Origin of the sequence: Gluconobacter japonicus (genome assembly GCF_015244665.1) — a bacterium.
Classification (GTDB): Bacteria; Pseudomonadota; Alphaproteobacteria; order Acetobacterales; family Acetobacteraceae; genus Gluconobacter; species Gluconobacter japonicus.
In genome coordinates, this window is the sequence record NZ_JABCQN010000003.1 from 1 (window position 1) to 94,093 (window position 94,093).

Annotated in this window: 89 protein-coding genes, 6 tRNA genes and 1 other RNA gene; 51 read left to right on the forward strand and 45 right to left on the reverse strand. The window is 56.2% G+C overall.

What is annotated here, in order from left to right; translation table 11 throughout:
• The first annotated feature begins 33 nt into the window (after window positions 1-33).
• Window positions 34-110 (forward strand) — tRNA-Met (locus tag HKD32_RS06415).
• Window positions 111-409: 299 nt separating this feature from the next.
• Here HKD32_RS06415 and HKD32_RS06420 read toward each other — a convergent pair.
• Entirely contained in the window at window positions 410-4,144 is a 3,735-nt protein-coding gene (locus HKD32_RS06420) for a glycoside hydrolase family 99-like domain-containing protein (RefSeq protein WP_194257752.1), read from the reverse strand.
• Between the two features lie 130 nt (window positions 4,145-4,274).
• On the opposite strand from HKD32_RS06420, the gene metX reads away from it, so the two are divergent.
• The 3 genes from metX (at window position 4,275) to HKD32_RS06435 (ending at window position 7,832) form a co-directional block, all read left to right on the forward strand.
• Window positions 4,275-5,468, forward strand: a complete 1,194-nt coding sequence (gene metX, locus HKD32_RS06425; RefSeq protein WP_061928555.1) for a homoserine O-acetyltransferase MetX — start codon at window positions 4,275-4,277, stop codon at window positions 5,466-5,468.
• Window positions 5,468-6,067, forward strand: a complete 600-nt coding sequence (gene metW, locus HKD32_RS06430) for a methionine biosynthesis protein MetW (RefSeq protein ID WP_010504043.1) — start codon at window positions 5,468-5,470, stop codon at window positions 6,065-6,067. Before metX ends, metW begins: the two co-directional genes overlap by 1 nt.
• A 460-nt stretch (window positions 6,068-6,527) precedes the next feature.
• Complete coding sequence (locus HKD32_RS06435) at window positions 6,528-7,832, forward strand: DEAD/DEAH box helicase (protein ID WP_010504041.1); 1,305 nt, start codon at window positions 6,528-6,530, stop codon at window positions 7,830-7,832.
• 241 nt (window positions 7,833-8,073) lie between these two features.
• On the opposite strand, the gene HKD32_RS06440 is transcribed toward HKD32_RS06435, so the two are convergent.
• A tRNA-Ser gene (locus HKD32_RS06440) sits at window positions 8,074-8,163 on the reverse strand.
• A gap of 236 nt (window positions 8,164-8,399) precedes the next feature.
• Between HKD32_RS06440 and HKD32_RS06445 the strand changes: the two genes are divergently transcribed.
• The 12 genes from HKD32_RS06445 (at window position 8,400) to HKD32_RS06500 (ending at window position 20,038) form a co-directional block, all read left to right on the forward strand.
• Complete coding sequence (locus tag HKD32_RS06445; protein ID WP_010504008.1) at window positions 8,400-8,921, forward strand: Spy/CpxP family protein refolding chaperone; 522 nt, start codon at window positions 8,400-8,402, stop codon at window positions 8,919-8,921.
• 129 nt (window positions 8,922-9,050) lie between these two features.
• Complete coding sequence (ffh, locus tag HKD32_RS06450) at window positions 9,051-10,466, forward strand: signal recognition particle protein (RefSeq protein WP_061933350.1); 1,416 nt, start codon at window positions 9,051-9,053, stop codon at window positions 10,464-10,466.
• Window positions 10,467-10,506: 40 nt separating this feature from the next.
• Window positions 10,507-10,860, forward strand: coding sequence for a 30S ribosomal protein S16 (gene rpsP / locus HKD32_RS06455; protein ID WP_007283494.1), 354 nt, complete (start codon window positions 10,507-10,509; stop codon window positions 10,858-10,860).
• 31 nt (window positions 10,861-10,891) lie between these two features.
• Complete coding sequence (gene rimM, locus HKD32_RS06460; RefSeq protein ID WP_061933348.1) at window positions 10,892-11,434, forward strand: ribosome maturation factor RimM; 543 nt, start codon at window positions 10,892-10,894, stop codon at window positions 11,432-11,434.
• Window positions 11,431-12,135, forward strand: coding sequence for a tRNA (guanosine(37)-N1)-methyltransferase TrmD (gene trmD, locus HKD32_RS06465; protein ID WP_061933346.1), 705 nt, complete (start codon window positions 11,431-11,433; stop codon window positions 12,133-12,135). The genes rimM and trmD overlap by 4 nt, the downstream gene beginning before the upstream one ends.
• Window positions 12,136-12,159: 24 nt before the next feature.
• Window positions 12,160-12,552 (forward strand): 50S ribosomal protein L19, encoded by a 393-nt coding sequence (gene rplS / locus HKD32_RS06470; protein ID WP_010504000.1) that lies wholly within the window; start codon window positions 12,160-12,162, stop codon window positions 12,550-12,552.
• 20 nt (window positions 12,553-12,572) lie between these two features.
• Complete coding sequence (gene leuC / locus HKD32_RS06475) at window positions 12,573-14,000, forward strand: 3-isopropylmalate dehydratase large subunit (protein ID WP_010503996.1); 1,428 nt, start codon at window positions 12,573-12,575, stop codon at window positions 13,998-14,000.
• The gene (leuD, locus tag HKD32_RS06480) at window positions 14,000-14,626 is read left to right on the forward strand and encodes a 3-isopropylmalate dehydratase small subunit (protein ID WP_010503995.1); all 627 of its coding nucleotides are present in this window, start codon (window positions 14,000-14,002) and stop codon (window positions 14,624-14,626) included. Before leuC ends, leuD begins: the two co-directional genes overlap by 1 nt.
• Window positions 14,623-15,732 carry a 3-isopropylmalate dehydrogenase gene (leuB, locus tag HKD32_RS06485; protein ID WP_010503994.1) on the forward strand — a complete coding sequence of 370 codons (1,110 nt, stop codon included), beginning with the start codon at window positions 14,623-14,625 and terminating at the stop codon, window positions 15,730-15,732. The genes leuD and leuB overlap by 4 nt, the downstream gene beginning before the upstream one ends.
• Before the next feature lie 164 nt (window positions 15,733-15,896).
• Window positions 15,897-17,099: a pyridoxal phosphate-dependent aminotransferase gene (locus HKD32_RS06490; protein ID WP_061933344.1), complete on the forward strand. Its 1,203-nt coding sequence runs from the start codon at window positions 15,897-15,899 to the stop codon at window positions 17,097-17,099.
• Window positions 17,096-18,307, forward strand: a complete 1,212-nt coding sequence (locus tag HKD32_RS06495; RefSeq protein ID WP_194257753.1) for a pyridoxal phosphate-dependent aminotransferase — start codon at window positions 17,096-17,098, stop codon at window positions 18,305-18,307. The genes HKD32_RS06490 and HKD32_RS06495 overlap by 4 nt, the downstream gene beginning before the upstream one ends.
• Window positions 18,308-18,349: 42 nt before the next feature.
• Window positions 18,350-20,038 (forward strand): M3 family oligoendopeptidase, encoded by a 1,689-nt coding sequence (locus tag HKD32_RS06500; RefSeq protein WP_194257754.1) that lies wholly within the window; start codon window positions 18,350-18,352, stop codon window positions 20,036-20,038.
• A 46-nt stretch (window positions 20,039-20,084) separates the two neighbouring features.
• On the opposite strand, the gene HKD32_RS06505 is transcribed toward HKD32_RS06500, so the two are convergent.
• Window positions 20,085-20,609, reverse strand: a complete 525-nt coding sequence (locus HKD32_RS06505; protein WP_408870219.1) for a thioredoxin family protein — start codon at window positions 20,607-20,609, stop codon at window positions 20,085-20,087.
• A 93-nt stretch (window positions 20,610-20,702) separates the two neighbouring features.
• Here HKD32_RS06505 and HKD32_RS06510 point away from each other — a divergent pair, with 93 nt between their 5' ends.
• Entirely contained in the window at window positions 20,703-21,014 is a 312-nt protein-coding gene (locus tag HKD32_RS06510; RefSeq protein WP_337905504.1) for a hypothetical protein, read from the forward strand.
• Here the strand turns inward: HKD32_RS06510 and HKD32_RS06515 are convergent.
• Complete coding sequence (locus tag HKD32_RS06515; RefSeq protein WP_194257756.1) at window positions 21,009-21,446, reverse strand: DUF423 domain-containing protein; 438 nt, start codon at window positions 21,444-21,446, stop codon at window positions 21,009-21,011. The two genes, HKD32_RS06510 and HKD32_RS06515, sit on opposite strands and share 6 nt — an antisense overlap.
• 119 nt (window positions 21,447-21,565) lie before the next feature.
• Between HKD32_RS06515 and HKD32_RS06520 the strand changes: the two genes are divergently transcribed.
• The 3 genes from HKD32_RS06520 (at window position 21,566) to HKD32_RS06530 (ending at window position 23,549) form a co-directional block, all read left to right on the forward strand.
• A complete protein-coding gene (locus HKD32_RS06520) occupies window positions 21,566-22,159 on the forward strand; it encodes a DUF4142 domain-containing protein (protein WP_194257757.1) in 594 nt (197 codons plus the stop codon).
• A gap of 15 nt (window positions 22,160-22,174) precedes the next feature.
• Window positions 22,175-22,735: a cob(I)yrinic acid a,c-diamide adenosyltransferase gene (locus HKD32_RS06525; RefSeq protein WP_194257758.1), complete on the forward strand. Its 561-nt coding sequence runs from the start codon at window positions 22,175-22,177 to the stop codon at window positions 22,733-22,735.
• 235 nt (window positions 22,736-22,970) lie between these two features.
• The gene (locus HKD32_RS06530) at window positions 22,971-23,549 is read left to right on the forward strand and encodes a hypothetical protein (RefSeq protein ID WP_034880435.1); all 579 of its coding nucleotides are present in this window, start codon (window positions 22,971-22,973) and stop codon (window positions 23,547-23,549) included.
• A 19-nt stretch (window positions 23,550-23,568) separates the two neighbouring features.
• On the opposite strand, the gene HKD32_RS06535 is transcribed toward HKD32_RS06530, so the two are convergent.
• From HKD32_RS06535 to HKD32_RS06545, 3 genes are all read right to left on the reverse strand, one after another.
• Window positions 23,569-25,464, reverse strand: coding sequence for an OPT family oligopeptide transporter (locus HKD32_RS06535; RefSeq protein WP_194257759.1), 1,896 nt, complete (start codon window positions 25,462-25,464; stop codon window positions 23,569-23,571).
• A gap of 72 nt (window positions 25,465-25,536) precedes the next feature.
• Complete coding sequence (locus HKD32_RS06540; protein ID WP_061933320.1) at window positions 25,537-27,237, reverse strand: alginate export family protein; 1,701 nt, start codon at window positions 27,235-27,237, stop codon at window positions 25,537-25,539.
• On the reverse strand, window positions 27,221-27,811 hold the full coding sequence (locus tag HKD32_RS06545; protein WP_061933384.1) for a hypothetical protein: 591 nt from the start codon (window positions 27,809-27,811) through the stop codon (window positions 27,221-27,223). The genes HKD32_RS06540 and HKD32_RS06545 overlap by 17 nt, the downstream gene beginning before the upstream one ends.
• 101 nt (window positions 27,812-27,912) lie before the next feature.
• Between HKD32_RS06545 and ispH the strand changes: the two genes are divergently transcribed.
• From ispH to HKD32_RS06565, 4 genes are all read left to right on the forward strand, one after another.
• On the forward strand, window positions 27,913-28,914 hold the full coding sequence (gene ispH, locus HKD32_RS06550) for a 4-hydroxy-3-methylbut-2-enyl diphosphate reductase (protein ID WP_010503979.1): 1,002 nt from the start codon (window positions 27,913-27,915) through the stop codon (window positions 28,912-28,914).
• 6 nt (window positions 28,915-28,920) lie between these two features.
• Window positions 28,921-29,871 carry a homoserine kinase gene (locus HKD32_RS06555; protein ID WP_061933318.1) on the forward strand — a complete coding sequence of 317 codons (951 nt, stop codon included), beginning with the start codon at window positions 28,921-28,923 and terminating at the stop codon, window positions 29,869-29,871.
• Window positions 29,864-30,310, forward strand: a complete 447-nt coding sequence (gene rnhA / locus HKD32_RS06560) for a ribonuclease HI (RefSeq protein ID WP_010503976.1) — start codon at window positions 29,864-29,866, stop codon at window positions 30,308-30,310. The genes HKD32_RS06555 and rnhA overlap by 8 nt, the downstream gene beginning before the upstream one ends.
• A gap of 109 nt (window positions 30,311-30,419) precedes the next feature.
• A tRNA-Asn gene (locus tag HKD32_RS06565) sits at window positions 30,420-30,495 on the forward strand.
• A gap of 121 nt (window positions 30,496-30,616) precedes the next feature.
• Here the strand turns inward: HKD32_RS06565 and HKD32_RS06570 are convergent.
• Window positions 30,617-31,843, reverse strand: coding sequence for an MFS transporter (locus tag HKD32_RS06570; RefSeq protein ID WP_061933316.1), 1,227 nt, complete (start codon window positions 31,841-31,843; stop codon window positions 30,617-30,619).
• Window positions 31,844-31,904: 61 nt separating this feature from the next.
• Between HKD32_RS06570 and gpt the strand changes: the two genes are divergently transcribed.
• The 3 genes from gpt (at window position 31,905) to HKD32_RS06585 (ending at window position 32,643) form a co-directional block, all read left to right on the forward strand.
• The gene (gene gpt / locus HKD32_RS06575; protein WP_010503974.1) at window positions 31,905-32,420 is read left to right on the forward strand and encodes a xanthine phosphoribosyltransferase; all 516 of its coding nucleotides are present in this window, start codon (window positions 31,905-31,907) and stop codon (window positions 32,418-32,420) included.
• Between the two features lie 50 nt (window positions 32,421-32,470).
• Window positions 32,471-32,547: transfer RNA gene (locus HKD32_RS06580), tRNA-Pro, on the forward strand.
• A 19-nt stretch (window positions 32,548-32,566) separates the two neighbouring features.
• Window positions 32,567-32,643 (forward strand) — tRNA-Arg (locus tag HKD32_RS06585).
• A gap of 331 nt (window positions 32,644-32,974) precedes the next feature.
• Here the strand turns inward: HKD32_RS06585 and HKD32_RS06590 are convergent.
• The 25 genes from HKD32_RS06590 to rnpB form a co-directional block, all read right to left on the reverse strand.
• The gene (locus tag HKD32_RS06590) at window positions 32,975-34,591 is read right to left on the reverse strand and encodes a dihydroxyacetone kinase subunit DhaK (protein WP_194257760.1); all 1,617 of its coding nucleotides are present in this window, start codon (window positions 34,589-34,591) and stop codon (window positions 32,975-32,977) included.
• Between the two features lie 94 nt (window positions 34,592-34,685).
• Entirely contained in the window at window positions 34,686-35,093 is a 408-nt protein-coding gene (locus HKD32_RS06595) for an Ivy family c-type lysozyme inhibitor (RefSeq protein WP_061933312.1), read from the reverse strand.
• Window positions 35,090-35,680 (reverse strand): isochorismatase family protein, encoded by a 591-nt coding sequence (locus HKD32_RS06600; protein ID WP_061933310.1) that lies wholly within the window; start codon window positions 35,678-35,680, stop codon window positions 35,090-35,092. Before HKD32_RS06600 ends, HKD32_RS06595 begins: the two co-directional genes overlap by 4 nt.
• Window positions 35,681-35,760: 80 nt before the next feature.
• The gene (locus tag HKD32_RS06605) at window positions 35,761-37,104 is read right to left on the reverse strand and encodes a hemolysin family protein (RefSeq protein ID WP_061933308.1); all 1,344 of its coding nucleotides are present in this window, start codon (window positions 37,102-37,104) and stop codon (window positions 35,761-35,763) included.
• An 86-nt stretch (window positions 37,105-37,190) separates the two neighbouring features.
• Window positions 37,191-39,227, reverse strand: a complete 2,037-nt coding sequence (ligA, locus tag HKD32_RS06610; protein WP_061933306.1) for an NAD-dependent DNA ligase LigA — start codon at window positions 39,225-39,227, stop codon at window positions 37,191-37,193.
• Window positions 39,224-40,942: a DNA repair protein RecN gene (gene recN / locus HKD32_RS06615; RefSeq protein ID WP_061933304.1), complete on the reverse strand. Its 1,719-nt coding sequence runs from the start codon at window positions 40,940-40,942 to the stop codon at window positions 39,224-39,226. The genes ligA and recN overlap by 4 nt, the downstream gene beginning before the upstream one ends.
• Window positions 40,943-40,987: 45 nt before the next feature.
• Window positions 40,988-41,887 (reverse strand): outer membrane protein assembly factor BamD, encoded by a 900-nt coding sequence (locus HKD32_RS06620; protein WP_010503966.1) that lies wholly within the window; start codon window positions 41,885-41,887, stop codon window positions 40,988-40,990.
• 68 nt (window positions 41,888-41,955) lie between these two features.
• A complete protein-coding gene (gene lpxC, locus HKD32_RS06625; protein WP_061933303.1) occupies window positions 41,956-42,993 on the reverse strand; it encodes a UDP-3-O-acyl-N-acetylglucosamine deacetylase in 1,038 nt (345 codons plus the stop codon).
• Between the two features lie 128 nt (window positions 42,994-43,121).
• Window positions 43,122-44,666, reverse strand: a complete 1,545-nt coding sequence (gene ftsZ / locus HKD32_RS06630) for a cell division protein FtsZ (protein ID WP_194257761.1) — start codon at window positions 44,664-44,666, stop codon at window positions 43,122-43,124.
• 57 nt (window positions 44,667-44,723) lie between these two features.
• Window positions 44,724-46,121 (reverse strand): cell division protein FtsA, encoded by a 1,398-nt coding sequence (ftsA, locus tag HKD32_RS06635; protein ID WP_010503963.1) that lies wholly within the window; start codon window positions 46,119-46,121, stop codon window positions 44,724-44,726.
• Window positions 46,118-47,107 carry a cell division protein FtsQ/DivIB gene (locus tag HKD32_RS06640; protein WP_061933299.1) on the reverse strand — a complete coding sequence of 330 codons (990 nt, stop codon included), beginning with the start codon at window positions 47,105-47,107 and terminating at the stop codon, window positions 46,118-46,120. Before HKD32_RS06640 ends, ftsA begins: the two co-directional genes overlap by 4 nt.
• Window positions 47,107-48,018 (reverse strand): D-alanine--D-alanine ligase, encoded by a 912-nt coding sequence (locus tag HKD32_RS06645; RefSeq protein ID WP_061933297.1) that lies wholly within the window; start codon window positions 48,016-48,018, stop codon window positions 47,107-47,109. The genes HKD32_RS06640 and HKD32_RS06645 overlap by 1 nt, the downstream gene beginning before the upstream one ends.
• Entirely contained in the window at window positions 48,015-48,929 is a 915-nt protein-coding gene (gene murB / locus HKD32_RS06650; RefSeq protein WP_061933295.1) for a UDP-N-acetylmuramate dehydrogenase, read from the reverse strand. Before murB ends, HKD32_RS06645 begins: the two co-directional genes overlap by 4 nt.
• Window positions 48,926-50,362, reverse strand: a complete 1,437-nt coding sequence (gene murC, locus HKD32_RS06655) for a UDP-N-acetylmuramate--L-alanine ligase (protein WP_061933293.1) — start codon at window positions 50,360-50,362, stop codon at window positions 48,926-48,928. Before murC ends, murB begins: the two co-directional genes overlap by 4 nt.
• A 40-nt stretch (window positions 50,363-50,402) precedes the next feature.
• Entirely contained in the window at window positions 50,403-51,500 is a 1,098-nt protein-coding gene (gene murG, locus HKD32_RS06660; protein ID WP_061933291.1) for an undecaprenyldiphospho-muramoylpentapeptide beta-N-acetylglucosaminyltransferase, read from the reverse strand.
• Window positions 51,497-52,690 carry an FtsW/RodA/SpoVE family cell cycle protein gene (locus HKD32_RS06665; protein ID WP_061933289.1) on the reverse strand — a complete coding sequence of 398 codons (1,194 nt, stop codon included), beginning with the start codon at window positions 52,688-52,690 and terminating at the stop codon, window positions 51,497-51,499. The genes murG and HKD32_RS06665 overlap by 4 nt, the downstream gene beginning before the upstream one ends.
• A gap of 5 nt (window positions 52,691-52,695) precedes the next feature.
• On the reverse strand, window positions 52,696-54,042 hold the full coding sequence (murD, locus tag HKD32_RS06670) for a UDP-N-acetylmuramoyl-L-alanine--D-glutamate ligase (RefSeq protein WP_194257762.1): 1,347 nt from the start codon (window positions 54,040-54,042) through the stop codon (window positions 52,696-52,698).
• Window positions 54,039-55,130 (reverse strand): phospho-N-acetylmuramoyl-pentapeptide-transferase, encoded by a 1,092-nt coding sequence (gene mraY, locus HKD32_RS06675; protein ID WP_061933285.1) that lies wholly within the window; start codon window positions 55,128-55,130, stop codon window positions 54,039-54,041. The genes murD and mraY overlap by 4 nt, the downstream gene beginning before the upstream one ends.
• Window positions 55,130-56,506 (reverse strand): UDP-N-acetylmuramoyl-tripeptide--D-alanyl-D-alanine ligase, encoded by a 1,377-nt coding sequence (locus tag HKD32_RS06680; protein ID WP_061933283.1) that lies wholly within the window; start codon window positions 56,504-56,506, stop codon window positions 55,130-55,132. Before HKD32_RS06680 ends, mraY begins: the two co-directional genes overlap by 1 nt.
• Window positions 56,503-57,954, reverse strand: a complete 1,452-nt coding sequence (locus HKD32_RS06685; protein ID WP_061933281.1) for a UDP-N-acetylmuramoyl-L-alanyl-D-glutamate--2,6-diaminopimelate ligase — start codon at window positions 57,952-57,954, stop codon at window positions 56,503-56,505. The genes HKD32_RS06680 and HKD32_RS06685 overlap by 4 nt, the downstream gene beginning before the upstream one ends.
• 8 nt (window positions 57,955-57,962) lie before the next feature.
• Window positions 57,963-59,933 carry a peptidoglycan D,D-transpeptidase FtsI family protein gene (locus HKD32_RS06690; RefSeq protein ID WP_194257763.1) on the reverse strand — a complete coding sequence of 657 codons (1,971 nt, stop codon included), beginning with the start codon at window positions 59,931-59,933 and terminating at the stop codon, window positions 57,963-57,965.
• An 82-nt stretch (window positions 59,934-60,015) separates the two neighbouring features.
• A complete protein-coding gene (ftsL, locus tag HKD32_RS06695; RefSeq protein ID WP_194257764.1) occupies window positions 60,016-60,834 on the reverse strand; it encodes a cell division protein FtsL in 819 nt (272 codons plus the stop codon).
• Entirely contained in the window at window positions 60,831-61,802 is a 972-nt protein-coding gene (rsmH, locus tag HKD32_RS06700; protein WP_194257765.1) for a 16S rRNA (cytosine(1402)-N(4))-methyltransferase RsmH, read from the reverse strand. The genes ftsL and rsmH overlap by 4 nt, the downstream gene beginning before the upstream one ends.
• Entirely contained in the window at window positions 61,799-62,269 is a 471-nt protein-coding gene (gene mraZ, locus HKD32_RS06705) for a division/cell wall cluster transcriptional repressor MraZ (RefSeq protein WP_010503946.1), read from the reverse strand. The genes rsmH and mraZ overlap by 4 nt, the downstream gene beginning before the upstream one ends.
• Before the next feature lie 287 nt (window positions 62,270-62,556).
• Window positions 62,557-62,959: RNase P RNA component class A (gene rnpB / locus HKD32_RS06710), an RNA gene on the reverse strand.
• Window positions 62,960-63,033: 74 nt separating this feature from the next.
• On the opposite strand from rnpB, the gene HKD32_RS06715 reads away from it, so the two are divergent.
• Window positions 63,034-64,026: an alpha/beta hydrolase gene (locus tag HKD32_RS06715; RefSeq protein WP_194257766.1), complete on the forward strand. Its 993-nt coding sequence runs from the start codon at window positions 63,034-63,036 to the stop codon at window positions 64,024-64,026.
• Between the two features lie 13 nt (window positions 64,027-64,039).
• On the opposite strand, the gene HKD32_RS06720 is transcribed toward HKD32_RS06715, so the two are convergent.
• Together HKD32_RS06720 and zwf are read right to left on the reverse strand one after the other, a co-directional pair.
• The gene (locus tag HKD32_RS06720; RefSeq protein ID WP_156472000.1) at window positions 64,040-64,420 is read right to left on the reverse strand and encodes a hypothetical protein; all 381 of its coding nucleotides are present in this window, start codon (window positions 64,418-64,420) and stop codon (window positions 64,040-64,042) included.
• Window positions 64,421-64,504: 84 nt separating this feature from the next.
• The gene (gene zwf / locus HKD32_RS06725; RefSeq protein ID WP_061933270.1) at window positions 64,505-65,974 is read right to left on the reverse strand and encodes a glucose-6-phosphate dehydrogenase; all 1,470 of its coding nucleotides are present in this window, start codon (window positions 65,972-65,974) and stop codon (window positions 64,505-64,507) included.
• Between the two features lie 269 nt (window positions 65,975-66,243).
• Between zwf and HKD32_RS06730 the strand changes: the two genes are divergently transcribed.
• Window positions 66,244-66,510: a DUF2312 domain-containing protein gene (locus tag HKD32_RS06730; protein ID WP_007283547.1), complete on the forward strand. Its 267-nt coding sequence runs from the start codon at window positions 66,244-66,246 to the stop codon at window positions 66,508-66,510.
• A gap of 62 nt (window positions 66,511-66,572) precedes the next feature.
• Complete coding sequence (locus tag HKD32_RS06735; RefSeq protein ID WP_061933268.1) at window positions 66,573-67,154, forward strand: hypothetical protein; 582 nt, start codon at window positions 66,573-66,575, stop codon at window positions 67,152-67,154.
• Between the two features lie 15 nt (window positions 67,155-67,169).
• On the opposite strand, the gene proB is transcribed toward HKD32_RS06735, so the two are convergent.
• From proB to rplU, 4 genes are all read right to left on the reverse strand, one after another.
• Window positions 67,170-68,306, reverse strand: coding sequence for a glutamate 5-kinase (gene proB / locus HKD32_RS06740; RefSeq protein ID WP_061933266.1), 1,137 nt, complete (start codon window positions 68,304-68,306; stop codon window positions 67,170-67,172).
• The gene (obgE, locus tag HKD32_RS06745) at window positions 68,303-69,313 is read right to left on the reverse strand and encodes a GTPase ObgE (RefSeq protein WP_023942804.1); all 1,011 of its coding nucleotides are present in this window, start codon (window positions 69,311-69,313) and stop codon (window positions 68,303-68,305) included. Before obgE ends, proB begins: the two co-directional genes overlap by 4 nt.
• Window positions 69,314-69,391: 78 nt before the next feature.
• Window positions 69,392-69,658: a 50S ribosomal protein L27 gene (gene rpmA, locus HKD32_RS06750; protein ID WP_007283551.1), complete on the reverse strand. Its 267-nt coding sequence runs from the start codon at window positions 69,656-69,658 to the stop codon at window positions 69,392-69,394.
• A 28-nt stretch (window positions 69,659-69,686) separates the two neighbouring features.
• The gene (gene rplU, locus HKD32_RS06755) at window positions 69,687-70,001 is read right to left on the reverse strand and encodes a 50S ribosomal protein L21 (protein ID WP_023942800.1); all 315 of its coding nucleotides are present in this window, start codon (window positions 69,999-70,001) and stop codon (window positions 69,687-69,689) included.
• Between the two features lie 284 nt (window positions 70,002-70,285).
• Between rplU and HKD32_RS06760 the strand changes: the two genes are divergently transcribed.
• A tRNA-Ser gene (locus HKD32_RS06760) sits at window positions 70,286-70,375 on the forward strand.
• Window positions 70,376-70,496: 121 nt separating this feature from the next.
• Here HKD32_RS06760 and HKD32_RS06765 read toward each other — a convergent pair.
• Both HKD32_RS06765 and HKD32_RS06770 read right to left on the reverse strand, forming a co-directional pair.
• Window positions 70,497-72,746 (reverse strand): FUSC family protein, encoded by a 2,250-nt coding sequence (locus HKD32_RS06765; RefSeq protein ID WP_194257767.1) that lies wholly within the window; start codon window positions 72,744-72,746, stop codon window positions 70,497-70,499.
• 31 nt (window positions 72,747-72,777) lie between these two features.
• A complete protein-coding gene (locus tag HKD32_RS06770; protein WP_194257768.1) occupies window positions 72,778-74,043 on the reverse strand; it encodes a UdgX family uracil-DNA binding protein in 1,266 nt (421 codons plus the stop codon).
• 203 nt (window positions 74,044-74,246) lie between these two features.
• Between HKD32_RS06770 and HKD32_RS06775 the strand changes: the two genes are divergently transcribed.
• The 4 genes from HKD32_RS06775 (at window position 74,247) to HKD32_RS15180 (ending at window position 76,539) form a co-directional block, all read left to right on the forward strand.
• Entirely contained in the window at window positions 74,247-74,714 is a 468-nt protein-coding gene (locus tag HKD32_RS06775) for a MucR family transcriptional regulator (RefSeq protein ID WP_010503932.1), read from the forward strand.
• Between the two features lie 72 nt (window positions 74,715-74,786).
• A complete protein-coding gene (gene sppA, locus HKD32_RS06780; protein WP_061933260.1) occupies window positions 74,787-75,740 on the forward strand; it encodes a signal peptide peptidase SppA in 954 nt (317 codons plus the stop codon).
• Window positions 75,741-75,777: 37 nt separating this feature from the next.
• The gene (gene ihfB, locus HKD32_RS06785) at window positions 75,778-76,083 is read left to right on the forward strand and encodes an integration host factor subunit beta (protein WP_010503930.1); all 306 of its coding nucleotides are present in this window, start codon (window positions 75,778-75,780) and stop codon (window positions 76,081-76,083) included.
• 141 nt (window positions 76,084-76,224) lie between these two features.
• Window positions 76,225-76,539 (forward strand): hypothetical protein, encoded by a 315-nt coding sequence (locus tag HKD32_RS15180; RefSeq protein ID WP_228118852.1) that lies wholly within the window; start codon window positions 76,225-76,227, stop codon window positions 76,537-76,539.
• A 22-nt stretch (window positions 76,540-76,561) separates the two neighbouring features.
• Here HKD32_RS15180 and HKD32_RS06795 read toward each other — a convergent pair whose 3' ends face one another.
• Window positions 76,562-77,458, reverse strand: coding sequence for a LysR family transcriptional regulator (locus HKD32_RS06795; RefSeq protein ID WP_194257896.1), 897 nt, complete (start codon window positions 77,456-77,458; stop codon window positions 76,562-76,564).
• Window positions 77,459-77,575: 117 nt separating this feature from the next.
• Window positions 77,576-78,550: a thioredoxin-disulfide reductase gene (gene trxB / locus HKD32_RS06800; protein ID WP_010503927.1), complete on the reverse strand. Its 975-nt coding sequence runs from the start codon at window positions 78,548-78,550 to the stop codon at window positions 77,576-77,578.
• A gap of 97 nt (window positions 78,551-78,647) precedes the next feature.
• On the opposite strand from trxB, the gene HKD32_RS06805 reads away from it, so the two are divergent.
• From HKD32_RS06805 to HKD32_RS06830, 6 genes are all read left to right on the forward strand, one after another.
• The gene (locus tag HKD32_RS06805) at window positions 78,648-79,130 is read left to right on the forward strand and encodes an Lrp/AsnC family transcriptional regulator (RefSeq protein WP_007283564.1); all 483 of its coding nucleotides are present in this window, start codon (window positions 78,648-78,650) and stop codon (window positions 79,128-79,130) included.
• Window positions 79,130-80,242 (forward strand): glycosyltransferase, encoded by a 1,113-nt coding sequence (locus HKD32_RS06810; RefSeq protein WP_061933256.1) that lies wholly within the window; start codon window positions 79,130-79,132, stop codon window positions 80,240-80,242. The genes HKD32_RS06805 and HKD32_RS06810 overlap by 1 nt, the downstream gene beginning before the upstream one ends.
• A gap of 1 nt (window position 80,243) precedes the next feature.
• Window positions 80,244-81,647 (forward strand): glycosyltransferase family 39 protein, encoded by a 1,404-nt coding sequence (locus HKD32_RS06815; RefSeq protein ID WP_228118853.1) that lies wholly within the window; start codon window positions 80,244-80,246, stop codon window positions 81,645-81,647.
• Window positions 81,648-81,697: 50 nt separating this feature from the next.
• On the forward strand, window positions 81,698-82,627 hold the full coding sequence (locus HKD32_RS06820) for a flagellar motor protein MotB (protein WP_194257769.1): 930 nt from the start codon (window positions 81,698-81,700) through the stop codon (window positions 82,625-82,627).
• A 26-nt stretch (window positions 82,628-82,653) separates the two neighbouring features.
• The gene (motA, locus tag HKD32_RS06825; protein WP_010503921.1) at window positions 82,654-83,520 is read left to right on the forward strand and encodes a flagellar motor stator protein MotA; all 867 of its coding nucleotides are present in this window, start codon (window positions 82,654-82,656) and stop codon (window positions 83,518-83,520) included.
• 68 nt (window positions 83,521-83,588) lie between these two features.
• Window positions 83,589-85,721 (forward strand): prolyl oligopeptidase family serine peptidase, encoded by a 2,133-nt coding sequence (locus tag HKD32_RS06830; protein ID WP_061933252.1) that lies wholly within the window; start codon window positions 83,589-83,591, stop codon window positions 85,719-85,721.
• 140 nt (window positions 85,722-85,861) lie between these two features.
• Here the strand turns inward: HKD32_RS06830 and rpsU are convergent, their stop codons facing one another.
• Window positions 85,862-86,065, reverse strand: a complete 204-nt coding sequence (rpsU, locus tag HKD32_RS06835) for a 30S ribosomal protein S21 (RefSeq protein WP_007283570.1) — start codon at window positions 86,063-86,065, stop codon at window positions 85,862-85,864.
• Between the two features lie 189 nt (window positions 86,066-86,254).
• Between rpsU and def the strand changes: the two genes are divergently transcribed.
• From def to HKD32_RS06855, 4 genes are read left to right on the forward strand one after another with little or no spacing between them, the layout of a single operon-like run.
• Window positions 86,255-86,767 (forward strand): peptide deformylase, encoded by a 513-nt coding sequence (def, locus tag HKD32_RS06840; RefSeq protein WP_061933250.1) that lies wholly within the window; start codon window positions 86,255-86,257, stop codon window positions 86,765-86,767.
• Entirely contained in the window at window positions 86,764-87,252 is a 489-nt protein-coding gene (locus HKD32_RS06845; RefSeq protein WP_023942766.1) for a MarR family winged helix-turn-helix transcriptional regulator, read from the forward strand. The genes def and HKD32_RS06845 overlap by 4 nt, the downstream gene beginning before the upstream one ends.
• Complete coding sequence (locus HKD32_RS06850) at window positions 87,249-87,947, forward strand: response regulator (protein ID WP_010503917.1); 699 nt, start codon at window positions 87,249-87,251, stop codon at window positions 87,945-87,947. Before HKD32_RS06845 ends, HKD32_RS06850 begins: the two co-directional genes overlap by 4 nt.
• The gene (locus tag HKD32_RS06855; RefSeq protein WP_061933248.1) at window positions 87,925-89,292 is read left to right on the forward strand and encodes an ATP-binding protein; all 1,368 of its coding nucleotides are present in this window, start codon (window positions 87,925-87,927) and stop codon (window positions 89,290-89,292) included. The genes HKD32_RS06850 and HKD32_RS06855 overlap by 23 nt, the downstream gene beginning before the upstream one ends.
• 9 nt (window positions 89,293-89,301) lie before the next feature.
• Here HKD32_RS06855 and HKD32_RS06860 read toward each other — a convergent pair whose 3' ends face one another.
• On the reverse strand, window positions 89,302-89,874 hold the full coding sequence (locus tag HKD32_RS06860; RefSeq protein ID WP_010503914.1) for an outer membrane protein assembly factor BamE: 573 nt from the start codon (window positions 89,872-89,874) through the stop codon (window positions 89,302-89,304).
• A gap of 109 nt (window positions 89,875-89,983) precedes the next feature.
• On the opposite strand from HKD32_RS06860, the gene HKD32_RS06865 reads away from it, so the two are divergent.
• The 6 genes from HKD32_RS06865 to HKD32_RS06890 form a co-directional block, all read left to right on the forward strand.
• The gene (locus tag HKD32_RS06865) at window positions 89,984-90,565 is read left to right on the forward strand and encodes a YceD family protein (RefSeq protein ID WP_061933246.1); all 582 of its coding nucleotides are present in this window, start codon (window positions 89,984-89,986) and stop codon (window positions 90,563-90,565) included.
• A 152-nt stretch (window positions 90,566-90,717) separates the two neighbouring features.
• Window positions 90,718-90,921, forward strand: a complete 204-nt coding sequence (rpmF, locus tag HKD32_RS06870) for a 50S ribosomal protein L32 (RefSeq protein WP_010503912.1) — start codon at window positions 90,718-90,720, stop codon at window positions 90,919-90,921.
• A gap of 63 nt (window positions 90,922-90,984) precedes the next feature.
• Window positions 90,985-92,094, forward strand: a complete 1,110-nt coding sequence (gene plsX / locus HKD32_RS06875) for a phosphate acyltransferase PlsX (RefSeq protein ID WP_010503910.1) — start codon at window positions 90,985-90,987, stop codon at window positions 92,092-92,094.
• A gap of 5 nt (window positions 92,095-92,099) precedes the next feature.
• Complete coding sequence (locus HKD32_RS06880) at window positions 92,100-93,068, forward strand: beta-ketoacyl-ACP synthase III (RefSeq protein WP_061933244.1); 969 nt, start codon at window positions 92,100-92,102, stop codon at window positions 93,066-93,068.
• Between the two features lie 71 nt (window positions 93,069-93,139).
• On the forward strand, window positions 93,140-93,463 hold the full coding sequence (locus tag HKD32_RS06885; RefSeq protein ID WP_010503906.1) for an integration host factor subunit alpha: 324 nt from the start codon (window positions 93,140-93,142) through the stop codon (window positions 93,461-93,463).
• Window positions 93,456-94,093 (forward strand): MerR family transcriptional regulator (locus HKD32_RS06890; RefSeq protein ID WP_194257770.1); only part of this gene is annotated, 638 nt, incomplete at its 3' end. The genes HKD32_RS06885 and HKD32_RS06890, both read left to right, overlap by 8 nt.

A 94,093-nucleotide genomic window follows, 5' to 3' on the forward strand; every position in this document is an offset into this window, starting at 1 on the left:
AAAACCCCAAAAAACCAACATCACACACACCACCGCGGGGTGGAGCAGCCCGGTAGCTCGTCAGGCTCATAACCTGAAGGCCGCAGGTTCAAATCCTGCCCCCGCAACCAATGTACCCTGCACTCCCGTGAGCAAAGCTCCGGGAGTGTTCGTGATTCTAATTGCCTATACAGCGATGATACTGCACAGCACAGTAGGCATCTCTCACCAACGGACAGTCTGGCATTGTTTTTTGGAAAAAAAAGGGCGCAGATAGATTCCTCTGTTCGTTCGTTAACTAATACAGATCTCACATCTGTACTCAAATTCATGTGGTCTGAGCCCATCTATTCAGACCTAAACTAAGCCATTTTTCAAATTTTCCTGATTAAGGTGATATCTTCATTTAAATTATAGAACATTTTTCGGTTCAAATATTAAAATGTTCTATAACTTTGCGTTGGTATGCTTTTTGTTTTTTTATTTTTTCTTTTGAAATATCCATTCTATCCATGATGGTTTTGTGCATGAATTTTATTTCGTTGATATGCTGATTTTTATCAAGAAGGTGAGTTGCTGAATTCCCATGGCGTCGATGAATGTTCAGTGATTGCTTAACGTACACGATGCCAGTTTCATCCTGATCCAGAAGTTCGAGATAAATACGCCAATCTCCTGCAACGCTGAGTATTCTGAGGTCTTGTTGGCATCTGCGTAGAGCGGCGCGCATGGGGTCACGTTTGAAAACGGCTCCGCTCACGTTGAGGATAAGATTGCGTTCTGAGAGGCACGTCTTCAGAAAATCGCGTCCTTGGAAATATCCGTCATGATCTAAAATGCTTCCAGCCGTTTCGGAGCAGTAATTACGATAAGACGAGGTAAGAGGAGCACCATTTGTATCAATGGACCTGCTGTCACTGAAAGCCATTGTAGCATTGGGGTGCTGTTGCAAGGCATCAAAAAGTTTTTCCAGAAACTGTGGATCACAGAGATCATCTGCCTCTGCGATCCAAACCCATTCTCCTTGGGCCTCTTTGAATGCTTTTTCCCATTGACGAAAAACTGAACCTGAAGGTTTGCGCCCTTTTATAAGGCGTATTTCGCGTTGCCATTCTCTGGCAGTATTCTGGGCGATATCTACACTTTTGTCTGTTGAGACATCATCCAGAACAATAATTTCAAGAATAGGAAGCGTCTGTGTAAAAATAGAAACCAACCGACTCTCTAAGTAACGTGCGTAATTGTAGGATGGTACGACAACCGAAATGGTCGGGAGTTGTGAGAATGCGTTATGTAAGAGAGCTTCAGCATAAGATTTGAAATGAAGCTGATTTTGCATTTTTCGTGCTATTTTTTTGCGATGCAAAAATGGTCGTTTTTTTGATTGCTGGCCAAGCGCAAAAAGGGCTTTCGCCATTGCGTTAATATCACCGAGCGGAACCATTGAATGCTTAGTATCGGCTGTATTCAAGCTTTCAAGAAAAGGGGGAATTCCGCCGCTGTCTTTAAACGCGGTGCAGGATAAGCCTGCGCTGAGAGCTTCAAGAGCAACAGACGGATAGGGATCTTCGCGGGATGTTAGGGCAAAAACGTCGGCTGCCGACAGCCAGTCCGACATGTTTTTCACATTTCCGGGCATGTGAAATGTTCCTGACGTCAAGGCTAGATCAAGCTCTGAACGGAGCCCATCTTCGAGGGTAGGGTCTATGCCTCCCAACCAGACGAAGTGAGCGTCATTTTGCAAAATACGCCATAATTGCAGGAAAAGATCGAAGCCTTTTCGCATGTCTGCATAGCCTGCTCCGAGCACCAAAAACTGTGTTTCTGTCAGCTTTAGTTTTTGACGAATGGCTTGTCGTGTAGATGTGCTCAAAGCAGGTGGTTGATACAGGCCTTGTGGAAGGATGCTTAGTTTGGGATGTTTTTCCAACCCAAGTCGTTGCGCAACGATTTGTGCGGGAACGATAATAGAGTAGGCGAGGTCACAACACTTATGCATTTCACTGACCAGCTTGCGAATATTTAAGATATTCGGCAATTCATGGATCAAAAATGTGTAGGGAATGCTGTTCTGAAAAAGGGCGGGTGCTAGCGGTGATGATGCGGAGCTATTGAGAATGGCTTGCTGAAAGCCTTCTTTCTTCAGAACGCTCAGTCTTTTTTTTGTTTCTGGAGACGTTACGGACAGAATCTCTACGGGCGCAATACGTCTGTATTCATCGACCATCGCCCCTCCTTCCAGCAGCACAAAGCGAAGATCCACACCAAAAGACGCACGAAGAGTTCGGCCTATTTCAAGCAGAAGTCTTTGAGCACCTGCAGGAAATGCATCATGACCGATCAGAAGGAGGCGGGCCTTGTTTAGCGAGCTTTTAAACCCCGTGCATGCTCTGGCTGTCGCATTCAAATAAGCGCTGCCAAAATGTATGTCGGGTTCAAGATATGCGCCTTCAGCCCATTCATTCCAGGCATTGATGCAGACGATGGATTCACCGAAGAACCGTTCTTTTTGAGCCTGATCAACCAAGCCGGTCAGCCATCGCTCATAAAGTTTGGGTGTAGATCCGTGCAGGACCAGTCCTTGTCCCTGGCGGCGCGCATCATTATCCCAGGAGGGTGCCGCGGTCCGTATCAGGGGGTAGGATGTCGGAGGCTGTTTGAGAGCATTTTCGACAATATCTGAGTAATCATAAATCTGGCCGCGGAAATCTTCGTCCATCAGTTGCACGTGTTCGTTGATCAGACTGCAATTCGCAACGACCTTATGGGGCGGAAATTCGATGGCTCCATCTACGCCAAAATCACGAGGGTTCTCGGCGTTAAAAGCCTGCCCCATGACAAAAATCGGGTTCAGGTTATGTCGTTTTCTGAAAAGTTTGCGCCACCTTTCAAAAGCCTGAGGTGCATCCGGGATAGTCCCTGGCCTATACACCATGAGGAGAGGGCGACCTTGGACCTGGATATAGCGCGGGTCACGCATATGGCGTGCAAAGCAATCAATCAGAGCATGATCGTCTTCCGGCCGGTAATTCTGTGCAATGAGGATGTCGTTATCGGATCCGTCCCATCGACGGCTCCAGTTTTCATTAGCCCACATGAGGCAGAACGGCAGAGCGATATCAGGATTGGCCAGAAGCATTTCCAGCGGTCCATCAAGAAGCCGTTTGCGATTGAACCAGTAGAAATAGAAAACGAAACCTTCAATTCCCGCAGCCTTTGCCATGTCTGCCTGTCTCTTCAGTAAATCTGGAGACGTCAGTGTGTAATGGCCAAGGTCGCGCGGAATGCGCGGTTGATAGTGGTCAGCGAACCGGGGGAGCGCGCGGGACGTATTTGTCCATTCCGTAAAGCCGTCTCCCCACCAGGCATTGTTTTCCGGAGTGGCGTGATATTGCGGCAGATAATAGGCCAAGACACGTGCGCGGCGGATCGCACTCTCTGGAAGAGGTTGAGTCTTTTCAAACAGTGGTCCGGGCGTGCTGCGTCGACGAACTTCCCGGAAAACCGTAAGTTCGTTTTGTGGTTGTGCAGGATGAATGCTGGGTTTGTGCCTATTTTCCAGGTAATGCAGGAGAGGGTTTGTATCTGGCTCATGTCGCAGATAGTTCTTGCGATAATAGACTGGATCAAATGCTTCAAAAGGCTGTCTGGCCTCACGAAAACCCTGGATCATATAGTGTTCGAGTGGGTCTATCCCTGCCGCAGCGACATCCGGGTAAGCTTTAAGATAGAAAGCCGGATCAAACTCTGCGATGGGCTGCAGGATCTGGGTGTGTCGGTTCAGCAGGTAGTGCGCCAAGGCCAGCATTCCCTCGGGAATGGTATAGGTTTGGGCATACCAGGCCGGATCAAACCACTTGATAGGCTGACGGCCTTCTTTTTCTCCAGCGATAACGTAATGAAGCAGAGGATCGCCAAGAACGTCCGGGTATTGTTTCAGATACCAGTGTGGATCAAAGAACGGGTTGGGTTTGCGTCCTTCTTTCCAGCCACAGTGATGATAATGCCGTAGAACGGCTGTCCCCAGATTTTTCAGGTCAGGATTGGTCTTCAGATAATAGGCGGCATCAAATGTCCCTGAGTATCCGAGGACCTGAAGGGAGGTGGGGCGTACGGAATCAGCGGAAGGACCGGGGCGAACGCAAGTTGTAAGACCATCTGGCATGAGATGTTTTTTTACTGTTTCTTAACAAAATTCAAGCACGTTAATTTATCGTCAATCGAGAAAGAAATTTGCTGTGTCGCCGGGACAATGTCATACCGTCCGCCCCGGAAGGCATTCGAGGTGGGAACTGATGGATCGCAGTGTGTCTTCTTCCGTTGAGGAAGGTCCTGTCTACACGCATCAAACCATGCGTCTGGAAGAGGGGATGGCGCTGGAATGCGGTGCTCATTTGGCACCTCTGGAAGTCGCTTACTGCACTTACGGCACGTTATCTGCTGCCCGCGATAACGCCATTCTCGTCTGTCATGCATTGACGGGTGACCAGTATCTTGCAGAGCCTAATCCGCTGACGGGAAAGCCTGGTTGGTGGAGCCGTATGGTCGGTCCTGGGCTTCCAATCGATACGGACCGTTTTTTTGTGGTCTGTCCGAATGTCCTTGGGGGGTGCATGGGGTCTACGGGGCCGCGATCCCTCTGTATCGAGACGGGTAAGGCCTGGGACAGCGAGTTTCCCCCTATTACGATGCATGACATCGTGGCCTCTCAGGTCCGCCTGGTAGATTATCTTGGAATTGAACGCCTCTTTGCTGTCGTGGGTGGATCAATGGGCGGTATGCAGGCGCTGACATGGGTGGCAGATCATCCAGAGCGCGTTTTCGCAGCTTTGCCCATTGCCACGTCGCCTTTTCATTCGGCGCAGAATATTGCGTTTAACGAGGTCAGTCGTCAGGCCATCTTTGCAGATCCTCACTGGCATGACGGACATTACCGGGATTTTGGTGCTATTCCGGCGCGTGGTCTGGGGGTTGCGCGTATGATGGCGCACATCACCTATCTCTCAGAAGAGGCTCTGAGTCGAAAATTCGGTCGGCGTGTTCGTAAGGAAGCGGCTACGGCCATTCCCGCAGCGAGCAGTCCGTCGCTGTTTGGCGAAATGTTTGAGGTTGAAAGTTATCTCCGGCATCAGGGGTCAACATTCGTCCGAAGATTTGATGCAAACTCCTATCTGACGATTACGCGGGCGATGGATTATTTTGATCTGGCTGCCGAGCATGACGGCGATCTGTCAGCTCCTTTTGGAAAGTGCGAGACGCGTTTTTGTGTCGTGTCTTTCAGTTCTGACTGGCTTTTCCCGACGTCTCAGTCCCGACTGCTGGTGCGTGCTTTGAATAAAGCTGGGGCAAACGTCTCTTTTGTGGAAATCGAAAGTGACCGTGGGCATGACGCATTTCTTCTGGATGAGCCTGATTTGGATCGAACCGTAAGAGGTTTTCTGAATGGTGCTGCCGAACATGCCGGTCTTACCAGGGAGGAGGCACTCTGATGCGCGTTGATCAACAACTAATTGCAGAGATGATCCCCGCGAAAGCGCGCGTTCTGGATGTAGGTAGTGGCGACGGTACTCTGATCGACTACCTGTTTCGTACCCGGGGCTGTGATGCTCGAGGTATTGAAATTGACATGCAGAGTGTTACCCAGTCGGTCGCTCATGGTCTACCGGTCATGCATGGAGACGCAGATCACGATCTTGCACACTATCCGGATGATGCATTCGATTATGTTGTCCTTCAGAGAACGCTGCAGGCTGTAGAGCGTCCGCGAGAAGTGCTGAGGCAGATGCTGCGTATTGGCCGTCATGCCATCATCTCTTTTCCGAATTTCGGGCACTGGCGTTTGCGGCTGCAGCTTCTGACAACCGGACGTATGCCTATGACGTCTGTCTGGAGCACGCCTTGGTATTCCACGCCGAATATTCATCCCTGCACGATCAGGGATTTTCTCGCTCTGTGTGAGGAAGACGGATATGTTGTCCAACAATGGCTTGCTGTGGATGAAGACGGACTGAAAGCGCCTTGGAGGCGGTCAATCCGATTTGCCAATCTGTTTGGCGAGCAGGCCCTCTTTCTGCTCAGTCGCGGCTAAGTTTGCTTTTGAAGGGATATCCTTTCTGTTTGGTCAAAAAGGAAAGATATTCTTTTCTCCCGCTGCATTCTTTTCTGTGAGATGATTCACGGTTTCGCAAAATACGTGAAATAATAATGATTTTTTGTGAATCGAGCGTGCGTTTCTCTTGCGGCGAAAGGGAACGTGTCCTACATCAATCCGCAGATATCCCGGCATTTAAAGCAGGGAGATGCTGACGGTTTCGTCGTCATGCTGATTTGGTTTTGGCGTTCAGGTATCAGGCTTCATGGTTCATTTTTGAAAAATGAAGTGACCAATTTAACCGGTCTCACTAGCTGGTAAATGGTCATGATGCTGGCTGAAGTCAGCTGAGAGCCGTCTCTCATCAACTCTAGGCTCAAAGCAGGCGTCCTTTCGTGCTCCAAAAGTACGGCTCGGGCTGTGCGAGCCAGGCCTTGTTATCCCTCAGGAGGGGTCCATGACCAGTTTCGCAGAGCTCAATTTAGCCGAACCAATCCAGAAGGCGCTTGCCGAAGAAGGATATACAACCCCCACGCCTATTCAGGCTGGCGCAATCCCGCATCTTCTTGAAGGCCGTGATCTTCTGGGGCTGGCGCAGACAGGAACAGGTAAAACGGCGGCTTTTGCTCTGCCGATCCTTGATTACCTTCTGCGAAATCGTCGTCCCCCTGCGCCAAAGACCGTTCGCGTTTTGGTGCTGGCTCCAACACGTGAGCTTGCGTCCCAGATTGACGAAAGTTTTGGGGCTTATGCCCGTCACATGAAGCTGTCTCATGCTGTTGTTTTCGGTGGCGTCGGTCAGGGGCGGCAGATTGAAGCGACGCGTCGTGGTGTCGATGTTCTGGTGGCAGCACCTGGCCGACTGCTGGATCTCGTAGGGCAGGGGTATATTGATCTCTCGGCTCTGGAAGTTCTGGTGCTTGATGAAGCCGACCGGATGCTGGACATGGGCTTCGTTCGTGATATCCGCCGTATTATGGCGCTTTTGCCAGAGCGTCGTCAGACGGTTCTGTTCTCTGCGACGATGCCGCAGTCCATCAGTGATCTGGCGCACTCCCTGCTGAGCGACCCTGCAACCGTTCAGGTTACACCTGAATCCAGCACTGTGGATCGTATCCGCCAAGCTGTCATGTTCGTTGAGTCGGAGAAGAAGAAAGACGCGACGCTGATGCTTGTTGAGAGCTCAAACGTTGTGCGTGCGGTCGTCTTTACGCTGATGAAGCATGAAGCCAACAAGGTTGCAGAGTTCCTGAACAAGAACGGCATTACTGCTGAGGCCATTCACGGAAACAAGTCACAGGGCGCTCGTGAGCGAGCCATGTCGGGTTTCCGCAACGGCACGGTCAAGGTACTGGTCGCAACGGATATTGCGGCACGTGGTATCGATGTCGACGACGTATCTCACGTTTTTAACTATGATCTTCCGAATGTCCCTGAATCCTATGTTCATCGTATCGGCCGTACGGCGCGTGCGGGACGTGATGGCTGGGCCGTGTCGCTCTGCGATGCCGAGCAGCGCGCATGGCTGAAGGACATTGAAAAGAAGATCGACAAGGCTATTCCAGTCGTAACTGATCATCCTTATCACTCTGATGCGGCCCAGAATTCCACAATGCGCCCTCCGGTTCTTGGTGGCGGGCGTGGCGGTGGTCAGCGCGGTGGTGGAAATGGTGGCGGTGGCCGACGCCGTTCTGGTCCGCCATCATCAGTGCGCGGATCTGCTGGCCGACGCGGTGGCGCACGTTCTGCCGGGCAGCGCTGACTTTTGATGAGGAGTAGATTTCAGGGATTGAAGTGCTCTGGAATCTGTCTCTACTAAAGAGGCAGCAAACCTCCATCCGATGTATCGGGTGGAGGTTTTTTTTATGCAAAAAGAGTAAACATCTGCCACCGCGGGTGTCGCAGCTTGCGCATAGCTGTTTCGCTGTAAGCCGGAATTGTCCGTTTTTAACGGAATGCCGGTAATTGAATGCGCCTGAATTATAAGGGGGTACGTATTGTTTTGGCGGAGAGGGTGGGATTCGAACCCACGGTACGCTTCCACGCACGGCGGTTTTCAAGACCGCTGCCTTAAACCACTCGGCCACCTCTCCTGACATCTGCCTCAATTAAGAAAAAGGAGCAGAGTCGTATCCTGTTTTCAGGATGTGGGCGCTTCATGCAATGAGGAGGAAGGGACGTCAAGGGGTGTTGTGAGTTACATACCCCTACGAGGTTTACGTTTCGAAACAGGAGTGGGGGAGTTTTGTAACAAGGAACGTGTCATCTTGATTGTCAGGGAAGCGGGAGTGCGCTTCCGTCTCCGACAACCCTCAAGGATATGACATCCATGACGGCCTTTCGTCTTTTTGCTTTTCTCCCTGTCGCTGCGTCTGTCGGGCTTCTGGCTGCGCCGCTTCTGGCTCAGGCCCATCCGGGTCAGTCCGCTCCATCCCGTGCGGGACTACACGGCGACCACGGTCCCGGCGATATGCCGCCTCCGTTTCCACCTGGTATCACTTTGACGGATGCACAGAAGGCTCAGGTTCATACGATCTTCAAGCAGGCGCATGAGGATATGAAGGCTCAGCATGAAAAGCTGAAAGCCCTCCGTGACAAGATCCGCACAGAGTTGTCTGCTGAAGGGGATCTCAATCGATCGCTGCTTGCAGACCTGACGCGTCAGGAAAGTGAACTGCACATGCTGGAAGCGCAGGCACGTCTTGCAACACAGGAAAAGCTCCACGATGTGCTGACGCCGGAGCAGCGTCGGCAGGCGAATGCAACGATGGAGAAGATCCGCTCGCTTCATGAGCAACTGGATGCCATCATGGGGCACCTGCCGGAAGACGGACCGCCGCCAGCGCCCTGATTTCTGACAGAATGCCGCTCTATTGCTTGACGTCAGTGGCTCAAGGCGATAGAGCGGTCCTGTTTTCGGACACGCCACATCGCGAAGGCTCGCGCAGTGGCGTGTTTCTGTTTGCTGTAAGGTGGCCCGTTGTTCGATCAACTCTCAGGCAAGATGTCCGGTGTCCTCGAAGGACTTTCCAAGAATGGAAAGCTCACCGAGGGTGATGTCACCGAGGCAATGCGCGAAGTCCGTCTGGCTATGCTGGAAGCGGACGTTGCGCTGCCAGTGGTGCGTGACTTCGTCAACAAGGTTCGCGAGCGCGCTGTCGGGCATGAAGTGCTTGAAAGTGTGTCTCCCGGTCAAGCTGTTGCCAAGATTGTCAACGATGCCCTGATTGATGCGTTGGGTGGTGCAGGCGCAGTTCCGCTGAGCCTCGCCGCTGTGCCGCCTGTTCCCGTGTTGATGGTTGGTTTGCAGGGTTCTGGTAAAACAACCACGTCGGGCAAGATTGCTCTGCGTCTGTCGCAGCGTGAAGGCAAGAAGGTTCTTCTCGCCAGTCTGGACGTCTATCGTCCGGCTGCCCAACTCCAGCTTCAGCAGTTGGCAGAGCGCGTCAATGCCATCACGAAGCGTGTCACGGCCCTTCCGATTGTTGCCGGACAGTCGCCGGTAGAGATCGCCAGGCGCGCGCTCGATACGGGGCGCCGTGAAGGCTATGACGTTGTTATCCTCGATACGGCAGGCCGTCTTTCCATCGATGAAGCCCTGATGGACGAGGTGCGTCAGATCCGCGCGGTCACGAACCCGGCTGAAACGCTGCTGGTCGTGGATGCCATGACGGGTCAGGACGCGGTCAATACGGCCAAGTCTTTCAATGAGGCTGTCGGTATTACCGGCGTCGTCATGAGCCGTATGGACGGTGACGCACGCGGTGGTGCGGCTCTGTCCATGAAGGCCATCACGGGTGCGCCGATCAAGCTGACCGGCTCTGGCGAAAAGCTGGAAGCCCTCGAAGAATTCCATCCGGAACGCGTGGCCGGCCGTATCCTCGGCCTGGGTGACGTGGCTGGTCTCGTGGAGCGTGCAGCGGAAACGCTCGACCACGAGGAAGGCGAGCGCGTCGCCAAGAAGATGCTCGCCGGCAAGTTTGATCTGGATGACTATGTCTCCCAGATCAACCAGATCAACCGTATGGGGTCGATCTCGGGTATTCTCGGTATGCTTCCTGGTATGGGTAAGATCAAGGATATGCTGGGTGATAAAGAGATCGACACATCGATCTTCAAGCGTCACAAGGCCATCATTTCCTCGATGACCAAGCAGGAACGCAAGACGCCGGGAATCATCAAGGCATCTCGCAAGAAGCGGATTGCCTCGGGTTCCGGAACGACGGTTCAGGAAGTGAACCGTCTGCTCAAGCAGTTTGACGACATGTCCACAATGATGAAGCGCATCAGCAAAATGGGCCTTGGTGGCCTGATGCGTGGCATGGGTGGGGCAGGTGGTCTGGCTGATATGATGAAGGGCATGGGCAAGCCTGGTGGCCGCCCGCCTTTCGCCTGATCAGTCTCAAGTTTTCAAGTTTGTCCTTCAGGAGTTTTTCATGAGCCTTAAGATTCGCCTTGCACGCGCAGGTGCCAAGAAGCGCCCTTACTACCACATCGTTGTTGCTGACAGCCGCAGCCCGCGCGACGGCCGTTTCATCGAGAAGGTTGGCGCATACAACCCGATGCTGCCTTCCGATCATGCTGACCGTATCCGCCTCGATGGCGAGCGTATCACGCACTGGCTGTCCAATGGCGCACAGGCCACGGATCGCGTTGCACGCTTCCTTGGTAACGCTGGTCTGGCTCCGAAGCCGACATACAGCGAGCAGCCGAAGCAGTCCGCTCCGAAGGCAAAGGCACAGAAGCGCGCTGCTGATGCCGCTGCTGCCGCTGCTGCTACGGCCGGCTGATCAACTGCTGACGCACCAGGACGCCTGACCCGTGCCCCGCTTCAACCCTGACAGTGATGTTCTGATCGCCACCATCGGTCGCCCGCATGGTGTTCGCGGTTTGGTGCATCTGCATGGCGCCACTGACGATCCGGAAACGGTTGAAACGATCGGTGTGCTGCATGACGAGCATGGAGCGGCATGGACGGCGCGCTGGGTTTCTCCCGGTGTCGCAGCGCTGACGGACGGGCAGGGAAACACTCTGTCAGACCGGACGGCTGCCGAGCGGGTTGTCAACCGTCGGCTGTATGTTGCGCGCGACGTTCTGCCTGCCGTTGAGGAAGACGAGTTCTATCATGCTGATCTGATTGGCATGACGGCTGTCTCCGAAAGTGGCGACGTTCTTGGAACCATTACCGTGGTCCATGACTACGGTGCTGGCGTCAGTCTCGAGATTGATCGGGGGCTGATTGTTCCATTTACGATGGCCTGTGTGCCGCATGTCGATCTCGCGCAGCGTCGCGTGACCGTCGTGCCGCCGATCGAAGTCGAGGTTGAAGGTGATCTCGACGGAGAGGTTCAGGTTCGGGCATGAGCTGGCGCGCTGACATCCTGACCCTGTTTCCGGATATGTTTCCGGGTCCGCTGGGTTTTTCCCTGGCGGGCAGGGCGCTAGAGCGCGGGATCTGGTCCTGTGAATCGCATGATCTGCGTGAGCATGGACTGGGTCGTCATCGCGCTGTGGATGACACGCCGTTCGGCGGCGGTGCTGGCATGGTGATGCGGGCAGATGTGTTGGATACGGCTCTTTCGGCGCTTCCCGCGTTGGATGGTCGTCCAGTCATTTACCCGACACCGCGTGGGCGCCGTCTGTCCCATGAGGATGCAGAGCGTTTCGTGGCAGGGCCGGGCGTCGTGGTTCTGTGTGGGCGTTTTGAAGGGATCGACGAACGTGTGCTGGAAAAGCACGACATCGAACAGTTCAGTATGGGCGATGTCGTGCTGTCAGGTGGAGAAATTCCAGCCCTGATGCTTCTGGACGCATGCGTACGTCTTTTACCGGGAGTGATGGGTTCCCAGATGAGTGGGCAGGACGAAAGTTTTGCCGAAGGTCTGCTGGAGTACCCGCAATATACGAAGCCGGCGGTCTGGGATGGGCGGGAAGTGCCCGAAATCCTGCTCTCCGGCAATCATGGTGCCATCGCCCGCTGGCGTCATGAACAGTCAATCGCCGTCACGAAGGCACGTCGCCCCGATCTGTGGGATGCGTACCTGGCGCGACAGCAGGTTCATTGAATTTTTGTTTCCAGGAGTTTGGTCATGAACATTATCCAGCAGTACGAGGCGCGCGAAATCGAGCGTCTTTCCGCAGCTCGCGCAGTTCCGGAATTCATCGCAGGTGACACGGTTCGCGTTGGCGTTCGCGTTGTCGAAGGTACGCGTGAGCGCGTGCAGAACTTCGAAGGCGTTGTCATTGCCCGTTCCAACAAGGGCCTGAACAGCAACTTCACGGTTCGCAAGATTTCCAACGGTGAAGGCGTGGAGCGTGTGTTCCCGCTGTACGCTCCGTCTCTCGCCAGCATCGAAGTGGTGCGTCGTGGTAAGGTGCGTCGTGCAAAGCTGTACTATCTGCGTGGCCGTTCGGGTAAGTCTGCACGTATTGCAGAGCGCCCGCGCGATCTGCCGAAGGCTGGTGAAAAAGCCGCTTCCTAAGTCAAGGTTGGAGTATAAGGATGCCCGTTTCTTCTTCGCCCAGAACACTGTTTGACAAGATCTGGGCCGATCACGTTGTTGACCGCCTCGAAGACGGGACGTGCATCCTATACATTGATCGTCATCTTGTTCACGAGGTGACAAGCCCGCAGGCTTTTGAAGGTCTGCGGATGGCCGGACGTCGCCTGCGCCGTCCGGACGCAACAGTCGCTGTTGTGGACCACAACGTCCCAACGTCCGACCGTTCCCAGCCGATTGAAGAGCCGGAAAGCCGTCTCCAGATCGAAACGCTGGAGAAGAATGTCGCTGAGTTCGGCGTTCCCTATTTTCCGCTGCGTTCCGCGTCTCAGGGCATCGTTCACGTTGTCGGCCCGGAGCAGGGTATTTCCCTACCAGGCATGACGATCGTTTGTGGTGACAGTCATACCTCGACACATGGTGCGCTCGGCGCGCTGGCGTTCGGTATTGGTACGTCAGAAGTCGAACACGTCATGGCGACCCAGACGCTTCTCCAGAAGCCCGCAAAGAATATGCGTGTTTCTGTCGAGGGCAAAGTGGGGTCGGGCGTGACAGCCAAGGACATCATGCTGGCCATTATTGGCAAGATCGGTACGGCTGGCGGCACTGGCCATGTGATCGAGTTTGCTGGCTCTGCAATCCGCGACTTGGACATGGCGGGGCGCATGACGCTCTGCAACATGTCCATTGAGGGCGGTGCAAAGGCTGGTCTGATCGCTCCGGACGAAACAACTTTCGCCTATGTGAAGGGGCGTCCGTTCGCCCCGAAGGATGAAGCATTCGAGCAGGCCTGTGCGTACTGGCGCACGCTGGCATCGGATGAAGGCGCTCATTTCGACACGGAAGTGACGTTGAAGGCCGAAGATATCGTGCCTTCCGTGACCTGGGGCAACAGCCCACAGGACGTTCTCCCGATTGATGGCGTTGTGCCGTCTCCTTCTGATTTCAAGGATCCGGCCCAAGCCGCGCAGGTTCAGCGCGCTCTGGATTATATGGGCCTTACTGCTGGCCAGAAAATCGCCGGAACGCCCGTCGATGTCGTGTTTATCGGCTCATGCACCAACAGTCGTCTAGAAGATCTGCGTGCTGCGGCTGAAGTTGTTCGCGGACGTCATGTCGCTGCAACGGTTCGTGCCATGATTGTTCCGGGCTCAGGTCTCGTGAAGGCTGCCGCCGAGGCCGAGGGGCTGGACAAAATTTTCCTTGATGCCGGTTTTGAGTGGCGTGAAGCAGGCTGCTCGATGTGTCTGGGGATGAACCCGGATCGTCTGACGCCGGGGCAGCGTTGCGCGTCCACGTCGAACCGTAATTTCGAAGGCCGTCAGGGGCCGGGCGGCAGAACGCATCTGTGCTCACCGTCCATGGCCGCAGCCGCGGCCGTGACGGGCACGCTGTGTGATGTGCGTGAGCTGATGAAGGAAACCGTCTGATGGAAAAGTTCACGGAACTGACCGCCATTGCGGCTCCGATGCCGAATGAAAATATCGACACCGATCAGATCATTCCGGCACGCTTTCTGAAGACCATCCAGCGCACTGGTCTCGGCAAGAATGCTTTTGCGGCGCAGCGTTACGACGATAACGGCAACGAGAACCCGGATTTTGTTCTAAACAAAGAGCCGTATCGTCATGCTGAAATCCTCATCACCTATGACAACCTTGGCTGTGGTTCATCCCGCGAGCACGCACCTTGGGCTTTGCTGGATTTCGGTATCCGCTGCGTTATTGCACCAAGCTTTGCCGACATTTTTTTTAATAACTGTTTCAAGAACGGTATCCTGCCGATCCGTCTGCCACGGGAAATCTGTGACGAACTGATGGGTGATGCGCGTCAGGGGGCAAACTCCCGTCTGACGGTCGATCTGGAAAAGCAGATCATCATTCGCCCGGATGGGAATGTCGTGCCGTTCGAAGTTGATCCGTTCCGCCGTCACATGTTGCTCGAAGGTCTGGACGATATCGGCCAGACGCTGGCGCATGATGCGGAAATCAGCAGCTTTGAACATCAGGCCAGCCGTGCATGGGTGCCGTCAATCAGCATGGGAACTGCAAAATGAGTGAAGCCCACAAGCTTCTTGTTCTTGCCGGTGATGGTATCGGCCCGGAAGTCATGCGTGAAGTTGCACGGATCGTGCACTGGCTGGACGCAAACCGTGGCCTGAAACTGGACATCACGGAAGAACTCGTTGGCGCGGCTTCGCTTGCTGTCCATGGCGTTCCCATCCGTGATGAGGTTATCGACCTCGCCCGGAAGTCTGATGCGGTTCTGTTCGGCTCGGTTGGTGATCCGGCCTGGAGCCATGTCGGGTTCGACAAGCGCCCTGAAGTGGCCATTCTGAAGCTGCGCAAGGAGCTTGAGCTTTTTGCAAACCTTCGTCCGGCTCAGCTTTTTGATGCGCTGATTGATGCGTCTGCCCTGAAGCCGGAAGTCGTTCGCGGTTTGGATATCATGATCGTCCGTGAGACGGTCGGTGGTATTTATTTCGGTGAGCCGCGCGGCATCGAGACGCTTCCAGACGGGTCCCGTCGCGGGATCAATACGGAAGTCTATACGACGTCCGAGATCGAACGTGTCGCCCGCGTTGCTTTTGAGATGGCCCGTCAGCGCAGCAATCGCGTCTGCTCCGTCGAGAAGTGCAATGTGATGGAAAGTGGCCTCCTGTGGAAGGAAGTCGTCACGGATCTACACAAGCGCGAATATCAGGATGTGGAACTGTCCCACATGCTGGCCGATAACTGCGCCATGCAGCTCGTTCGTAACCCGAACCAGTTTGATGTGATCGTTACGGGCAACCTGTTCGGCGACATCCTGTCCGATCTGGCCTCCATGCTGACGGGTTCGCTCGGTATGCTCCCGTCTGCAACGCTTGGCATTGTCCGTGAAGATGGCAAGCGCAATGCGCTGTACGAGCCGATCCATGGTAGTGCACCGGATATCGCTGGCAAGGGCATTGCAAATCCGCTGGCGCAGATCCTCTCGTTCGCGATGCTGCTGCGGTATTCTTTGAACCGTGCGGACGATGCGGATCTGATTGAAAAGGCAGTGTCTAACGTACTGGCCAGTGGTTTGCGGACTGCGGATATCATGTCACCGGGAATGGCTCGTGTTGGCACCGATATGATGGGCCAGGCTGTCGTTCGTGAAATGGAAAAGCTGGCCTGATATCTCAGGAAGGCTGATGTGTGAAAAAGCCGGATAGCTCCTAAGGGGGGTATCCGGCTTTTTTTTATGTAAAAAACGCATCTCTCATCTGCAGATGGGCTGTGGTCAAATGCCTATCGGGAGCGGTAGGGTTCCTGCGCGATAAAGCCCATCAGGAACCCATCATGTCTTTCATTGCCGACCGTCTGAACCGTATCCTGCCGAGCCAGACGATTGCGATTACGCAGAAAGCCCGCGCTCTGAAGGCGGAAGGCCGTGACATCATCAGCCTTTCTGCTGGCGAACCGGATTTTGATACCCCCGATTTCGTCAAGCAGGCCGCCATTCGCGCCATTCAGAACGGCGAGACGAAATATACGGATGTCGCGGGTACGATGCCACTGCGTGAAGCCGTCGCTGCCCGGCTGAACGCTGATTTCGATCTGGATTACCGCGCCGAGGAAATTTGCGTTTCGACCGGTGGCAAGCAGGTCATTTACAATGTGATGGTTGCCACCCTGAATGCAGGTGATGAGGTCATCATTCCGGCGCCGGCCTGGGTGTCTTACCCTGATATCGTCTCGTTGGCGGACGGAACGCCTGTTGTGGTTCAAACGACGGCTGAGAACGGTTTCCGCCTGACGGCTGACCAGCTTCGCGCAGCTATTACGCCGAAGACGAAATGGCTGATGTTGAATTCACCCTGTAATCCAACAGGTGCAGCTTATGATGAGCATCATCTTAAAGCGCTGACTGACGTTCTGATGGAGCATCCGCATGTGTGGATTCTGACAGACGATATGTACGCCAAGCTGATGTATGAAGGTGCCGTCGCCAAGACGTTCGTTCAGGTCGAGCCCCGTCTACGAGACCGGACGGTGACGATGAATGGCGTGTCCAAGGCCTATGCCATGACCGGTTGGCGGATTGGCTTTTCCGCGGCTCCTGTGGAACTGACGCGTCAGCTTATCAAGTTGCAGGGACAGAGCACGAGCAATCCATGTTCCATTGCTCAGGCTGCGGCTAAGGAAGCAGTTTCAGGCCCGCAGGATTTCATTGGCGAAATGGTGAGCGTTTATGAGCAGCGCCGCAATCTTGTGGTGTCCATGCTCAATGAAGCACCTGGCCTGAGTTGTGCCAAGCCTGAAGGCGCATTTTACGTCTTCCCATCCATAGAGGGAACGCTTGGCAAAACGAGTAAGGGCGGCCATCTGATCGACAGTGACGAGGCTTTTGTCACGGCGCTTCTCGATGAAACGGGCGTGGCGGCTGTTCATGGAAGTGCCTTCCTGACGCCTGGGTATTTCCGGATTTCCTATGCTACGAGCACGGAGCTTCTGAAGGAAGCCTGCACCCGTATCCAGCAGTTCTGCCAGGGCCTGTCATGACGTTCCGCATCGCATCACGTCTGGCAACGCTTCCCAAGCCTGCGACCATTGCCATGGCCGCGCGGGCCCGTGAACTACGGGCCGAGGGCAGGGACGTCATTTCCCTGGCCTTGGGGCAACCGGATTTTCCATCACCGCCGGAAGCCATCGAAGCTGCGTATGCGGCTGGGCTTGAAGGCGATACGGGTTATCCGCCTATCCCCGGCCAAAAGGCACTGATCGACGCTATTATCCAGAAGTTCAAACGGGATAATGAGATCGCTGCGACACCAGATCGGATCATGGTCGCGAACGGTGGCAAGCAGGTTATTTATAATGCGTTCACAGCGACGCTGGATGAAGGCGATGAAGTCATTGTCCCTGCACCGTACTGGGTCAGCTATCCGCTTATCGCGCGGATGCTGGGTGGGAAGGCTGTGGAAGTCGCCTGTCGGGAAGAGGATGGTTTCCGTCCTGACCCATCTGCCATCAAAGCCGCGATTACGCCGAAAACCCGCTGGCTGGTTCTGAATTTCCCCAACAACCCAACGGGAGCCATTCTGGAGCGCAAAGACCTTGAGGCGATTGCCGATATCCTGCGTGAGGCTCCGCATGTTCTGATCATGTCAGATGAAATTTACGAGCATCTGACGTTTGACGGCCGCAAGCATCTGTCCCTGCTTCAGGTAGCTCCCGATCTGGCTGATCGTATTCTCGTCATCAACGGAATGGCCAAAGCCTACGCCATGACAGGGTGGCGGGTTGGGTTCGCCTGTGGGCCAGTACCACTTATCAAGGCGATGATTGCCGTGCAGGGCAATACGACGTCTGGCGTCTGCACCCTAGCGCAGGCAGGTTCCGTCGCTGCGCTGAATGGTGGGTTGGAGCGTATCGAACAGATGCGTGAGACCTATCAGCGCCGACGCGACAAAATGGTGGCTGCCCTTCAGGCGATCCCCGGTCTGACCTGTGCCATCCCGGAAGGAGCGTTTTACGTCTATCCGGGTGTCGGCGCACTTCTTGGTGGTACGTCCGGTAATGGGCGTGTGCTGAACACGGATGTGGATTTCGCTGAAGCCCTACTCGACGAGGCCTATGTTGCGACCGTCCCCGGAACAGCATTCGGATACAACCCGTATCTGCGTTTATCCTGCGCGGCATCGGATGAGCAGCTTGCGGAGGCCTGTCGGCGTCTGGCTGAATTCGTGAAAGCCATTCAGAAACCCTGAGAGGCATGGACGGAGACGGAGCGGAATGTCAGAATTAGACCCATGACACAGACAATCCCTCCGTTCTCTGACCTGTCTTTCCCCCGTCCTGACGAAGCGTCCCTGAAGGCGCGGTATGACGATATCGCGCTCCTGCTGGATCAGGGGCGCTCCAAGGATGCTGCGCAGGCTTTCGATTTCGTGCGCCGCGAATATGAATCCTGGGCATCACACGTCCACCTTCAGTTCTCGCGCAACACGCAGGACGAGCAGGCCAAGGCGGATCGTGACTATGCAGATCGTCTGTCGCCGGTCGCGACTGACCATGAAGTTACGATTAAGAAGCGCCTTCTGGGGGACCCGGATAGAGCGGCTCTCGAAGCTCTGGTCACGCCCCATATTGTCCGTTTGTGGGAAGCCGATACCACAACTTTCGATCCACGCATCAGCACCGATCTGGAAGAAGAAGCGCGTCTGACGGGCGAGTACACGGCCCTGCTGGCCTCAGCAAAGATCCCGTTTGACGGAAAAGTGCTCAACCTTTCCGGTCTGGTGCCTTACTTGCAAGGGCCAGACCGTGAGATGCGGCATGCGGCCGAACAGGCCCGCTGGGCATTTTTCGAAGAGAACGGTGAGGCACTCGACACCCTCTACAGTCGCCTCGTTGAATTGCGTGACCGCATGGCGAAAACGCTAGGGTTCGAGAATTATATCGAACTCGGTTATCGCCGGATGCGCCGGACGGATTACGGCCCCGAGCAGGTTGCAGCCTTCCGTGAGAAGGTTCTAAGTTCCGTCACTCCGCTGGTTCAGTCTTTGCTGGAACGCCGTCGTCTGAAAATGGGGTGGGACAAGGTCTGGGCCTGGGATGAGGCGCTGATTGACCTTCAGGGCAACCCGAAACCTGCCGGTGATCACGATCTTCTGGTGGCCCGTGCTGAAGGCATGTTCCGCGCGCTCGATCCCAAGGGCGAGATGGGCGATTTCTATGTTCAGATGCGCGATCTCGAGTATCTGGATCTAAAAAACCGTGATGGCAAAGCAGGAGGCGGCTTCTGCACGTCCTTCCCAATGATTGGCAGCCCTTATATTTTCGCCAATTTCAACGGCACGCATAACGACATCGGCGTTTTCACCCATGAAATGGGTCACGCGTTCCAAAACTGGAAAAGCCGCGATCAGGACTGGGTGGATCAGCTCTGGCCGACGATGGAAGCGGCGGAAATCCATTCAATGGGTCTGGAATTCCTGACATGGCCGCAAATTGATGCGCTGGTTGAGGATGGAGCGGCTGATCGGTATCGCCGGATGCACCTGATCGATGCCCTGTCGTTCTTCCCTTATGGCGTCTGCGTCGATCATTTCCAGCATGAAGTCTACGCCAACCCGCAGATGACGGCAGCGGAACGGCATGAGACGTGGTTACGTCTGGAGAAGATGTACATGCCATGGCGGGACTGGGGCGATCTGGACTATCCGGCCAAGGGTGGACGCTGGCAGGCGCAGCTTCATATCTACCGGTTGCCATTTTACTATATCGACTACGCACTGGCTCAGTGCTGTGCGCTTCAGTTGTGGCTTCGTTCGCGAATGGATCGGGCAGGGACGTTCGAAACCTATCGGAAACTTTGTGCCGAAGGCGGCTCGAAGCCATTTGCACAACTGGTGGCAGATGCCGGGCTTGTTTCGCCGTTCGAGGCGGATGCGCTGGCGGAAGTTGTTCATGAAGCCGAGCAGGAACTCGGAATCTGAAAGGCTATTCTGGCTCCGAAGTTATTTCCGGAGCCAGAAAGTAAAATCAGCCGCGGCTGTTCCATTCTGAAATCAGGTCCAAAACGGCCTGAGGGGACATGCTGCGGGCGTTCCCGAGCGCTTTCGACCCGTCGTCGTTCAGGGCCTTTCCGTCTGGCGTCACGATAATGACGGTCGGAACGGCCTTGATCGTCACGCCATATTTCTGGGCGAGATCCAGATTGGTGTTGATACGGCCAACATTGACCGGAACAATTACAAACTGGCTGTCGAGCCACGCCTTGGCATCAGGAAGTGCGAAAATGCCGGACAGCATCTTGCAGTCCGGGCACCAGTTTCCACCAAAATCGAGAAGCACTTTGCGCCCGGTTTTCGCGGCGAGGGCAAAAGCATCCTTGACCTGAGCCTGAGCAACAGACGTATCCGGGTACGGTGCAGCGACGGGGGGAGCGGATGTTTCGCTCAGATGTGGCGCTGGCGTCGTTGCAGCATGGGCTGCAAATGGAGCGGAAAGCGCCAGACCCAGTCCGGCTGCGGCGAGAAAGGAAGCGCGCATAAAAAAGGCTTTCATTGAAGGAAGAGACTGCATGACATAACGCAGTCTTGCAGAAAAACGATTAAAGCTGAATTCAACCTTGAGGTCATGTTCTTGATAAAATCCCGAGTGCTTTCTCAGTCCCCAAAGACTGTCCCGGAAGTCAGCATTGCCGAAACGCTCCTGCGAACCGTTAGCCTGGTGGGATTAACACTCGCATTCGCAGCGATATTCCGGTTCTGGCATCCGACGATCAAGCTGGTGCAGATGGTTGCGGCGACCCATGCGTGGCAATGGCTTTACACGCTGTTCCGTGTCGACTCCGCGCTGGGCCGGGAGCAGATGATTCTGATCGGTATCATCGTTTTCTGCTTCTGCGCGGCGCTGATTGTTCAGATCGCCGTACTTGCGGTTATCAAAAGGATACGAAGCAGATCATAAAGTGTCGGAGGAGGCTTTACGCAGGCCCGAAGCGGCCGCCAGAAGCCACGAAATAATCAGCAGCGTGCCACCATAAGGTGCAATCCGCGCGACGGATAACGTGCCGATCTTTAGATCGAAAAGAGCGTATAACGTTACGGGCGCACAGAACAGAATTGTCCCTAGCGCCATGGTGAGGCACGCCAGCCGGACGAGACGGCCCCCTAGCAAAGGGGCGCCAAGCGTAAGAGCACAAAGCGCAATGGCGTGCCACATCAGGATTTCAACACCTGTATGGAGAACGCCTCTTCCATTCGGAACGGCAAAGGCAGCGTCAGGCAAATGTGATGCCAGTGTCCCAAGTACGAGTCCGCCAGCACCTCCCAATGCACCTGAAACGAAGCAGAAGCGGAAGATGCCAGAAAGGGCAGGGAGGCGGGGATTTGCGGACATGCGTTGAATGTACCATGAAGTGTTCCGGAACATGAATGGACCGTTTTGAACGCGGGGCCATTCACCCGTAGCGGCCGGGGGGCTTCTCCCGGTCTCACCGATGAAAGGACTGTCTCTTCATGAGAGCCACCGCACGTTTTGCTGCTTTTGCATCCCTGAGCCTGTTTGCCGGTCTTGCGGCCTGTAATGCACCGGATGCGCCGCCAGCTCCGGCTCTGCCGTCTGCGGCTTCGACCTATACACTTTCCACGGCGGATGCGGCGTTCCTGCAGCAGGTTGATGCCATGGATCTGACACAGATCAGCATCGCCAACCTTGCTGCGACGCACAGCAACAGTGATGTCGTGAAGGCTTTTGCAGCCACAGTTGTCAGTGACCACACGACGAACCGCAAGGCTGTTGCAAAAATTGCGACAGATGCGCACCTGACAGTCATGGACAAGCTGAACGCTGGCGATGAAGCGCATGTTGCGACGTTCGGTCATCTGTATGGCACATCTTTTGATCGTGTGTTCCTGAGCGAAATCAAAAGTGTTCAGACGCCTGCTCTGACAAGCGCCCTCACCACCGCTACGCAGTCGGGTGGGACGGCAGATATCAAGACCCTGGCCGGGGACACGACCAAAATGCTTCAGGATCATACGACTCGGGCAGGCGATCTGAGCGGTGCGAAGACCATCAAGGGTCATCACCATCACTTCGGCCGTCACTGAGGAAAGATTTCCGGAATGAGTATTCGGCTTGATCGTATCGTGACCCGGGGTGGAGATCAGGGGCAGACGTCCCTTGGGGATGGTTCGCGCGTCTCCAAGGATTGTGCCCGGATTGAAGCCATGGGGACGGTCGATGAGCTGAATGCTCTTCTGGGGGTTCTTGAATATCATGTACGGATGGATGGAAATACTTCCAGTATTTCTTCTGATATTCGGCAGATACAGTCCTGTTTATTTGATTTGGGGGCTGATCTCTGTATCCCCGATACAGGTCGCCCGCCTGCTTTGACGGAGAAAGCGGTTTTCTGGATCGAAGCCTGTATTGAGCGGCTCAGGGTCGCGCAGCCTGAACTCCGTAGTTTTATTCTGCCTGGAGGCTCCCTGATTTCAGCCCATGCCCACTTGGCTCGTACAGTTACCCGTCGGGCGGAGCGCAGGTTGATCTCCCTCGAGCCGAGGCCGGCGGAAGGGATCCGGTTTCTGAACCGATTGTCAGACTACTTCTTTGTTCTTGCTCGCCATGCGAATGAGGACGGTGCCCAAGATGTGCTCTGGCAACCGGGTCAATGGAAATAAAGAAATACGAATACAGTTCTATTGTTTTGATGACAGGCCTTGGCGGACCTGATAAAAGGCCATTGTCTGACAGAACGGGTCATTCATGAATTCCGTTAATGTCGACTTTCAATTTCCTTGCCAGGACACGTTTCGCTGATTGGCTCATGGGCTTTTCAGTCTCTCTGTTATTCAGAGAGGTCGTCCCTGTTGGGAAACGCAGCATAAATTTCATTATTGGTTGAAAAAACAAAGAATGCAGGACGATCAGCAGGTTAGCGAAGACAAACTGCGAGAGGCGCTGGCTCGTCTAGGATCGGGGTCATCATCCCGCTCCCAGAAGCCTCGCCCGGTGACACCAACTACGGAACGCCGCCGTCGCTTTGTACGTGACGGACAGGTTGTTGTTGAACACCAGGCCAGCCGTGGCTTTAGTCAGCGGAACAATGGACCTGGTCAGGAAGAGCAGGAAGAAATCGAGCGTCTTCGTCAGTCGGTGAAGCGTGAACAGCGCCGCTGGGAAGAAGCCGAAAAGAGCCTCTCAGATATTCGGACGCAGCTTAAGGCGTTTGAAACACGTGAAGCTCATGCCAAGATTCAGATTACGGAACTGAACCGGAATCTTCGCGATCATCAGGATCAGATCCAGTCTCTCAAGGCGCAGCTTCATCAGGCACGGGAGCAGGCTGCCGAAGCCGCTCGCCGGACACCGCGTCCGGTAGGGCGTCCGCGTAAGGTTGTCGTTGAAGACGATGTTATGGTTGCCGACGAGCCTGTTCTGGCCGACGTTGAATCGAACGAGCCAGAGCCCGTTCAGTGGTGGGTGAAGGCCTGACTCTGTCAGGCCGTAATTTTTAGGTCGACTGGCGGCTGATACGCCGCCCGAACCAGAACATCACACTCAGAAACACGACCCATCCCAGCCCGGAGCGCAGCATCGCGGGCAGGTGAAGGGACAGTGTTTCGGTGCTGCCCGTGGCGCCAACAATGGCAGCCACGGCGACACCTACCAGACTTTCCCCGACAATAAATCCTGACGCAATCATCGTTCCCTGATCTTTGGGGAAGCGACGAAGCAGCCATCCCAGACCTGCACCGATTGCGATCGTCACGGAGACGTCTGCCGGGAGATAGATGCCCATGCCGACGGCAAGAGGCGGTAGAGACAGGTTACGGCGCTTCAGGAGCATGTCCGCAACGACCAGAACGATACCGATGGCTGCACCGATTTCTAGCATCAGCCAGTCAAGATCGTGGGTCAGGATGCCTTTGGCGATTGCCGCCATCAGAGCAGGTTGAGGCGCGGCCAGAGCGCGTGTCGGGTCCATGCCCTCGCGTGGCATTGCGCCGACAAATCCGTAAGCCTGATAAAGTGTCTGGAGCACCCACGGAATAACAATGGCGCCAACAGCGCAGCCGATCAGCAGGGCTACTTCCTGTTTCCAGGGCGCTGCGCCTACAAGCTGACCTGTTTTCAGATCCTGCAGGTTGTCATTGGATACCGCGGCAGAAGCAGTAATGGCTGATAGAACAAAAAGACCAAAAGCGATCACCATAGGGCGTTGTTCGGGTGAGAGAACACCGCCGCTTTCCAGCCCCCACAGAGCAACTGAAATAGCAATAATGGCGATAATGCCCACACCGGAAATGGGTGATGACGAAGAGCCGATGATTCCCGCCATATAGCCGCAGGCACTCGCCACCAGAAAGCCGAGACCGAAACACGCCACAATACCCAGGATGACCAGTGTGGCCATGGATGCGCCATGAGGCATGACGGGCCAGAGGAACTGCGTGAACAGCCCTGACAAAATCAGCGCAAGAATAATGCTCAGGCCAATCAGTGTGCGGGGAGCAAGGTCGAGATCTGTCTCATCCTGCGATGCACGGTGTTTGGCAGAAAGAGCCTCTTTCAGTCCCTGAGCAACGGGGCCGGAAAGCGCAAGAAGGGTCCAGATTGCAGCGACGGCGATTGCTCCGGCCCCCATGAAACGGACCTTGTGCAGCCATAATGCGGTCGTTGCAGCAAGAGGATCTGCCACCGGGTTTAGATGCCCCAGAACCGGGATCATGATTCCCCAAGCCAGGAAAACCCCGAGCAGCATGGCAATGCCGCCCGCGATGCCAACGAGATAGCCGGTTCCGAGAAGAGCCAGAGAGAAACTGATATCAAGACGAAAGGCTGAAGCGCCCCAGCTGGTAGCTGCGGAAACCCCATCTGACAAAATGCGCAAACCGGACGTTGCAAAGGCGACTACAGCCGAAACGGCCGTACCCTTCGTGAGGGAGCGAAGGCTCTCTGCGTCTCCCTCTGGAGAAGAAGCCCGCAGGATTTCTGCGCAGGCCGTGCCTTCCGGATAAGGAAGATCAGAGTTGCGGACCAGCGCACGACGCAGCGGAATGGTGAAGATGACCCCTGTCATACCACCGCCCAGCGTAAGCAGCAGAGATACGAAATAGGGGAACTCGTGCCAGTATCCCACCATGATCAGACCAGGAAGGGCTGCAAAGATGCAGGAGAGGCTTCCTGCCGCTGAGGCCTGGGTCTGGACCATGTTGTTTTCGAGCATCGTGCCGTCGCCCATGAGGCGAAGCACAGCCATTGAAATAATGGTGGCGGGAATGGATGAGCCGAAAGTCAGACCGATCTTCAGGCCCAGATAAACATTGGCGGCCGTAAAGACGACTGTAATGAGCGCACCCAGTATGATGCCCCTCAAGGTCAGTTCGCGGCTGTCCATATATTTCATGATGGGGCAATCCTGTGATGTCGCGTGAGTATGGGGGCATTACGCTGCAGGGCACGGCTCTGCAACCATTCTTCAGAAGGCAAATGAGAGACTGGACTGATAATACAGCCCGCTTTTGGCTCCAGCGTTTTTCAGATCATGTGAAGCGGCAAACCAGGCTACAACGTGAGTCCAGTTCCAATGGCGGTTTACAGCCCATGTCAGCAGGCCATTCGGCGCAACGCCTACAAAGTGACTGTGGAACTTCGGAAAATTATAGGCAGACGTAATGGAATAGACCGAAGCCTGTGTGGTCTGCCGCCACAGGATGGGGGTTTTGACGCGTAACGAGACCTTTCCATAAGAGCCGACGAGGATCGGAGACAGATTGATCAGGTTCGCTGCGCCTATATAGCCAGTGTAATCCAGATAGGGATTCTGGGGAGCGAAGGGGGCGCTGTAAGTTCCCACAGTCCCCTCTCGATGACGTTCGTTACCGCCTGAATAGACGTCTGTTTGCACACCAAAGAAGGGTTTGAACAGCAGGTCGGACCGCCTGTATCCCACCGTTGTATTGACGGAATATGCAGAGACCTGCCTGCGCGCTGTTGTGCCATAGGGCGTAAAATTGCCCTGCTGCCACAGAACCCCCAGAGCATATTCCAGTTGTTGTGCTGTACCGTACCAGCGGAAGCCCAGATTGTTGCGATTGGTTGCACCAGTGACGGATTTGATAGCGGCTGAACTCAAGACCGGAACCGATCCCGTCTTTGCACCTAAGTGAAAGCCAATCCAGAACAGATCCAGATAAGACTGGATCCGTTGTTGGCCCAAATGGAAGGCTGGTACATCGACTGTGGTGTTGAAGCCATAAAGCCGCGTGTTCCAGTCCTGCGTATCATGGAACATGGCCCTGGGAGTAATATTCGTCGCTACGAAGTCATAGAGATCAAACCGGATATGCGGCAGAATTGCGTAAGCACGCGGGCCGTTCCAGGTAATCTGGATATTGGGGGGCTCGCGATCATACAGAACGTAGGACGGCGCATCGAGAAATTGCTGACGCCCAAACATCAGTCCCGTTTTGGCCGTGCCAATGGTCTGTTTGTATTCAATGAACGCCTGATGCAGATCCAGTCGTTTTCGGTAGGTGCTGCCATAGCCGTAGCCATTCCAGCCAGCCGCGGTCCCATTTACAAGCTGCCCGAAAATGCGCCAGTGTTCTCCAAGATGCAGATCGGCTCCGAACATGTTCCGGGTGACGAAGCGTCCAGAACCAGAGTGTGGGTTTGTCCCGAGCATCGGATAGTCGTTGTACCAGTTACGCAGGCGAGTACGTTCTGACAGCGAGAGCCAGATGGTGCGCTGGTTGTTCAGGGCAATGAACTTCAAAGGATCGAACAGATCGTTTCGATGACTCTGATCGCGCAGATAAGACCAGTCTTCTGCCCAGGGTGCCACGCCGTAACGGCCAACAGGACCGAAGCCCGCGCCTTCGCCGTTGCCGCGATTGAACCCACCCCAGTGCGGCTGCCGTCCGATTGGGGCAAGATTCTGACGTGTGGTCAGGCGTCTAGGCTGTTCCAGAAAGCCCGCATGAGGGAAGTTCTGGATTTCTGGACGCTCTGCGTGATGAACCTTGATCTGTTCTTCTTTCGATGCCGAAACGTCAAGGGGCGCGGAAAAGGCTGAAGACCCGAAGCCTGTCAGACAGGCCAGGGTCATTTTCAGCGTGATACGGGTTTTGACGACGGGTGAAAGAGGAAAAGAAAGGCCGTTACTGTGTCCGGCCACGGAATTTTACGACAGGAAGATGGGCGCGGTTATAGTCCAGTTCATCGTGTGTGAGCTGATAGCCAATTTCCAGCGTGTAAGGGTTGTCCTGCAGATTTTTGGAAGCCGGAAGATCAATCAGGCGTAGCTCTGTACGAACGGGCTGGGCACTCACATTCGGCTCGAGTTTGAACGTGTCCGTGAAGACTTTTTTATCTACGATCTTTCCATCTCGCATGATGACGATGAAATAGGGAACATCAATGCTGCTGCTCTCGGAAGCCGGGCCGCGGGTCAGGTTCATTGCGAGGCTGATGCGCGTCCGCACCATTTCCTGACCTTTCGGGCCTTTGGGGCCACGCTGGCAGTCTCCGGCAATGGATGTCAGCTGGGCATGGCTGACCAGGCTGCCAACGTCCAGTCCGCGACCGTCATAAACGAACCGGTCAGATGCGGCGCTCGGAATTTCCGTGGCAGGGCAGGCCGGAGCGAACATGCCCGGATTGGATTCGTCGCACCCTGCCAGTGTCGAAAGGGCGAGAACGGCAAAAGCCGGGACAAACAGGGACGTGGCAAGGCGCCGGAAGGCTGGCATCTGCTGTAGAAACTCCCACAAAGCGGCCCGGACGTTGCGACATGCCTCAATCCGGTCGATAATAGTCCTACATATCGAACTCCGCCCGCTTGGGGAACACCATGCCAGAACAGACAACTCTTGCACCAGAACGTGCTGCACACCAGAAGACGCTCCGGGTCCTGCTCGCCGGCCCGCGTGGTTTCTGCGCCGGTGTGGATCGTGCGATCCGCGTCGTTGAAGAAGCCCTTCGTCGTTATGGCGCGCCAGTGTATGTGCGTCATGAAATCGTTCATAACCGCACCGTGGTCGAGGGGCTGGAAGCCAAGGGTGCCATTTTCGTTGAGGAGCTCGACGAGGTGCCAGCCGACGGGCACGTCGTTTTCTCGGCTCATGGTGTGCCGAAATCCGTGCCGGCTGAAGCGCAGCGCCGCAACCTGCTTTATCTAGATGCAACCTGCCCGCTGGTGTCCAAAGTTCATCGTGAGGCAGAACGTCACTTTGCTGGCGGTGGTCCAGAGCAGCTTCATATCCTGATGATTGGGCATGCCGGCCATCCGGAAGTCGTTGGCACGATGGGTCAGCTCCCTCCCGGCGCCGTGACGCTCATCAACGATGCCGAGGAAGCCCGTACGATCCAGCCGGAAGACCCGGCAAAGCTGGCGTTCATCACGCAGACGACGCTGTCCGTCGATGATACGGCAGAAATCGTCGACATTCTTCGCTCGCGTTTCCCGCTGATCGAAGGACCGAAGCGCGAAGACATCTGCTATGCCACGACCAATCGTCAGGAAGCTGTGAAAGCTATCGCACCTGAGAGCGATCTGGTCATCGTCATCGGGTCGCCAAACTCTTCCAACTCGCAGCGTCTGCGGGAAGTGGCGGAGCGTTCGGGTGCGCGCCGGGCGCTGCTGGTACCGAAGCTGGCAGACCTTGACTGGTCCGCTCTGGAAGGTGTGGAGACGCTGGGCATCAGTGCCGGTGCGTCCGCTCCGGAAAGTCTGGTGCAGGAAATGGTAACGGCGCTTGCGGCCAAGTACACGCTGAAGATCGAAGAGCGGATCGTGAAGGAAGAGAACATCAACTTCCGTCTGCCAGGCCCGCTTGCTGGTGAGGACAACTGAGATTTCATGGCCGTCTATACGGAACTGGCGGCCGAGACGCTTGAAGCGTTCCTTGGCACATATGACATCGGCACCCTGATCTCGTTTCAGGGAATCGCTGAAGGCGTCGAAAACAGCAACTTCCTGCTCCAAACGACGAGCGGGAAGTTCATCCTCACGCTATTTGAAAAACGCGTGAAAGCCTCGGATCTTCCATGGTTTCTGGGGCTGATGCAGCATCTGTCAGGGAAGGGGATGAACTGTCCTCTTCCTGTTGCGGGGCGTGATGGGGAGGCTCTGCGGATTCTTGCAGACCGCCCTGCTGCCATCACAACCTTCCTCCCGGGACGCGCCACCCCGGAGATCACGGCAGAATCCTGCTGGCAGCTTGGTCAGGTTCTGGCCACGTTTCATGAAAAGGGGCGGGACTACTCGGCAGAGCGTCCGAATGGACTTTCTGTGCAAGCGTGGAGACCTCTTTTTGAGAGCTGTCAGGGCGCAGGAGATGATCTGCTTCCCGGACTGACACAAGAACTGATCCAGGCTCTGGACCGGATCGAAAAGGCATGGCCCGCAGAAGGGACGCTCCCACGCGGGCAGATTCATGCGGACCTGTTCCCCGACAATGTGTTCTTTCAGGACGGCAGAATTTCCGGGCTGATTGATTTCTATTTCGCCTGCACGGATCTCTTCGCTTACGACTTGGCCATCTGTCTGAACGCCTGGTGTTTCCGGGACGAAAAGGTTTTCGAGCCGTCTTTCGCTCAGGCCATGATTGAGGGCTATGAGACGGTCCGTTCTCTCGAAGCTGCGGAAAAAGCTGCTCTGCCCATTCTTTGTCAGGGCGCTTCGATCCGCTTTTTGCTGACGCGGCTCTATGACTGGATCAATACGCCCGCTGATGCGCTGGTAACCCGCAAGGACCCGCTCGCTTATCTTGGACGTCTTCGGCATTTCGCAGGGCAAGCTGATGTCTGAGACGGAAAGCCTGCTGGTTGAAATCTGGACGGATGGTGGCTGTAAGCCCAATCCCGGTCCAGGCGGATGGGGAGTTCTTCTGTGCTGCAAAGGCAAGGAGAAGGAAATGTGGGGCGGTCATCCGGAAACGACCAATAACCGGATGGAACTGACTGCCGCCGCTGAGGCTTTGGAAGCGCTCAAACGTCCCTGTCAGGTGAAGCTCCACACGGATAGCGAATACCTGAAGAATGGCATTACCCGTTGGCATACGGGATGGGTCCGTAGGAACTGGCGTAATGCGGCCGGAGATCCGGTGGCCAACATGGATCTGTGGCAGCGCATTCTGGACGCAGCCAAGCCGCATGAGATCGAATGGCTCTGGGTTCGGGGCCATTCTGGCGACGTGAACAACGAACGGGTGGATGTTCTGGCCACGCGTGGGCGGGAAGAGCTCTGAATAAAGTCATGTTTTCTGCATCTTACTGAGGAAAGTTCAGAAAAATGCAGAAAGTTGAAAAAAGGGGCTTTACCGACCCCGTCGGTTGGACTACATACCTCCTCACCGGTCCCGAATAGCTCAGTTGGTAGAGCAAGCGACTGTTAATCGCTGGGTCGTAGGTTCGAGTCCTACTTCGGGAGCCACTTTTCTTCTTGAAAAACTGGCCACGGTACAAAGAAAAAGCCCCTCACGGGGCTTTTTTCATTTGCGCTGTATTTGTCATTGACCACCAGTCCTTTCGGATGCTGGTGGTCGGGACTGCGTTCAGAGAATTTCTGGCCGTACATCCTCAAGGCGGTCCAGAGACCATAATTTCGGAAAAAGACGGATCCAGACAAGGGCGACCAGAATGGTGCCTACGCCGCCTGCAATGACCGCAGCTTCCGGTCCAATGGCCGCGCCTAGTGTGCCGCTCTCAAATTCTCCTAATTGATTGCTGGAGCCGATAAACAGGGAGTTTACGGCTGAAACGCGCCCTCGCATGGAATCGGGGGTGGCAAGCTGGATCAGAGATGACCGGATGACGACGCTGATCACGTCTGCGGCGCCCAGAATCATGAGCGCAAGAACGGAAATCCATGTGATGTGAGAAGCGCCGAAAACAATGGTCGCGACACCGAAGACGACAACTGAAATGAACATGGTCACGCCTGCGCGCCTGCCCAGAGGATGTCTGGACAGCCAGACAGATGTGACCAGCGCGCCTATGGCAGGAGCAGCGCGGAGGAAGCCGAGACCAATCGGCCCAACATGCAGGATGCTATCCGCGTAGACCGGCAAAAGTGCGGTGGCTCCCCCAAGAAGAACCGCAAAAAGATCCAGAGAGATAGCTCCGAGAAGATCTCGGCGTCTGTTCAGAAAGCCAAGCCCCGCAAAAACGGAGGCAAATGTTACAGGCTCTTTTGCAGGAACCGTATGGTGAAGGCGCAGAGCCAGCGTCCCGAAAAAGGCGAGTGCGAATCCAAGGGTGGCAAGGCTGTAGCAGGTTACGGCACCCAGCCCGTACAGCAGGCCACCCAGACTTGGTCCGACAATGGATGCAGTCATGAACAGGGACGATAGAAGCGCTTGAGCACGTGGAAGCAATTCAGGCGGTGCGATGGCCGGCAGAAAGGCCTGCTGGCAGGGCATCTCAAAGCTGCGAAGCGTGCCATAAAAAGCTGCGAACGTATAAACGAGGGCAGGTGTCAAAATCTGCATTGCTGCCGCTGCTGCGAGAGCGCCAGTACTGAGAATCTCCAAAATCTGACAGGTCAGAACAATGTTCCGGCGATTGAACCGGTCTGCCACATGCCCAGAAATGAATGTCAGCGGCACCATGGGCAGGAACTGCGCCAACCCCAGATAGCCAAGCGACGCTACACTGTGAGTCAAGGCATAGATCTGCCAGCCTATGGCGATGGTCATGGTGGTGGCGGAGAGCTGCGAACAGATTCGGCTTATAATTAGGGGACGAAGGCCGGGAAGGGCCCGCAATGCTGGGTCAATCATCCTGCCACCTTAGGCATTTCCGCTCCTCAAGTTTATTGCAAAATTCCGAGACGGAAGGCAGATGAAGAACATGACTGCCACACAGACACCCAAACCCATAACGTATGCGACCGTCACTTGGGACCAGCTCCACCGTGACGCCCGTACCCTCGCCACAACGCTCATGGAAAAGCACGGACCGTTTCGCGGTATCGTTGCGATCACGCGTGGCGGACTCATCCCTGCCGCCATTCTGGGCCGCGAGATGGGCTGCCGCCTGATCGAAAGCGTTTCTGTCATCAGCTATGCTGGTGAAGAAGGCACCCAGCATGAGCCAAAGGTCGTGAAAGCTCCGACCGCTGCAGGTGATGGGGAAGGCTTCCTGATCGTTGATGATCTGGTCGATTCCGGCGTTACGGCGAAGTACGTTCGTGAAATGCTGCCCAAGGCTGTTTTCGCGTGCCTCTATGCAAAACCCGACGGTAAACCGCACACCGATCACTACGTGACGGAAGTCGCACAGGACACATGGGTGCTGTTTCCTTGGGATACGGCACCACTTTTCGTGCCGCCGCTCGTAAGAAATGAAAAAGAGTGAAAAAACCCTATTGCTTCTGAAACTTACTGCCCCTATGTTCCGCCTCGGTTCGGGGCGTGGCGCAGCCTGGTAGCGCGCCTGTTTTGGGTACAGGAGGCCCCCGGTTCGAGTCCGGGCGCCCCGACCAGTTTCAAGATTTCTCTACTGCGCCCTTAGCTCAGTTGGATAGAGCAACAGCCTTCTAAGCTGTGGGTCGCTGGTTCGAATCCAGCAGGGCGCGCCACCCAGCGCGCCTGTCCCCCTTCTTTTGAATATTTCAGAGAAGGGGCAGAGGAAACGCTAAATGCCGTTTCCCAAGAGTTTCCTTTAGCTGCGACAATCTTTCGTAAAGCCGCAGCTTTGAAACTACTTTTTCTCATAATCTACAATTTTAATCTGAGCGTACCGAATCGATAAGGTTGCAGATTAGCTTAGCGATACGCCGATTCCTTTTGGTGTTAATGCCGCCTCAAATATCCGGATACTTTCTGGCGGCCAGATCTTCGCCATACCGTTTCAAAACAAAGCCTTCATGTTGCGACTCTGTTTTGAAACACCTCACGGTTGCGATTCTATCAAGTGAGAGTTGCAAGTCCTTCCAAGAGGCGTGCAATGGCTTCGGCGCCCGGATCCGGAATATCTTTTAACTGCTCTTGCGGCACATACGCTGCGCGACCTGCGCGCGCAGGCATTGAACGTGTCAAATCTGCGCCTTTCCGAGCAGCAATCGCCGCATCATGCAGGTTGCCTGTCTGGAGTGCTGCTATGGCGGGGAAGAGGGCATCAAGCATGGTACGATCGCCGGGTGAGGCTCCTCCATAGCTTTGCATGCGCTGCAAGCCAGCTTCTAGCCCGGACGCCCAGTTGTCCTGCTGTCCGGCTGTCGAGAACATGATCGAAAGCAGAACACCGCTCGAACCTCCTGCATTTCTGGCCAGAAGTCGCCCGATTGTCGCACAGAGCTTCTGTGGAGACGCGAGGGGGAGCCGCTCAATATCCTTCACAATCACACGTCCAGCTTCTGCGAAGGTTGACCCGGCGTCTCCGTCGCCAATCAGGGCATCCAGTGCGTTGAGATCCTTCTCGTTGTCGATAAGGATTTTCGCTCCTTCCCGGATAAGCTTTTCGAGCAGGTTATGAGGCGATGCTTCAAACGCAAATGTCTCCGGCAATGTCGGCGTGGGTTTTGTCTGAACATCCTTAAAGGCGGCAATTCCTGGCCATGCCCATGGCTCTACGGGAGCGGACAGAGCATCAATGAAAGCATCTTTTGCAGGAATGGCGGACAAGGAAAATCCGTACATATCCAGAGACGTCATTAACGGGGCCGGCCCGATGATAAACGCGGTACGTTCGGCCAGAGACGTCCGGGCCAGAGCGTCCACAATGGCCTGTGCTTCCAGAACGGGTACGGCTCCGAGCATATTCACCATGACGGCCTGTTTTTCATCCGTCAGATGGTTGATCAGTGTGTCTGCGGCCCGAGCCACCAAGGCATCCAGTTTCTTTACAGCGATACGCTCCGCTCCCGGCTCTCCGTGAATACCAAGGCCCAGTTCGGCTTCATGGTTGTCAAGCCGCGTTTCATGTTGCGGGTCGTAGACATTCACATCCGTCAAAGCCAGACCGATGGAGGCCGTAGACTTGATGGCGTTTAGAGCCGCCTGTTTGACGTCTGCCAGACTGGCGCCTGTCTCTGCTGCATGTCCTGCAATTTTTTGAACAAGTACTGTTCCGGCAATGCCACGGGCATTGGTTCCCTGATCAAGCGCGATGTCATCTGCCACAATGACCAGTTCAACATGTTTTCCCAAGGCCCGGGCCTGTTCTGCTGCCAGCCCGAAATTCAGACGGTCGCCAGTGTAATTCTTGACGATCAGAAGACAGCCAGCTTCACCAGTTACTTCCAGAATTGCGGCAAGAATGGCATCGACGTTCGGGGAGGCAAAAAGAGCGCCACATACAGCGGCTGTCAGCATGCCTCTGCCGACAAACCCGGCATGGGCTGGCTCGTGTCCGGAACCGCCACCCGAAATGATAGCAACTTTTGCTTTGTCCCAGTCACGCCTTAGAACAACATGGATATTCTCATGTCCTGACAGGCGGCAAAGATGGCGTCCAGCAGAGGATCTCAGAAGTCCGTCAATGCCTTCAGTAACAAGAGTATCGCGGTGATTATAAAAGCGCTTCATCGTATTCTGGATCCTTTACGGATTGATACCGAAGAGAACACCTCAACCTGACGAATGGACCAATCACCTTCCCGCGACCCTTGGTGAGCGATAATCAGTCTGGCAGATTATTTTTGGTATAGGCGTCTCTCAAAGCCTTCTCGATTTCAGGAGATGGTGATCCAAGAATGGTCTGTTTCAGGGCATTGTTTGCTTTGATGGAGAGAAGCCCCCAGGAACCTGAGTGGTCAGTGGCCAGAACCAGTTCCAACTGTTGAGCGGCACAGTCATGGGGCTTGCACATGTGACCAAGTGCATATTTTTTCCCATTTTGCGTGAAGTACTCTACCGGTGTGGACGTGCCTTTACCGGAAACAACCCAGGCCGGAAGCGTAATCATAGCTTTATAAGCTTCTTTGAATCCTGATGTCTCCAGCAGATCCTGCGTTGTAGGAGGCGCGGCTGTGGCGGTGCCGCAGAGCAGGGAACAGGCGAGCGTCAAAACTGTAAGGCGCTGTTTCATAAAGCGTCCTTCTTTTGGATCAGATGTTTTTTTATCAGACCGACACCATGTGTTTGCAGGTCATGAAGGAGTGGAGCCTGATCGCTCTCAATTCCTCGGCATGCCTCAAGAGCAATGTCGGTCCTGAAGCCACAGCGCATGGCGTCCCGGGCGGTTGCAGCAACACAGAAATCGAGTGCCAGTCCGCAGACAACAACGTGTGAGACCTTTAGTCCGTGGAGCAAATGGTCCAAACCGGTGGACGTCTCGTGATCATTGTCAAAGAAAGCGGAGTAGCTGTCGCGGTCCTGAGCCATGCCTTTATGAATAATATGACTTACCGGGCGCAGGTTCAGGGCTGACGGAAAATCAGCACCCGTCGAAGCTGCAATGCAGTGGGCTGGCCAGGGACCGTCCTGTGTAGTGAAGGAACAATGATCCGCCGGGTGCCAGTCCTGCGTTGCAATAACAGCAGAAAATCCCATCCCGGAGAGGATGTTAACGGGCGCAATGATCTCATTTCCGTTCGGAACAGCCAGAGCGCCGCCCGGCAGGAAATCGTTTTGGACGTCCACAATAATCAGTGCGGACTGCTGAAAATCTGGCACGGAACGGTCTTTCGGGGCTGAGTGAGAACACAATGCTGGTGATCTTAATCAGTCCCGGGTCACCTAAGAAAGGCAGCTTTTCAGAGACGGGTGACGAGAAGCTGGTTGATACGAAAACCCTCAACGTCCACGACTTCAAAACGAAAGCCAGACGACTCAACACTGTCAGCTTTTCGCGCCATGCGACGAAGTCTGTTCATCACGAAACCGCCGACCGTATCGAAGTTCTGCGCATCGTCGAACAGGGGAATATCCAGTTCCCGGATAACATCCCCAATGGGCGCTGCGCCGTCGATCAGCCAGGAATTCGCATCTCGTCGAACAATGGCCTGCTCTTCGAACGGGCTGACAAGCCCATCCATCAGAGCGCCCATAATGTCCTTGTAGGTAATCAGACCGACGACCAAGCCATATTCATTCACAATCAGTGCAAAGCCTGCGGAATGGGCATCGAATTGAGCCAGTGTTTCCCAGAGATTCAGAGTATCAGGCAGGGAAAGAACATCCCGGCGCATTTTGAAAATCTGGCTGGCAACCGGTGTCAGGCTTTCTTTTGGCTGCGGCTCGTCAACGACGGCGACCAGCACGTCTTCCGCGCGAATGGACCCAATGACGCGATCCAGGCCGCCATCGCACAGCGGGTATCGGGAGTAGGGACGGACACGAACCTTGTCCCGCTGGCTTTCGGGCGTTTCCTGAACGTCCAGAAACACGATTTCATCACGCGGTGTCATGGCCGACGTAACGGAACGATCCTGCAGGCCCAGAACATTCTGGATCATCTGATGTTCCTGCTCCAGCAGGATACCCGAAGCCGTACCGGCTGCGAGAATGGCGCGAAGATCTTCAGGCGTGACAGGTTCGACCGTTGCGGCTGCCGGGATTTTCATGACGCGTAGGAGGACATCCGAAATGCGTGAAAAAACCCAGACCGCAGGATAGAGCACCTTGAGGGCGAGGGCCGGGAACCAGCCAACCTTGAGCGCGATCCGATCCGGCGCATTCATGGCAATCCGTTTGGGAAGCAGATCGGCAAACAGAACGAACAGGCCGGTAATCAGGATGAAGGAGCAGGTAGAACCTGTATTCGAGGCCAGAACAGGCGAGAAGCCGATCCACTCGAGACCTGCCGCTATTGGCTCACTCAGCATTGATTCGCTGATGATGCCACCAAGAACACCAACAGCGTTCAGGCAGATCTGCAGGACGGTGATGACCTGTCCGCTATTGCGCCGCAACTTGAGAAAAGCGACAGCCCGAGGGTCACCAGATTCGGCTTTTGAGCGAAGTCGGACGTCCCGGGCAGCGGCAAAGGAGATCTCGGAGAGGGAGATCAATACGGAGACCGCGATCAGAACGATGGTCGCGACGAGACCCAGCAGGAGAAGAATAATCATGTGCTGGGTAGGAGATGATACTGACATGCGGGCGGCATCATACTCCGAAGAACAGAAACAATGCCAATTATCTTCGGATGGCAGCCATGCAGACCAATAATGTCATGGAACTGTCAAAGACCGGCCAATGTTCTCCAGCCGGCCTCATCAACAGTTTCAAGTCCAAGATCCGCAGCTTTCTTTGCTTTCGAACCTGCCTTCTCTCCAAGAACAACCAGAGACGTTTTTTTGGAAACGCTGTCAGTCACCTGCGCGCCCAAACGCTCGGCAATGGCTTTGGCTTCAGGGCGTGTCATGGTCGTCAGTGTGCCGGTGAATACAATGGTCTTGCCAGAGAGGTGCCCATCTGAAGGCGCGGCTTCTGTCTCGATCGTGTGCAGTTCCGAGCGCAGATCATTCAGTGTGGCGACGTTGTGCTCTTCGGAGAAGAAAGCCACCAGTTCATCTGCAATGGCGCCTCCAACCCCCATGATGGACCCAAGAGCTTCTCGTTCTTCCGTGCCGGTCTGGGCGGCAACCATGGTATCACGCCAGTTTTCGAAAGTGCCGTAATGGCGCGCTAGAAGCTGTGCGTTGCGTTCTCCGATACGTCGGATACCCAGGCCGAAAATGAGGCGGGCAAGAGAAATGGTTCTGCGCTCTTCAATGGCACGAAGCAGGTTTTCGACCGAAAGCTGACCCCAGCCGTCCCGCTTCAACAGCGCATCCTGATGGTTTTTCAGGCGGAAAATATCCCCAGGTTTGAGGATGTAACCCGCAGCATGAAATTCCCGAATGCTCCGTTCGCCTAGTCCATCAATATCGAAAGCCGCACGCGATACCATATGGATCAGGCGTTCAACGACCTGCGCTTCACAGGTCAGGCCACCTGTGCACCGGCGTACGGCTTCTCCATGGACGCGTTCCGCCAGAGATCCGCAGACAGGACAATGATCCGGGAAAACATAGCGTGGACCGCGAGGCTTATCACTCTCGACCACCCCTAGTATCTGCGGAATCACATCTCCGGCGCGTTGCAGCCGCACCAGATCGCCCTCACGTACGTCTTTGCGTTCGATCTCGTCTTCATTGTGTAGAGTCGCACGCGAAACAATCACGCCGCCCACATTGACCGGCTCCAGATGTGCGACAGGCGTAAGCGCTCCTGTTCGGCCCACCTGAATTTCAATCTTAAGCAAACGTGTCATCGCCTGCTCGGCCGGAAATTTCCAGGCAATCGCCCAACGGGGCGCGCGGCCTGCAAATCCTAAGCGCTCCTGAAGGGAAAGATCGTTTAATTTGAAAACGATACCGTCGATATCGTAATCTAGGCCTGAACGCTCCCGTGCGATCTTTTCTACATAAGTTGGAATGTCTCGGGCATGTTCAATGCGTTCAGACAGCGGGTTAACAGTGAAGCCCCAACGTCGAAGGGTTTCCAGATATTCCCAGTGTGTCTCGCTGACAGGGGAAGACGAGTATCCCTGCGCATAGGCGAAGAGTGAGAGTGGCCGATTGCGCGTGATTTCAGGATCGAGTTGACGAAGGGAGCCAGCAGCGGCGTTGCGTGGATTGGCGAAGGGTTTGATGCCGCGTTTTTCCTGCTGCTCATTCAGCTCAAGGAAGTTCTTTTTTGACAGAAAAACTTCTCCGCGGATTTCCAGAATATCCGGAGCATCGTGCGGGAGCGTGGCAGGAACATCCTTCAATGTCAGAAGGTTAGTGGTGACATCTTCTCCTTCAATTCCATTCCCGCGCGTGGTGCCACGAACGAATTTTTGGTTTTCGTAGGTCAGGCTGATGGAAAGTCCGTCAATCTTCGGCTCGGCAACAAACTGAAGGGCCTGAAGACCCTCTTCCGTCAGCCCGAGAAACCGGCCAACGCGAGATACAAAACCATCAAACCCTTCGGCACCGAAAACATTATCCAATGACAGCATGGGCACGAGGTGGCGGTGTTTGCCAAACGCGGAATCTGGCATGGTACCCACACGATCGTTGGCACCGCCTTCCCGTTTCAGTTCCGGGTGAGCCTCTTCAAGCTGTAACAGTTCCTGACGGGCCGCATCATATTCCGCGTCTGAAACTTCCGGATCATCCTTGCCATGATAAGCCTCGTCCCAGCGGGCAAGAAGGGCTTCAAGTTCGGCGTGACGATCGGCAGGAATCATGCGGTCTGTCCTAAAAGGCTGTCAGCGGCGCCGCGAGCCGCATCCGTAATAACGTCACCCGCGAGCATACGCGCGATTTCTTCGCGTCGGGCTTCGCGGGAGAGAGGCTCGGCGAGCGTTTCAGTGCGCTCATTGCGAATACGTTTGGCGATACGAAGATGTTGATCGCCGCGCGCCGCAACCTGGGGGCTGTGTGTGACCACCAGGACCTGAACGTCCTGCGCCACTTTGTGAAGGCGGTCGCCGATGGAGGACGCCGTTGCGCCCCCGACACCAGAATCCACTTCATCAAAGACAAGAGTTCCAATGTCGGAACGCTGTGCCAGCACAACTTTGAGAGCCAGCATCAGGCGAGACAATTCGCCGCCGGACGCAACCTTGGCCAACGGGCCAGGAGGCTGACCAGGATTGGCCGCGATCAAAAAGGAAGACTGCTCCATGCCTCTGCTGTTCCACTGATCTGGCGATAAAGGGAGCAGAGAGACAATGAAGCGGGCCCGTTCCAGCTTGACGGGTTTCAACTCGCTCGTGACAGCCTGTTCCAGCTTTTGAGCAGATTGTTTGCGGGCCTCAGAAAGCTGTCTTGCAGCATCTTCATAGGCCAGCCGGGCTTCCGTCAAAGCCGTTTCCAGTCGCGCCAGTTCTGCATTGCCAGAATCAAGGGCTGCGAGACGCGCTTTCAGGGAGGCGAGGAAAGAGGGAAGCTCTGCAACCGCAACATTATGTTTTCTTGCTTCGGCCCGAAGCGCGAAAAGGCGTTCTTCCGTTTCTTCCAGAAGGCGAGGGTCTCCCTCTGTATCGGCGGCAAGGCGGGTGAGAAGCATTTCTGCGTCCGCCAAGGCTTCTTCGGCCTTTTCCAAAGCATCCAAAGCTTCCTGGGCCTGTCCCTGATGCGCGGAAGGTCCGTTTTCACCTTCCGTACTGGAAGGCAGGAGACGCACCAGCGCCCGGCTGGCTGAGCGTAATGCTGCGGCGGGGCTGGAGGAGCGCCGATCACGAGGTGTCAGTTCTGCAAGAGCGGCCGCGACAGCTTCACCGCGCTTTTCATCCTGTTGCAGGCTGACGCGCAGGGCGGCCAGTGAGTCTTCCTCACCCTCCTGAGGGGCGAGGGTTGAAAGATCGTCAACCGTTGCACGGAGCCACTCTTCCTCGCGGGCCGCAGCTTCCATATCGCTACGGGCCTTTTCGAGGGCGGTGCGTGCGTTGGCCCATTGGCGAAAGGCTATGGAGGTCTGTGTCAGCAGCGCTGGCTTTACACCAAACGCATCGAGAAGATCCAGATGTGTACTTTGATCTGCCAGCCCCATCTGTTCGTGCTGGCCCTGAATTTCAACAAGCTGGGACGCAATGCGCCGTAGTAATGTGATCCCGACTGGCTGATCGGACACATAAGCGCGTGACCGTCCATCCTGCGTGACGATGCGACGTAGCACCAGAGGCTCTGACGGATCCTCCAGAGCGATGCCCTGTTCGCTGAGAAGGGCAAAAACAGGATGTTTGAGTGGAACTTCGAAAATGGCGGCAACACTGGCTTGCGTCGCCCCGGACCGGATCAGACCTGCATTGGCACGGTCGCCAAGAGCAAGCCCCAGACTATCCAACAGGATGGATTTTCCGGCTCCAGTCTCACCGGTCAGAACGGTAAGACCTGAAGCCAGGGCCAGATCGAGTTTTTCGATCAGAACCACGTCACGGATAGAGAGATGGGTCAGCATGACGGGAATGTTGTGTGTGGGGAGGCGTGTTTCAAACGCCTCACGTCAGAAGACGCTGTGCCAGGCGCGCGAGAAGAAGCCGCGCGGCTTGCTGGTTGGCTTCTGGGTTGCAGGCTGCTTGAAATCTTCAGACAGAAGCTTGTTGTCCCGCAGGTTTGCGTAGGCATAGCGGTACCACTGGCTGTCCGGATAGTTGTAACCAAGAACAGACGCCGTTTGCCGTGCTTCATTTTTCAGGCCCAGAGCCAGATAGACTTCGACCAGACGTTCCAGCGCCTCAGCAACATGGTTGGTTGTCTGATAGTCCTGAACCACACGCTGATAGCGTGTCATGGCGGCTTCATAATTGCGCTGCTGTTGATACCAGCGACCAACAAGCATTTCCTTACCGGCCAGATGGTCACGGCAAAGATCAATCTTCAGCTGAGCGTCACGGGCATAAGACGTCTGGGGAAAGCGCGTAATGACTTCTTCCAAAGCATTCAGCGCTTCAACAGTGCCCTGCTGATCGCGCTGAACATCGGCAATTTGCTCATAATAGCAGAGGGCACGCAGATAGAAGGCGTAAGCTGCATCCGGGCTGGTCGGGTGAAGCTGCAGGTAACGCTCAAGCTGCTGGACGGACAAGGCATATTCGCCCTGCAGATAATACGAGTATCCTTCCATCAGCTCGGCGTTTCCGGTGAAACCGGAATACGGGTAATTCTGCTGAAGAAGCTCGAACTCGCCACCCGCCAGCTCATAACGACCGGAGCGCAGGGCGTCGATGCCGTAATTATAAAGAGTCTCTGCATCCGCTGTCTTGGGAATAACAGGCTTCTCATGCTTGTGAGAAAACAGAGAACACCCTGACAGAAGCAGAAGCCCGCTGACGGCCGTAGCCTTCAGAATCAGACTCCGCCCGTTGGAGGACACTTCAAGATGACGTTGTGTGCTGCTTGGCATACCTGCTCTTCCCGTGATGCCCGTCTTATATCACGGGAATGCGGCGGCGAAAGACCCGCCAGTCATCCTCATGCCGCCACGCGCGTGCGTCGGTTGTTTCGAACGGGTGTGACGTCCGCGTCCGGCTCAAAACGCCAGTTGCGCCGATCCGAAAAAACGGCGTGAAGAAGCTCGTTGTTGATCTTGTGCCCGGACTTATGACCAATAAAACCGGCCTTCAGGCGGTGACCACAGCAATAAAGGTCTCCGATGGCGTCCAGAAGCTTGTGGCGGGCAAATTCCCGCTCAATTTTCAGGCCCGCAGGATTAAGAATATTTTCTCCGTCCACAACAACGGCGTTATCTAGAGAGCCGCCGCGGGCAAGGCCAATGCTCTGGAGATATTCAATATCCCTGCGGTTTACAAAGGTTCTGCAGAACGAGACTTCTTCAAGGAAACGCTGCGGATCAAGCTGCATGGCATAACGCTGGTTACCGATTGCCGTAGCTTCGAAACTTAATGAAATAGCAAGGGAAAGACCACGTTGTGCAGGGCGGAGTTCGGCAAAGGCACCGTTGTCGCCTTCCGCACGAATATTGCGGAGAATTTCGATGACGCGCCGCGGCTTTTCGAGAGTTTTTATTCCAGCGCACTGGATAAGAAAGGCAAAGGCATCCGCCGAGCCATCCAGAACCGGCAGTTCCGGCCCGCTCACACGGATCAGGGCGTTATCAATCTCCAGGGCATGCAGAGCCGCCATAAGATGCTCGATGGTTGCAACCCGAAGAGATGGCTCGTCTTCACAGGCAACGACAGTCGAAAGCTTCGTATCAACAATCCGGTCGTAACGAGCCGGAAAAGACGGTGAACCTGGATAGTCGCTTCTCTGGAAGCGAATGCCTGTGTCGGCTTTGGCCGGAAGCATCTCAAGATCAACGTTCACTCCGCTATGGAGCGCAATTCCGCGACAGGAAATAGGTGAGGAAAGGGTCGTTTGCAGGGTCTTCAAATCGGGGCGCCCGGAAGAGGAGTGTAGCTGACTGGTGTCAGATACGCTGGAAAGGATCTGCCGGATCTGACGATCCGTTGATGCAGACTTTCCGTGTTGCGCTGGCTTGGCCTGCATGAAACCCCCGATGATTTGGACTGCTTTAATAAAACCCAGTCATCGGGGGAGTTCCACTCAATGATTGTTGCCGGATATTACCCGGCCGCTTCCGCGAAGCAGGAGATCGCGGAAGGAGTGAGACGCTGTCAGCGACGCAGATAGGTTGGAATATCTAGCGTCGAATCGTCAGATCCGTCAGTCGGTGCCTGATGATGACGTTGATCCTGCGTTCCATGCTGGTCGGAAGGGTAGTCACGCGCGTGCGGCTCCGACCGCGGTGCCGATTGCGTAGGCTGCTGAGGTGCCGGGCGGTTACGGAAAGCTCCTGTCATTAGACCAAAGAGGCTACGAGGAGCTTCAGGAGCAGGATTCCGGGGTGGTTCAGAGAAGAGGCCTGCCCGCGGAGAACGCTGGGACATATCGTCCTGCGGAGCCTGAACGTGCTGTTGCGGCGCAACATGGGCGGGCGGTGCTACAGGGCTCTCTGCTGCAGGGGCTGGCTGGGACTGCTGGGGCTGAGCGTTGGGGTCCAGACTGAAATTCGGACGTGCAGGGCCACCGGCGTAGGTTGAGCCGGGCTGGAAATTCTGCGGAGCCGAACGAGACTGGGACGTATTGTCACGTGGTGCAGAGGACGGTGAAGAAGCCTGTGGCTGAACTGGCGGCTGAGCAGGAATGGTCTCTGGACCCTGCGGGCCATTCTTGGATTGTGTATCAATGCCCGTTGCAACAACGGAGACACGAATCCGACCGTTCATGTTTTCATCAATGAGCGCGCCGAAGATGATGTTGGCTTCTTCCGCCACTTCTTCACGGATACGATCTGCAGCCGCATTCACTTCGTAGAGTGTAAGATCTTCACCACCAGTGATGTTGATCAGCAGGCCACGAGCCCCTGCCATGGAGGCATCTTCCAGCAGCGGATTGGAAATGGCGCGCTCGGCAGCAGCAACTGCACGGTCTTCGCCATCTTCTTCGCTGCTGGCTTCGCCGGTGCCCATCATGGCCTTGCCCATCTCTTCCATCACGGCCTTGACGTCCGCAAAGTCGAGATTGATGAGACCTGGAGAAACCATCAGGTCCGTGATGCCCCGAACGCCCATGTTCAGGACGTTGTCAGCCATCTTGAAGGCTTCACGGAAGGTCGTGTTCTGATTGGCTGAATTGAACAGGTTCTGGTTCGGGATGACGATGAGGGTATCGACGTGCTTCTGAAGTTCGGCAATGCCGGACTCAGCAGCCAGCGTACGGCGACGTCCTTCAAAGTTGAACGGCTTGGAAACAACGCCGACTGTCAGAACGCCACGTTCACGCGCCATGCGTGCAATAACAGGCGCCGCGCCTGTACCGGTACCACCGCCCATGCCAGCCGTGATGAAAACCAGATTTGCCCCTTCGAGTTGACGCTCGATTTCCTGTGCCGCTTCTTCAGCAGCTTCCCGGCCGATTTCCGGCTTGGCACCGGCGCCAAGGCCGCGCGTCAGATGGGGGCCAAGCTGGACGCGGCGTTCTGCCTTGGAATGGGCAAGCTGCTGCGCATCCGTGTTGGCCACAACGAACTCAACACCCTTGAGCTCCGAATCGATCATGTTGTTGACGGCATTGGTGCCGCCGCCGCCAACGCCTACGACGGTAATGCGTGGCGCGAGTTCAACGTGAGAGTTCGGGGTCGGGGTAAGGTTCAAAGTCATGATCAGGTCCGGAACTGCGAGAAGGCAAAGTAAAAAAGAGCGTTGATTCTATGTAGCTCATCCACGATCGCGGATGAAGCCTACGAAACGCTTCAGAAGGCCACCAGATCGAGGTTCAGGAGCAGAAATGTCTCCAAAATCGCGATCGGCACCCGCTGCCCAGGCCAGAAGCCCCGCAGCGGTGGAGAAACCGGCCGAAGCTGCTGCAGTCTCCGGCAGGCCATGAACGTTCAGCGGTTTGCCCATGCGAACCGGCCGAGCGAGAATACGTGTTGCGACAGGCACAATCCCTTCCATCAGGGATGCGCCACCCGTCAGAACGACGCGCCCGTTGGCGAGCCGTCCCAGGCCAGCATTGTCGAGAGCATGACGCACAAGTTCAAGCGTCTCTTCAACGCGAGGCTGAATAACGGAAATCACTTTTGAGCGCGGAATACGGGCCAGACGGTCACGCCCTTCACCGATCAGGGGAACTGACAAAATCTCACGCTGGTCGTCAGAGCCAAGTTGTGCCGCGCCATACATGGTTTTCAGGCGCTCGGCTGTTTCCAGAGACGTGGAAAGTACGCCAGCAATATCGCGCGTAACATGCAGACCGCCGACAGGAATTTGTGCTGTGTGGATCAGTTTGCCTTCACAGAACACGGCCAGAGACGTTGTTCCGCCGCCCATTTCAACAACTGTAACGCCTAGATCCCGTTCTTCGTCGGCCAGTACAGCAACACCGGACGCAAACGGACTTGAAACCAGACCATCCAGTTTCAGTTCGGAATGCTGAAGAACTGTGTCCAGCGTACGTAAGGCACTGGAGTTCATATCCACGACATGCAGCTTGGTGGCGAGTTGCTCGCATTGATGCCCTCGCGGATCAACAATGCCCGACATGGAGTCCACGACATACCCGATCGGTAAGGTATGAATGACATCCCGCCCTTCCGACCAGGCGCGTGCCTGCCCGTCTGCAATCAGCCGCTGAACGTCTCCATCTGTAACTTCCCGGCCACCAATTGGCAGTTGTGCGTCAATCAGGCGACTGCGGGGATGCCCGCAGGAAAGATTGACAACCAGCGAGTCCATACGACGTTCAGCGGCTTCTTCTGCCTGCCCGACGGTTGCACGGATCGCAGCTTCGGCTTCACGGATATCGACAATGGATCCCGATCGGATACCGTGCGAGCGACGCCAGCCATAGCCCAGCACCTGAATAGAGCCGTCAGGCTCACCTTTTCCAATCAGGCACGTCATTTTGGTCGTGCCGATATCAAGCGCACCGAAAACGCCATTGCGCCAGACGCGCGGTTTGGACGTTTCTTCTGGCGGAAGTGGCAGAATCTCTCGTGGTGTTCGGTTCAGCGCAACATCACGCTCTCCACCCACGGGAATCAGGGACCGGCCCCGCAGACCGCGCCGGCGACGGAAAGCCGGAAGATCGGACGTTGGTGTGAGATCGGTCATGGCTGTTGTGTCGTCTGCTTACTGTCAGAAGGAGGGGCGGAAGGAACAGTATTGGATTTTGCTGGATCAGACTTGGCTGTGTCAGCTGTTGCGGTATCAGGCGGGGGAGAAGGAGCCGGAACCTGATGAATCACCATTCTGTCAGGCAAGCGCATGTCAATCGAGACAACGGGCCGGTCCAGGAGTTGCATGGATCCCTGATAGCGGGCGAGGCGGGCGAATGCTGCGGCTTCCTCACCTTCTGGCAGGAAGACGGTCGTTCCGTCTTTCAGTGTGACGTTCCAGCGGCGGTCCCCGACACGGATCAGTGCTGTAACACGGGATTTGACATCCGGCTGTTTGGCCAGAGCATCAATCACATTCGCTGCGGCCTTGTTGGCGCCTTCACCAACAACCAATGGAAGCTGAAGAAAAGCCTGAGCATTTTTTCCTGTCAGGCCCTGATCCGGAACTTCCTCGCCCGCACGGTTGATCAGGGTGAAGTGACCATGGGTCTGCCAGACGGCAATCGGGGTCCGTTCCGTCAGATTGATGACGATCGTATCGGGCATCCGACGTTCGACTGTGGCGTGATCGACAAAAGGCAGGTCGTCAATCCGTTTGCGGGCAGCTTCCACGGAAAAGCCGAAAATAGGTCGGCCAAGATTTGTACCCAGTGCGTCATAAAGGGCCTCTTCACTGGTCATGCCACGGCCATTGATGATGACGTGCCTGATGGGCAAAGGCTCCATGGCGACAAGTTTCTCGCGCAAGGGACCGAAACGCTCCTCGGAGGCCGCATCGTAAAGAAGACGGGCACCCACAACGCCTATTCCCATGACCACCAGCAGCACAATTCCTGGTCGGATCAAACGCCTCTGACGACGCCAGAAGAGCTTTGCGCGTGATGGCCTGTCCTCATACGGGGGCATAACCGCCGGGCGGTTACCCCGAAAAGAGGGATCACGGTGGAAATCGGGTTCCTGAGGGCGGCCGTCCCTGCGCATCAGCGGTTCAGTGCCTCCTGAACCATCCAGTCACACAGGTCCGGATAAGAAATGCCACAATAGGCAGCCTGTTCTGGCAACAGGGACGTTGGGGTCATCCCGGGCTGTGTGTTGACTTCAAGAATGATGAGCGTGTCAGTCTCATCGTCGTAGCGGAAGTCCGTCCGGCTGGCCCCGGCACAGCCGAGTGTCTGATGAGCGCGCAGAGCGTAATCAAGCGCGCGCTCCGTGACATCCGCAGGCAGGTCAGCGGGCACGACGTGACGGGAGCCCCCAGCCTTGTACTTGGCTTCGAAATCGTAAAATGCAGCAGTTTCGGCTGGCAGGATATCGGTTACCGCAAGTGCCCGATCCCCCATGACACCCGCCGTCAGTTCACGTCCGGGAATGAAGCTCTCCGCAAGGGCTTCCTTGCCGAAACGCCATGTCCGCGCAATTTCGGCACGACGGTTATCGCCCGCACGGATGATCTCAACGCCAACGGAAGACCCTTCCGCGACCGGCTTGATCACATATGGGACGGGAAGGGGATCAGCCTCCGCCAGTTCGGCAACCGTGACGACGCGACCTTCTGCAACCGGTAGGCCAGCTGCGGCAAGAAGGATACGCGTAGCCCCCTTATCCATCGCGACAGCGGACGCCCGGATGCCAGAATGCGTATAGGGCAGGTTTAGCCATTCCAGAACGCCCTGAATGGCCCCGTCTTCACCTTTGGGGCCATGCAACGCGTTGAAAACAACGTCCGGAGCAGCAGCCTTCAGGGCCTGAATCGTGACAGCAATATCGGACCCGACGTCCACAGGCGTAACATCATGGCCTTTCTCGCGCAGGGCAGAGATGGCGGCATCGCCGCTGACAAGGCTGACAGGTCGCTCGCTGGACGTACCGCCATAAAGAACTGCGACCTTCATACCGTCTTCTCTCCCATATTCCTGCGACCAATGCGTCTGATTTCCCAGTGCAGGTCAATACCGCTCTGATCCAGAACTTTTTTGCGAACGGTCTCACCAAGGGTTTCAAGCTGTTCGCTTGTCGCTTCGCCGAGGTTGAGCAGGAAATTGCAGTGCTTCTCACTGACCTGCGCACCACCAAGCATCATCCCGCGACAGCCTGCTTCATCGACCAGCGCCCAAGCCTTGTGACCTTCCGGATTGCGGAATGTCGATCCACCCGTACGGGCGCGCACGGGCTGAGAGGCTTCACGAGAGGCCCGGATTTCTGCAAGGCGTTCACGAATGGCCTCTGGCTTGTCAGGTGTACCACGCAGGCGGGCGCGGACGACAATAGCCCCGTCAGGCAATTCGGAATGGCGGTAATCGAAACCCAGCTCTTCGCAGGACAGGCGGTGCAGTTCACCATCAGCCGTCAGGATTTCGGCCCAGTCGAGAACAGCTTTGATATCGGAGCCATAGGCACCAGCATTCATGCGCACCGCACCGCCGATGGACCCCGGAATCCCAACAAGAAATTCCAACCCTGCCAGTCCAGCCGCAGCACTGTGTTCGGCCACCGTGACATCCAGAGCCGCCGCTCCCGCGATGATGCCGTCCGCTTCGACCTGAATATCCGAAAAGCCACGGGCCAGACGTACGACGACGCCCTCGATGCCACCATCACGGATAATGACGTTCGAACAAGCCCCGAGAACGGTCAGCGGCAGATCGGTTGGGCGGTTACGCAGAAGATCGGCGAGATCGTCCACATCTTCCGGAACGAACAGCCAGTCCGCAGGGCCGCCGGTCCGGAACCAGGCCCGCGCACCCAGAGGCGCATTGGCCGTCAGGCGTCCGCGCAGTCCGCTGACAGGGAAAGCGTCGTTCATACCGCGCTTTCCGCTGTTGGTTTCTTGGCGTTCAGGGCTTCAAGATCATGCGGGAGTGTCTGAGCCCATTGTGTGATTGTACCCGCGCCAAGGCAGACAACATAATCACCCGGCTTGGCGATGGCGTTGATCATTTCCGGGAGAAGCTCGGGAGAAGGCAGCGGGACAACGGATCGGTGGCCACGATCACGCAGCCCTTCAACCAGGGCATCCCGATCTGCGTCTTCAATCGGGCTTTCCCCGGCGGCATAGACATCTGCTACGATCACGGTATCCGCATCATTCATGCAGGTGCAGAATTCGCCAAACAGCCCTTTGAGGCGAGAATAACGATGAGGCTGCACAACAGCGATGACGTTCTTCGCACCAGCCTGACGGGCCGCTTTCAGAACAGCCGCGATTTCAACCGGATGATGGCCGTAGTCATCAATGATCGCGACGCCATTATATTCGCCAGTGCGGGTAAAGCGACGCTTCACGCCCTTGAACGATGCAAGGCCAGACGCGATGACGGAATCACTGATTTCCATTTCCAGCGCCACGGCAATAGCAGCCAGCGAGTTCAGAACATTATGGTGCCCCAGCATCGGCAGACGGAAAGGCCCAGCCCGGCGCGTCCGGTTATGAGCACGGTTCGTCACTACAACCTCGAATGTCGCACCGCGCTTGTCCATCACAACCTTTTCGGCGCGGACATCGGCCTGTGGGCTGAAGCCATAGGTGATGATGCGATGATCGGACAGGCGTGGGATCATCTGCTGAACCTGCGGATGGTCGACGCAAAGCACAGCAAATCCATAGAACGGAATGTTGGAGACGAACTGGTCATAGCCCGCCTGCATGGCTTCTTCCGTTCCCCAGTGATCGAGATGTTCGGGGTCCATGTTCGTTATGACGGCGATAACGGCCGGAAGGCGCAGGAAGGACCCGTCGCTCTCATCGGCCTCTACGACCATCCAGTCTCCGGAGCCCATGCGCGTATTGGTGCCGTAAGCTTCGATGATGCCGCCGTTGATAACGGTCGGGTCCAGCTTGGCGTGTTCCAGAACACAGGCCACGAGGCTCGTCGTTGTGGTTTTGCCGTGCGTGCCACCAATAGCGACGGACCACCGCAGACGCATCAGTTCTGCCAGCATTTCCGCACGACGCACGACCGGGATCAGCTTTGCACGCGCGGCAACAACTTCCGGATTGTCTTTCTTCACAGCCGTGGACGTCACCACAACCTGAGCATCCCCCAAATTGGCAGCATCATGCCCGATATGGATCTGGATGCCCGCCTGACGAAGACGCTGCACATTCGAGCTTTCCGCAATATCCGAACCCTGAACCCGGTAGCCCAGCATATGCAGAACTTCCGCAATGCCGGACATTCCGATACCGCCGATACCGACGAAATGAATGGTTCCGATGTTCAGGGGCAGGGCGCGCATGGGGCAGGTACTCTTGAGGTAATAGGGCAAAAGAAAAAGATCAGGACTTGAGGTCTGATTCGATCAGGTCGGCTACCTTTGCGGCAGCATGAGGGCGAGCAAAGTGTCGGGCTGCTTCCGCGGCGGCGGCGAGACGGGCCGGATGGGTCAGCAGACCGGCGATCAGGGCCGTAACGGCGGCGGATGTAAAGTCCGGCTGGCGGATCATCCACGCCGCACCAGCATCCTGAAGCGCCTTGCCGTTGGCACCCTGCTCGTCCGAGGCTGCGATGGGGAGCGGAACCAGAATGGATGGCAGGCCCGCCATCGCCAGTTCGGCTACGGACGAGCCGCCTGCACGGCCGATCACCAGATGAGCGGATGTCAGACGATCCGGTACGTCGTTGAAGAACGGCTGAACGTCAACATCAATGCCCGCTTCTTCGTAGATGGCGCGAACACGGTCTGTATCTTCGGCGCGAACCTGCTGTGTCACATGCAGACGCGTGCGAAACCCTATCGGTAAAGCCGCCAAAGCCTGCGGGACAACATCCGAGAACACACGCGCACCAAGAGATCCGCCCCAGACAAGGATGCGAACGGTTTCAGTTGGCGCGGCATAGGGCTGTCCAAATAGCGCTTCAATGCCCGCCCGAACGGGCATGCCCGTCAAGGTCACGTGAGAACCCTGCGGCAGGCGGGCCACGGTCTCATAGGATGTGGCAATCAGCGGAGAAAAACGGGACAGGAACGCATTGGCCTGACCCAGAACGGCATTGCCTTCATGGATGACCATTTCCGGCCGACTGGCTTTCGGCAACATCCGGGACGCCAGCAGAGGCGGGATGGACGGATACCCGCCGAAACCAACAACGGCTGCCGCATCCAGCGTCTTCAGGATCTTGCGGGCTTCCAACATTCCGCGCAGCAGAGCCGTAACACCACGCAGCTTGCCGCCAATGCCCTTGCCCGCCACGCCAGCACCATCCAGCACATATTGCGGGCGATCCTTGAATAGACCCGTCTCACGGCGCCCATGTCGGGCATCCGTCATGAGAACGAGTTCATGACCACGTTCCGCCAGGACCGTCGCAACGGCTTCAGCGGGGAAGAAATGTCCTCCCGTTCCGCCGGCAGCAATGACAATCGGGCGCTTCATGATATGTGTCTTTCAAGCAGGGAACCGGGGGTGTAGGTCGTCGCGACGCGCTGGGCAATCCTGCCGGGGCCAACATGATGGCGCGTCAGTGCGAGAACCATGCCCATCGTCATTGCCACGGACATGGCCGAACTGCCGCCATAAGAAATGAACGGCAGGGTCATGCCTTTCGTCGGAATGAGATGGAGCGTTGATCCCATATTGACGAAGGCCTGCAACCCAAAACCTGTGACCAGACCGGCAGCAGAGACGATCACAAACGGGTCTTCTTCCCGCATCAGCTTCAGCAATGTGCGAAGAACGATAATCCCGAACACGATGATGATGCCAAAGCAGAGCAACAGCCCATATTCTTCGCCCGCAACTGCAAATACAAAGTCAGCATGGGCGTCAGGCAGCAGATCCTTGACGCGTCCTTCGCCCGGGCCACGGCCCAGAAGGCCACCATTGCCGAACGCGCGCAGAGCCGTGTCGATCTGATAGTGATCGCCGACATCCGGATGTAGGAAGCGCTCAACACGGGAACGGACATGCGGGAACATGACAAACGCCATACCGAATGCGCCAACCATGCCGGCAACGCAGAGCCCGACCCAATAAAGCGGCAGACCGTCCACGAAAAGCTGCGTCATGAAGACCATCGTAATGACGGACAACATGCCGATGTCGGGCTGGGATTTCAGCAGCGCCAGAATGACGCCAAAACAGGCGAAGGCGAGGATCATACCGGGAAACGCAATATTTCCACGCAGTACGACGGTACGCCGGGCAGACAGCAGCCACCCCGTCACCACGGCGAAACAGGGTTTTAAAAACTCGGACGGCTGAACGGACATCATGGGGAGCGCAATCCATCGCCGCGCGCCTTTGATTTCCATACCATGAACAAGCGTCATGGCCGTAGCGGCAAGTGCAATGATTCCGCCAATGAAGGCCAGTTTCTTCACGCCTTCGCGGGACAGATACGAGACACCCAGCACGATCGCTCCCGCAAGAGCCAGAAAGATGACCTGCTTGAGAATGAACATGTTTCGGGACGCGCCGATGCGCGATGCAACGGCCGGGCTGGCTGCAAGCATCAGAACGTAGCCAAGGCCAATCAGGATGCCAACGCAGGCGAGCGTGACCCGGTCGGTATTGCGCCACCAGCGGGCGACTGCCGATGAATCGACACGGGAGGTACCCGCCATGACCGTCACCCTTCCTGTTCTGTTGTGAGCATTTCGCCCGACTGGCCTGATTTCACAATATTATCGCAAATCTGGAGAAAGTGTGACCCACGATCCTCAAAACTGCGAAACTGATCGAAACTTGCGCAGGCGGGAGACAAAAGAACGGTTTTCACGCCTTCCGCCAAAGCCGCCCCAAACGCCGCCGGAACGGCACGATCCAGCGTTTCGCAAAGCGTAAAGGCCACGCTATGGGCCTTGAGTGTTTCCGCTAGAAGGGCTGCGTCCCGACCGATCAGGAACGCCTGCGCAATCCGGTCAAACCAGGGGACCAGCATTTCGATGCCGCCAGCCTTGGCTGTACCGCCTGCAATCCACATGACCCGATTATAAGAGCCGAGCGCCTTTGATGCCGCTTCCGCGTTGGTGGCTTTGCTGTCGTTGATGAAAGCTACACCATCACGTTCAGCAATTTTCTGAAGCCGGTGTTCGAGGCCGGGGAAGGATGCCAGTCCCTTGCGAATATCGTCATCGCTCAGCCCAAGATGGCGCGCCATGGCCCAGGCTGCTGCAACGTTTTGAAGATTGTGGCGGCCCGGCAGGGCGTCCCCCACAAATTCAGGTACCGCATCAGGGTTTAACAACGTCACGGGGACGCCTCGAGCCAAGAGGCCGTCTGCAATGTTCTGGCACCAGGAATCATCCTGCCCGATGGCAGCCAGATCCTGCGATGTCATGTTGTCAAAGACATGGGCTTTGGCTGCCGCATACCCATCCATATCGCCATGACGATCTAGATGATCAGGCGTGATATTCAGCAGGCAGGCTGTGGAGGCATGGAAACTGTCCAGCCGCTCCAGCATGTAGGACGACATCTCAATGACATAGACGCCATGGTCTGGAAGTAGAGGCAGGGCAAGGGATGCCGTTCCCAGATTGCCACCTGCGGCACAAGGTACCCCGGCGGACTGAAACAGATGAGCCAGAAGGGCCGTCGTTGTCGATTTGCCGTTGGTTCCGGTGACGGCGACAAAACGTGCCTGTGATCCAGCTTTTCTGACAGTGCGATAGAGTAGTTCGGCATCGGACAGGATCTGGATACCCTGCGCGCGTGCCAGTTCGGCAACGGGATGTGGGGTCGGAAGAAGATGAGGAATACCCGGTGACAGCACGAGGGCTGTCATGCCCGACAGATCTGTCAGAGGAGCAAGCGTCAGCCGGTCGTGAGACGGAAGCACAGGATTACGATCATCCCAGGCCTGAACCTCGGCTCCCATGCCGAGAAGCGCATCCACCACGGCTGCACCATTACGGCCAAGACCGCAGACAGCGTAGCGCTCACCTGCAAGAAGATCTGCCGGAAATCCGTTCATCTCAGTTTCAGCGTGGCCAGACCACACAGTCCCAGAACAATGGAGACAATCCAGAACCGTACGACGATCTTCGGCTCCTGCCAGCCCTTCTTTTCGAAATGATGATGAAGCGGAGCCATCAGAAACACGCGTCGCCCGGTGCGTTTGTACCAGAACACCTGAATGACGACGGACAGCGTCTCCGCCACGAACAGGCCACCAACGATGCACAGAACCAGCTCATGTTTGACGGCTACAGCAACAGCACCCAGTGCGCCGCCCAGCGAAAGGGAGCCTGTATCGCCCATGAAGACGGCTGCTGGTGGGGCATTGAACCACAGGAAGCCAAGCCCGGCCCCGATCAATGCCGCACAGAACACAGCCAGTTCGCCAGTGCCCGGAACCGGATGAAGCTGGAGGTAATCCGCGAAGACATGGTTGCCGACCAGATAGGCGATCAACGCAAAAACCAGAGCAGCGATCACAACCGGAACAATAGCCAAACCATCCAGGCCATCCGTGAAGTTCACGGCATTGCCAAACCCGGTAATCGTAATCATGGCAAAGAGCGGGAAGGCATAACCCAGCGGCAGGAGGATATCCTTCACAAAGGGAAAGGCCACGGCGTTGCGAATTTCGGGGGGCGTCAGATGTTGGAGCCAGATGCCAGCAATGAGAGAGGCCGTGAACTCGCAGCCCAGACGCATCCGTTTTGAAACGCCCTGTGTGTTGCGCTTGGAAAGCTTCAGGTAGTCATCCGCAAACCCGACCGCTCCGAAAGCGGCAGTCGTCAGCATGACGGCCCAGACGAAACCGTTTGTCAGGTCCGCCCAGAGAAGCGTTGCTGAAAACAGGGCAATCAGGATCAACATCCCGCCCATCGTCGGAGTGCCGGCCTTTTCCAGAATATGCCGCTCTGGTCCAAGAGCCCGAATAGGCTGTCCTTCACGCTGGATCCGCTTGAGTTGCGCGATGAACGGATTACCAAGCGCAAGCGAGATCACGAGCGCCGTCAGGCAGGCACATCCGGAACGGAACGTCAGATAATGGAAAAGATTGAAGAAGCCACCATGCGACGAGGCATGTGAGGCAACAAGATTGAAGAGCATCAGGCAGAGACCGGGTTGGAAGCGTTATCGAGAGCGGCGATGACATCGCGCATCCGGCTACCCAGGCTGCCTTTGACAAGCAGAAGATCGCCGGGCCGGAGGGCGCTGAGAAGAAGAGGGGCGAGCGAACGTGCGTCTGGCGCGTAAGCCCCGCGCAGAGCTTCAGGCAGAGCGTCGTAGAGGGCGCGCATATGCTCGCCACAGCAGAAAGCGATCGCGTTCGCAGCAACCACAGCATCTGCCAGAGAACGATGCTCGGCATCCGCAAACGCACCAAGCTCGCGGATGTCTCCCAAGGCGGCTACGCGGCGCTTTGCTGGCAGCAGGGAAAGCGTTTCAAGCGTCGAACGGATACTGGTTGTAGAGGCGTTGTAGCTCTCATCCAGCAACTGAACACCATCCAGCACTGCGCGCATCTGACCACGCCCGGCCCCCGGGACAAAATCCGTCAAAGCATGAGCCGCTTTGGAAACATCTTTCCCAAGAGCAGCAACCGCACCCAAAGCCAATGCGGCATTGCGAGCAAGATGGCGACCCGGTGCATTCAGATGAATGCTCATGTCTCCGACTTCTGGAAGGGTCAGGACAAAGTCACTTCCGTCTGCTGTGCAGACAAGACCAGTCAGTCGGATTTCGGAATTAACGGAAAGACCACTGTGCCAGAGCTTAGCATGGGCTGGGAGTGCCGCATGGAACAGATCCTTCCCGATCGCATCGTCGGGAACGATGGCTGTGCCATCCGCAGTCAAAGCACCAAAGAGCGTAGCCTTTTCGCGTGCAATTTCTTCCACGCTGCCCATATGGCCGAGATGCGCTGTCCCAATCGTGGTGATGATTGCCACATCTGGCCGCACCTGCGCTGCCAATGGCGCAATTTCACCGACATGGTTCATGCCAACTTCACTGACGCAGAACTGTGCGTCCCGTGGGAGGCGGGCGAGCGTCAGAGGAACACCCCAGTGATTGTTATAGGATGCGACAGCCGCATGCGTCGGACCAAGAGCCGACAGCGCCGTACGCAGCATGTCTTTCGTGGTTGTCTTGCCCACACTGCCAGTAACGGCGATGACCTTTCCGTCAAAACGGTCACGCGCGTAACGTCCGAGCGCTTCAAGAGCACGCATCGTATCCGCGACGATCAGTAGACGAGGGTCTGTCGAGCCCCGCGTGTCATGCACCATGACGCACGCCGCGCCAGCTTCGAGTGCCTGTGTAATATGGGCATGCCCGTCACTGGTTTCGCCTTTGAGGGCAATGAACAGATCGCCGGGTTTCAGGGTGCGGGTATCAATGGAAATACCCGTCACGCTGACATCGGCTTCAAGCGTGCCCTGTGTAGCGTCACGAAGTTCCTGACTGGTCCAGAGAGCGGTCATGCTGCACCTGCCAGTTCACGGATCACGCTGCGATCATCAAACGGAAGAACCGTCTGGCCAACAATCTGCCCCTGTTCATGACCTTTGCCCGCAACGACCAGAATGTCACCGGGCTTCAGCGCCTCCAGACCGGCTGCGATGGCCGACCGGCGATCACCGATTTCCAGTGCATCGGGACAGGCCGCGTGAATTGCAGCACGAATGCTCTGCGGTTCTTCCGTGCGTGGGTTGTCGTCTGTGACAATCGCCACATCCGCCATACGGGCCGCAACTTCGCCCATGAGTGGACGCTTGCCACGATCCCGATCACCACCGGCCCCAAAGACCACGACCAAGCGGCCTTCTGTATGCGGGCGAAGGCTTGCCAGAACGCGTTCCAAAGCATCAGGTGTATGGGCATAATCCACATACGCCGCGGCACCATTGGACAATTCGACAGCCCGTTCGCAACGTCCACGCACGCCCGTCAACTGCGGCAGCACATCCACAAGACTGCGTGCGTCGTCTTCTGTCTGCCAGCACATTGCCGCTGCCAGCATCGCATTGTCGGCCTGGAACAATCCCGGCAAACCAAGCGTCATTTCCGGCAAATCTTCGCCATAGAGGGAAAGGCGGACAATCTGGCCCGTCGGGGTAGGACGTGTCTCCAGAAGGCGGAGGGTCTGTCCCGTTTTGCCTGTCGTCCGAAGGGCCATGCCCCGTTGTGCCGCGGTAGCGTGCAGAGCGTTCAGCGTATCTGCGTCCATATCGGAATTGACGGCCGCAATCCCGTTGGCAGGCAGAAGATCTTCGAAAAGACGCAGTTTCGCGGCACGATAGGCTTCAAGAGTGCCGTGATAATCCAGATGGTCTCGCGTCAGGTTTGAGAACCCGGCGGCATTGAGATGCACACCATCCAGCCGGTGCTGCTCCAGACCATGAGACGACGCTTCAAGGGCGACATGATCCACCCCATGCTGGGCCAGAGACGCCAGCGTGGCTGCCAGTGAGACCGGATCGGGTGTTGTCAGGGAAGGGGGAGGCGGAACATCGACATTCGCAATCAGTCCCAGCGTGCCGAGGCTTGCAGCCTTGAGTCCCTGAAGCGTCCAGAGCTGACGCAGAAACTCAGCCGTGCTGCTCTTGCCGTTCGTTCCGGTGACGGCTGCAATGCAGGAGGGCTGCGGCCCCGCAAGTGTTGCCGCCATCAGCGCAAGCAGATGCTTGGCGTCCGGCGTCAGGAGAACCGGGATGTCTGCTTCAGCGGGATGATCCGCAATGATGGCGACGGCACCCTTTGCGACAGCCTGAGGAATAAATGCTGCTCCGTCCTGTTTCGCGCCACGCAGAGCGAAAAACAGTGTGCCCGGCTGAACCTGTCTGCTGTCTGCCGTGACAGTCAGGATTTCAGGGTCGACGGAAGGCGACAGAACGGAACCATTCTGCCGGAGAAGTTCAGAGAGACGCATGGGCAGGCTCAGTGCTGTGTCTTGGGAGAATGCGCCTGATTGCGCGGATCACCGGGATCGTTTCCGGGACCGAGGGCACGATAGCCCGCTGGCACAGACGGATTCATGGGAATGGCGAGAGACGCTTCAATCGCGTCCTTGTTGGCTGTGTCCGGGAACTGGTTCAGGATTGGTCCAACACGTGAAATGATCTTTTTCACGGTTGGCGCGGCGTTCCAGGCAGCTGTGGTCCAGCCGTGGGTTGCCGCTGTACCCTGCGGACTGTCGAGCATGACATAAACCGCATAATGCGGATTGTTCATCGGGAAGACACTGGTGAAGGCCGAAACGTTGACGTGTTTCAGGTATCCGCCATGGGCACCGATTTTTTCCGCCGTACCTGTCTTACCACCAACATAGTACCCCGGAACCTCAGCTGATTTGCCGCTGCCGACCGTGACGTCGAGGCGCAACAGTTTGCGAAGCAGGGCAGACGTCTTTTCTGACAGAACCCGCGTTCCAACGGGCGTTTGTGCGCCGATATCATCGCCATTATCGGTCTCATCCGGCTTGTACGCAACGGGCCGGACCTTGGCGTCTGGTGTCTGGGCTTCATCCTGCTGGTCGCGCGCCACAAGCGTCGGTTTGAGCAGGATACCACCATTCACAGTCGCTGCGGTGCCACGGACAATGGCGAGAGGAGGCTCAGCCACGCCATGGCCAAAGCCCACGGTCATGACCGTTGAAAGCCCCCAGTTCTTTGACGCTGGCACCAGAGGACGCCCGGCTTCGGGCAACTCAACCGGAACACGGTTGAAAAACCCCATACTGCGTAGCCAGTCCTGCTGACGCTGGGCGCCAACATCCAGAGCGATGTGTGCCGCCGCCGGGTTGGACGAGTAGGCCAGAACACCTGGCAAAGACAGCCAAGGCGCAAAATGATCGGTCTTCATGTCACGGATGGTGAAGCGTCCGACCCGGATGGGGATGGTCGAGAACCGATCCCAGATATGCACAACGCCGAGCTGGAGACCCATTGCGGCAGTTTGAAGCTTGAACGTCGAACCCGGTTCGTACATGCCCGTCACAGCGCGGTTAAAACGGGCATCATTTGGCGCATGGTTGAAGTCGTTAGCGTCATAGTCAGGCAAACTGACCATGGCGAGGATCTCGCCCGTTCGCACATCCATGACGATTGCTGAGGCACCAATGGCCGAAAACTCATCCTTGGCAGCCGCAAGCTCGTCATGGGCCACGGCCTGCACACGTACATCCAGAGACAGTCGAAGCGGCGTCCGATCTGAATTCAGGCGTTGATCAAAAAAGCGCTCGACGCCAGCAATGCCGTGGTCGTCAATATCCACGCTTCCCATGATCTGGGCAGCCGTCCGGCCAAGCGGATAGTGGCGACGCTCGCCAGCTTCAAAATAGATACCGGGAATACCCAGATTGTTGATCGCGATTTCCTGCACCGGAGAAATATCGCGGGCAATGTAAACGAACTGCTTCTTCAGGGAGAGGCGACGAACAGTTTCCGCCTCATCCAGTTTTGGCAGAACAGTCTTCAGCTTCTTCGTCGCATCCTCTGGATCAATCAATTCCATCGGATTGGCGTAGACCTGCGCGACTGGAAGAGAGAGAGCCAGCGTCTGACCATTTCGGTCCGTAATGGTCGCGCGCTTGACGGAAGGCAGAACAAAATCGCCCGCCATCTCACCGCGTGGATCACTCTTGGGAATTTCCGGAACCTGAGGCGCGATCTGCCGCTTTTCCGGCTCCATCGGCATCAGAACTGTTGCAAAAGTCGCCTTAAGGGCGACTGCACCATAGATCGCAAGAAAGCCCATGCCGGCCACGAGAAGGCGGCCATGCATCTGGTCAAGGTTCAGGCGGCGGGACGAAGGCTTCGGTCCCGCTGCCTGCGAGCCGCGCCGCTCCGCCCGTTTATTCTGGCGTGCTGCGCGACGCGAACCTGATGGGGGTGGCACGTCCTGAGGCATCGTGCGGCGTTGCGTCCTATGTAAGGTGCTCGCCCGAAGCTATCCGGAAAATACTTGACGAGCAGTTAACGAGAGGGAGGTCTCAGTTAGCCAACGGAACCGGCGGGGGCAATGCATCTCCGTCATTTCCCAGCGCAGAGCTGGCATGATGACGGACGCGCGGACGCTCTTCTTCGGCAACCCGCGTCAGTGACGCTTCACGGACCTGATGAACTGGCTGGCTGTGCCAGGCCGTGGCGACCACAGGCGTGGGACGTGTTCCATGGTAACTCACCAGGCGTACGCTTGGCGTCACATCAGATCGTGCCGCACTCAGATGAGGAACCACAGGGCGCGTGGCTGCCGCAGATGCCAGTTCAGTGTCGGCGCTATGAACAATCCGGTCTGCACGCGGATGAACAGGACGAGGTATTGCAACGGCCTTGGCTGTCACGATGCGTGGCGTGGCTGGAAGAGGCTGTGGGGCTGCTGCGGCAATAACCGGAGTATGTGTGACCGGTACGACAGGACGGGTAACGGGGGCTGCCGGAAGCGGCAGATGCGCCTCGGTTGCTGCGCGGTTCACGACTTCATGGAGTCCCTCGCGCGGATCAGCGGGGGTCGGACGGGAGCCAGGAGCGGGCAGGCGGCTTTCCATGCTGGCCATCCGCACGAACTGATCCGGAGCCATTGGGTGGAGATCGGGCACAAAGCGTGCTGCCAGAACATTCAGGCGATCCGGCTGATTGAGAAGCGCCCATTCCGTCCGCAGCATGGCTGTCTGCGAGCGGACCTTCTGCGTCTCCTGAACGATCTTGGTAATCTTCTGATCAAGGACCGTCGTCTCATGTTTCTTGGTATAGAGAAACAGGCCGGACCCTGCGGCGAGGACAGCGCAGGCGATGGTGAAAGGCCGGATCATGCTCGGTTTCCTGAGGCGGACGGTTGAGAGGCGGAATTACGAACCAGGGCGCGCAGACGTGCGCTTCTTGCTCTGGGGTTTTCCCGCGCTTCCTCTTCCGTGGCAGGCAGGGGGCGGGAATGGAGAAGGGAAAAAGCTGGCGGCTCTTTCCGGACGGGAGCCGGATCGTAGCGGGACGGGTTGGCTGTGCGGCCAGCCAGTTCCGCCATGGCACGCTTTGCCAGACGATCTTCAAGAGAATGGAACGTCACGACAACGAACACACCACCCGGAGCCAGAAGGCGAGGGGCAGCTTCCAGTGCGCGTTCCAGTTCACCCAACTCGTCGTTCACGGCAATCCGAAGACCCTGAAAGCTGCGGGTGGCCGGATCGATCTTGGAGCGATCTTTGGGAACGCAGGAGCGCACGATATGAGCCAGACGACCTGTTGTCGTGATTGGCTCTTCGGCGCGTGCGGTAACAATAGCGCGGGCAATGCGGCGGGAGAGCTTCTCTTCGCCGTAGCGATAGAGAACATCCGCCAGATCACTTTCCTTCATGGAATTAACGAGATCTGCAGCAGATGGGCCGTCAGTGCCCATACGCATGTCCAGCGGGCCGTCATTGCGGAAAGAAAATCCTCGCTCGGCCTGGTCGATCTGAAACGATGAGACGCCCAGATCCAGAACGATCCCGTCAAACGGGCCATCCTGCCCGACGAGCTCTTCCATATTCCCGAACGTGCCCTGATGCATGATCAGGCGGCCATTAGCCTGCTGAGCCATGGCTTCGCCGCGTGCAATGGCCGTGGGATCACGATCAATGCCGTGCAGGGTGCAATCCGCACTGTTCAGGATGGCACGGGCATAGCCGCCGCCTCCGAAGGTGCCGTCCAGATAGCGACCGCCATCGCGGGGGGAAAGTGCTTCAAGCACTTCCTTCAGCATGACGGGGACATGCCCCTGATGGATGATAGTAATCGCGTTCATGCCGCAACTCCGTTGGCCGGTCTGCGGCTGCCTGTCAGTTCTTTTGCCCGTGCACGCGCTTGAAGGCGACGCTCCGCTGCCGCTTCCGGATTCCAGATCTGGAAAACGCGACCCAGTCCCATGAACGACACCTCGTCTGTCAGCGAAGCATGCGTGCGCAGAACATCCGGAAGAATGATCCGGCCTTCCTTGTCGCTGTCCAGCGGATAGGCATCCGCATACAGGCTGGCCGCAAGGTCATCATGATCTTCCGAGAACGGATCGTATTCGTCGAGTGGCTGAGCCAGAGAGGCGAAAGCAGCCGACGTCCATGCCTCAATGCAGGGATGCAGATGCGATGGACGAAGAATAACCAGAGCCTCACCCGGCTGGGCCTGTGTTCTGAGAGCGGATCGGAAGGGGGCCGGAATGGAAACACGTCCCTTGGCGTCAAAGCGGTTCTGATGCGTGCCGAGGAACATGCTCATTGATGATGTGCCTCCCTTCACTTCAGGACCCGCGCAAGGTGTTCAGGTATTTCTCTGTTCTTTCTTGGGATACCATGGGATTTTATGGGACGTCAAACACATATCTGCGAAAAACGGCAGAAAACTGCGGCTATTTTCAATGCGGGAATTGTGACGCGATTTTTTGCTATTTATTAGGAATTATCAGGGATAATCGTCCGGCGAGATCTATACCTGCCGCTATTTGTTCCTTTTATGTTCTCTTGATATCTGTTCTGGGAAGTACTGGAGAACGGTTTTGGATCAGAGGTGCCAGACGGCCTGTAAGCCGGGTTCTGTCCGCCAAAGGCGGGACGATCATTCCTCTGGGACATGCATTGCTGCATGCCTCACGCAACCAACCCGAACGACGGAGTGAGATGCTCCCGGCTGCCTTGCGACAGCCTGCCGTTCCTATTCGGTCTTGCTCCCGGTAGGGTTTACCGTGACCGACGCCGTTGCCGGAATCGCGGTGCGCTTTTACCGCACCGTTTCGCCCTTACCCGCGACATGTTCCAGAAGGAACAGTCCGGCGGGCGGTCTGTTTTCTGTGGCACTGTCCCTAGGGTCGCCCCCGCCGGCTGTTAGCCGGTACCGTTTTCCCATGGAGCCCGGACTTTCCTCCATGACAGAGATCCTCATCCCGGTCACAGCGATCGTCCAGCCGTCTGGCGGGCGGACCTTGCGCCGGGAGCGGTTGCGGGTCAAGGGCAGACTTTCGGTTCATTTGTCGCCATGATGCTGGAATGCAACCGACTTTTGCTCTGCGGATCTTTCTTTTCTGGCTGGAATGGCAAGCTCGTCGTCGCGGAATGGTATCTCGTTCCGTGCCCATTGATGTGGTGCCGGACATCCCAGCGCCTATGCCGTCAGCTACGGCTCTCGCGCATCTTAGGCGGGTGATCGGGAGGCCAAGTTTTCCTCAATGTCTGTCCTCGCTGCGCATTCGCAAATGGATTGAGATCAACGTGCTAGGCGAAGTGGGAGAGCGACCTGCGCGGCTCTATCGTCCCAGAGGGAAAGTCACGGGCATTGTGCTGTTTCTGCACGGTGGAGGATTCGTTCATTGCGACACAACCTCCCACCACGGTATCTGCTGCCGACTGGCTGCGACATCGGGTGCCATGGTTCTATCACTTGATTACCGTCTTGCGCCTGAACATCGATTCCCTGCGGGGCTGAGAGACGCACAGGCAGCCCTTAAATGGCTCAGGCAGGTTGCACCCAAGCTTCCGATTGCAGTGGCGGGTGACAGTGCTGGAGGGAATCTTTCAGCCGCGCTGACGCATTGGAGTCGCATCGACCCAGATATTACTCTGGCTGCTCAGCTTCTCTATTACCCGGCCGTCAGTGGTCCGATCATTCCTGCGTCCCGGCAGGCCTATGGCCAAGGCTATATGCTCACTACGGAACTGCTGCACTGGTACTGTGGGCAGACCCTTGCGGCTCCGGATGATCTGTTTGATCCAGAGTTTTCGCCAGTTTTTGCCGAGACCTTCAAGAATCTTCCACCTGCGATGATCGTAACGGCTGGTTTCGATCCGTTAAGAGGTGAGGGAGAGCTTTATACCCGTCTACTCAGAGATGCAGGTGTTCCGGTTCGATATCGCCTCTTCCCGCGCATGATCCACGGCTTCCTGAACGGATATGCTTTGTTCCGGGATGGGCGGACGGCTCTGCGGGAAGGAGGAGAGTTTTTGAAAGATGCTTTCAGGAAGGCTGGGGCGGTTCCTTCCTGAAAAGCCAGTTCTGTCAGGGTTGAAGCTGACGAAAGGAACCGGGCGTACCTGCATCCGTCTGAAGGGTTTGCTCGCTGCGATCAACTTTCACGCTGAACAGCTTGTCAGCGGATGGCTTGTCACCCGGGCAACCGTTTCCATGCCGTCCCAACACGTCAATGATCGGATTATTGTCCGCAGCATTACCATTGACGACAAATACCAGGCACTTTTTCGGCATGTCCGTCAGGCCGTCATTGGTCACGACGAGGCGCAGATGTTCAACAAGGGCTGTGTTGTCGAACCAACTCAGCTTGTTGAACGTGAACTTGTCATAGGAAAAGTCCAGAAGTCCGGTACGAACGATCACGAACATCAACAGAAACGCCGGCACCACAATCAGGAGCCGGCGCATCAGATGCTGTTTGAGTGTACGAGGCGGACGCCGTGTGCCCCGTGAAAAACGGGGCTTTGCGTTCGCGTTGTCAGTCAAAAGCGTTTACTCCATATCTTCGTGCCACTTGTCGCCCTTGGCGGCGAGCATTTCTGCAGATTTTTCCGGACCGTACGAACCGGCACTGTAAGTCTGCATCGGCACCTTGTTCTCGCTCCAGGCATTGAGAACAGGCTCAGCCCAGCGCCATGCCGCTTCGACCTCGTCACGACGGATGAAGAGAATAGGATTGCCCCGCACCGCGTCAAGGAGAAGACGCTCGTAAGAGTCCGGGAAGGGCAGTCCGCCTTCCATTCGAATTGTCGTGTCCAGATCAGCAGTACGCAGTGTATAGGCGTCCAGAGCCGGATTTTTGACGTTCAGCTGAAGCTCGATACCTTCATTGGGCTGAATGCGGATAACCAGACGGTTTCCTGCCGGTGCTGAACCAAAAAGCGTGGTCGGAGCGGAGCGGAAGCGAATAACGATTTCGCTGACCTTGTGGGCAGAGCGCTTTGCAGTGCGGATATAGAACGGCACACCCTTCCAGCGGGGTGTATCAACCCAGGCCCGGATGGCAGCGTAGGTTTCCGTGTTGCTTGGCTGCCCAAGCTCTTCCAGATAGCCCGGAACGCTCTGACCGCCGACAACGCCTGCCGTGTACTGAGCGCGAACTGTTTCAGTCGGTACCGTTTCATCCGTGATGGGACGAAGGGCGTTCAGGACGGCCAGTTTCGCATTGCGAACAGTATCGGCTTCCAAAGAGTCCGGAGCTTCCATGGCCACAAGACACAGAACCTGAAGAAGATGGTTCTGAATCATATCGCGCATAGCGCCCGACGTGTCGTAGTAGGACGCACGTCCCTCTACCCCAACAGTTTCGGCGGCCGTGATCTGCACGCTTTCAATCTGCTCGCCAGACCAGATTGCATTCATGATCGGATTGGCAAAGCGCAGCGCCAGAACATTCTGGACGGTCTCTTTTCCAAGATAATGATCGATGCGGTAGATCTGGTTTTCGGGGAAATACTGACCAACACCGTCATTGATGGCGGTAGCTGTGGCCATATCCGTGCCGATCGGCTTCTCCAGCACAACGCGCGAATGGGGCGTTACGAGACCGTGGCTATGCAGGTTCTCGCAAATGCGACCATAGAGCTGAGGCGCTGTCGCGAAGTAATAGACGCGGATCCGGTCGGCCGGGGCCTGGGAGAGAAGGGAAGATAAATCCCCCCATTCACTGTCTGCCTTTGTGCCATCAAGTGTGACATAGTGTAGAAGGCTGAGAAAACGGTCTACAAGGACCGATGACCGGACATCATCAGGTATGAAGCGTTCCAGCGCCTCTCTGGCGCGGGCAACATAGCCTTCCCGGTCGATATCCGTACGCGCGGTTCCGATGATGCGGGCATCATCAGGAATCTGCCCCATGCGGAGACGGTTATAAAGCGCAGGCAGAAGCTTGCGCATCGTGAGATCGCCGGTGGCGCCAAAGATAACATAGTCGAATGGCTCGACCTGCTGGACGTGTTCCATGAGTGCTCTCTGACCTCTCGAACCCGGATTGTCGGGGAAAAGGGTTTAGGGTTCAGGCCTTTGCAGGCACGGTCTAGTTCCGCTCTGGGGGGCTTTCTGTCAAGGGAACGGGCATGCACGACATCGGGAGGACCCATCACGGAAACGCGCGCGTTCCCTAAATGTGCACATAAACCCGTTGACCTCCCAAGCCCCGGCGCGATAAGCCGCGCGGCTGGTATCGCATCTTTGCGGCACTCTGGACTTATGCCTGAAAAAGGAAATCGAACATGGACGCAGAAAGCAAAATCGAAGGCGCCGCAACGGGTGGCATTGCTGCCGACCGCCTGCGCTCCATCATTGAGCGGGTTGAGCGTCTGGAAGAAGAACGCAAGGCTCTGGCAGGGGACATCAAGGACATTTTCTCGGAAGCGAAGTCTGCCGGTTTTGACGTGAAGGTGATCAAGCAGATCATCAAGCTGCGCAAGCAGGAGCCTGCCGAGGTGGAAGAGCAGGAAACGCTGCTCGACATCTATCGCCGTGCCTTGGGTATGTAACTCGGGTATATACTCTGGATTAACGCAGCATCGTCAGACTCCCCTAACATCGCGACCGGAACATGATGTCCGATATTTCATGGTTGCCCGCCTGGGCACTGATGTGTCTTTTGATTGTCGCTGGTCTGTTTGGGCTGGCGTTGCTGTGCATGCCGTTTGCAGTTTTCGGCGTGAAGCCAAGATTGCAGGAACTGGAGTTCCAGATCGCGGAACTGCGGACAGAGCTGCAATCTCTCACGCTTCGCCTGACTGCTCCTCCATCGGACAGGACAGTAGCGTCAGGGCAGGGGCTGGAAGGCGGCATGCGTGCGCCTCTGCGGTCTACGCAAGAGAAAGTACGCTCCGTCGAACCTGCATCACCAAAAACGGCAGACTATTTCGAGCCTGTTGCAGTCGTACGTGCGGAAGGTCCGACCTATGAGGACGGACCAATGGCGGCTGAACCGGAGGTTCTGCGTCGTGCTGTCAGACGGCAGGAGCCCGCAAAAAGCTGGTCCCGTGCGCCCTGGGAAGATGAGCGCTCGCAAGCGGGCAGCCGTGAGCGTGAAGAACTTGCACCGCGTTCTGTTGCCACGCGAAATGACGATGAGGAAACATTTCGTCGGCGTGCTGAGCCGAAACTCCGTTGGCCTCCAAGAGACTGACGCGTTTTGTTGGAATCAGTGCTGGTCCAAAGCGAGGTCGTCGCGGTGGATGAGTACGTCCCGGCCTCTGTACCCGAGAAGCTGTTCCATCTCTGCTGAGCGATGACCAATCAGCTTCCCGCATTCATCGGCGCTGTAGGAGGATAGACCCCGCCCGATGATGCTGCCACTCTCGTCCTTGATGAGGACGAGATCACCACGCTCGAAATACCCGTCAATGGCTGTAACACCGGCAGGGAGCAGGGAAGCGCCGACGATGAGGGCCTGTCGGGCGCCACTATCCACAATCAGCGCACCTTTGGGATGCAGGCTGCTGCCGATCCAGCGTTTGCGTGCTGATCCGGTATCCGTCTGCGGCAGGAACCAGGTGCACAGACCACCATCCAGAAGTCTCTGAAGAGGGTTCTGTGTCTGGCCCGCCGCAATCACCATGGCTGCACCGGCACGATTGGCAATGCGCGCTGCCATAAGCTTGGTGCGCATACCACCTGAGGAATATCCGGGAGGAGGTTCGCCACCCATCGCCATAATCTCGTCTGTGACCTGCTCGATCACAGGAATATGGCGTGCATTAGGATTTGTACGCGGGTCAGCAGTATAGAGACCATCAATATCGGACAGAAGAACCAGGCAGTCTGCCTCAATCATCTGTGCAACACGCGCGCCCAGACGATCATTGTCGCCAAACCGAATTTCAGACGTGGCAATTGCGTCGTTTTCATTGATGACCGGAATACATCCCAGATCAAGCAACGTCTGGAGGGTCGCGCGGGCATTAAGATGCCGTTCACGGCTCTCAGTGTCATCCGGGGTCAGAAGAAGCTGTCCGGCAACGAGGCCATACTCGGCCAGTGCCGTGCTCCACCCTTGCGCCAGTCCGATCTGGCCGACTGTGGCAAGGGCCTGCTTTTCGTCGAGCCGAAGTCGACGGTTCATTAGACCTAATTGGTGCCGGGCTAGCGAAATCGCCCCCGAGGAAACAACGACAACTTCTGTGCCCGCTTTTCGGAGATTGGCAATGTCTTCGCAAACACTGCGGAGCCAGTCCGTCCGCAGAGTTGCGTGTGCGCTATCAACCAGCAGAGCGCTACCAATCTTGATGACAATCCGGCGCGACTGCGCCAGGTGAGGGGCAGCGGCCGGGGATGTCATGCCTGTTTGCTTTCCTTCGCAGCGTTGACGCGATCCTGAAGTAGCCGGAGCAGTTCGGGGAGACCCTCTCCAGTCACACCAGAGAGGGTCAGGACTTCTGCGCCGGATGCTTTGGCCAAGGCACGCTTCTTGGCAGATTTCTGTTCCGCCGTGAGGGAGTCGCATTTGTTGAGCACAATGATTTCGGGCTTTGCGGCAAGACCCGGATCATAAGCTTCAAGCTCATGTCGGATCAGCCGCCAATGCTTCACGATCTGGGACTCTGTTCCATCAATCAGATGAAGCAATGTTGCACATCGCTCTACATGACCCAGGAAGCGATCCCCAAGCCCGGCACCTTCGCTTGCGCCTTCGATCAGGCCAGGAATATCCGCGATGACAAATTCTTCAGTCGTGTTCAGGCGCACGACACCCAGTTGAGGGTGGAGTGTTGTAAACGGATAATCTGCAATCTTCGGACGTGCACGGGAAGCCACAGACAGCAAGGTGGATTTGCCTGCATTCGGGAGGCCAACAAGGCCAACATCCGCAATAAGTTTCAGGCGCAGCCAAACCCAGCGCTCTTCGCCTGGCCAACCTTTGTCGGCACGGCGTGGCGCACGGTTGGTGCTGGTTTTGTAATGGGCGTTACCACGGCCACCGTCACCGCCTCGGCAAAGGAGAATTTCCTTACCGGCTTCGTCCAGATCCGCAAGAAGGGTTTCGCGATCTTCGTCGAAAATCTGTGTCCCGACGGGGACGTCAATAATGACATTATCCGCAGCAGCACCGGTCCGATCAGAACCCGCACCATTTCCACCCTTTCGAGCTTTGAAATGCTGGGTGTACCGGAAATCAATCAGCGTATTGAGGGCAGGGACGGCGCGAAAAAGAACATCGCCACCACGTCCGCCATTGCCACCATCGGGGCCGCCGAACTCGATGTACTTTTCCCGACGGAAGGCGATCACGCCGTCACCGCCATCGCCGGAACGTACATAGATCTTGGCCTGGTCGAGAAATTTCATCGTATTATCCGCAACATATGAAAAAGGCCGGCCCTGAGGAGGACCGGCCCTTCCGCTCGCGCTTGAGGGCGCGGTGACTTATTCGGCGGCTTCCGGCAGCGCCACGGAAACGTGGACGCGGCCTTCGGCGCGACGCTGGAACTTCACATGTCCGTCCACAAGGGCGAACAGGGTGTGATCGCGACCAACGCCGACATTGCTGCCAGCCTTCATCTTGGTTCCACGCTGACGGACAATGATGTTGCCTGCCAGAACGCTTTCGCCGCCGAACTTCTTGACGCCGAGACGGCGACCGGCGCTATCGCGCCCGTTACGACTGGAACCGCCTGCCTTTTTTTGTGCCATGGCTGTTTATCCTTCCTGGTGCGGGCTATCAGGCCGCGTTGATCGCGTCGATGCGCAGCACGGTGACGTGCTGGCGGTGGCCGTTCTTGCGACGGCTGTTCTGACGGCGACGCTTCTTGAAGATGATCACCTTGGCCAGACGATCCTGTGCGACCACGGTGGCCGTCACGGTTGCGCCTGCAACCAGAGGCGCGCCAACAGTGACGCTGCCTTCGCTGCCGACCATCAGGACGTCGGAGAAGGTGATGGTGCTACCGGCTTCCGCCTCAAGCTTTTCAACCTTCAGGATGCTCTCGGGAGCAACACGATACTGTTTTCCGCCCGTGCGGATGACTGCAAACATTCTGGAAACTCTCGCTGTTCCGATCTCGTGGCTGCTTTTGCCGGGGTATTCCCGATCTGGCGCAACCCAGTCGCTTCTTATCGTTGGTTCCCATCCTATCTATGAAAGACGGATAGAACAGGCGGGTCGATACAGCGCGATGTCCTCTACGTCAATAAAAAACAGCACGGTAAAAGGTTGTAGTTGTACTTTTTTCAAGGGGTATGGTCGTGCCCTCTTGCAATCTCAGAAAAACCTCGCCATAAGCCGCTCCATCGATCAGGTCTGCTCATTACAGGCCGTACGGAGAGGTGCCAGAGTGGTCGATTGGGGCGGTCTCGAAAACCGTTGTGCCTTCGCGGGTACCGTGGGTTCGAATCCCACCCTCTCCGCCAGATAAATCAAAAAATGGCGTTTGATTGATGTTCTCTTCAATCGGACTCATCTGACTTTATGTGCAGTATTTCGTAGTTTTGGCCCCAGCTTTGAAGCGGCGGCTGTAGTGTCGCGAACGAATTACTGAACAGCATCCTGAAGTTTCAGGTGGCTGCGCTCGCCCTTGAAAGGGCGGCTTGCGTCAAGGAAATCTGCATTAGTTTGCATTGTATAAGCAATCACGACGAGATAGGTGATGGCGCGGGTCATTTCCAACCGTGTCACGAGATCTGTTTCATGCTCATCAAGAGCACGTAAGCGTCTGACTGCGGCGTTTGCAACGCGGGCTGCCTTATCATGTCGCTTTGTGGATTGCTCAACATAATGAAGCACCAACTGAATGGGGCGTCGCGCGCTATCCGGTAAATATTCCCGATCGAGAAGCGTGCGAAGGCGGATGATATTCAGTCCTAATGTCAGTGTTGCAAGTGTTCCAAGAATACACGCTTCAATCAGTGGGGCAGGGGTTGGGCCGGCGTGCCGGATGAGGCGTGCAAAACGATCCGTGTTACGTCCGATCCAAACACTGATTTGGGGTGTGTAGTTCGGGTCTGCCAGATGACGGAGTTCCGTCAACATGATGCGACGCAGACGAAACCGCTCATCTGAACTACTGAACGGCAGCACAGTGCGAAAAACCAGAACACTGATACCAACAGCCATCACGACGGCCATGTTGCTGTTGTAGAACGCCACTTCATTCATGACATGATGGTTTTCCAGTCCCAGCATGGCAGGAAGCAGCAGGCCGTATGCTGCGGCACCACCTGCGGTGGAGGGATTTCCTTTCGCCAATCCGCCGAGAAACATTGCGGGGCCCAGAAAAAGCGTCAGCGTTTCGAAGGTTGTGACCTTCGGCATCAAGACAAAGACCAGAATCCACGCGACGACATAAGCCGCAAGTGCGCCTTTCAGAAATTCCATGGTTCCAAGAACGGGATTTTCCTTTGTCGCGAACAGGCCGCAAACCAGAGTCGTAATGGCAATGAAACCAAGCCCACTGGGCCAGGCAGTAATTTCATAGATCAGGGCTGTGACCAGAACGGCGCATGCTCCCCGAAGCCCGTTATGGACGGCCTCACGGGTATCCCGATGGGTTTGTCGTTGAAAATGAAAATGATCGCCGGGAATGGTGTGCGTACTGGCTTCATATTCCTTGATCGCAAGCTCAAGATCCCCAAGCAGTTCGCCCAGAGACATGAACAGGACGCGCTCATCCAGATGGGCTTCCGTATCCTGCTCATTGAGTCTGAGATCGAAAGGATCATTACCCGGAACAGGCTCATTGCTGTTCTGAAGATCCGTCTCCCGATGCGGGGCGGCATACAGGCGGCACACGTCTCGAAGATGCTGGAGTTCCGCCAGAAGGTCGGGAACGGTTGTCGTATTGGCGATCCGCTTTGGAAAATCTCTGAGGAAAGAAAGAATTTCGTCTGCAGCCTGCGTAAATGCAGGATGTTCATGATTAAGGAGCTGGAGCCGCATGGCCATGCCAAATCCGCGGGACAGCAGAGCAGACACAGAGGCCAGAGCGGCACGGGCGTGATCGCCTTCATGACCATGCGGCCCCATTTCCACTTCAGCAAATTCAATCTGATCGTTGATGCTGAGGATGGTGCCGAACTGTCGGCGTGCGGCATTCAGGGCTCCGCGTTCTTCACCAAGGATGCTGCATAAGGTCCCGGTTACGAGAACGAGCGCGGATTCCAGCTTCTGGCGCAATTGCGCGCGCGCCTGTCGTTCCTGGGGCGTTGCGAAGATGAGGCCCATGAACGCTTCGCACAGCACGCCCAGAATAATGTAAGTGGTGCGGGAGACGGCCACCGTGAAAATATTGTCAGGATCGGATGCCGCGTCCATGCAGATGATCGAACAGGTATATCCTGCAAGAACAAGGGCATAGGAGCGAAAGTTACTGACAAATGTCGCCAGTCCGCTGCACATGCCAATCCAGATGGCAATCATGGGAAAGAACAGCCACGGCGCTTGCGGAGCTGCAGCCATCAAAGCAATCGAGGCGACAGCACCGGTGATGGTCCCGATAATACGCCATTTGGCTTTTGACTGACTTTCCCCGCGCGTTGCCTGTGCAACGGCCCAGACGGTCATCGCAGCCCAGGCAGGGCTATCGAGTTCCATCCAGAATGCGATGCCGATCGCGAGGCATGCGGCAAAAGTATTTCTGAGTGCGAAGGTGAGTGTCGCCGTCGAGGGAGCATAGACCCAGGACAAGGGTAGTTTAATCCGCGGGCGCAAGGCTGCTGACGCACTTGCACCGGAGGAGGGGCTGTTCGGAGTCGGACGTCCTGCTGACGTAGTGCTGCCACTCATTGCAGAGCTTTCTTAGCCCCGATGGTTCCCGTTAGGCGAGAGCCGAAATGGCCATTCTCAGATCTGCGACGAATTTTATGTATTCGCGTGTCTTTGCATCCTCATCCGGCAGGCGCAGCAGATAAGAGGGATGTACTGTCACAAGACCAAGGCTCCCATCTTCAAGTTTGAAAAGCCGAGAACGCTCACGTGAAACCGTAACGGGGCGTCCGAGAAGAGCGCTGGCTCCTGTCACGCCCAGCATGACTGTTACCTTGGGTTGTAGAAGCCGACGTTCTGCCGAAATCCAGGGTGAGCAGGCATTCATCTCCACGGATCCCGGTTTCTGGTGAATGCGCCGGTTTCCTTTCTGGACAAATTTGAAGTGTTTGACGGCATTACTGACCCACGCTTCATGACGCTGTCCCTGTGCTTCCTCAAAAGCCTTGTCAAAAAGCTGTCCGGCTGGCCCCACAAAAGGACGACCTTGAAGATCTTCCTGATCCCCAGGTTGTTCCCCAACAAATAGAAGGTCCGCGTTCTGGGGGCCTTCACCAAAGACGGTTCGCGTAGCGTGATGACACAGATCACAAAGCGAGCAGTCTGTAGCAAGTGCCCGCAGGGCGGTGAGGGAAGGAGACTGCTCAATGTCTGCGCTTGTAGGTGCTACGTGCACTGTGCCTAAACCCTGCCAATAAGCATTGGCGCGGGTTGCTGTCGCGATTTGTAAGGCCTGAGGAAGCAGGTCTGTATCGCAAGACGCGGTGATATCCGGCAGTGCTGGACCCATCCGATAGTCCTGACCATCCCAGCAAAGCGTCCTGCTGTCTGACAGAAGAGCCCATGGTGCAGTCCGTAATCGGCCAAGTGGCCCAATCTGGCTATCAATTAATTGTGGGTCATAGTCTGTTTTGATGACCTGCCAGTCCTTAACGCGATTTTCCGGGAATGCGCTTCTCAGTGCGAGAATTTGGGCGCGGACATTCTCGGCAATCTGCTCGAAATCCTGCAGGTCAGCCCTGGAAGGCTCTCCAGTTTGCTGGATATGTGCCAACGCGCGGTAGAGTCGATCGAACCTGTCGGGAGTGGACGAAGCAAACACCGAAGACATTAATCGACCGAAAGAACGAGGTATTTTCAGTGAAGACGGAGCATTCTGAAGAATACGCTTGCTCTGAGGGGCGTATAATGAGTCTGTTTCCTGTATGGACCAATGAATCGCGCTTGCCGCAACCTGCCGGTTCAGGAAATCACGGCTGAGAGAGCGCCATCCCATGAAATCACTTGGGGAGCAGAGTATGGCAGTGATGGATTGCATAAGGCTCACAAAGGAACATTGGTGAATTTCGAAAGGGACAATAAGATAATTACTTCTTTTTTAGGCTGCATATTCTAGAAATTTTGTTAAAATTGATTCGCTATCTGCATGGTGTTGACCGTATATTCTGCGATCATAACAGGCAGAATGTTTTCATGCCGTAAATGGCTAAAAATATTATCCCTTAGGGAAGGTAAAATATTATGTCGGAGAACACGTCCTCCCATCCGGATCTGCTGGAACTGACTGCGCAGATCGTTGCCGCTCAGGTTTCCAAAGGAAGTGTGGATGCGGAAACTCTTCCGGCATTGATTCGGCAGGTCTATGAAGCCCTTGCCAATGCCGGTGTTCCACAACAGGAACCTGAACCAGAGCGTCCGCAGCCTGCTGTTCCCATCAAGCGGTCTGTATTCCCGGACTATATTGTCTGTCTCGAAGACGGCAAGAAGCTGAAAATGCTCAAGCGTCATCTTCAAAGTGCATATAACATGACGCCAGAACAGTACCGTGAGCGCTGGGGGCTGCCGTCCGATTATCCGCTGGTGGCTCCTAATTATGCCCAGCGCCGCTCTGCTCTTGCTCGCGAAATCGGTCTTGGTCGCAAAATCAGTGCAACGGGAGAGGGCAAGAAAGAAGGCGCCCGTACGCGTCAGCCTAAGAAGCAGGGCTGAAGTCTTTGGTTCTCCAGTATAAAAATCGCTGGGGAAATTGACATTGTCGGTCGGGCCGGAGACTACTGTTTCATGAATTCTGAAGCAGAAATCCTTCTCCGGACCCAGACTGAGAAACGGCGGCTTCTCCGATGGAGAATTGCCGCTCTTTTGTTCTTTCTGACAGCTCTTGTCGTGGCTGTCGGTAAAGGCCACCCCGTCGCGGTTGACTTGGGAGGGCGGCCTCATATTGCGCGTGTCGTCATTAAGGGGGTCATTGGAAACGATGTCTCGCGGATCACGACAGCACTGAAAAAAGCCCAGAATTCTCCTTCCGTGACTGGACTTCTCGTTGTCGTAGACAGCCCGGGTGGCGGTGTAACAGGCGGAGAGCGTCTGCATGATGCGATCGAACAGTTCGCTTCCAAAAAACCTGTTGTCGTCACAATGGGGGATATGGGCGCATCAGCCGCCTATATGCTTTCTGTGCCTGCACAACACATCGTGGCGCTCCCTTCCACGCTGACAGGCTCAATCGGCGTCATTCTGCAACGTCCTGATGTTTCGCCTTTGCTTGGACGCGTGGGAATCGATGTGGCGGCCATTACGTCAGGCGCCATGAAAGACCAAACAGATCCGACCAGTCATTTGACTCCTGAGGGCAAAGCCATGCTGCAGGGGTTAGTAAATGATCTTTTCGATCAGTTCGTCGGGATGGTGTCCAAAGGGCGTCATCTGTCGGAGGAAAAAGTCCGTAGCCTTGCTGATGGGCGGGCCTATACAGGGCGTCAGGCGATCGGTCTGGGTCTCATAGATGAACTGGGGGATGAAGATGCCGCCCGACTGTGGCTTCGCAAGCAGTTGAAAATCGGCAATGCTCAATATCCCGTCATGCCTTTGCTCTCTGAAACATCACGGCACTGGTATGATTTTCCTCATCGCCGGGCCATCCTTGAAGGTGTGTTCGGAGCGGGGATTATGGAAAAAATGGATAGGCAGCTGGCAATCAGCAGCCTTGACGGGGCCGTTGCGATCTTGCAACCCTGAAGCTCGTTTCATGGGCGGAGGCAGATAGGCTGCAATCATGACCAGATCGGAACTCATTGCCGAGCTTTCCGCACAATATCCCCACCTCCTGGCCAGGGATATTGAACGGATCGTTCATACGATTTTTGATGAAATCGGGGCAGCTCTCGCTCGGGGAGATCGCGTCGAGTTAAGGGGCTTTGGCGCTTTTATTCCGCGTCAGCGTGATGCGCGGACCGGACGTAATCCCCGAACGGGCGACACCGTCTCTGTAGATGAGAAAAGTGTTCCGTTTTTTAAAGTCGGGAAGGAATTGCGCGAGCGCGTTAATCATAGCGCAGTGTCTTCTGTGCATGAGGAATGACGCACTGCTGCGTTTCCTTGAACAACGCTGCACTGTGCTGTCTATGCATCATGCGGAACAGGAATGTTTGAACCACTGTATTGGGGTGCATATCCTGCATCCAAATACAGTATTCTTCTCACCATATGGGGAGAGGTTTTCTTGAGTTCTGCGGTTATTCCTGTCTGTCTTGCCGTCGGTCTGGCGATTGTTGTGAAGCCGTGCTTCGCAGCATCGACGGCTAATACGCACAAACCTGTCTCGGCTCATGCCAGACATTCCGCACAACGGGATATGCCTCAAAAAATGCAAGGTGCGCCTTGCTACCAGTCTCAGGCTGGATTGATCTTTCTTAAGGCCAGCCCGGGAAAAGGTCATCTAGGCCATTCAAATAGCTTTGCTCCGATTGGAGAGGCCGTATTTCGGTCTTCGGCCAATCAGCACGCCTGTATTGTGGAACATGGACGTCGCGGTTGAGCCACGACGTCTGTTGGGGTGATTAGTCCTGTCCTTTGAGGCTGCTGATTTCAGCTAGCAAGAAATCCCTGAAAACAGCGATCCTCTTGGAGGTTCGAAGTTCTTCAGGATAAACAAAGTAAGCTTCTACCAGCGGAACAGGCTGATCCGGCAGTACTCGTACCAGATTGGAGTATGATGCTGCAGTGTAAAGCGGTAACGAGCCAATTCCTGTACCGGCTGAAATAGCATTTGCGACGGCTGCGATGTTGTTGATGGCCAAACGGCTGCCGCGATGAGCAAGTCCTTCGTGCCTCAGCAGGTCCAGGAGCCAGTTGACATTGGGTAAAGGCAGGTTACGCCCCGCAAACCCGATGATCTGATGTTCTGCCAGTTCCCGCAGGTTGGTTGGCGTGCCGTAACGCTCCAGATAATCTGGGCTTGCGTAGATAGGCATCGGGAAATTGGCAAGATGGCGCTGAACAAGATCCGGCTGTGTGGGCGGATGAAGGCGAATAGCCACATCCGCTTCACGCATTCCAAGGTCCAGGTCCGCGTCTTCCAGTAGAAGCGTGACCTCAATATCGGGATGCAATTCCAGAAATCGCTGCAGTCGCGGAGACAGCCAGCACAGGCCAAATCCGGTCGTGGTTGTAATCTTGATCTTGCCAGCCGCGCGTTCTTTGCTCTCGCTCAGAAAAGCCTGTGTCAGAGCCAGTTTCGAGAAAACTTCCCGCACGGTCCGGTTCAGGACTTCACCCTGTTCCGTCAGAATAAGGCCACGGGCATGCCGGTGGAACAGCGGCACCCGCAGCACTTCTTCCAGTGCGGAAATCTGACGCGAGACGGCAGACTGACTGAGGTTCAGTCTGTCGCCCGCATGGGTGAAGGACCCGGCTTCAGCGACTGCGTGAAAAATACGCAGCTTGTCCCAGTCCATGTGGTGATCTCCCCGATCGCTGGCGCGTCGGTCTTCGTCCTTCTTACCCATGTCACCTGGCGTTATTTCTGCGGTGTGTCGTTGAAGGGACGAAACTGTCTTATGCCGAGGCGAGGGTCAAGTTTTTGTCATAGCAGGTATGCCAGAAAGGTAGCGTTCGGCTTCCAGAGCTGCCATGCATCCTGTGCCGGCGGCCGTGACAGCCTGTCTGTAAATACGATCCTGAATATCACCCGCGGCAAAAACACCTTCCACTGATGTAGCGGTCCCGCCTGCTTCGGTCAGAATATAACCGTCTTCATCGCAGCGCACTTCATGGCGGAACGGTCCCGTATTCGGTGTGTGGCCAATCGCCACGAAGACCCCGTCAACTGGCAGTGTGGTGAACTCGCCCGTCTGCGTATTCCGAAGTTTTACCCCACAGACAACTTCCGGAGAGCCTGAGCCCAGAACTTCTTCAACTGCCTGATTCCAGTGGAGTTCAATTTTCGGATTCGCGAAAAGACGCTCCTGAAGAATCCGTTCCGCTCTCAGTCCATCGCGGCGATGAATGAGGTGAACCTTGTCAGCATGATGGGTCAGGTACAAGGCTTCTTCGACTGCCGTATTGCCGCCGCCGACGACGGCTACGGTTTTGCCCCGGTAGAAAAATCCGTCGCAGGTTGCACAGGCGGACACGCCCCCAGCCTGCAAACGTTTTTCCGACTCGAGGCCCAGCCATTTTGCCTGAGCACCTGTTGCGATGACGACCGTGCGGGCATGATACTCGTCACCGGAATCGCCCTTAAGGCGGAAATATCCATCAGATGCAGGTCCATTTTTAAGATCCGCTTCCATGATCAGATCGTAGATCAGGCGTGTCCCGACGTGTTCTGCCTGTTCGCGCATCTGTTCCATGAGCCATGGCCCCTGCACCGGTGCAGCAAATCCGGGATAATTCTCGACATCCGTTGTGATTGTCAGCTGACCACCTGGCTGAAGGCCGGTCACGAGAATCGGTTTCAGGCTGGCGCGTGCGGCGTAGATGGCTGCAGTGTAACCAGCGGGGCCCGCGCCTACGACCAGAAGGTCCGTATGGTGGATTTCAGGCATGATTGATCCTCGTCCGTGTTTTGACCCTCATATAAAGGTTTCAGACGCATGTGCCATCTTTGCGGACGTCGTCTCCTGCCATATACCTCGGAGTCAAATGAACGCTTCTCTTTCTCCCATCCCCGTCGAACTGGATGCCATTGACCGGCAGATTATCGCCGAGCTTCAGGCAGACGGCCGCATGACCAACGTGGAGCTGGCCAGACGGGCTGGCATTTCTGCACCTCCCTGTCTGAGGCGTGTCAGACGCCTTGAAGAACTGGGGATCATCAAGGGCTACCATGCCGAAGTTGATGCGCCTCTGCTGGGATGGTCCCTGAATTTCTATGCCCTGATAGGGCTGGATAGCCAGAAAGGCAGTGTTCTCGAAGCTTTCGAGGCACAGGTTGGTGCTTGGCCTGAAACCCGTGAATGTCACATGATTCGTGGCGGGGGCGACTTCCTGGTCCGTCTTGTTGCGCGTGATGCGGCCCATCAGAACATCCTGACCCGCCGCCTGACGGACAGTGTTCATGTCGTCCGCGTCCAGACCCTCCAGACTATTCATACCAGCCGGGATCTGGCAGGGGTTCCTATCTGATGACTTTGAGATCTGAAGAAGATCTCCTTTTGCCTGCACGGTTGAGCATTATCGTTCCCTGCTACAACGAAGCAGAGAATGTGGCTCCCATGGTTGCGGCTCTTAGTCGTGCCCTTGCAGAAGAATACTGGGAAGTCATTTTTGTTGATGACAACTCTCCTGATGGCACGTCGGCCCGCGTTTCAGACATTGCCAAGAATGATCCACGTGTTCGTGTTGTGCGGCGCGTCGGACGGCGAGGGTTATCTTCTGCCGTTATAGAAGGATTTCTGTCATCCAGCGCGACATATGTGGCGGTCATGGATGGAGATCTCCAGCATGACGAATCTGTTCTCCCAAAGATGCTTGCTGCCCTGGATGCCGGATCGCAGATGGTTGTCGGCAGTCGTCATGTAGAAGGCGGCGATAATGCCGGTCTTGCCGGACACTGGCGGCATTTACTGTCAGACACTGGCATCCGCGCGGCTCAAGCCGTTTTACCTCATCCTTTGACAGATCCCATGAGTGGTTTCTTCGTCATGAGGCGGGATCTTTTTACGGCAACACTTCCAAAGCTGTCTGGCACTGGTTTCAAGATCCTGTTGGATCTTGTCATGTCCGTGCCCAAAGAAACCAGAATCACGGAAGTCCCTTTTGTTTTCCGTCCAAGGGTCGCTGGGGAAAGTAAGCTCGACGTTGTCGTGCTTTTGCAGTTCGCGACGATGCTGCTCGACAAACTCACGCATGGCTGGCTGCCAACACGATTTCTGGCGTTTGCGCTGGTCGGGCTGGTGGGCGTTATCGTAAATGTTGCAGTTATGCAGTTGGCCCGCGTGTCGGGTATGGATTTTTCCCAGTCCCAGCTTATCGGTACGGCCGTCGCTATTCTCACGAATTTTCTGCTGAACAACCGTCTGACCTATCATGACCGGCGCCTTAAAGGTGCAAGGATGTGGCGGGGGTTCGCACTCTTCGCAGCAGTATGCTCCGTTGGTGTCTTCGCCAATATCGGTGTCGCGCGAATGGTTCTCCACGATTTGGGTCATGGCCATTGGGATCGCGCGTCAGCAGCGGGAGCTGTCATTGGTGTCGTCTGGAATTATGCGGTGTCTTCAACGCTGATCTGGCGCTGACATGCAGACCGACACGGTTCGTACCCCCGGAATGTTCTGGGGCTTTCTCGGTCTCCTGACAGTATTGCGCCTTACCTTGGCGGCTCTTCTGCCTTTGACACCGGATGAAGCCTATTACTGGGTCTGGTCCCGCCATTTGCAGATGGGATATTTTGACCATCCGTTCATGGTGGCTCTCTGGATACGGATTGGCACCTGGATTGCCGGAGACACGCCTTTGGGGGTGCGTCTCTTGGGGCCTCTTTCGGTGTTGCCCGGCAGTTGGGCCTTGTTTCATGCTGCCCGGCTATTGCTGCCGTCTCGATCATGGCCGCTCTCCGGCTTTCAGGCTGTTCTTCTCTTGAACGCGACCCTGATGCTGGGGCTGGGCGCTGCGACCATGACGCCTGATACACCACTGGTATTTTTCGTCTCGGTGGCTCTGTACGCTATCGGCAAAGCGGTCACTCTGCCTACCAACAAGGCACTCGGATGGTGGTTGCTGACCGGTATGCTGCTAGGGCTGGCGTTTGATTCGAAATATACGGCCGTTCTGATCGGGTTTGGGCTTGGTGGCGCGGTTGTGTTTTCTCCCGCATGGAGAAAGCAACCGGGTCCCTGGCTCGCCATTCCGGTTCTGCTAGCGACAATATCGCCCGTTCTTTACTGGAACGCGACGCATCATTGGGCGAGCTTGCTCAAGCAGGGAGGGCGAGCAGGGGACTGGCATCCTGCCCGGGCAATCCAGTTTCAGTCAGAACTTTTTGGAGGGCAGATCGGCCTCGCTACGCCCCTGATTTTCGGCCTGTTCGTAATAGGGCTGTGGGCCTGTTTCAAGCGCAACACACTTCTGGTTTGGCTGGGCGCCCTTCCGTTGGCCGTGTTCATTTTTCACGCCTTCGGGGACCGCGTTCAGGCGAACTGGCCGGCTGTTGTGTACCCTGTCCTTGCCTTGGCCGCGGTAGAGGCGGGGCGGCGTATTCGCTGGGCGGCAGCAAGTGGCTTTGTGGTGACTGCTCTGGTCTGTTTGCAGGCAGCGTTCGCTTTTCTCCCGATACCTCCTGCGAAAGACCCGGTTCAACGTCAGACCGCTGGCTGGCCGGAGTTCGACCAGAAACTGGAACGGCAGGCAGTGGCTCAAGGGGCTACGGTTCTCATGGCAGAAGATTACGGTCTCGCCTCACAATTGGCTTTCAATCAAGGAAACTCTGGTCTGAGCGTATTTGGGACAGATCGTCGTTGGGAACTGTTTCGTCTTCCTGCCGCAAGGGAAGAGAAAGGGCTCCGTGTTGAGGAAATTCATCATATTCCAAGCTCTTTGCCGATGGATGTTCTCTGTCGGGAAAGTCAGGGGCGGACAGTCCGCTGCTATCAGATGACCGTGGTCGAAAATCCTCTTGGCGTGCAGTTGCCACGTCACTCTTAAAGCTCTCCTTAACCTTTGACTGCCATACTTGAGGTCTCTCAGGAGGTGGAATGTCGAAAGCAGGTGGCAAGGACGAGCGCAGGATCATTATCAAGCGCTTTGAAGTGGTGGAGGGCGGCCATCACGGTGGTAGTTGGAAGATCGCTTACGCCGATTTTGTAACAGCCATGATGGCGTTTTTTCTCGTGATGTGGCTCATCAACGCCACAACGGAAGAGCAGCGCAGAGGCATCGCCAATTTCTTCAACCCCATGGCGATCCAGCAGGATATTCCGCCTCCGGCTGAGAATGTCATCCATCTGGTCCCGGACCCGGTTGCCTCATCCCAGAAACCTGCGGCCATTCATCCGGGAGACCCTGCAGGCGCGCATCCGGATAACGGGGAACCAGGTAAGGATCATCTCCTGAACAAGGATGCAGGGGATCGCAGTACCCAGATTGTGGTTCTTCATGATCGACAGGTGCAACCCGGTATGCCTCCTGCAGCGCCTCATGGACAAGACGCTCAGAAGGGCGAATTGCGGCGTGCGGCTACGGAAATCAGCAAAGCGCTGGATGGGGCACCGCAACTGGCAGACGTGCGCTCTCAGGTGTCGGTCAGTCTGGGAGATGACGGTTTGCACGTCGAAATTGCAGATTCCGACCATCAAGCCATGTTCGCACTGGGGTCCGCCGTTCCAACACGACACGCTTCTAACCTTCTGAAACTGATTGCGCCGTATCTGGAAAAGCTGCCCGGCCGTCTGTCCGTCAGTGGCTATACAGATGCCGCGCCCTATCGTCCTGGTCTTCCAGGAAACTGGAGCCTGTCGAGCGACCGTGCTGTGGCGGCACGGGATATTCTTGTGAACAGCGGCTTTCCCGACAGGCGATTGAAAGCTGTCACGGGCTACGCTGACCGGAACCTGTTCGACCCCGCCAATCCTCTCAGCGCCCGGAATAGACGTGTCGTTCTCGTCCTCTCCCCGGATCAGCCGTAATTCTTCGCCAGTCAGGAAAATTTTGAATGTTTATTCTTATTGGTCTGGGCGTTGTCCTTGCGTGCGTTTTTGGGTCGTTCGTGGCATCCGGAGGAGCCATCGGGCCATTGCTCGCTTCAATGCCCTTTGAACTTCTCACCATTCTCGGAGCTGCTGTCGGTACTTTCGTGATGGCCAATTCCATTGGCGCGGTGAAACACCTGCCTGCTGGAATTAAAAAGGCCATGAAAGGCTCCCAGTACACACGTCAGGATTATCTGGAACTCCTCGGACTTCTGTTTCACATGACCAGGCTCGCGGCCGCGAAGGGAATGATGGCGATTGAAAGCCATATCGAGGATCCCCAAGGCAGCACAGTCTTCGGAGCTTTTCCCAAGATCCGGGACAATACGCATGTCTGCTCGTTTATTTGCGATTATCTCCGTATGGCAGGCATGAACGCGACAGACCCGTTTCAGATGGATGACGTCATGGGACGTGAACTGAAGAAAAATCTGCGTGAGGAAATGCATCTCCCACATGCTCTTCAGTCGGTCTCAGATGCTCTGCCAGCCTTGGGGATCGTGGCGGCAGTGCTGGGCGTCATCAAGACGATGGCCTCCATCAGCAAGCCACCTATCGTCCTGGGTGAGATGATTGCCGGGGCCCTTGTAGGAACCTTCCTCGGTATTCTTCTGGCTTACGGTATCGTTGCACCCATCGCCGGGCGGCTCGGAGGTGTGGTGGAAGAGGAGGCTTCGTATCTTGATCTCGTCCGCTCCGTTATCGTGGCGCACCTTCAGGGCAATGCTCCGCAGGTTAGCGTAGAGATCGGGCGTAAGAGCATTCCGTCAGATCTCATGCCGACCTTTCAGGAAGTCGAAGAATCCCTCAGTGCCGTGGCCGTAAACTGAGGTTGTTTTCCTGAGTGTGACCTTTACGATGCCGTCATCATCCTAAATGGCGGCCGAAAGGATCTGGCATGCGCCCCTCCGCACTGCGGGCTCTCTGTCTCTTACTTCCTCTTTTCCCTCTGGCGTCTTCTGCGCACGCAGGCACCCAAAACTCTCCGCAGGTCCCGCCCCGCGCGGAGCTTGAACAGGTTGATGGCCCGACTGCCCTGCACTGGGTCAAAGCGGAAAATGCCACAACCCAACAGGCTCTTGCATCGGATCCACGATACAAGCCGCTCTATGAGCGTATCCTTGCTGCTCAACAGTCTCCAGACCGTCTTGCAACACCAACCCAGATGGCAGGAGCGATCTGGAATTTCTGGCAGGATAAGGCCCATACACGTGGCATATGGCGAAGCACGTCCATAGCGGATTTCCAGTCAGGACATCCGGTCTGGAAAACACGTTTCGATCTGGATGTGCTTTCCAGGTCGGAACATGCCAACTGGGTCATGGAAGGTCTGAACTGCCTTGAGCCGGAAGACCGGCGTTGTCTGATGGGACTGTCCAACGCCGGTGAGGATGCGCACGAACTGCGGGAGTACGATACCTCTACCGATCGTTTTGTCTCGCAAGGCTTTGCTTTACCGAATGGCAAGCAGGCCGTGGCATGGCTCGATCAGGATACGCTTCTGGTATCCCGCGACTGGGGCACTCAGGACGCTGGTCTGACGACTTCTGGTTACCCTTATGTTGTCCGTGCCCTGAAGCGGGGTCAGTCACTCCTGCAGGCACAGGAAGTTTTCAGGGGGACGGCAAGCGACATGGAAGTCGCTCCCATGGTTCTGCGGGACGGGCAGGGGCACCAGCTTCTTCTGATCGATCGACACAAAGATTTTTTCCATAGTGATGTGGAAAAAATTGATCCGAAAACTCTTCATGTCAGCCAGCTTCCCATGCCGGAGAAGTACGATGGCCTGAGCTATCAGGATGGCCAGCTGGTTTTCCACCTTCTGCAGGAGTGGAAGACGGCACATGGCCGTATTTCGGCTGACAGTGTCGTCGCAATCAATCCTGAGCATCCGGGAGAGCCAGAAGTCATCGTGTCTCCGACATCTCGTCAGACGATTGGAGACGGGATGGAGGGTGCAATAGCGACGACCAAAGACGGGCTGATTGTGGTGTTGTACGATAATGTGCAGCCAAAGCTGATGCTTTATCGCCGGAGCGCCAGCGGGCATTGGGCCGGACGAACCATAGAGCTTCCGCAGAATATGGCTGCGACGATTGTTTCGTCAGATCCCAGAAGTTCGAACGCATACCTTCAGTTGGAAGGGTTCATTCAGCCACCACAAATCTGGAGCGTCGATACGGCCCAGCAGACCACGCGCCTGCTTTACAGTCAGCCACATCTTTTCGATGCGTCCAAACTGACTGTCGAACAACAGTTCGCGACCAGTACGGATGGCACGCAGGTTCCTTATTTTATCGTTCATGCCAAGGACTGGACGAAGAACAGTCTCAATCCGACACTGATGACAGCTTATGGCGGTTTTGGTCTGTCCTACCTGCCTGTCTACCATCCTGATCTCGGAATTACGTGGTTCGAGCGCGGTGGGGTGTATGTCATGGCCAATATTCGCGGCGGTGGCGAGTTCGGTCCGGCCTGGCACGAAGCAGCCCGCTATTCAGGGCGGCAGCATGCGTATGACGATTTTGCGTCCGTTGCTCGTGATCTGTTTGCCAGAAACATCACGTCGCCCAAACGGCTGGGAATCCGTGGTCGCTCCAACGGTGGTCTGTTGATGGGGGTTGAGTTTACGCAGCACCCTGAACTGTGGAATGCGACCATCATCGGCGTCCCGCTTCTGGATATGCTCAACTACGAACATATGGCGGCTGGTGCCTCATGGGCTGCAGAATACGGAAGTGTCTCAACATCCGAAGGAAAGGGCTTCTGGGAGAAAACCTCTCCTTTACAGGCGCTCAAGCCAGATGTGCATTATCCGGTGCCGTTCATCTTTACCTCTACGCGTGATGACCGCGTTGGACCTGTGCATGCCCGCCTCTTCGCCGCGAGGCTTCAGAATCTGCATGTACCGTTCTTCTATTATGAGGATACGGAAGGCGGCCACGCCGGTACCGTCAATGCGGCCGAGGTTGCCCATGAGAGGGCGCTGGAGGCCATCTACCTCAGCAAGCGATTGATGGACCCTCGCTGACCTGAGCATCACCCATGCTCTTGCCTGATGAGGCGAGAGCATGGGTGCAACGGATGTCGCATAATCTCAAAGAGTAATAAAAAAAGCCGCTCCCTGAAGGGTAGCGGCTTTTCTCGTCCGTTCAGATGACGGGAAGGACTTTAGAAGCCTTCACGCTCCAGACGCTTGCGCTCCATCTTGCGGGCACGACGAACAGCTTCTGCTGCTTCGCGGGCGCGACGCTCGGAGGGCTTCTCGAAGTGGCGACGCAGCTTCATCTCGCGAAAAACGCCTTCGCGCTGCATCTTCTTCTTGAGCGCCTTTAGCGCCTGGTCAACATTATTGTCACGAACGAGTACCTGCACGGTGCCGTCAACTCCTTCTGGGCCCGCCTTTAGCGTCACCCGTGATATGGCAATCCAATTGGGATGGAGCCCTTAACACACTCTTTTGGCGGTGTGCAATTCATTCGATGGTTCTTGTGCGGATTTTTATCTGTGCGCAGTCTGCCCGCGATTTCTGCGTTAATAAGCTGTCACAGAGAAAGGAAGCTCATGGCTCTGCTTAAAATTGCCCGTATGGGTCACCCTGTCCTGCATCAGGTGGCCGAGCCCGTCAGTGATCCAAAATCGCCGGAAATCCGCCGTCTTATAAGTGATATGCTGGAAACGATGGCAGATGCACGAGGTGCTGGACTGGCTGCCTCGCAGGTTCATGTCCCCTTGCGGATGTTCGTTTATCACGTTCCTGCAAACAGGGTGTCGGACCCGGAACAGGCAATGCTGCCCCGCGTTCTCATCAATCCGGAAATTACTCCTGTCGGTGATGAAATGATGGTGTGCAGTGAGGGATGCCTCTCGATTCCTGGCCTCAGAGGCGACGTACCGCGATACGCAAAAGTCCGGTATCGAGGACTGGATGAAAACGGTGATCCTGTGGACGGCGAGGCCGTAGGCTTTCATGCCAATGTTCTGCAGCATGAGAATGACCATCTTGATGGCGTGCTGTATCCGCAGCGCATTCAGGACTTCGCACGCTTTGGTTATGTGGAGGAAATGGTTCGGTGACAGCGCGGCCGCCTGAAGGGCCTTCCTCTACCACAGCGCATCTTTACCTTCGTGAAGAACAAATCCGTCAGTCTTATGAATCCCTCATGCTGGCCTGGCGGAGCCTGAATTCTGAATGTGAGGCTTTCCTGAGGGAAAATGGCCTCGGTGCTGCGCATCACAGAATTCTTTTTCTCGTTGCAGCGCATCCTGGCATTACGCCGAGTGTTCTGCTCACCAGTCTTGGGATTACCAAACAGTCTCTTGGGCGCGCTTTGGGTGATCTGCGGGAGCGCAATCTTCTCATTCAGGAGGAAGATCGCCATGATCGCCGCAAACGCCCTTTGAAACTGACACCTCATGGAGAGGCGATCGAACGCCAGCTTTTCCAATTGATTCGTGAAGCCATGACGCGGGCTTACCGGGAGGCTGGAGTGACAGCCGTGGAAGGGTTCAAGCGCGTCCTCTCTCCTCTGCAGATGGCTCCGGGAGGGGGCTTTCGATGAGCGATGAACATATTCTCGTTGTCGATGACGACCAGCGCCTTCTAAGGCTTCTCCAGCGATACCTCGCGGAGAATGGGTATCGGGTTACCACCGCGCAGGATGCCGTACAGGCACGGGACGTCCTGAAACTCATCCAGCCGGATGCTCTTGTTCTCGATGTGACCATGCCAGGAGAGGACGGTTTGTCCCTCACGCAGTCTTTGAGAGAAGAGGGGCTGTCTTTACCCATTCTTCTGCTGACGGCTCGTGGCGAACCGGCTGACCGGATCGATGGTCTGGAGTCTGGGGCAGATGACTATCTTGGAAAACCTTTCGAACCGCGGGAACTCCTGCTGCGCCTGAGAGCGCATCTCAGGCGTGTGGTGCCCGCCTTGTCACCTGTCACGGAGGTCCCATCCGTTCTCAGGCTTGGTCCTCTGGAGTTTGACGTTGAGCGCGGACTGCTGACTGGACCAGACGGGCCGGTTCATCTCACGGGTGGCGAGGCAGCCCTGCTGGGCGTCCTTACCACCAGACCGGGGGTCGTGATGTCTCGTGAAGACATTGCGAAAGCTCTGGATATGGACGAGATCGGCGAGCGCGCCGTTGACGTGCAGGTCACCCGTCTGCGTCGTCGTATTGAAGCTGACCCCAAGGAGCCCAGGTTCCTGCATACTGTTCGTGGAAAGGGTTATGTTCTCAAACCCGGACTCTGAGGAGCGTTGGGGTAAGCTGGACCGGCCGCTCAGGCGTGTGTTGCCCCGCTCCCTGCTGGGGCGCTCCATGCTGATCGTACTGATCCCGCTCCTGGTGACGCAGGCCATCGTACTGGTGCTGTTTTACGGAACGTACCTGAATGTCGTCTCCCGGCGCCTTTCAGATGGCATTACCGGTGAGATCTCGCTCGTCATTTCCATGCTGGAGCGCACGCCTGAAGCAGACCGGCGCGAAGAACTCCTGAAAGACGCAGCGGCGAGAACCCAACTTCAGTTCATTTTTCATCCTCATGCCACTTTGAGGCGGGAAGGGACGAATCACGTTCTCGGCCCGATTGACGATGATTTTGAGCGTGCCCTCAAGCAGGGCCTTGGTCGCCCGTTCTTTGTGGACTGGTCTGCCGCACCGGAGACGGTCCGCGTCTCTATCGGCCTGCCAGATGGGATGTTGGATGTTCTGACGCCTCACAAGAGACTGAGCATCGGACCAATCTGGATGTTCCTCGCCTGGGCATTTAGCAGCTCAGCGTTTTTATTCCTGATTGCCGGACTGTTCATGCGCAATCAGGTCCGTGCCATTCGCAGACTGGCAGAAGCAGCCGAATTGTTCGGTCTGGGGCGTGATGAGGGGGCAATCCGCCCTCAGGGAGCCCGTGAGGTGCGTCAGGCAGCCATTGCCTTCAATCGGATGCAGGAACGCGTCAATCGCTTCGTAGCGCAACGGACGGCCGTTCTGGCCGGTGTTTCCCACGATCTTAGAACGCCACTCACCCGTCTGCGTCTGAGTATGGCCATGCTGCCCACTAAAGGAATGATCCGCGCCGAGGACATTCAGCCGGATGTTCACGATATGGTGGCAGATATTGAGGACATGGAGCGCCTGATTGGCAGTTACCTGTCCTTTGCACGTGGCGAGGGAGCGGAAAAGCCGGTTTTGACCGATATTCGCGCCCTGATCGAGGACGTCGCTGTCGCAGCTCGGCGCGCGGGTGGCCGGGTGCTGAGTGTAGAAGGCAAAGAAGGCGTAGAGGTGCCGGTGCGCCCGGATGCGCTGAAACGGGCTCTGACAAATCTTGCAGACAATGCACGACGACACGGCGGAGCCATGCGGTTTTCGCTGTGGGAAGGGGAGCGCCGGATCGAGATTACGGTCGAAGATGACGGCGGTGGTATCCCGGCGGACCGTCGAAAGACGCTTCTTGAGATTGGTAGTTCAGGAAATAACGGCGGTACTGGTCTGGGGCTGACCATCGTCCGGGACATTATTCATGCCCATGGTGGCACCATCAGGCTGCTGGAAAGCCCTCTTGGCGGACTAAGCGTGCTGCTCAGCCTGCCAAAATAGCCAGTCAGATCAGGGCAGCGTATTGCCTGCGCCGCCATTGCCGGTACCCTGGTTGCCCAGCGGTCCCTGGCTGCCGCCAAAGGTGCTGCTCATGTTGCTCATTGGGTTGTAACGGCCAACGTTGCCTAACAGCTGCTGGATGACAGAGGTTTTTGTTCCTGGTGTTGGGGTCTTTTCCCCAACCATGCCAACGCGGATGCCATCTTTGCGATTCAGCGTATCCAATTTTCGCAGAACCCCAGAGTTGTCGAAATTCAGAACAACGACCTGTTGTTTGTCGACCGATGGAAAGCCCAGTGGCGTCGGAGACGTAATCATGGACACGTAGATCCACGTATTGTCATCGAATGTCGCATGGGCGGTCGGAGAGCCCATGGCATCCAGAACATCTGAACGCGTACTGGTTCCCGGTACAAGCTGGGCGTAATCCGCCTTTTCGATTAGCGATCCGCGAGGTTCGGGAATCGGGCTGAAGAAGGAGCATCCTCCCAGCAGAAGCGGAGCACAGGCCAGGCCAGACAGGCTCAGGCGACGCAGAAGAGGTGTTCTGCTTTTTGCCGTCGGAAAAGATGCGTTATTCATGGAACCGGAAACTATCCTGTGCAAGAGAACCGCTCAACCCAGCGCGTGCCTTAAACGGAACCCGCCTGTCAACGATTTCCCCCATGATGATCGGGGGTGGAGTGCTCAAATGTCCAATACTCCCGAATTTTCCCGCCGTATTCCCCTGAGTCGGCTGGGATCGGGTCTGGAAGAAACGATTACGGCAACAGAGCAGGAGCGTGAGGCTCTGGCTCGGCGTTTCGGTATTCCTGCCATCCAGCATCTGGAATGCCGCTTCCTCCTGACGCCCGAAGACAAGACGCACATTGTTGCGGAAGGACGTCTGTCAGCCAGAGTGACGCAGGTCTGTGTCATTACGGCAGAAAAATTTGACGATGTTCTCGCAGAGACATTTGTTCTTCGCTTCATTCCTGAGTCGGAAATGCCGGAAGACGAGTTCGATATCGATTCCATTGATCTTGAAGGCCCGGACGAAGTTCCGCATGACGGGCGTGGTCTCGATATCGGTGAAGCCGCGGCCGAGCAGCTTGCCCTGATGCTGGACCCTTATCCACGCAAGCCGGGTGCTGGTCTCGAAAATGCTGTTGACGTTACGCCCGCAGAAGGGGAAGAAGAGGTCGGTCATTCTGATGACCTGCCAGAGTCAGAGCGTCGTCCGAACCCGTTTGCGGCGCTGGCGACCCTGAAGAACGGGGATAAAAAAGAATAAAATCCCCAGCTTTGGCTTGCGGGTTTCCGTTTGCTCTGCTAGAGCCGCCCGCCTGAACTCGGCGTAAATACGAGACGACGAATAACGGGGCACCGCATGCCGCTGGGAGCGGAGAGGGTGCCGACACAGAAGCAGAAAGAGGCATAAAAGCCATGGCCGTCCCCAAAAGAAAGACCACGCCGTCCCGTGCCGGTATGCGTCGCAGCCACCATGCCCTGCAGGCTGAAGCCCATGCGGAATGCGCGAACTGCGGTGAGCTGAAGCGCCCGCACCACGTTTGCAGCCACTGCGGCCATTACGATGGTCGTGAAGTTGTTGCAGCAGGCAAGAGCCTGAAGACGGCCGTCCGCGCCTGATCTCTTCTGCGGGCACCCTCAAGGCGTGCCCGCATCTGCGATGCTGTCCGGGAAACTGTCTTAATGTCTAAAGCGCCTGTCGCGTCTGATCGTGACGTCGCGGCCCCAAGGCCCTACGCCCTCGCCGTCGACGCAATGGGAGGAGACAGGGCACCGGATATCGTTCTTGCCGGCCTCGAACTGGCCGCAGACCGGCATCCGACAGCCAGAGTGCTCCTGATCGGAGATGAGGTGGCTCTAAAGCCGGCTCTGGCACGATACCCAAAAGCTGCCCGTATCTGTGACATCCGTCACGCCCCTGCTAGCATTTCCATGGAAATGAAGCCGACCGCAGCTCTGCGCGTCCGCGGCTCATCCATGCGTCTTGCAATGGAAGCTGTCGCATCTGGTGAAGCACTCGGAGTGGTCTCCGCTGGTAACAGTGGTGCCATGCTTGCTCTCGCCAAAATTATCGTGAAAGCTCTTCCAGGGATCTCCAGACCTGCCATGGTGGCTGTGCAGCCATCGTCGCGCGGTGATAGCGTGATGCTGGACCTCGGGGCGAATATTGCTTGCGATGCCCGCAATCTGGTTGAGTTTGCGGTTATGGGCGAAGCTTTCGCGCAGGCAGCGCTCGGTCTTCCAAGACCTACGATTGGCCTTCTCAATGTCGGTTCCGAGGATCTGAAAGGCGACGAGCGTCTCCGTCAGGCCGCTGAACGTCTGCGTGAAAGTGTGCTGGCAGAGCAGTTCCACGGTTTCGTGGAAGGGCATGACATTACGGCTGGCACGACGGATGTCGTTGTGACAGACGGCTTTACTGGAAACGTTGCTCTCAAGACCGGTGAAGGTGCGCTTAAGCTGGCTTTCGGTCTGCTGAAAAATGTTTTCCAGACCAATCTGCTGACGCGCATAGGATATCTTCTGGTCCGTCCTGGACTGGAGCGCATGCGGGAGTGGATCGATCCGCGGCGCTATAACGGGGCAGTCTTTGTCGGGTTGAACGGCATTGTCGTGAAGTCTCATGGTGGCGCTGATGGCGAAAGCTTTGCCTCTGCCATTGATGTCGCTATGGACGCTGTTACCCATAACCTGAACGACAAGATCCGCGCCCGTCTGGATCAGCTTGGCATGCTCGGCGCCGACACCGACGCAACGCCTGCCAATGCGGTCGCTCCAGAACCTGTGAGCTGAAAACTATGCCCGGTCCTCTTCGTGCCCGTCTGACAGGCGTTGGTGGATATCTGCCCCGCACGGTTGTCACCAATGACGATCTTGCCCAGAAAATCGACACGTCCGACGAATGGATCCGGGCCAGGACCGGCATCACTCAGCGGCATATCGTTTCAGGCGACGAAACGACAGCATCCATGGCCGCAGAGGCAGCCCGTCAGGCTCTTGAGCAGGCTGGTGTGAATGCCGAAGAGGTTGATGCCATTCTGGTTGCGACCTCGACGCCGGATCATGTTTTCCCGGCTGTTGCTACACAGGTGCAAGCCCTCCTTGGCATCACTAAGGGCTTCGGCTTTGATATCAGTGCCGCCTGTTCTGGATTTGTGTATGCGCTCGCATCCGCCAATTCTTTCATCCAGTCGGGGCTGGCGAAGAAGGTTCTGGTCATTGGCAGCGAAGTGTTCTCGCGCCTGCTGGACTGGAACGACCGTACAACCTGCGTGCTTTTCGGAGACGGTGCTGGTGCTGTCCTTCTGGAGGCTGGAGCCGAAGACGGTGAGGGTGTTCTCTCAACCCATCTGCACTCCGATGGGCGATCGGGCGACATTCTTTATGTGGACGGCGCTGTCGGCTGTTCGGGTACGACGCAGCATCTCAAGATGATGGGGCGCGAAGTGTTCCGTCATGCGGTCGTCAAGCTTTCACAAGCTGTTGATGAAGCGCTGGAAGCCAATAACCTGACGGGTCAGGATATTCAGTGGCTCGTCCCGCATCAGGCCAATCTTCGTATCATTGACGGGATGGCCAAGAAACTGGCCCTGCCGTCCGATCGGGTCGTGGTGACAGTAGATCGTCACGCCAATACCTCGGCTGCATCCATTCCGCTCGCTCTCAACGAAGCTGTCCGTGACGGACGTATCCAGAAGGGCGATCTCGTTCTGATGGAAGCTCTGGGCGGTGGTCTGACCTGGGGATCCGCGCTCGTTCGCATGTGAGTGCATCCCGGTCTTTCAAGGTTAACGATTGATTCCTTTGACTGTTCTGAACGTCATGATACGCATGTGTCATGAGTACAGTCACGCGCGCGAATCTTGTCGAGCACATCTATAGCCGTGTTGGGCTGTCCCGGCACGATTCCTCCATGATTCTGGAAAGTGTACTGGAGAAAATCTCCGGGACGCTCGAGACCGGAGAATCCGTGAAGCTGAGTGGCTTCGGGACGTTCTCTGTTCGCCAGAAAGGGGAGCGTATCGGGAGAAATCCCAAAACCGGCGTAGAAGTCCCCATTCTTCCCAGAGCCGTACTGGTCTTCCGACCGTCCCAAATTCTCAGGGACCGGATGAACGGTATCGTTAATGAGGCTCACGGAGTGGACGACGCGGATGACTGAAAATTTGTCGACTTCAGTCAATGAGGCTGAGCAGGATCAGGAAAACCTAAATCCTTCCAGGGCAAAAAAAGGTCCGGAAGCATACCGCACCATTAGCGAAGTTGCAGAAGAGCTCCATATTCCGCAGCACCGTTTGCGCTCATGGGAAACCATCTATCCCGGTGTAAAACCTTTCCGCGGGGAAAGTGGTCGGCGGTACTACAATCCGGAGCACGTCGAAACACTTCGGCTGATCTCTGATCTTCTGTATGTTCAGGGCTACAAGGGACAAGGTGTTCTGCGTGTCCTGCGAGAGCGCAAAGCGAGAAAAGCTGCTGAACATCCCGTTGCGGTTCCGCATCCGGTGGCATCGGCTCCAATTGAGCATTTTCCAGCCGTTGACGATCTGCCTGTAGAAACGACTACGGAAGACATTTCGGCCACTCCGGTTTCATCTGTTGATGATATTGCGTTTCCGGAAGCTCCTTCGGACCGTCTTCATGTCTCTGACCCAGTTGTGGATGATGTTGTGGTCCTGTCCTTTCATGAAGAGAAGCAAGACTTGAATGCCTCGGAACCGGAGATGTCTCCGGAAGAAGAAAAAGCATCTCATGTGCTTGACGAATGCCTGACAGGAATTACGCCGCCCGA

Excerpts from the sequence above, each read along its gene's own strand:
- HKD32_RS06420 (WP_194257752.1), bottom strand. The coding sequence starts at position 4,144 with ATGCCAGATGGTCTTACAACTTGCGTTCGCCCCGGTCCTTCCGCTGAT.
- metX (WP_061928555.1), top strand. The coding sequence starts at position 4,275 with ATGGATCGCAGTGTGTCTTCTTCCGTTGAGGAAGGTCCTGTCTACACG.
- metW (WP_010504043.1), top strand. The coding sequence starts at position 5,468 with ATGCGCGTTGATCAACAACTAATTGCAGAGATGATCCCCGCGAAAGCG.
- HKD32_RS06435 (WP_010504041.1), top strand. The coding sequence starts at position 6,528 with ATGACCAGTTTCGCAGAGCTCAATTTAGCCGAACCAATCCAGAAGGCG.
- HKD32_RS06445 (WP_010504008.1), top strand. The coding sequence starts at position 8,400 with ATGACGGCCTTTCGTCTTTTTGCTTTTCTCCCTGTCGCTGCGTCTGTC.
- rpsP (WP_007283494.1), top strand. The coding sequence starts at position 10,507 with ATGAGCCTTAAGATTCGCCTTGCACGCGCAGGTGCCAAGAAGCGCCCT.
- trmD (WP_061933346.1), top strand. The coding sequence starts at position 11,431 with ATGAGCTGGCGCGCTGACATCCTGACCCTGTTTCCGGATATGTTTCCG.
- rplS (WP_010504000.1), top strand. The coding sequence starts at position 12,160 with ATGAACATTATCCAGCAGTACGAGGCGCGCGAAATCGAGCGTCTTTCC.
- leuC (WP_010503996.1), top strand. The coding sequence starts at position 12,573 with ATGCCCGTTTCTTCTTCGCCCAGAACACTGTTTGACAAGATCTGGGCC.
- leuD (WP_010503995.1), top strand. The coding sequence starts at position 14,000 with ATGGAAAAGTTCACGGAACTGACCGCCATTGCGGCTCCGATGCCGAAT.
- leuB (WP_010503994.1), top strand. The coding sequence starts at position 14,623 with ATGAGTGAAGCCCACAAGCTTCTTGTTCTTGCCGGTGATGGTATCGGC.
- HKD32_RS06490 (WP_061933344.1), top strand. The coding sequence starts at position 15,897 with ATGTCTTTCATTGCCGACCGTCTGAACCGTATCCTGCCGAGCCAGACG.
- HKD32_RS06495 (WP_194257753.1), top strand. The coding sequence starts at position 17,096 with ATGACGTTCCGCATCGCATCACGTCTGGCAACGCTTCCCAAGCCTGCG.
- HKD32_RS06500 (WP_194257754.1), top strand. The coding sequence starts at position 18,350 with ATGACACAGACAATCCCTCCGTTCTCTGACCTGTCTTTCCCCCGTCCT.
- HKD32_RS06505 (WP_408870219.1), bottom strand. The coding sequence starts at position 20,609 with ATGAAAGCCTTTTTTATGCGCGCTTCCTTTCTCGCCGCAGCCGGACTG.
- HKD32_RS06515 (WP_194257756.1), bottom strand. The coding sequence starts at position 21,446 with ATGTCCGCAAATCCCCGCCTCCCTGCCCTTTCTGGCATCTTCCGCTTC.
- HKD32_RS06520 (WP_194257757.1), top strand. The coding sequence starts at position 21,566 with ATGAGAGCCACCGCACGTTTTGCTGCTTTTGCATCCCTGAGCCTGTTT.
- HKD32_RS06525 (WP_194257758.1), top strand. The coding sequence starts at position 22,175 with ATGAGTATTCGGCTTGATCGTATCGTGACCCGGGGTGGAGATCAGGGG.
- HKD32_RS06530 (WP_034880435.1), top strand. The coding sequence starts at position 22,971 with ATGCAGGACGATCAGCAGGTTAGCGAAGACAAACTGCGAGAGGCGCTG.
- HKD32_RS06535 (WP_194257759.1), bottom strand. The coding sequence starts at position 25,464 with ATGAAATATATGGACAGCCGCGAACTGACCTTGAGGGGCATCATACTG.
- HKD32_RS06545 (WP_061933384.1), bottom strand. The coding sequence starts at position 27,811 with ATGCCAGCCTTCCGGCGCCTTGCCACGTCCCTGTTTGTCCCGGCTTTT.
- ispH (WP_010503979.1), top strand. The coding sequence starts at position 27,913 with ATGCCAGAACAGACAACTCTTGCACCAGAACGTGCTGCACACCAGAAG.
- HKD32_RS06555 (WP_061933318.1), top strand. The coding sequence starts at position 28,921 with ATGGCCGTCTATACGGAACTGGCGGCCGAGACGCTTGAAGCGTTCCTT.
- rnhA (WP_010503976.1), top strand. The coding sequence starts at position 29,864 with ATGTCTGAGACGGAAAGCCTGCTGGTTGAAATCTGGACGGATGGTGGC.
- HKD32_RS06570 (WP_061933316.1), bottom strand. The coding sequence starts at position 31,843 with ATGATTGACCCAGCATTGCGGGCCCTTCCCGGCCTTCGTCCCCTAATT.
- gpt (WP_010503974.1), top strand. The coding sequence starts at position 31,905 with ATGAAGAACATGACTGCCACACAGACACCCAAACCCATAACGTATGCG.
- HKD32_RS06590 (WP_194257760.1), bottom strand. The coding sequence starts at position 34,591 with ATGAAGCGCTTTTATAATCACCGCGATACTCTTGTTACTGAAGGCATT.
- HKD32_RS06595 (WP_061933312.1), bottom strand. The coding sequence starts at position 35,093 with ATGAAACAGCGCCTTACAGTTTTGACGCTCGCCTGTTCCCTGCTCTGC.
- HKD32_RS06605 (WP_061933308.1), bottom strand. The coding sequence starts at position 37,104 with ATGTCAGTATCATCTCCTACCCAGCACATGATTATTCTTCTCCTGCTG.
- ligA (WP_061933306.1), bottom strand. The coding sequence starts at position 39,227 with ATGATTCCTGCCGATCGTCACGCCGAACTTGAAGCCCTTCTTGCCCGC.
- recN (WP_061933304.1), bottom strand. The coding sequence starts at position 40,942 with ATGCTGACCCATCTCTCTATCCGTGACGTGGTTCTGATCGAAAAACTC.
- HKD32_RS06620 (WP_010503966.1), bottom strand. The coding sequence starts at position 41,887 with ATGCCAAGCAGCACACAACGTCATCTTGAAGTGTCCTCCAACGGGCGG.
- lpxC (WP_061933303.1), bottom strand. The coding sequence starts at position 42,993 with ATGCAGGCCAAGCCAGCGCAACACGGAAAGTCTGCATCAACGGATCGT.
- ftsZ (WP_194257761.1), bottom strand. The coding sequence starts at position 44,666 with ATGACTTTGAACCTTACCCCGACCCCGAACTCTCACGTTGAACTCGCG.
- ftsA (WP_010503963.1), bottom strand. The coding sequence starts at position 46,121 with ATGACCGATCTCACACCAACGTCCGATCTTCCGGCTTTCCGTCGCCGG.
- HKD32_RS06640 (WP_061933299.1), bottom strand. The coding sequence starts at position 47,107 with ATGCGCAGGGACGGCCGCCCTCAGGAACCCGATTTCCACCGTGATCCC.
- HKD32_RS06645 (WP_061933297.1), bottom strand. The coding sequence starts at position 48,018 with ATGAAGGTCGCAGTTCTTTATGGCGGTACGTCCAGCGAGCGACCTGTC.
- murB (WP_061933295.1), bottom strand. The coding sequence starts at position 48,929 with ATGAACGACGCTTTCCCTGTCAGCGGACTGCGCGGACGCCTGACGGCC.
- murC (WP_061933293.1), bottom strand. The coding sequence starts at position 50,362 with ATGCGCGCCCTGCCCCTGAACATCGGAACCATTCATTTCGTCGGTATC.
- murG (WP_061933291.1), bottom strand. The coding sequence starts at position 51,500 with ATGAAGCGCCCGATTGTCATTGCTGCCGGCGGAACGGGAGGACATTTC.
- HKD32_RS06665 (WP_061933289.1), bottom strand. The coding sequence starts at position 52,690 with ATGGCGGGTACCTCCCGTGTCGATTCATCGGCAGTCGCCCGCTGGTGG.
- murD (WP_194257762.1), bottom strand. The coding sequence starts at position 54,042 with ATGAACGGATTTCCGGCAGATCTTCTTGCAGGTGAGCGCTACGCTGTC.
- mraY (WP_061933285.1), bottom strand. The coding sequence starts at position 55,130 with ATGCTCTTCAATCTTGTTGCCTCACATGCCTCGTCGCATGGTGGCTTC.
- HKD32_RS06680 (WP_061933283.1), bottom strand. The coding sequence starts at position 56,506 with ATGACCGCTCTCTGGACCAGTCAGGAACTTCGTGACGCTACACAGGGC.
- HKD32_RS06685 (WP_061933281.1), bottom strand. The coding sequence starts at position 57,954 with ATGCGTCTCTCTGAACTTCTCCGGCAGAATGGTTCCGTTCTGTCGCCT.
- HKD32_RS06690 (WP_194257763.1), bottom strand. The coding sequence starts at position 59,933 with ATGCCTCAGGACGTGCCACCCCCATCAGGTTCGCGTCGCGCAGCACGC.
- ftsL (WP_194257764.1), bottom strand. The coding sequence starts at position 60,834 with ATGATCCGGCCTTTCACCATCGCCTGCGCTGTCCTCGCCGCAGGGTCC.
- rsmH (WP_194257765.1), bottom strand. The coding sequence starts at position 61,802 with ATGAACGCGATTACTATCATCCATCAGGGGCATGTCCCCGTCATGCTG.
- mraZ (WP_010503946.1), bottom strand. The coding sequence starts at position 62,269 with ATGAGCATGTTCCTCGGCACGCATCAGAACCGCTTTGACGCCAAGGGA.
- HKD32_RS06715 (WP_194257766.1), top strand. The coding sequence starts at position 63,034 with ATGCAACCGACTTTTGCTCTGCGGATCTTTCTTTTCTGGCTGGAATGG.
- HKD32_RS06720 (WP_156472000.1), bottom strand. The coding sequence starts at position 64,420 with ATGCGCCGGCTCCTGATTGTGGTGCCGGCGTTTCTGTTGATGTTCGTG.
- zwf (WP_061933270.1), bottom strand. The coding sequence starts at position 65,974 with ATGGAACACGTCCAGCAGGTCGAGCCATTCGACTATGTTATCTTTGGC.
- HKD32_RS06730 (WP_007283547.1), top strand. The coding sequence starts at position 66,244 with ATGGACGCAGAAAGCAAAATCGAAGGCGCCGCAACGGGTGGCATTGCT.
- HKD32_RS06735 (WP_061933268.1), top strand. The coding sequence starts at position 66,573 with ATGATGTCCGATATTTCATGGTTGCCCGCCTGGGCACTGATGTGTCTT.
- proB (WP_061933266.1), bottom strand. The coding sequence starts at position 68,306 with ATGACATCCCCGGCCGCTGCCCCTCACCTGGCGCAGTCGCGCCGGATT.
- obgE (WP_023942804.1), bottom strand. The coding sequence starts at position 69,313 with ATGAAATTTCTCGACCAGGCCAAGATCTATGTACGTTCCGGCGATGGC.
- rpmA (WP_007283551.1), bottom strand. The coding sequence starts at position 69,658 with ATGGCACAAAAAAAGGCAGGCGGTTCCAGTCGTAACGGGCGCGATAGC.
- rplU (WP_023942800.1), bottom strand. The coding sequence starts at position 70,001 with ATGTTTGCAGTCATCCGCACGGGCGGAAAACAGTATCGTGTTGCTCCC.
- HKD32_RS06765 (WP_194257767.1), bottom strand. The coding sequence starts at position 72,746 with ATGAGTGGCAGCACTACGTCAGCAGGACGTCCGACTCCGAACAGCCCC.
- HKD32_RS06770 (WP_194257768.1), bottom strand. The coding sequence starts at position 74,043 with ATGCAATCCATCACTGCCATACTCTGCTCCCCAAGTGATTTCATGGGA.
- HKD32_RS06775 (WP_010503932.1), top strand. The coding sequence starts at position 74,247 with ATGTCGGAGAACACGTCCTCCCATCCGGATCTGCTGGAACTGACTGCG.
- sppA (WP_061933260.1), top strand. The coding sequence starts at position 74,787 with ATGAATTCTGAAGCAGAAATCCTTCTCCGGACCCAGACTGAGAAACGG.
- ihfB (WP_010503930.1), top strand. The coding sequence starts at position 75,778 with ATGACCAGATCGGAACTCATTGCCGAGCTTTCCGCACAATATCCCCAC.
- HKD32_RS06795 (WP_194257896.1), bottom strand. The coding sequence starts at position 77,458 with ATGGACTGGGACAAGCTGCGTATTTTTCACGCAGTCGCTGAAGCCGGG.
- trxB (WP_010503927.1), bottom strand. The coding sequence starts at position 78,550 with ATGCCTGAAATCCACCATACGGACCTTCTGGTCGTAGGCGCGGGCCCC.
- HKD32_RS06805 (WP_007283564.1), top strand. The coding sequence starts at position 78,648 with ATGAACGCTTCTCTTTCTCCCATCCCCGTCGAACTGGATGCCATTGAC.
- HKD32_RS06810 (WP_061933256.1), top strand. The coding sequence starts at position 79,130 with ATGACTTTGAGATCTGAAGAAGATCTCCTTTTGCCTGCACGGTTGAGC.
- HKD32_RS06815 (WP_228118853.1), top strand. The coding sequence starts at position 80,244 with ATGCAGACCGACACGGTTCGTACCCCCGGAATGTTCTGGGGCTTTCTC.
- HKD32_RS06820 (WP_194257769.1), top strand. The coding sequence starts at position 81,698 with ATGTCGAAAGCAGGTGGCAAGGACGAGCGCAGGATCATTATCAAGCGC.
- motA (WP_010503921.1), top strand. The coding sequence starts at position 82,654 with ATGTTTATTCTTATTGGTCTGGGCGTTGTCCTTGCGTGCGTTTTTGGG.
- HKD32_RS06830 (WP_061933252.1), top strand. The coding sequence starts at position 83,589 with ATGCGCCCCTCCGCACTGCGGGCTCTCTGTCTCTTACTTCCTCTTTTC.
- def (WP_061933250.1), top strand. The coding sequence starts at position 86,255 with ATGGCTCTGCTTAAAATTGCCCGTATGGGTCACCCTGTCCTGCATCAG.
- HKD32_RS06850 (WP_010503917.1), top strand. The coding sequence starts at position 87,249 with ATGAGCGATGAACATATTCTCGTTGTCGATGACGACCAGCGCCTTCTA.
- HKD32_RS06855 (WP_061933248.1), top strand. The coding sequence starts at position 87,925 with ATGTTCTCAAACCCGGACTCTGAGGAGCGTTGGGGTAAGCTGGACCGG.
- HKD32_RS06860 (WP_010503914.1), bottom strand. The coding sequence starts at position 89,874 with ATGAATAACGCATCTTTTCCGACGGCAAAAAGCAGAACACCTCTTCTG.
- HKD32_RS06865 (WP_061933246.1), top strand. The coding sequence starts at position 89,984 with ATGTCCAATACTCCCGAATTTTCCCGCCGTATTCCCCTGAGTCGGCTG.
- rpmF (WP_010503912.1), top strand. The coding sequence starts at position 90,718 with ATGGCCGTCCCCAAAAGAAAGACCACGCCGTCCCGTGCCGGTATGCGT.
- plsX (WP_010503910.1), top strand. The coding sequence starts at position 90,985 with ATGTCTAAAGCGCCTGTCGCGTCTGATCGTGACGTCGCGGCCCCAAGG.
- HKD32_RS06880 (WP_061933244.1), top strand. The coding sequence starts at position 92,100 with ATGCCCGGTCCTCTTCGTGCCCGTCTGACAGGCGTTGGTGGATATCTG.
- HKD32_RS06885 (WP_010503906.1), top strand. The coding sequence starts at position 93,140 with ATGAGTACAGTCACGCGCGCGAATCTTGTCGAGCACATCTATAGCCGT.